Annotated in this window: 63 protein-coding genes, 4 pseudogenes and 1 riboswitch (1 of these 68 only partly in view); of the genes and pseudogenes, 18 read left to right on the forward strand and 49 right to left on the reverse strand. The window is 34.6% G+C overall.

Translation table 11 applies throughout. The features are described 5' to 3' along the window. From CD041_RS08995 to CD041_RS09010, 3 genes are all read right to left on the reverse strand, one after another. A protein-coding gene (locus tag CD041_RS08995) for a PTS sugar transporter subunit IIC (protein ID WP_002460513.1) crosses the window boundary here: on the reverse strand, nt 1-274 show its start. Its footprint begins 782 nt before the window's first position; only the first 274 of its 1,056 coding nucleotides appear in the window; it begins with the start codon at nt 272-274; its stop codon lies beyond the left edge, outside the window. Nucleotides 275-889: 615 nt separating this feature from the next. Beyond that, the gene (locus CD041_RS09005) at nt 890-2,260 is read right to left on the reverse strand and encodes an amino acid permease (RefSeq protein WP_002492546.1); all 1,371 of its coding nucleotides are present in this window, start codon (nt 2,258-2,260) and stop codon (nt 890-892) included. 78 nt (nt 2,261-2,338) lie between these two features. After that, nucleotides 2,339-2,962: a TetR/AcrR family transcriptional regulator gene (locus tag CD041_RS09010; protein ID WP_080606499.1), complete on the reverse strand. Its 624-nt coding sequence runs from the start codon at nt 2,960-2,962 to the stop codon at nt 2,339-2,341. A 138-nt stretch (nt 2,963-3,100) separates the two neighbouring features. Between CD041_RS09010 and CD041_RS09015 the strand changes: the two genes are divergently transcribed. The 4 genes from CD041_RS09015 (at nt 3,101) to CD041_RS09030 (ending at nt 6,686) form a co-directional block, all read left to right on the forward strand. Further along, nucleotides 3,101-4,618: an MDR family MFS transporter gene (locus CD041_RS09015; protein WP_080606498.1), complete on the forward strand. Its 1,518-nt coding sequence runs from the start codon at nt 3,101-3,103 to the stop codon at nt 4,616-4,618. After that, nucleotides 4,619-5,359, forward strand: a complete 741-nt coding sequence (locus CD041_RS09020) for a DUF4811 domain-containing protein (RefSeq protein ID WP_070648344.1) — start codon at nt 4,619-4,621, stop codon at nt 5,357-5,359. 85 nt (nt 5,360-5,444) lie between these two features. After that, nucleotides 5,445-6,011: a TetR/AcrR family transcriptional regulator gene (locus tag CD041_RS09025; RefSeq protein WP_002460519.1), complete on the forward strand. Its 567-nt coding sequence runs from the start codon at nt 5,445-5,447 to the stop codon at nt 6,009-6,011. Nucleotides 6,012-6,443: 432 nt separating this feature from the next. Next, nucleotides 6,444-6,686, forward strand: coding sequence for a DUF896 domain-containing protein (locus CD041_RS09030; RefSeq protein WP_080606497.1), 243 nt, complete (start codon nt 6,444-6,446; stop codon nt 6,684-6,686). Nucleotides 6,687-7,145: 459 nt separating this feature from the next. On the opposite strand, the gene CD041_RS09035 is transcribed toward CD041_RS09030, so the two are convergent. Genes CD041_RS09035 through CD041_RS09045 form a run of 3 tightly spaced genes read right to left on the reverse strand, consistent with a single transcriptional unit; the run spans nt 7,146 to nt 8,677 of the window. Then, nucleotides 7,146-7,523 carry a VOC family protein gene (locus tag CD041_RS09035; RefSeq protein ID WP_002478576.1) on the reverse strand — a complete coding sequence of 126 codons (378 nt, stop codon included), beginning with the start codon at nt 7,521-7,523 and terminating at the stop codon, nt 7,146-7,148. Between the two features lie 24 nt (nt 7,524-7,547). Next, nucleotides 7,548-8,366, reverse strand: coding sequence for an NmrA/HSCARG family protein (locus tag CD041_RS09040; RefSeq protein WP_002478575.1), 819 nt, complete (start codon nt 8,364-8,366; stop codon nt 7,548-7,550). A gap of 11 nt (nt 8,367-8,377) precedes the next feature. After that, a complete protein-coding gene (locus tag CD041_RS09045; RefSeq protein ID WP_002478574.1) occupies nt 8,378-8,677 on the reverse strand; it encodes a DUF2316 family protein in 300 nt (99 codons plus the stop codon). 129 nt (nt 8,678-8,806) lie between these two features. Here CD041_RS09045 and CD041_RS09050 point away from each other — a divergent pair, with 129 nt between their 5' ends. Genes CD041_RS09050 through CD041_RS09065 form a run of 4 tightly spaced genes read left to right on the forward strand, consistent with a single transcriptional unit; the run spans nt 8,807 to nt 11,983 of the window. After that, nucleotides 8,807-9,364 (forward strand): TetR/AcrR family transcriptional regulator, encoded by a 558-nt coding sequence (locus CD041_RS09050; RefSeq protein WP_002460526.1) that lies wholly within the window; start codon nt 8,807-8,809, stop codon nt 9,362-9,364. After that, the gene (locus CD041_RS09055; protein ID WP_070648346.1) at nt 9,364-10,068 is read left to right on the forward strand and encodes an SDR family NAD(P)-dependent oxidoreductase; all 705 of its coding nucleotides are present in this window, start codon (nt 9,364-9,366) and stop codon (nt 10,066-10,068) included. The genes CD041_RS09050 and CD041_RS09055 overlap by 1 nt, the downstream gene beginning before the upstream one ends. Nucleotides 10,069-10,099: 31 nt before the next feature. After that, complete coding sequence (locus tag CD041_RS09060) at nt 10,100-11,101, forward strand: amidohydrolase family protein (protein ID WP_080606496.1); 1,002 nt, start codon at nt 10,100-10,102, stop codon at nt 11,099-11,101. Nucleotides 11,102-11,146: 45 nt separating this feature from the next. Continuing rightward, on the forward strand, nt 11,147-11,983 hold the full coding sequence (locus tag CD041_RS09065) for an alpha/beta fold hydrolase (RefSeq protein WP_070648349.1): 837 nt from the start codon (nt 11,147-11,149) through the stop codon (nt 11,981-11,983). 361 nt (nt 11,984-12,344) lie between these two features. Here CD041_RS09065 and CD041_RS09070 read toward each other — a convergent pair. After that, a pseudogene (locus CD041_RS09070) lies at nt 12,345-13,198 on the reverse strand (fructosamine kinase family protein). Nucleotides 13,199-13,507: 309 nt separating this feature from the next. On the opposite strand from CD041_RS09070, the gene CD041_RS09075 reads away from it, so the two are divergent. Further along, nucleotides 13,508-14,572 carry a quinone-dependent dihydroorotate dehydrogenase gene (locus CD041_RS09075; protein WP_002460533.1) on the forward strand — a complete coding sequence of 355 codons (1,065 nt, stop codon included), beginning with the start codon at nt 13,508-13,510 and terminating at the stop codon, nt 14,570-14,572. Between the two features lie 92 nt (nt 14,573-14,664). Here CD041_RS09075 and CD041_RS09080 read toward each other — a convergent pair whose 3' ends face one another. The 7 genes from CD041_RS09080 to cidR all read right to left on the reverse strand — a co-directional run bounded on the left by CD041_RS09080 (nt 14,665) and on the right by cidR (nt 22,016). Further along, a complete protein-coding gene (locus tag CD041_RS09080) occupies nt 14,665-15,387 on the reverse strand; it encodes an epoxyqueuosine reductase QueH (protein ID WP_002460535.1) in 723 nt (240 codons plus the stop codon). A gap of 71 nt (nt 15,388-15,458) precedes the next feature. Further along, nucleotides 15,459-15,956, reverse strand: a complete 498-nt coding sequence (locus CD041_RS09085; protein WP_002460536.1) for a hypothetical protein — start codon at nt 15,954-15,956, stop codon at nt 15,459-15,461. 17 nt (nt 15,957-15,973) lie between these two features. Next, nucleotides 15,974-16,474, reverse strand: a complete 501-nt coding sequence (locus CD041_RS09090) for a hypothetical protein (RefSeq protein WP_002478568.1) — start codon at nt 16,472-16,474, stop codon at nt 15,974-15,976. Nucleotides 16,475-16,662: 188 nt separating this feature from the next. Then, a complete protein-coding gene (locus tag CD041_RS09095; protein WP_002478567.1) occupies nt 16,663-18,264 on the reverse strand; it encodes an L-lactate permease in 1,602 nt (533 codons plus the stop codon). A gap of 17 nt (nt 18,265-18,281) precedes the next feature. Further along, nucleotides 18,282-18,986 (reverse strand): acetolactate decarboxylase, encoded by a 705-nt coding sequence (gene budA, locus CD041_RS09100; RefSeq protein WP_002460539.1) that lies wholly within the window; start codon nt 18,984-18,986, stop codon nt 18,282-18,284. A gap of 32 nt (nt 18,987-19,018) precedes the next feature. Beyond that, complete coding sequence (alsS, locus tag CD041_RS09105; RefSeq protein ID WP_002460540.1) at nt 19,019-20,683, reverse strand: acetolactate synthase AlsS; 1,665 nt, start codon at nt 20,681-20,683, stop codon at nt 19,019-19,021. A gap of 451 nt (nt 20,684-21,134) precedes the next feature. After that, nucleotides 21,135-22,016: a cidABC operon transcriptional activator CidR gene (gene cidR, locus CD041_RS09110; RefSeq protein WP_002460541.1), complete on the reverse strand. Its 882-nt coding sequence runs from the start codon at nt 22,014-22,016 to the stop codon at nt 21,135-21,137. Nucleotides 22,017-22,427: 411 nt separating this feature from the next. Between cidR and CD041_RS09115 the strand changes: the two genes are divergently transcribed. After that, complete coding sequence (locus CD041_RS09115; protein WP_002478565.1) at nt 22,428-23,882, forward strand: APC family permease; 1,455 nt, start codon at nt 22,428-22,430, stop codon at nt 23,880-23,882. 338 nt (nt 23,883-24,220) lie between these two features. Here CD041_RS09115 and CD041_RS09120 read toward each other — a convergent pair whose 3' ends face one another. The 6 genes and pseudogenes from CD041_RS09120 to CD041_RS09145 all read right to left on the reverse strand — a co-directional run bounded on the left by CD041_RS09120 (nt 24,221) and on the right by CD041_RS09145 (nt 33,267). After that, a complete protein-coding gene (locus tag CD041_RS09120) occupies nt 24,221-26,062 on the reverse strand; it encodes a DUF6270 domain-containing protein (protein WP_070648351.1) in 1,842 nt (613 codons plus the stop codon). A 10-nt stretch (nt 26,063-26,072) separates the two neighbouring features. Then, entirely contained in the window at nt 26,073-27,971 is a 1,899-nt protein-coding gene (locus CD041_RS12395; RefSeq protein WP_308446735.1) for a CDP-glycerol glycerophosphotransferase family protein, read from the reverse strand. Between the two features lie 138 nt (nt 27,972-28,109). Continuing rightward, nucleotides 28,110-29,234 carry a glycosyltransferase family 2 protein gene (locus CD041_RS09130; RefSeq protein ID WP_070648355.1) on the reverse strand — a complete coding sequence of 375 codons (1,125 nt, stop codon included), beginning with the start codon at nt 29,232-29,234 and terminating at the stop codon, nt 28,110-28,112. Next, the gene (locus CD041_RS09135) at nt 29,234-30,595 is read right to left on the reverse strand and encodes a glycosyltransferase family 2 protein (protein ID WP_080606495.1); all 1,362 of its coding nucleotides are present in this window, start codon (nt 30,593-30,595) and stop codon (nt 29,234-29,236) included. Before CD041_RS09135 ends, CD041_RS09130 begins: the two co-directional genes overlap by 1 nt. A gap of 311 nt (nt 30,596-30,906) precedes the next feature. Beyond that, a pseudogene (locus CD041_RS09140) lies at nt 30,907-32,243 on the reverse strand (aspartate aminotransferase family protein). 208 nt (nt 32,244-32,451) lie between these two features. After that, on the reverse strand, nt 32,452-33,267 hold the full coding sequence (locus tag CD041_RS09145) for a MetQ/NlpA family ABC transporter substrate-binding protein (protein ID WP_002478559.1): 816 nt from the start codon (nt 33,265-33,267) through the stop codon (nt 32,452-32,454). Nucleotides 33,268-33,370: 103 nt separating this feature from the next. Beyond that, a riboswitch (SAM riboswitch) is annotated at nt 33,371-33,477 on the reverse strand. Between the two features lie 140 nt (nt 33,478-33,617). On the opposite strand from CD041_RS09145, the gene CD041_RS09150 reads away from it, so the two are divergent. The 3 genes from CD041_RS09150 (at nt 33,618) to CD041_RS09160 (ending at nt 36,415) form a co-directional block, all read left to right on the forward strand. Further along, entirely contained in the window at nt 33,618-34,037 is a 420-nt protein-coding gene (locus CD041_RS09150) for a hypothetical protein (RefSeq protein ID WP_002460555.1), read from the forward strand. A gap of 197 nt (nt 34,038-34,234) precedes the next feature. Then, the gene (locus tag CD041_RS09155) at nt 34,235-34,807 is read left to right on the forward strand and encodes an LPXTG cell wall anchor domain-containing protein (protein WP_002478558.1); all 573 of its coding nucleotides are present in this window, start codon (nt 34,235-34,237) and stop codon (nt 34,805-34,807) included. Nucleotides 34,808-35,524: 717 nt separating this feature from the next. Beyond that, entirely contained in the window at nt 35,525-36,415 is an 891-nt protein-coding gene (locus CD041_RS09160) for a fructose bisphosphate aldolase (protein WP_002478556.1), read from the forward strand. 104 nt (nt 36,416-36,519) lie between these two features. Here CD041_RS09160 and CD041_RS09165 read toward each other — a convergent pair whose 3' ends face one another. Then, a complete protein-coding gene (locus tag CD041_RS09165; RefSeq protein ID WP_062078162.1) occupies nt 36,520-37,689 on the reverse strand; it encodes an FAD-dependent oxidoreductase in 1,170 nt (389 codons plus the stop codon). A 20-nt stretch (nt 37,690-37,709) separates the two neighbouring features. Next, the gene (locus CD041_RS09170) at nt 37,710-38,288 is read right to left on the reverse strand and encodes a PadR family transcriptional regulator (protein ID WP_002478554.1); all 579 of its coding nucleotides are present in this window, start codon (nt 38,286-38,288) and stop codon (nt 37,710-37,712) included. Nucleotides 38,289-38,553: 265 nt separating this feature from the next. Here CD041_RS09170 and CD041_RS12345 point away from each other — a divergent pair, with 265 nt between their 5' ends. The 3 genes and pseudogenes from CD041_RS12345 (at nt 38,554) to CD041_RS09180 (ending at nt 41,509) form a co-directional block, all read left to right on the forward strand. After that, the gene (locus tag CD041_RS12345; protein WP_258027223.1) at nt 38,554-38,994 is read left to right on the forward strand and encodes a LysR family transcriptional regulator; all 441 of its coding nucleotides are present in this window, start codon (nt 38,554-38,556) and stop codon (nt 38,992-38,994) included. Nucleotides 38,995-39,009: 15 nt separating this feature from the next. Then, nucleotides 39,010-39,528 (forward strand): annotated as a pseudogene (locus tag CD041_RS12350) (LysR family transcriptional regulator substrate-binding protein); the annotation flags it as partial. 139 nt (nt 39,529-39,667) lie between these two features. Continuing rightward, on the forward strand, nt 39,668-41,509 hold the full coding sequence (locus CD041_RS09180) for a subtype A tannase (protein WP_080606494.1): 1,842 nt from the start codon (nt 39,668-39,670) through the stop codon (nt 41,507-41,509). Nucleotides 41,510-41,681: 172 nt separating this feature from the next. On the opposite strand, the gene CD041_RS09185 is transcribed toward CD041_RS09180, so the two are convergent. After that, nucleotides 41,682-43,121 carry a 6-phospho-beta-glucosidase gene (locus CD041_RS09185; protein WP_002478552.1) on the reverse strand — a complete coding sequence of 480 codons (1,440 nt, stop codon included), beginning with the start codon at nt 43,119-43,121 and terminating at the stop codon, nt 41,682-41,684. Between the two features lie 20 nt (nt 43,122-43,141). Next, nucleotides 43,142-45,049 (reverse strand): beta-glucoside-specific PTS transporter subunit IIABC, encoded by a 1,908-nt coding sequence (locus CD041_RS09190; RefSeq protein WP_062078164.1) that lies wholly within the window; start codon nt 45,047-45,049, stop codon nt 43,142-43,144. Between the two features lie 180 nt (nt 45,050-45,229). On the opposite strand from CD041_RS09190, the gene CD041_RS09195 reads away from it, so the two are divergent. Further along, nucleotides 45,230-45,934: a GntR family transcriptional regulator gene (locus CD041_RS09195; RefSeq protein ID WP_002460569.1), complete on the forward strand. Its 705-nt coding sequence runs from the start codon at nt 45,230-45,232 to the stop codon at nt 45,932-45,934. A 279-nt stretch (nt 45,935-46,213) separates the two neighbouring features. Here the strand turns inward: CD041_RS09195 and lqo are convergent, their stop codons facing one another. The 9 genes from lqo to betB form a co-directional block, all read right to left on the reverse strand. Then, on the reverse strand, nt 46,214-47,713 hold the full coding sequence (gene lqo / locus CD041_RS09200; protein ID WP_002460570.1) for an L-lactate dehydrogenase (quinone): 1,500 nt from the start codon (nt 47,711-47,713) through the stop codon (nt 46,214-46,216). 305 nt (nt 47,714-48,018) lie between these two features. Continuing rightward, on the reverse strand, nt 48,019-48,846 hold the full coding sequence (locus tag CD041_RS09205) for a pyruvate, water dikinase regulatory protein (RefSeq protein WP_002460572.1): 828 nt from the start codon (nt 48,844-48,846) through the stop codon (nt 48,019-48,021). Further along, complete coding sequence (ppdK, locus tag CD041_RS09210; RefSeq protein WP_002478548.1) at nt 48,839-51,463, reverse strand: pyruvate, phosphate dikinase; 2,625 nt, start codon at nt 51,461-51,463, stop codon at nt 48,839-48,841. The genes CD041_RS09205 and ppdK overlap by 8 nt, the downstream gene beginning before the upstream one ends. Nucleotides 51,464-51,711: 248 nt before the next feature. Next, nucleotides 51,712-53,304, reverse strand: a complete 1,593-nt coding sequence (mbcS, locus tag CD041_RS09215) for an acyl-CoA synthetase MbcS (RefSeq protein ID WP_002492434.1) — start codon at nt 53,302-53,304, stop codon at nt 51,712-51,714. A 636-nt stretch (nt 53,305-53,940) separates the two neighbouring features. Then, complete coding sequence (locus tag CD041_RS09220) at nt 53,941-54,390, reverse strand: antibiotic biosynthesis monooxygenase family protein (RefSeq protein WP_080606493.1); 450 nt, start codon at nt 54,388-54,390, stop codon at nt 53,941-53,943. Continuing rightward, a complete protein-coding gene (locus CD041_RS09225) occupies nt 54,380-54,649 on the reverse strand; it encodes a YozE family protein (protein WP_002460576.1) in 270 nt (89 codons plus the stop codon). Before CD041_RS09225 ends, CD041_RS09220 begins: the two co-directional genes overlap by 11 nt. A gap of 138 nt (nt 54,650-54,787) precedes the next feature. Beyond that, nucleotides 54,788-55,966, reverse strand: a complete 1,179-nt coding sequence (locus CD041_RS09230) for a M20 family metallopeptidase (RefSeq protein WP_062078168.1) — start codon at nt 55,964-55,966, stop codon at nt 54,788-54,790. A 247-nt stretch (nt 55,967-56,213) separates the two neighbouring features. Next, nucleotides 56,214-57,920, reverse strand: a complete 1,707-nt coding sequence (gene betA, locus CD041_RS09235) for a choline dehydrogenase (protein WP_070648359.1) — start codon at nt 57,918-57,920, stop codon at nt 56,214-56,216. Between the two features lie 91 nt (nt 57,921-58,011). Further along, nucleotides 58,012-59,502: a betaine-aldehyde dehydrogenase gene (betB, locus tag CD041_RS09240; RefSeq protein WP_002478543.1), complete on the reverse strand. Its 1,491-nt coding sequence runs from the start codon at nt 59,500-59,502 to the stop codon at nt 58,012-58,014. Nucleotides 59,503-59,869: 367 nt separating this feature from the next. Here betB and cudC point away from each other — a divergent pair, with 367 nt between their 5' ends. Beyond that, entirely contained in the window at nt 59,870-60,430 is a 561-nt protein-coding gene (gene cudC / locus CD041_RS09245) for a choline uptake/conversion transcriptional regulator CudC (RefSeq protein ID WP_002478542.1), read from the forward strand. Nucleotides 60,431-60,482: 52 nt separating this feature from the next. Here the strand turns inward: cudC and CD041_RS09250 are convergent, their stop codons facing one another. From CD041_RS09250 to CD041_RS09330, 16 genes and pseudogenes are all read right to left on the reverse strand, one after another. Then, nucleotides 60,483-62,108, reverse strand: a complete 1,626-nt coding sequence (locus tag CD041_RS09250; protein WP_002478541.1) for a BCCT family transporter — start codon at nt 62,106-62,108, stop codon at nt 60,483-60,485. Between the two features lie 982 nt (nt 62,109-63,090). Further along, complete coding sequence (locus CD041_RS09260; protein ID WP_070648360.1) at nt 63,091-64,383, reverse strand: anaerobic C4-dicarboxylate transporter family protein; 1,293 nt, start codon at nt 64,381-64,383, stop codon at nt 63,091-63,093. A 354-nt stretch (nt 64,384-64,737) separates the two neighbouring features. Continuing rightward, nucleotides 64,738-65,274: an anaerobic ribonucleoside-triphosphate reductase activating protein gene (gene nrdG, locus CD041_RS09265; RefSeq protein ID WP_002460588.1), complete on the reverse strand. Its 537-nt coding sequence runs from the start codon at nt 65,272-65,274 to the stop codon at nt 64,738-64,740. A gap of 1 nt (nt 65,275) precedes the next feature. Further along, complete coding sequence (gene nrdD, locus CD041_RS09270; RefSeq protein WP_002478538.1) at nt 65,276-67,123, reverse strand: anaerobic ribonucleoside-triphosphate reductase; 1,848 nt, start codon at nt 67,121-67,123, stop codon at nt 65,276-65,278. A gap of 197 nt (nt 67,124-67,320) precedes the next feature. After that, nucleotides 67,321-68,091 (reverse strand): CHAP domain-containing protein, encoded by a 771-nt coding sequence (locus tag CD041_RS09275; RefSeq protein ID WP_002478537.1) that lies wholly within the window; start codon nt 68,089-68,091, stop codon nt 67,321-67,323. Between the two features lie 388 nt (nt 68,092-68,479). After that, nucleotides 68,480-69,700, reverse strand: a complete 1,221-nt coding sequence (locus tag CD041_RS09280) for an ArgE/DapE family deacylase (protein ID WP_070648366.1) — start codon at nt 69,698-69,700, stop codon at nt 68,480-68,482. A 304-nt stretch (nt 69,701-70,004) separates the two neighbouring features. Continuing rightward, entirely contained in the window at nt 70,005-70,604 is a 600-nt protein-coding gene (gene cysC, locus CD041_RS09285; RefSeq protein ID WP_070648368.1) for an adenylyl-sulfate kinase, read from the reverse strand. Nucleotides 70,605-70,620: 16 nt separating this feature from the next. Beyond that, the gene (gene sat / locus CD041_RS09290; RefSeq protein WP_037545796.1) at nt 70,621-71,799 is read right to left on the reverse strand and encodes a sulfate adenylyltransferase; all 1,179 of its coding nucleotides are present in this window, start codon (nt 71,797-71,799) and stop codon (nt 70,621-70,623) included. Nucleotides 71,800-71,821: 22 nt separating this feature from the next. Further along, the gene (locus tag CD041_RS09295) at nt 71,822-72,721 is read right to left on the reverse strand and encodes a sulfite exporter TauE/SafE family protein (RefSeq protein ID WP_002460596.1); all 900 of its coding nucleotides are present in this window, start codon (nt 72,719-72,721) and stop codon (nt 71,822-71,824) included. A gap of 17 nt (nt 72,722-72,738) precedes the next feature. Continuing rightward, complete coding sequence (locus tag CD041_RS09300) at nt 72,739-73,350, reverse strand: NAD(P)-binding protein (protein ID WP_062078176.1); 612 nt, start codon at nt 73,348-73,350, stop codon at nt 72,739-72,741. Nucleotides 73,351-73,370: 20 nt separating this feature from the next. After that, complete coding sequence (gene cobA / locus CD041_RS09305) at nt 73,371-74,150, reverse strand: uroporphyrinogen-III C-methyltransferase (protein WP_002460598.1); 780 nt, start codon at nt 74,148-74,150, stop codon at nt 73,371-73,373. A 23-nt stretch (nt 74,151-74,173) separates the two neighbouring features. Next, complete coding sequence (gene cysI, locus CD041_RS09310; protein WP_012990699.1) at nt 74,174-75,892, reverse strand: assimilatory sulfite reductase (NADPH) hemoprotein subunit; 1,719 nt, start codon at nt 75,890-75,892, stop codon at nt 74,174-74,176. A 20-nt stretch (nt 75,893-75,912) separates the two neighbouring features. Next, the gene (locus CD041_RS09315) at nt 75,913-77,757 is read right to left on the reverse strand and encodes an assimilatory sulfite reductase (NADPH) flavoprotein subunit (RefSeq protein ID WP_070648370.1); all 1,845 of its coding nucleotides are present in this window, start codon (nt 77,755-77,757) and stop codon (nt 75,913-75,915) included. A gap of 132 nt (nt 77,758-77,889) precedes the next feature. Continuing rightward, nucleotides 77,890-78,621, reverse strand: coding sequence for a phosphoadenylyl-sulfate reductase (locus CD041_RS09320; RefSeq protein ID WP_002460603.1), 732 nt, complete (start codon nt 78,619-78,621; stop codon nt 77,890-77,892). Nucleotides 78,622-78,935: 314 nt separating this feature from the next. After that, nucleotides 78,936-85,418, reverse strand: a pseudogene (locus tag CD041_RS12470) (SdrD B-like domain-containing protein). Between the two features lie 416 nt (nt 85,419-85,834). Then, on the reverse strand, nt 85,835-87,980 hold a 2,146-nt coding region (locus CD041_RS09330; RefSeq protein WP_219727426.1), incomplete at its 5' end, for a putative Ig domain-containing protein.

Raw genomic sequence — 87,980 nt, forward strand, 5'->3', positions numbered from 1 at the left:
TACCAACGTATGAGGCACTTGCTACAACAGCAATTGCTAAAGGTGTCATATTAAATTTCAATGCGATTAACGCACCTATTAAAGCTGGTACAGTAAACTGAAGTGCTTGCACCACATGTAATAATATGGCAAATATTGGCGAATACTGCATTAAATATTTTAAAATCTCACCTAAAATGGCATTGGGTACTAAACCAACGACGATCCCAATGGCTACCCCGGATAGTACTCTAAAGGTGAAATCTTTTACTCCTATCTTTCTAATTGTTGTCATAAAATTACCTCCTGCTGTGTCTCTGACACATCTCTATATGTTGTATTGTCATTCATGCTGATGAATTCTATATATTTAGCAGTTCACCAATGTTTTAAATGATAAAATTATAATAACACATGTTCTGAATTTTCAGAATATTAAATTTAAAAATTTTCAAAATAGACATAAACAGTGCCAAATTTATGCATTTATATACCAGAATTTTTATCAAGATAACGAAATCATCAATTATTAAGAGGGACGTCGTCTTATTATGAAATACATGGCATATTATTCCTAAAAAATAGGGAACGTGACAGAATTCATTATGAATTCGTAGTCCCGCTCCCTTCTTTATTTACAATGCTACGTATTGTTGGTTCGCTTGCTAATAGAACCGTTTTAGCCACCCAACTTGCTGTGCTTGTGGAATTTCTTGTCGAAATTCTCTCTGTTGGGGCCACCCCAACTTGCGTTGTCCGTTGGCTTTCTTTTCGAAAGCCTCTTTGTTGGGGCCCCACCCCAACTTGCGTTGTCCGTTGGCTTTCTTTTCGAAAGTCTCTTTGTTGGGGCCCCGGTATTCTAATCTTTCAAGTGTCTTGCTAAAGTATGTTGTATTAATATTTGACTTTTTTAGGATTGTATTCCTGATTTTTTTGTCTCTTTGCGATAGCGTAGATACATTAAGCATAGGATACCCAACCAAACTGGGGATAATAAAACTGCCCAACGTGTTGTGTTGCTAATAAGTAGAACGATAAAAATAAATGCGAAAAATATGAGTATTCCAGTAGCCATAAATTTTCCGCCTGGCATTTTATAATTACTTTGCTTATGCAACTCTGGGTTATGCTTTAAGAAACCTAAATAAGACATCACTATAATCGCCCATATAATAATATTTAAAATCGTAGAGAAAGTCGTGATTGACACAAACACTTTGGTCGCATCTTTATAAATATAATTTAAAATAACAGAGATGCTAAGCAAGCCACATGTAATGAGGATGGCATAATATGGCACACCATTACGATTCGTCTTATGTAAAAATGGTGGTGCCTGTTTGCGTCCAGATAAGCCAAACATCGTTCTACTATTTGCAAATATTCCGCTATTACAAGATGATGCAGCAGCTGTTAATACAACAAAATTTATGATTCCTGCAGCAAAAGGTATACCAACCAAACCAAATACCTTAACATAAGGGCTATCTGCCGGGTTAAGTTTATCCCAAGGAACAACCGCCATAATCACTGCTAAAGAGCCAATATAAAATAATAATATTCTAAGTGGCACATTATTAATCGCTTGTGGAATCGTTTTATGTGGATTTTGTGTTTCTCCCGCAGTAATACCAATCAATTCAATACCAATGAATGAAAAGATTGCCATTTGGAATGACATAAAGAAACCAGAGGCACCATTAGGAAAGAAACCACCATGACTCCAAATATGTGTCACGTTAGCTGTACCATATGGCGTTTTAAAAGCGAAAATCACCATTACAATTCCAACAGTAATCAAGGCAACAATGGTTACCACTTTAATAATAGCTAACCAAAATTCCAGCTCACCAAACAACTTAGCGCTGAATAAATTTAATGTTACAAGTATTAAAATCGTAAAAGCAGCAGTAATCCAGTTTGGAATTTGTGGATACCAGAATTGTACATACTTTGCTACTGCAGTTACTTCGGCCATTCCCGAGATGATCCACGTAAACCAATACGTCCACCCCACCATAAAGCCAGCTAGTGGACCAAGATGATGATGTGCAATATCAGCAAACGATTTAAAACCTAAATTCGACAGTAGCATTTCTCCCATTGCTCTCATAAACATAAATAATACAAAACCTACAACAGTGTATGTTAATAATATTGATGGTCCTGCTAGGTGAACCGATTCACCTGATCCCAAGAATAAACCTGTTCCAATTGCCCCACCAATTGCAATTAATTGAATATGCCTATTACTTAACTCTCTCTGAAGCTTATCAGCCATGATTTCCCTCTTCTCCATCCCCTAAATTATGAACTATGTAATTAGTGTCATAATAATTGTTGGTATCATAGCATAGCTCTAATTTTCACTCTTTTTAATTTTTATTTGAGCACTTTTTAATTCCTTTACATTTATATTCAATGCATTGATTAAACCTTGATGATAAACTGCTGTAATCATTTGAGCAATTTCTTCTTCACTTACTTTATCTTTATATTGCGCCCAATATTCAAAAGTTTGAATAATTATAGCTATCAGATACTCCTTTCCTAACTCTAACCTAACATTCGAACTTTGAAACATTTTATTTAAGAAATCGAGTCGCTGTGACACAATTTTTCTAATCTTCATTTTAAAACTCAAAACCCCTACATTTGTTAAAAGTACTCTTAATACTTCACTATAGCAATCTAAAGCGTTGAATAATTTAATTATATTATCAGTGTCGAAAATTTCAGTTTTGTCGTCCATCAAGAACTCGACCTCCCTTTCATTTCTAATAAATTGAAGGATTTGATTTTCGATTTCAGAGAGTAATTCATATTTATCATCGTAATATCTATAGAAAGTACTTCTTGTAACATATGCCTCTGAGACAATGTCATTAACTGTAATTTCCTCAAAATTTTGCTGTCCCAATAACTTTATCAGTGCCTCTTTAAGTAAACGTTGCGTTTGTTCTATTTTTCTATTATATGCCATATTCTCATCCTTTCTTTATATTCAATATAATACATTTTAAGACGCAGTGTGTCATTTTATACAATATAGTTTATTTTGTTCTCCTTTTTCTCTAAAAAAGTTGTTACATTAATCCAGTAACTTTAAAGGAGGAATATTATGTCAGAGAATATTAATACTCAATTTGATTTAGATGAACACGGTAAATCTTATAGTAAATTTATGGTAATGTTTGTTATATTACTTGCGACGTTTGCGGGAGCTTTAATGCAAACGTCACTAGGGACAGCATTACCAACATTAATGAAGGATTTTGATATAGATTTTAGTACGGCACAACAAGCTACTACATGGTTCCTATTAGCTAACGGTATCATGGTCCCTTTGTCAGCCTACTTAGCTACGCGTTTTTCAACTAAGTGGTTACATGTCATTGCATATGCCATTCTCTTAGTAGGCTTAATTCTAACTGCGATTGCACCTTCCAACAGTGATTCATGGAACATATTTTTAACTGGTCGCATTGTTACTGCCATTGCCGTTGGTTTGATGTTACCTTTAATGCAAATCATTATTATTAATATGTTCCCACCTAATAAACGTGGTGGTGCTATGGGTCTTAGTGGTTTAGCAGTTGGTTTAGCTCCAGCACTTGGTCCCACATTTGCAGGTTGGATTTTAAATAAAGACCACGTTATTTTAGGTCTAACAATTAGTGACTCTTGGCGTAATATCTTTGTTTTTCCAATCATCATTGTCACCATTGCCTTTATATTAAGTTTCTTTTTTATGAAAGATGTAATCCCAAATAGAAAGATTAAATTAGACATATTATCACTGATTTTATCTTGTATAGGATTTGGGCTATTTTTATGGGGATTTTCCAATGTTTCGACAGAGGGATGGCGTAGTTTCAATTATGTAATTTTACCGCTCATTTTAAGCTTGATTATCATCGCTTGGTTTGGTTTCAGACAGTTTAAATTGGATGACCCATTTTTAGATTTACGTGTTTTTAAATCTTCAGGTTTTGTAATTGCAACAATTGGCCTTATTGTAGTCACAATGGCAATGTATGGCGTGGAAATGATGTTGCCTACGTACCTACAAAATATTCATGGTTTTTCACCATTTGAATCTGGTTTGACCTTACTTGCTGGTGCCTTAATGTTAGGTTTTATCTCACCAATTTCAGGCTCACTTTATAATAAAATAGGTATCAAGCGTCTGACATTTGTAGGATTTTTAATTTTAACATTAGCATCTTTACCGTTTGGCTTCTTATCAGATACCACTTCACCTTCACTTATATTAGTGCTCTACTCTATTAGAATGTTTGGCGTGGCATTAATGATGATGCCTTTAACAACAAATGCTATGGATGCTTTACCGACAAAAATGGGCACACATGGTACTGCTGCAAATAACACCGCGAGACAAGTGGCATCTTCAATTGCCGTTGCATTACTTACATCTATAACACAAAACATAATCAACAATAATATGCCAACAAAAAGTTTAAAAGATGCTAATCCACTTCAATATGCTGCACATGCTCAACAAGCCTCTATTGATGGTTTTAATACATCATTTTTAATCGGTGTTGCGTTTGCAGTGATTGGTTTAATCATCGTACCTTTCTTAAAAATGTATCATTCAGAAAGTAAGGAAAAATAAATGATTATATTAATTATCTTAACAATAGCTCTATTCGCATCATGGTTACTCATTCCTCAAAAGTTAAGTCGCTATATCATTGGTTCAATAGTTACTTTCCTATTTGTTGTTCAAATCATAGGTATTGTAGCGAATATGACACATCATTTTGGTATGCAAAAAGAAACGATTCACGAATCGGAAAAACGTATTTATTCAGCTGCGAATTCAAAATCACCAGCACAGATGCTTATAGCAAATGAAATTGGAAACAATTCTAACAATTATGTCATGGTATATAAAGATAACAAAGATGATACTAAAGCTACGGCTCATTTTAAACCAAAGACTACAAAAGAAGATATATCTGTATCTACTAAAAAACAGGCTTATTATGAAACATCTAATGACGATAATGCTACGTTAAAAAATACAAAAGAATATTGGGTATGGAAAAATAAATACTATCGCTATTTATTTGATTTTGGTAAAGAAGATAAAGAACTTATTAAAGAAACATCAGTTGTGACTGTTCCAGATGATACGTGGGTAGTACTTAATGCACAAGAAGCTAAAAAATTACAAAAACAACAATCAAAACTAACTAAGAATTCTCAAAAAAAGGCTAAAGAAGCTATTCAAAATAAAATAATCACATATAAAAAAGAACATCCTAAAGCATCCGATAAAACAATAAAAGCTATTGCAGAGAAGGAACAAAAACGGTATATTACACAACAAATTAAAGATATGATGAAATAAAATCGATAAGCTTGAATTTTGACAACGCTCCACTTTCAGATGATAATTTAGTATAAAGTTATTTTTGACAAGGGAGGTGCTAAATGTGCCTACAACCAAAGTTGATCCACGTATTTTACGTACTAAAAAGTTGCTAGTAGAATCTTTTCAACAAGTGTCTCGCGAGAAAAAGATGTCTCAAATCACTGTAAAAGATATTACCGAACGTGCAACGGTAAATCGTGCCACATTTTATGCTCATTTTACCGATAAATATGACATTTTAGATTACACTTTATCTGTCACGATTCTAAAAGATTTAAATGATGCTTTAACGATTTCTGAAATTGTTAATGCGTCGGTTATCTCCAATTTGTTTATCACTATCGCACAATACATGATTGAAGTACAGGACTCATGCAAGATGAACAGTGAAACATTTTGTAATCAAGCGCATAAACGCATTCATAATGAATTGGAAGATATTTTTACGATTATGCTGCGTAACAGTTATCCACAGCAAGACATTGATGTTCTTGCTAGTAGCGCAAGCTTTTTAACTGCTGGCTTATGTGGACTTGTTAGACATTGGCTTGATACAAGCCAACTTTCTGCCGACGACTTTATTGACAAGAATCTTCCTTTTCTACTCCATCACATCACACATCTTTAATTAAGTAAAAGCGTCAAGAACATAAACGTTTCTAAAAGACTGAAGCTATCCTTTAGCAAGACAATCGTGCGAATTATTGAAAATAGAAGAAGCGCAAAGAGTTTTTTAATTAAAAATCCTCTTTGTGCTTTTATTTTGAGATTTTTATCCCAACCTGTTCTTTTATATTTTATTTACGAATGCTATACAACACCTTTAGGTATATGTCGTTTAAGCTACAAATGATATAAGCATGAAAGTTGCACATTGTTTCCTTCACATGTATAGTATATCTAAACAACATATGTCGTTTAGAATATAAGTGTTGTTTTTAGTAAAAGTATATGAGGACGAACACAAATCATATTTTTTAAGATTCACAAATAATGAGCAAGATTTAATAGATCTTATTGTGCCACATTTTACAACACATACAAATTAGGAGGACAAATAATGAACAATTTATTAGAAAGAATTAATCAATTAGCAAACAAAGAAAAAGTACAAACACTTAGTATAGAAGAAAAACAAGAGCAACAAGCTTTAAGACAAGATTATTTAGCCATGATTAGAGGACAAGTCCTTCATACATTTTCTACTATGAAAGTTCTAGACCCTCTTGGCCAAGATGTTACACCTGATAAAGTATATAATCTCAGAGAACAATACGGTAATATTCAAGAAAATGAATCATAGGGAATGAATAATCTATAGCAAACCTAATATAATAAAATACAAACTGAGACATAACTCTTAAGATGATGGGAGCGTGACAGAATTTATTATGAATTCGTAGTACCGCTCCCATTTTTATATTCAACACTACATATTTTACTTTCATGTTCCTAGGGATGGCGTCTCAGATGTATCACTATAAATACGTCGCATTTATATGTAATTTCACATCAACATACTTTTAAAAAATAAGGCCCTTTCGTATCATTTAATAAATATCACTAAACTAAATGAACGAGGTGCCTTATGTATAAAAGCTATCATATGATTCAATTTAAACTACCAAAACTACTAATAGAAGCTTTAATTTTAATCCGTTACATCAACAATCTATACTGCTTTTATTTTATCGCATATATACATCATCACTTTAATGATCTATAAATTACTGTTTAAACTTTACTCTATACATTCTTTTTGTTAACAAACTAAGAAATTATATTTATGACCATCTGGATCTGCAAACATTGCACCATAATAACCTTGATAGAAACCTGGTTTATCAATGATAGTCCCACCTGCTTGTTCAACCTTTTGTACTAATACATCTACTTCACTATTTGTCTTGACACCAAGAGAAATAATAACTTCATTAGGTTGCGCTAAAGTTTTATCATGAGTGATATTTTCGAAATGATTATTTTCAATCAGAATAACAATCGTTTCACCAATTGAAATACCTACCATCTTATCTAACATATCTGGATTTTTATTAATTTTAAATCCTAAATTTTCATAAAATTGCTCACTACGTTTTAAGTCTTTTACATGTAAATTAAACCACATTGATTGCATCATATACTTCACCTCATTTTTAAAATTTTAAAATCCAGCTTTATCTATCCACTGTTGTAATGATAATTGTTGTGGATTTATATTCTCCATTTGATTGAAATCAATTTCGTACCCTTTGTCTTCTAACCATTCTCGTTCAGCTGTACCACTTGAATATGAACCCTTAATTTGTGCTGGCTTCCCAGTCACTGTTGCAAATGTTTTAACAACTTCTTCTAATGTTCGTTCATCTGAAGCAATCTCGATAGCACGGTGATTAAACTGTTTTGTATTTTTAAAAATATGTGCTGCAATTTTTGCAATATCAATAGAAGAAATCATCGCAAATTTAACAGCTTTATTTATAAATTCTGGAATGTAAATGACTCCATCTTCTACAGTGATAATTCTCAAGAAATTATCCATAAAGAAAGCTGGCTTAATAATTGTATAATTTAATGGACTGTTTTGAAGTTCATTTTCAATCTGTGCTAATGCTTCAAAATGAGGGCCCGTACGATTACGATTCACACCGCCAGCTGTACTATAAATAATATGTTCAATACCTTGTTGATAAGCTGTATTAATTATCATTTTACCTTGGCGTATTTCTTCAGTCACATTATCGAGTATAATTGGCTGCACACTATAGACACCAAATTGATCTTCCATCGCTTGTTTTAAGCTATCTAGGTTCCCCAAATCCCCTTCAAAAATTTCTAAGTTTTTATGTTTAATTGTAGTAAGTTTGTCATTTTGTTTATTGCGTGTATAAGCACGGACTTGCCAGCCCTCATGTAATAATTGTTTGACTACAGCATTCCCTTGTTTACCTGTAGCTCCAATAACTAAAATACTTTTCTTCATCACTTATCTCCCTACTGTAAGAACCAGTAATCTTCTTTTTCACCTTTTAAATATGAATATGCTTTTGGCTCGTTACCATTTTGTCTTATATTTTCATTTATTAAATCACGCACATCCCAAACTAAGTGAATAAATGTATGTAATTTATTTCCAAAAATACCATTGGGTGCATGCATATCTAATACATTTCTTACTTCAGCTGCAGAAATATTTAATGTCTGTGCAAGTGCTTCAATAGTTAGTGTTGATTGATGAAAATGTGCTTTAAGTTCAGCGCTCGTCACGCGTCTTTGTTCTTTATTTAATGACAATACTCATCACCCTTTTCTAAAATTCAATGCGTTTAAACCTAAATTATTGAACTTCTAATTAATACGCTTTATAATAAACGGAGCGTTATCCGTTTGTCAATAATAAAAATTTTTAATGAGGTGACATGATTGCGTAAAGATGCACTTAAAAATCGACAGCGTATAGAATCCAAGGCACTTGAATTATTTAATGCAGAAGGTGTTGAACATATCAGTATGAATCGCATTGCTAAAGAATTAAATATCGGTATGGGCACACTCTATCGCCATTTCAAAGATAAAGGTGATTTATGTTATCACATCATTGAACATGATTTTGATGATATTATGCAAGATATGTTAACCATTAAACAACAATACACGTCAGCACGTGATATTATGCAATATTCACTTGATATATTTTTAGCTTTTAAAACGGATAAAAGTGATTTACTCAATTGTATTGAAGGCAACGACAACACTAAATTATTCCGTGATAGTAACTTTTTCAAAAATTTGAATCAATTTTACTTTGAATTATTTTATGATTACAACGATACATCATGGGCTATATTCAAAACAGATATGTTTTTAAAATCATTAACAACCACAACGTTTGAATTTCAAAAATCTGAACGACAATTATCGAACGAAACATTTCGCGATAACTTAATTAAATTATATTTACCTAACGAGGTGACAAAATAATGAAAAGAATTGTATTAATCACTGGCGGCAATAAAGGATTAGGTTTTGAAACAGCGAAAGTTTTACAACAAAAAGGCTACAACGTGTATATAGGTTCACGCGATGCTGAACGTGGACGACAAGCTGCAGATGAACTCGGTGTCAAGTACGTCCAACTTGATGTTACAGATGATATTTCCATTCAACAAGCATATCTTCAAATTCAAGATAGAGAAGGACGCCTAGATATTTTAATCAACAATGCTGGAATTTCAGGTGGCTTCAAAAAACCTGCAGATTTAACTGTTAATGACGTGCAACAAGTCTACAATACAAATGTCTTTGGCATTGTACGTATGATGCATACTTTTATCCCACTCCTTGAAAAGTCAGAACAACCTGTCGTAGTCAATGTTAGCAGCGGTTTAGGTTCATTTGGTATGGTAACCAATCCAAACACACAAGAATCAAAAGTGAACTCCTTAGCATACTGTTCATCTAAATCTGCGGTGACAATGATAACATTGCAATATGCAAAAGGCCTTCCACATATACAAATTAACGCAGCAGATCCTGGCTCAACGAATACTGATTTGGTGGGAGACTTTAGTAACAATGCAAAACCTGCTTCAGAAGGGATTATTCCTATCGTAAAACTTGCAACAATTGATAAAGATGGTCCAACTGGTACATTTATTGATAGCAACGGCTCAATGCCCTGGTAGAATTAATCATTTTTTATAGGAAGCTTTTAAATTGAAAAGCATTAATTTTGAAGAACATTATGTTATTGAGGATATTCAACAAGAAACAATGAAATATATGTCACCAGATCCAAATGGTGTACCGCTAAAAACGATGCTTGACGGACTTGCACTAAAATCGGGTTTCACAGATGCCGATAAACTGTCTTATCACGATAAACGCATTGGTTTTATGGATAAACATGATGTTCAAATGCAAGTTTTATCGTATGGCAATGGTTCAACTTCAAATTTACAAGGAGAACGTGCTATTGATTTATGTCAACAAGCAAATGATACCCTAGCAGATTATATTAAACAATATCCTGAGCGTTTTGTTGGCTTTGCAACATTACCGATTAATGAACCTGAAGCAGCAATTGAAGAACTTAAACGTTGTATAACAGAACTTGGCTTTAAAGGTGCGCTTATAATGGGACACCCTAATGGCGGATTCTTAGATCAAGATGCGTACGAAGGTCTGTTCGCTGCAGCAGAAGAATTAAATGCACCGATATACCTACACCCTTCACCTGTACAAAGTGATGTTTATCAAGCTTACTACAAAGGAAACTATCCAGAGGTCACTGCAGCAACATTTGCATGTTTCGGATATGGCTGGCATGTAGATGTAGGTATTCATGCCATTCATCTCGTACTATCTGGCATATTTGACCGATATCCTAATTTAAATATCATTATCGGGCATTGGGGAGAGTTTATTCCTTTCTTTTTAGAACGCATGGATACCATACTAGTTGCTGAGCATTTGGCACATCCGATTAGCTATTATTTTAAAAACAATTTCTATATTACACCAAGCGGTATGCTAACTAAACCACAATTTGATTTAGTCAAAGCTGAACTAGGTGTAGACAGAATACTCTATTCAGCGGACTATCCATATGTTGAACCTGAAGAATTAGGTACTTTTTTAAGTGATTTAGGTTTAACTAAAGAAGAACAAGAGAAAATTAGTTATACAAATGGTGCTAAATTATTAGGCATAGAATAATTTATATTAGATATAAAACTATAGATTAATTTGGAGGGTTTATATATGGAAACATTAAAATTACAAGGTGCTAAATTACGCTATCATAAAGTGGGCAACGGTCCTTTACTTATTTTGATACCTGGTGCAAATGGTACAGGTGATATCTTTATGCCACTCGCGCAACAGTTAAAAGATACTTTCACAATAGTGGCTGTTGATCGTCGTGGTTATGGAGAAAGTGAATTGACAGAACCTCTACCTGATGAAGCAATTAATCCTAATAGTCGCTACCGTATTAAACGCGACGCACAAGATATTGCCGAATTAGCAAAATCACTTAGTAATGAACCCGTCTACATTTTAGGTTCAAGTTCCGGTTCAATTGTTGCCATGCATGTGTTAAAAGATTACCCTGACATCGTTAAACGTATTGCATTTCACGAGCCTCCTATTAACACCTTCTTACCAGATGCTAAATATTGGCAAGATAAAAATGCAAAAATCATTGATGTTGCAATAAATGAAGGTATGCCACAAGCGATGAAATTATTTGGTGAAACGCTGCATATTAGCCAATTAGATGCTGAATATATGTCTAAACCTGCACAATCATCAGATGATGCTGAAAGCAAAAAAGTATTCGAACAAATGATGAATTGGTTTAAATATGAAATACGACAATATACAGAATCCGATATTTCTATTGAAGATTTCAACAAACATAAAGAACTTATTACATTATTAAATGGCACTGATTCAAAAGGTTCATTCCCTCAAGACGTAAACTTCTATATTTCTAAACATACCGGAATCGACATCATTGATATTCCAGGTGGTCATTTAGGTTACGCACAAAAACCTGAAGGCTTTGCGAATGTCTTACGTGAAATGTGGGGCTAAGCACGGCAATAATAGTCCAGTGTTTAAATTATGAAACAGACTAAGTTTTCATTCTTGAAAATATACTAAAATAAAAATCTGAGACAAAAATATCTCTGATAAGCTAAAGAAAGGGACGGGACAGAATTCATTATGAATTCTTAGTCTCGCCCCGGCAAGGTTGACTAGGATTGAAAAAGCTTGCTATAAACGTATTTTTAATCCAGTCAACTACTGCCAATATAGAGTTCATAACTTAAAACATAATTATGTCCGAGTCTCTTTTTCATTATCCGCTATGAATTTAACAATATCATTTACATATCAACAATATCATTAATTACAAATTAAAATAGATATTGCCATTGATTGTTGAAGTTGTCTACTTTAATATTTCAGCCATTGAGCGATTCACACTATTCGCATACATTCCACCAAATTTTAATAAATGAACCATAAATAAATATAATCTGTAAAATTCAACCGTTTTTCTGCACCTTTTGCCATAGGATAGTGTTTGGCATATTCATCATAAAATTCATCCGTAAAACCACCGAAAACTGTTGTGATGCCTAAATCGAACTCTCTATCTCCATATAACGGTGCTGGATCAAAGAGCGCAGGACGTCCATCAGTTAAAAACATATAATTGCCACCCCATAAATCTCCATGTAAGAGTGATGGCTTACTTTGATGTGCTTCTAACTCATTAATCATCACCATGCGTACTTGTTGATACACCTTATCTTCTTCTTCATTCCATAATCCTTTGTGCATGAGCTCGTCACGTAAATGATCCATACGACGTGCCACAAAAAGTTCTATCCACGAATCCGTCCAAGAATTGTCAAATGAAATATCGCCACCTTCATGAGGTAAATCAAACCCAAATTGGCCATTAGATTGTTGTTCACTATGCATTTTAGCCACTAATTGACCTAATTCACGCTGACTCCCTGTACGCCCTTCATCTAAATAACTCAAAATTAAAAAAGCATCTCCATTAATGCTGCCATTATCTATTACACGTGGCGCTGTAATGTCTGCAGCTTCGAAAGCATTGAGTCCTGCTATTTCAGCTGCATAAAATGATTGATCGCGATTGCGTTGTACAAGTAAGAAATACGTACTATCTTTTGTCGTCACTTTAAATGCCTCATTCACATCCCCACCACTTACAGGTGCCACATCTCGAATATTATCTAAAGGTAATTGATCTATCCATTGTTGATTCATATACATACTCCTTTCATTTATATCCTATTTCCTTTTTTGTGCCTTCTCAATCACCGTACTACTCTATAAAGTCATACCCTTTCGATTTAACTTTACCTCATTTGGAAGTTTTTATTGTAAAAAATACATTTTTTATTCTCTTTTTAATAATGTATCAAACATTTGAAAAAATCATGGCAAAGTATTGAACTTCTATATTTTGGCTTTGAAAAACAAACATAAAGTGCTAGTCTATTATAGAAAATGTTATTTTCAATGCTATTAATTGAGGATAGAAAGCCTCAAATACAATGAAAAAGGAGCATTACTATGTACAAATTAATCAAACCCCTGTTATTTAAAATTGAGCCGGAAAAAGCCCATGGTTTAACTATTGACGCGCTCAAACTTTTACAAAAAGCACCATTTATCTTTCCTATTGTCAAAAAACTTTTCGTGTACGAAGATCCCTCATTGAAACAAACGATCCAAGGTAATACTTACGACAATCCTGTAGGTCTAGCACCTGGCTTCGACAAATCATGTGAAGTGCCTAAAGCTTTAGAATACCTTGGTTTTGGAGCCTTAGAACTTGGTGGCATCACACCGAAACCTCAAGATGGTAACCCGAAACCACGGATGTATCGTTTACTCGAAGATGATGCCTTAATCAACCGCATGGGTTTTAATAATATCGGCATGAATCGTGCTTTATTTAATATACGCCGTCATGCTTATTCTATTCCTGTAGGTTTAAATGTAGGTGTTAATAAGACAACTCCTTATGAAGAACGTGATCAGGACTATATCAAAGTCATGGATACATTTAAGGCAGATGTTGACTTTTTTACCGTAAATATCAGCTCACCTAACACAGAAAATTTACAAAGCTTCCACGATAAAGATGAATTTACAATGCTCTGCAACGCATTAAAGGAATTTAAAGCTCAAACAGATATTCAAGTTCCTATCTATTTAAAATTAACTTCAGATTTAAATTTAGATGATTTTAAAAATATATTACCTTCAATCACAGAAACATTTGATGGAATGATTTTAGCGAACACAACACGACGTCGAGAAGGCTTATCTTCTGATAATAAAAACGAAGAAGGCGGCTTGAGTGGTAGACCATTATTCAAACGTAATTTAGAGCTTGTCAAATGGGCATATCAACAAACAAAAGGTCAATTTCTAATCATTGGTACAGGTGGTATCTTTAGCACAGATGATGCCATTCAAATGATGCGCAATGGTGCTTCCCTAATACAAATTTATTCATCATTAGTGATTGAAGGCCCCGGCTTAACTAAAAAAATCAATAAAGGCATCGCTCAATATTTAACTAAAAATAATTATACAAATGTTAAAGATATCATTGGCTTAGATGCCTAAAATTTAAAATCAGCAATATTTATCGGGAATCGAGATAAATACTGCTGATTTTTCTTTATTTTGATTAAAACTCAACTTAGTATCAATTCACTCTAAGATTGATACTGTTCTAAAAAAGCTTTAGCCTCTTTATTAACTTCTTTAAAATCAATGCCTTGACGCATTGCAGCAAAGACACAACCACAATAACATTGTCGATAAACGTTATAATCTCTACACATTTCCAATGACCGTTCATATCCTTTATTCTTTTTAAAGTCACTTGGTAAATAGTACACATCATAGGCTTCTTGTACTTTCATGCCTAATTCATTAATTAATTGCGCGTTTTTCTTAGGTGACAGCGTTAATGCACTACCAAAATAATTATAGCCAAACCGCTGTGCTGCATCGGCAACAAGGTCTAAACGCATTTCAAAACATGCTGAGCATCTCAATCCGCCTTCTGGTTCATCCATTAAGCCACGTGATTTAGCCATTTTCATAAACGTTTGTGGTTCATATGGCGCTTCAATATATTGAACATGATTGCCAGTCCGTTCATTAAAATCTGCAATAAATTGTTCTTGTACTTTCGCACGTCTTAAATATTCATTTTTAGGATGAATATTGGGATTAGCAAAATAAACACCAATATCTGCAAATTGCGTTAAATATTCTAACGTATACGTGCTACATGGCGCACAACAGCTATGTAACAAAATTTTCGGTTTTTGCTCCGCACGCTTCCATTGCTGTATTAACTTTTTCAAGACACGGTCATAGTTAATTTTTTGATTTTTCATTTTTAATACAATTGGTTCAGCATCTATCATAAAAAGCCTCTCTCGTTCTTTAAAATATAGTTTAATTATATAATATCGAACACGAGAAAGGCATACAATATTTAATATTCTTTTTTTATTTTGACGACTCTCATAATATACATCAAGATACCCATCACAATACCACCAACGATATAATTAATTGGGTTTCCACCATAGGTCTTTATCCCACCTACGGCATCAAATAATAAATCTAGTCCAAAAAGAGCTAAACCAAAATAAATAGCAAATCCTATACAAATTACAGCATATTTCTTAATTAAGTGACGATATTCAGCCTTAGAATTAACTCGCGAATGGTCTAAACCACCTTTTCCCATTATGACTAAAGAAATTATGTTTAAACCAAAAAATAAAATAAATACAGCAACATGTGTCATCATTATTTGTTGTGTGTGTATTATATCTATCACGCTTAATAAAAGTAGCAATGCTATTAATATTGTAGTAATCATGTACATATTAGCTAAACGCTCATTCAATTGAATTTTTTCGCGTTCATCTTTGTCAGTTGAGCTATTCGTAAACCACTTAATTAAAAAGTCATTTAAACGTGACAACGTCCTTCACCTCTATATTAATAATCCTTACGAACTTTAGATTTAGCAAAGAAATATGCAAGTACACCAAATACTAGTCCCGGCAAGATATTCTTACTTACAGCAAACCATACCGTTACATCCGTATCGTTAAAAAAGCGAAATACCATGTCAAATAACGTTGTTAAAGCTCCAAAAAAGAACCCTCCAACTACACTTTGTCGTTTTAATTTTTTAATGAGCTGGACATATTCTTTATCAGAATAAACGGTTAAATCGTCTAATTTTTCTTTTCGCATTAATACGAGAGTTTGAATATTGATAATTAAAAATACAATCGTGATTGCCATAGTTAGCACTGAAATGGTGTCATGCATCGCATCTAAAATGACACCTAATAGCAATAAACAAAATAATAAAACATATGCCGTTAGAAATACAGTCGTAAATTTAGCATTGATTATGGCAATTTCACGTTCATCTTTGTCACCTATCGTACCAAGAAGACTATTAATCATTTTATTTTTGAATTTGTTCATATGCTTACTCACCCTTATTTATTATCCTATGTGTCAAATATAACCGACATCGTTAAGTATGTCAAATATAAATGACACTATTATTAAATAATAATTTGCATTTTCTTCTTCCATTACATGATATTAACTTGAATAAGCTAAAAAACAGCTATCTGATCTACATCGTGTCAGATAGCTGTTACTATATTTTAAACAAATAGGCTCAACATAAATGTCCAAATACAAGCAAAGATAAGTAAACCTATACTAAAACGCATAGCCATTTTCATCAATTCAGACTCTTTACCGACTTTATTAACAGCCGCTGTGGCTATAGCAATTGATTGAGGAGATACTATTTTAGCTGTAACTCCACCAGCGACGTTAGCCGCAACTAAGAGCGAGCCTTTTGTACCTATTTGTGTTGCTACAGAAGCTTGAATAGGTGCAAATAATGAGTTGTTATTCACCACTGAACCAGTCATAAACACACCAATCCACCCTAGGACTGGAGATAGCAATGGGAATATTGCACCTGTTTTAGCAATACCTTGACCCATAGCGTTACTCAAACCGCCATATGTCGTAATTTTAGAGACAGCCAAGATAAAGCAAATTGTTAATACAGAAACCCACAATTCTTTAACTGTCACTCCTAAAAGTTTGCCTGCAGTTTTAAACGACATGTGCTTAGCAATTAAGATGGTAATGATAGCCGTAACTAATATTGCAGTACCAGTTTGTGCAATAAAGTTAAACGTCAAAACATTGGGATGATGTGTCACATTATTCATCGTACCTGGAGCATTGAAGTTAACAACAAGGGCACTTAGTGCACCACCTTTTTCAAATAGTGCTTTAAATGCTGGTAAGCTCCATACCATAACAATAACGGTCAATATAATGAAAGGACTCCATCCATAGACAATTTGCTTAATTGAATGTTTCTCAACCTTGCCGACCGCTTCATTATCTTCAAGTCTAAAGATATTTTTAGGTTGAAATTTACGTGAGAATAATGCAAGTGCAACCATAGCACCTAAGCCTGGGATGATATCAGCTAACTCAGGGCCAGCAAATGCTGCAATCAATACTTGTAAACCGGTAAATACAGATGCGGCTATTAATGTAGCTGGAAACGTTTCTTTAACACCTTTGAGACCATCAATAATAAACATTAATAAAAACGGTACAAAGAAACTAATCAAACCTAATGTTAAATTACCAATTAATGCAACTTGTGATGCTTTAACACCACCTGCTAAATTTAGTGTATCTGTAATCGCAATAGGAATACCAACAGCACCATAAGCACCAGCTGCTGCATTAGCAACTAGACAATACATAGCTGCTGGCAATGCTTTGAAACCTAGTTGCATTAACAATACGGCACAAATGGCAATCGGTACACCGAATCCAGCTGCACCTTCTAAAAACCCATTAAATAAGTAACCAATAAGCAGTAATTGAATACGTTGGTCTTGTGAAATACTTGCAATACTATCTTGGACAATATTAAATTGTCCACTTTCAGTTGCAATTTTATAAAGCCATACCGCCATAATAACAATAAAGCCAATTGGTATAATACCTTGATAAAATCCTTCAAATGTTGCGCCTCCCGCAATACGTGCAGGTAATTTGAAGCATATCATTGCTACCAATGCAGTGACAATCAGTGTTGTCAATGCCGCATAAACGCCTTTCATTTTAAATACTGTTAAACACAGCAGGAATAAAATAATAGGCACTGCCGCTACAATTGCTGAAATCAGCATATTATTAAACGGATTGAAACTTTCAACTAACATCTTAAATCGCGACTCCTTTATTCTGCTTCTCTAATTTCGTCGGCGACATCACCATAGTCTATTTCTGTTTCAGTGAACGTCTTGTTGTTAATTGGAAAGTGTTGTTCAAACGTTTCAAAGTTTTGAATTTCTACAGTAACATCATCCACGATAAAGTCTAATACATGTCCACCCAAATTGCGGTCATCATTTGCAAAATGGATATGGAAACCTGCAGAACCAATACCATGGAATAATTCTGGCGTATAGAATCCAATTATTGTACCTTTAATATTTTCTGCTGTTTCTTCTGGTTGTCTACGTGCAGAATCAATTAACCGTGTATAAGGTGGTTCCTGTTTAGGCATCATTCGAACATGCATTTTTTTAAATGTACCACTAATTTTCACTGCTGAAAACATGTTTTTACTTAACATATGTGATTCAACTTCATTTAATACTTCTTCAGAAGATTTATCGCTTGTTTGATATGTTTCATCCGCTTCAAAATGTGTAATCGTTGCGTAAGGTGTTTTTTCATCACCTTTAAGTTTGGTAAATTCTTTGTATTCATTGGCATGGAAAGCCTCTCCATTTAAGAAGATAACTTCTCCATTTGAACCAGTTAAAGTGGCTAGTCCTGAATCTCCGTGTTTTAATAGTTCATCAATTGTTGCAGTTCCTTCTAATAAACCTGCCATTAATGTGCCTAATGTGCCGTGCTGATATAATACATGACTCATTACTGTATTCACTCCTATTTATATGTTTAAATTTAGTTTAATGAATCTGGTAATACATTTGTTGAAAGTTTAATATTATCTTGATAGTTTACAGGAATATCAATTAATACAGGTCCTTCAGTTTCATAACCTTCTTTAATTGCTGCTTCTAATTCTTCTTGAGTTGTAACGCGCAAACCTTTTGCTCCCATTGATTCTGCATATTTAACATAATCAACAGGTCCAAATTCTACACCTGCAGAGCGTTTATATTTCATTTCTTCTTGGAATTCTACCATGTTATATTTACCATCATTCCAAATTAGTTGGATAATGTTTAATTTTTTACGTACAGCTGTTTCAAGATCTTGTCCTGAGAATAAGAAACCACCATCGCCAGCAACTGAAACTACTTGCGTATTAGGTCGTACTAATGCAGCAGCAATTGCCCATGGTAAGGCAACACCAAGTGTTTGCATACCATTACTAAACAACAAATGTCTTGGGTTATAGCTTCTAAATTTACGTGCCATCCAAATATAGTGACTACCTACGTCTACAGTAACTGTAGTATCATCTGAAAGTGATTTTTGCATCGTTTCGATAATTTCTAATGGATGTAACACTCCATCAACATGTGTACATTTAATACCTGATGTTTCAATAACTTCTGCTCTTAATTTTTCCAAGTCATTTAAATGTTTGTCATCAATAATTGGTGCATCAATATTTTCAGATATAAGCTCAATTGTACCTGCAATATTACCTATTAATTCTTTTTCAGGACGTAAATGGTTCGTTATTTCAGCAGCAACTTCATCAATATTGATAATTTCAGTATCTAATTCGTGATTCCAGTTACTCGCTTCATATTCAATTGGATCATAACCAATAGTGACAACTAAGTCTGCTTTTTTCAATAATTGGTCACCAACTTGGTTGCGGAACAATCCTACTCTACCGAAGAAGTGATTTTCTAAATCTCTACTAATGACTCCGGCACCTTGGAATGTTTCAACGACTGGAAGATTGGATTTTTCTACTAAGTGACGGATTGCTTCTGTTTCTGCTTCACTTGAACTTCTCATACCAGCTAGTAACACTGGAAACTTAGCATTGCTGATTTTAGTGATAACATCTTTAATATCTTGAAGACTTGGAACACCTAGAGTTGGTTTTTGGCATAATGCTATCGCTTTATTATTAACTGGTGATTGAATGACATCTTGAGGAATACTAATAAAAGTCGCGCCATTTTTACCTGAAGTTGCTGTTCGGATTGCATTTGTCATAACTTCAGATAATGACTCAGGATCTTGAACCTCAGCGCTATATTTTGTAGATGATTTTAAAAGATCTACATTATCTACTGCTTGATGAGTGAGACGTAATAAATCATTACGTTTAACTTGACCGCCAATAGCTAAGACAGGATCACCTTCAGATGTTGCTGTTAAAAGTCCTGTTGTTAAGTTACTTACCCCTGGTCCACTTGTTACAAGAGCGACACCAGGTTTTCCTGTAATACGTCCAATACCTTGCGCCATCATAGCTGCATTTTGTTCGTGTCTTGTAACAATTAATTCTGGTCCATCATCTTCTAATGCATTAAATAAGTAGTCAATTTTAGCACCTGGAATACCAAACACATAATCTACATTATTATTTTTCAACGTATCAATAACCATATCTGCTGCTGAGTAATTTTTTTTAGTCATTTTATATCCATATCCTTTCGATAATTAACAAATTTTCACACTGCTGCACACTTAGATAAAAAGAAGTCAATTGCATGTTCAATTTTTTTAGGAAAAGAGGGAAAGACAGTGAACAGTGCATGACTTCTTTAATATCAAAATGCCTTGTCATTCATTGTTGTGTGAAATCCGCTCAAGCGTTCAAAATTGGACTATTTGGGATAATACTCCGAGTTGGGCTAGAACTCTTTCATATAATCAGTACACTTAAAGCATAACTGCCTTAAATAACTTACTACTAGACAATCATTTCTTTACTATATGAAAAATATTTTGAATCACTTGCAACTTCATTACGTTATTCATTATATTACGGTTGAACGTATTAATAAAATACATATTTTCGATTGCAAGTATTCCAAAAAGGAATACATCTATAAAACATCGTATTCCAAGTTATCTCTAAAATTTATTACTTTGGACTTAAATGGCCTATGGTTTGAATCCATTCTCGAGTGACATGCGATAAGTAAGTATCTTTGCGCCAAATAACACCTAAGTGCCAAGATAATCGTGCGTTTTCTAATTTTAAAGCTGTAACCTCATCTCCCATCATATTGTATAAACTTTGAGGAACAACACTGATGCCTAATCCCTGACTAATCATATTTTCAATAAAGTTAATCTGTGAAATATTAGCAACTGTTTTAGGATAAAAGCCAATGCGTTTGCAATTTTCAATAATTTGATCTTTCAAATAGAAATCATCATGAAAAAGTATAAATTCTTCATCTTCCAACTCGGCAAAATCTACTTTCGTGCGCTGCGACAAGGGGTGCGCTTTACTGACGACTAGCAATAATTCTTCATCATAAAGCGAATATGAATGATAAACACTTGAATCTACAGGTAGTGTGGTAATACCGATGTCAATTTCATCGTTGTCAATATTATGTTCTACCACTTTACCACCTCCTTCAATCACTTCGTATGTTACTTTAGGATATTGTTGATGAAATTGGTTAAGACTATCGGTGAACATTTGAACATTCATCATCGGTGATAGGCCAATACGAATATGACCTTTCTGTAGATTGACAACGTCATTCATTTCTAATGATAACTTTTCAAAAAGTGCTAAAAACTCTAAACTATTATCATAAAATGTTTGACCAATATCTGTTAGCTTAATTTGCTTTTGTGAGCGATCAAACAAAGTGATATTATATTCATTTTCAATACTTTTAATTGCCTTGCTTATCGTTGATTGTGCAATATAAAGGTGTTCAGAAGCTTGCGTCATTCCGCCTTGTCGAACCACCTCGACAAAATACTTTATCTGTTTAATTTCCATATTCTTCCACGACCTATATTAGTTTATTTGCTTTTATTGTAGAAATTAGATTTAGGAATATCAATCCTAACTAGGCTTTTCAATAATATTGTAACAATTAATGTTGTTATAATCCTAAATCTTTCATCTTCCATTCCTATGCAATTCTTATTATTATTTTTTAAAAAATTTATAATAATGGCAATTTTTCTCTTAAAAGATAGATGTACCAAAATAGCCACTTACATTATGCTTTAAGTCTGCTATAATCTATTTTATCGTATAAATTTATCGTATATCTGCTTTAAAAAGTAAGAAAAATGAAATTTTTCAGAATTTTTAGACTATGGTCGGTGATTTTATGATATGATGTTAATTATTAAAATATCACATTTAAATATAGATTATTATTAACTGTGGAGGTTAATTGCTATGTCAAGTTTTTTCAAAACTATTACTCGTAAAGAGAATCCTACGATTTATCAAAATAAAGATGGTCATTTAAAACGTACCTTACGTGTTAGAGATTTCCTAGCGCTTGGTGTAGGTACTATTGTTTCGACTTCTATCTTTACATTACCGGGAATTGTTGCGGCCGAACATGCTGGTCCTGCTGTTGCCTTATCATTTTTAATCGCTGCAATAGTAGCTGGACTTGTCGCATTTACATATGCCGAAATGTCTTCTGCCATGCCATTTGCTGGCTCAGCTTATTCATGGGTTAATGTATTATTTGGTGAGTTCTTTGGTTGGGTTGCAGGTTGGGCACTATTAGCAGAATACTTTATCGCTGTTGCCTTTGTGGCTTCTGGTTTCTCTGCTAACTTACGTGGACTGATTTCACCATTAGGTATTAAATTACCTACATCATTATCAGCTCCATTTGGTGCAAATGGTGGTATTATTGATATCATCGCTGCGGTCGTTATTATTTTAACAGCATTGCTCTTATCAAGAGGTATGACAGAAGCAGCACGCATTGAAAACATTCTAGTAGTTCTTAAAATTTTTGCAATATTGTTATTTGTTGTTGTAGGCTTAACAGCATTACATGTACAGAACTACATTCCATTTATTCCAGAACATAAAGTAACAGATACAGGTGACTTTGGAGGTTGGCAAGGTGTTTATGCTGGTGTATCTATGATTTTCTTAGCTTATATTGGCTTTGACTCAATCGCAGCGAACTCAGCAGAAGCAATTAACCCATCAAAAACAATGCCAAGAGGTATTTTAGGTTCATTAGTAGTCGCTATTATTCTTTTCGTTGCTGTAGCACTTGTGCTCGTAGGTATGTTCCATTATTCACAATATGCTAATAATGCTGAACCTGTTGGCTGGGCATTACGTCAAAGTGGTCATGGCGTTGTTGCAGCAATTGTACAAGGTATTTCTGTTATCGGTATGTTTACTGCATTGATTGGTATGATGTTGGCTGGATCACGTTTACTATACTCATTTGGACGCGATGGTTTATTGCCATCTTGGTTAGCGAAATTAAATCATAAACATTTGCCTAATCGTTCTTTAATTATCTTGACTATCATTGTAGTCATTATCGGTTCAATGTTCCCATTCGCATTCTTGGCACAATTGATTTCAGCTGGATCACTTGTTGCATTTATGTTTGTATCTATCGCAATGTATCGTTTACGTAAACGCGAAGGTAATGACTTACCCGTACCAGGTTTTAAAGTACCTTTATATCCTGTTTTACCGGCAATTACTTTTGTTTTAGTATTTTTAGTATTTTGGGGATTAAGCTATGAAGCTAAACTATATACATTAATTTGGTTTGTAGTCGGTATTGTTATTTATCTTTTCTATGGCGTGCGTCATTCTAAGAAAAATGAAGAACCAGAATATATCGTGCCAAAGCAAAAATAACATAACCATTATAAAAAAGCTGGATATAAATTCTAAAATAATAGGGAGCGGAACAGAATTCATTATGAATTCGTAGTCCCGCCCCGGCAAGATTGACTAGGATTGAAAAAGCTTGATATAAGCGTATTTTCAATCCAGTCAACTACTGCCAATATTTCGTTCATAGCCTAAAACATAATGATGTTCTAGGCTCTTATTTTATATTCAATACTCTGAAATGTATGACTTTGCGTTCCTAGGGTGCTATCTCAGTCACCCCTAACTTGCGTTGCTAGTTGAACTGCGCTTCGCATTCCTTTCTGTTGAGGCCCCGCCTTTTGCGCTTATAATCTACATTATTACAACGCTTTAATTAACAATACTTGTTTAACAAGTTCACTAAAATAGTCTTTGTAATATTGTGATTCGTAATGTGAATAGGAGAAACCAAAAGGATGATTTTTATCTGCATGATACTGCTTTCCTGTTAAATCAATTACTTTGACTTGTGGATAATGTTGAAGCAATAAATTGTCTAAATTCTCCCATATTTCATTCGCTTTTTTAATTTGTTGTATCGTAGAAAATGTTTTGAGCTGTCCTTCTTCACTATACTTTTCCGCTAATCGACCTCTATTTAAAATAATATGACTTTCAGGAATGATGTTAGTTATATGATGCATAAATTTATGTAACTCAGCTAACCACTCATTATAATAGTCTGTATCATTGTCAAATTCATGCGCATTCCATTCACTGACATAGTCCCCTAAATTGGGATTATCTTTAATCAAATAATTATAAGTAATCTTGCTACCATTGTTTAACTTTAATGATGTTAATAAAGCATCAGCATATAAATCAATAACGAGTATTTCAGCACCTGATTGGCGTAGCTCATCATAAAAGGTTTTAGCCATATCACGTGCAATATGCTCAAATTCATGATGTTGCTTATATTGCTGCATTAATGATGCTGGTGCTGGCACTGCATTTAAAGCATCCAAACGACTATGGAATTGAGTGAATACACAGTTCATATATTTTTTATAATCTGGATTAAAATAAGGTGATGTATTTAAACCATTGCGCGAAAAACAAGTTCCTAAAACAGCAATTTTCGGCACTTCATAGGCTTGTGATTGTGTCTTTTCTAAGACATAAAGACTTAAACCTCCTCGCCCATTAATGTAAAACTTAGCATTCATCGTGTTACTCAGTGTTACATAGCGCGTATCTATCTGTTTATGATTTGTAGGAATAACGAATCGTGCTGTCTCAAAATTTTTACCAATGAGCACATCAAAGTTATCACCGTCTTTAGTATAAATTTTGTGCAATTGACCTAGATCAATGATGGCACTCTGCTTAATTGTAGGAAATTCAACATACTCGCGATAATGAAATGGATTGCCTTGTCGCGAACGTAAAGCTAGATAAATATTGTCATGAGCCAATTCCCTATCACAAGTCAGACTATATAATCGTTGGTTGACTGCTTGTATGGATATAGGTAATGATGTCACTTGTTGCTGCACATTTCCATATAATAAAAAGTTATCTTTTTGATGATAATCAACAGAATATTGTGCTAACAACGCCTTATTTTGATGAATCCAATCCGTTAATTGCACTTTCTCTACATACTGATTTCCACAATCATCTTTTAGTTGTACATAAACACTCCAGCGTTGTTGTCTAATAGCTAGATGTTGCATCATTGTTAGCATATCTTCCATGATTATGTGCTTATCTTTAGTTACAAAGTATTTAGCAGTTGGCAACATCGTTCCAGCGACTAATTGCCCTAAATATGTCGTACATTTGTAATCACTGATTAATTGAAGTTGATTGCCTTGACAGTGAATTGTTACGAGAGTGTCTTTAGCCGTTAAAGTAATATACAACGCTTCTTTATCAACGTGTATAGTTACAATATAAAGTGGATTAATATCGTCCAAAATAATAGGTTCTCTGGCCTCTACATCAAGTGCCATTTTAATTTTCAAACCACTGATGATACCCGAACTAAAATGATGCTTCAAATCTAAAGTCACCATGTGATTATTTATTTCAAATGTTAATGGAAATTTTTGTAAAAAAATACCAATGCGATCTTCAAATTGATACATAATATCGGTTGGTTGTTGTATGTGATGAAAACAGAGCTTTCCCTGTTGTACTGATATAGTCGTCTTCATTGCTTTTTCCTCACTTCAACTGCTTAATAGTGTCAACTAATGTTTGATTAATATGGTGCTTGACTTCAAACAATTTATCGTAAGCTATTTGATATTGTGGTAATAGTTTAAAGTCATTGGCAGCCAATTTCTGAAGTGCTTCTGTAACTTGTTCAATTGTAGTCACAACTTGACCGATATCTCGATATTGAATCTGTTTAGACGGCACATGATGTGACAGATATTTATTATATTGATAAAATATGACATTTTTTTGCTGGAATAAAAAGTCCACCGCTACCGATGAAAAATCAGTAATTAAAAATTTTGATTGTGCGATAGCCGTTGGAATTTCGACATCACTCATTGAACAAAATTCAATTTCAGCATGTTCACTCATTAAGTACTTACTATATTTATCAAATTGTGGATGTAATAATACCCTTAGCGTTAAGTTATAGCGTTGCAAAAAATCTAATACCGTAGAGTTATTTAGCAATTCTACCATTTTATGATAGTACTCACTGCTTAAAAATTGTGTCGTTGTCAAATATTGTAATCCACGTTGCCATGTTGGCATAAATAATACTTTTTGACTTTCACTAATTTCCACAGATGTTTCCAATAAATTATCATGTCTTGCCATACCTGTAATCAATACTTCATGTTCATCGTAACCTAATGTTTCAGTAATAATTTGTTTTTCAAATTGATTATTTGCTGTTATATAGTTCACTAAATAATTATTCTTACTTAAATATGGCGATATATTGTGAATAATCATTCCATGCTGAATAGAGATAATTTTCTTTTGTGCAAGTTCTTGTTGATAAATATGTTTATACAACTGATTATTGTATGGTAACAGCGTTTCTTCGGCTGTAAATGACGTAATATAATTATCCGCAGCAAGCATTAATAACTTATGTTTAATCGAACCAAAGTTGATTACTTTTCCTAGGTTTTTCACTTTTGCACGTGCATGCTTAGCATGTTTGTCCAAAATATAATATGCTTTAATTTCACTACATTGTTGCGTTAAATATTTAAACAAGAAATAAGAATTATCTGATGCGCTGTCTTTACGTTCTGAAATCAGCCATATTGGCTTGTGTATGATCATTTTAAATAAATGTGCAAAGCATTTTAAACTATATTTTTCTAGATATTTTAGTATTAGCTGTAATTTTATACGTGCATCGCGATATTTTTGTGTCTTTATCCAAGCATCTGAAGTTCTGAGTTGTTCAAATTCATTATCCCTATTCTGTTCCAAATTTTGATTAACTTGGTACCAATAACGACGACTGCGATATAATGTCAATGCACTCAATGCTTCATCAAAGTATCGTTTAAATACTAAACCATAAAATAAATACAACCTTGTTTGTTTACGTTCCCTCAGTTCTTTCAAACCACTAAATTTTTGTGCAATTATCTTCATTAATTTAAGTTGCTTTTCTTTATCCACGTCTCTTTCAAATACTTGATTATCAATAACAAAGTCTAAAAAGTGAATTAAATCTTTTTTTGAAGCGAAACCACCTATGATTTGAGCGGTTGATAAAGATTCCAATAAGTCAATCGTTAAATCGATAATATCATGCTTATATACCTTGTTTTGCGTATTTCTTCCAATATAATTTGCCGAAATATACGCTTTTGATGTTATCGTAGCCGTAGCTTGAAAATAGGTCATTAAATCACAATGCTCTTGTGTTTCATCTCTCCGTATTAAAATAGTAGCAAACCATTCTCTATAATTGTTATATGTATAAGGCATTTGTTTGAGATATTTTACATCTCTAAGTGTCCACTGTACTGCAGTAGCATCAGATGATTGTAATGTTTGAATTGCTTGTTCAAGCTCTACATGATTAAAAGTAAAGTTAGGGTTGGCAAACAAGATATAGTCATAACCTATAGTCATAACCTTTAATATCTATATTGATACTTTTTTCATCTGCTATATAAATCGTTTCAACATGTTTAAAAGCCTCACAATGCTTAAGTGCTTTATATTGTTGGACATTCATGTTCCTTGTTTTAAAGAGTACTAATAATATGTTCATCGTTGTTTCAATCCTATAGTTCGTTTTATTGTTGTCACTAAACGATGTAATTTGTAACTTTTACTGCTCTTAAAGCGTTTAATTTCTGCAGCTTTCGCTTCTAATGCGGTTGCACTATAAAAATATCTTCGTCGCGCTTCCAATAATGCTGCATAAGAAATTGCAAGTTCATATTCGCGCTGTTGTATCAAATGAATAATAGGTAATTCATGACGTAAATATAAATTAAAAATACGTGGTTCATAATGATTTACAATGTCAAAAAGCTCAGTAAATATTTTTAACTTTTGACTATTATCAATAAGATAAAATTCTTGATCTAAGACTTTCCAAAAGATTGAACGTAGCGCATTAATTTTAAAAAATTGTAATTGTTCTTTATTATAAAAAGGTTTACAAATATGATATGCGGCAATATCGTTTTCAATGGAGCGCATCACATCTTGATGTGTGATTGATTTATTATCACCTGTATCACGATTACGATAGTAATAAATAATTTGTGGCGTGTATGAAAATGATTGTGCCTGGGTATACAGCAATGTATCCACCAATTTATCTTCTCCATTACGAAGCCCCTCTACAAACGAAATATGATGTGCATCATAAAATGATTTTCGAATTAATTTCAGTACAACGCCAACTTTCACTTGCGAGAAAAATGGAACATCGTCGAGCTTTACATGCTCATACGTCTTATTTAATTTATATTCTTTAAATGTCACATGCTGGAATGTCGATCCATCTTCATTAAAAGACACCATTTTTCCCATAGCAAAATCATCTTGATCTCCCATTGATGCCAACAATTGTTCATACGCATCCGATGCTAAAATATCATCCGGATCCATAAAGTGAAGAAAATCGCCAGTTGCTTGAGCCACACCAATATTACGTGGTTTTCCTGGTGCACCATAATTAACAGGACATTGATATAATTTAAAATGGCTAAATTGTTGTTCATAGTTACGCATTTTAGCAACACTATCATCAGTGGAACAATCATCTATAAGAATGACTTCTATCTTTTCTTGCCCAATACTTTGATGAAGCAACGAGTCTAAACATGCTTCAATGTAATCCGACACATTGTATACAGGCAAAATGACTGAAATTAACATTAAGATACCTCCTTATTTCTACGACTTGAAACGCTATAATATTTGATTGAATACATTAACTTTTTTAACATGCGCATCCCTAAAGATGGATTATAAATATTCATTTTGACACCACGCTCATTATCAATAATTCTGAAGTAACCACCTATTAGCAAACGATAGCGTGGCAGTCGAATTTGAAAAGTTTTACGACTAAAATTTTTCACCTTAACACCTAAAATGATTAATGGCTTATCGTGTATTAACATTGCTCGAGCTTTTAACTTGCCATGTGAATCAATATAAATTTGCGTACTATCACTCATATCAAACGCCTCTTGAGACAATGAAAAGTGTAATTCACGACTGCCCCAATGATAATGATGCACAATGATATTTATTTTTTTATAATCCTTTTCAGCTGGAAATACCATCCCTTTATGCTGATAAAGGATGTGTTTATAGCAATTATCAATTGGTAATGCATCTATCATCTCTATGCTTATGTATTGTAGTAATACTTTTGTTTCTATGTTAAAACGAGTATTGTCTTGAATGTATTTTAAATTTAAATAACCCTGGTTATGTTCTAAGATATAGTTCAAATAATGTAACACGACCAAATATTGAATATAAGGTAAAACCCTGCCGTATAAATCGGTAGAGCGTTGAATTAATTCAAGATAATTTTTAACGATATGAGGCGCATACCTATTTTGATCCTTCCATGAGTTAATACTTAATGACCGGTAATCATCTCTGTTATAGAAATAATTAACATATTTAATTAAGCCATAAGACTTGACGTCTAATAGAATCGTATTAATAAACTTTGCATCTTCCCAAAAATCAATCGTCTCATCGAATGTATACTTATGATGGGTAAACAACGATTTTCGAAAGACCATTCCTCCAATATGATATTGAATATCTTGGTACTGCTGTGTAATATCTACTACATGCCTACGTTGTTGAAAACGATAATTTAAATTTTGAGCTGATAATGTATGGCCTTTACGTATTAATATAGGCGCACTTGCTAATTTTATGTACGGATATTTAAGAAAAAATCGACTGGCTTCTTTGAAAAAATTTGTGCTCACATAATCAGAGTCATCAATAAATGTCACTAATTTTGTCTCAGGACTCATAAGTGACATGCCTAAATTTCTAGCTGCACTGACACCTTTATTCGTTTGATTAATAATTTTAATCTGTGCATGATTTTGATAGCCTTTTAAAATTTGTGCCGTCGAATCAGTGCTACCATCATTGATAACAATAATTTCATCCTCTTCAAAATACAGACAGCTTAATAGCTTATCTAGTGTATGTGCAATATATTTTTCACTATTGTATGTAGGAATGATGATTGAAAACACTCGTAAGCTCCTTCCGATGCAACAAGGCTATCTATTTATTAACGCGTTTTAAACAAGCTACTAATTAACTACTGTATATTAACAAAATACATTATGATTATACACCATTTATTAACTAAAATATAACCTATATTTTTTATTTAATAAACACTTGCCTATAATCGTTGTAACTGCCAAGCGAATACACTTTTCAAATATTAAAATTTTAAATCACTGACAAAAAAAGAACCTCCTGAGAGGTCCTAGATTTAAATATATTCATCCTATTTAGCAATATACTTTCGAAGTTAATTAATGCGCGTACACCTTTATTACCAGCCTTGACCATCGATATCTAATGTATCTAATTGCCCATCTTGTAAACCTTGTAACGCCTGTTCTAACGTTGCTAGTGCTTCATCTAATTGCTCATAGGTAATGACTAATGGTGGTTGAAACCTCAATACATTACCTGCAACGGCAATAATGACAACACCATGTTCAAAACAATAATTACATATTTTTAAAGCTGCTTCTGGATCTCTTGTCTTATTTTGCTTATTTGACACAATATCAATGCCTATAGAAAGCCCGATGCCTCGAACATCACCAACATACTCATAACGTGAAGTCCATTGTTCCATACGTTGGCGTACATAGCGCCCTTTATTGACACTTGCTGATAATAAGTCGTCTTCTTCAAGCATTTCAATTGTTGCGAGTGCTGCCTCACAACTTACCGGACTAGCCCCAGTAGTAAATAAATGGCTGGTGCTTCCAAGCTATCAATAATTTCTTTACGTGCCACTAACGCAGACATTGGTAGGCCTCCAGCTAATGACTTTCCAAATGTAATCATATCTGGTATAAAATTAAAGTGTTCCACCGAACTCCAAGTGCCTGTTCGACCTAATCCTTGCTGAATGTCATCAACAGCAATTAAAATTCCGTGTTCTCGACATAAAGCTGCTAATGCCTCAAAATAGCCTGCGACTGGCTCAAGTAATCCACCATCACCTTGTATCGTTTCAACAACAATACATGCCACTTCGTCTGCGGGTACGTATTTCGCAAACATTTCCTTTAGAGGTGCTAAATATTCAGCAACTGTATTTGCAGTTGGCTGTTCAAACATTCCTCTATAGTTATCAGGAAAAGGTATGTGATAAAAGCCATTTAGTAATGGTCCATAATGTTTGCGCATATTTAAACTAATCGCGGACATAGATAATGAGCCAAATGTTGATCCATGATAAGCGTTAGTAAAGCTAATAATATAAGGACGTCCCGTGTAAGCACGTGCAAATTTAATGACACCATCATTAGCATCAGATCCACTTAAACCAAAGGTTACCCTTTTTTCAAAGTTGCCAGGCGCAATCTCGCACAACTTTTTAGATAATTTAACCGCCGATTCATGATACATATATGCGGGTGTATAGTGAATGAACTTATCTACCTGCGCTTTTATAGCATCGGATACTTTTTTAGGTGCATGACCAACATTTTGCGAACTGGCACTCGATAATAAATCAATATATAATTTACCGTCAACATCGACAAGCGTTGCACCATAACCATGATCTATCACGAGCGGATAGTATTTGATACGTCCTGATTTTGCAAAATATTTCCCATCTTCTTCAATAAGTTGCGCTGCTTTACTCATAGTCAATTCATCCTCCAAATACTGCTGACTTATTCGCACAGCAATGTAATACAACCCAATATACAATTAATTATCAGATTTGTAAATATTTTCTGAATAATTAAATTATTAAGTTGTTTATTCACGCTTACTATGGATATTTAAAATGATTAAAACAACAAGTACTAAAATTAACATATGTTGTATCGCAGCACGCTATTATGTCACTTTAATTTTCATATGGAATCACGTCGTCACCATATTGTTTTTTAATATATGCTTTAATTTCTTTTGATTGTAAAACTTTTAATAATTCTTGGAATTTTTTATCTTTTTTATGTCCTTCTTGTACTGCAATAATATTAGCAAAAGGTGATGATTTTCCTTCAAATGCAATCGCATCTTTAGATGGTTTTAAACCATTATCAATTGCGTAATTTGAGTTCATGATAACTGCTGCACCTTCACTGTTATTATATGTTTTAGGTAAAAATTCAGCGCCTTGTTGATTATTGAATTTCAAATGCTTTTTATTTTCAGCAATATCTTCAAACTTCGCATCTTCAATTTTCACTCCTTTTTTCAACTTAATTAAGCCTTCGTTAACAAAAAATGATAAAAAGCGTCCTTCTTCTGCTGGATTATTTGAAACATAAATGGTTGAACCATCTGGTATGTCTTTAATATGTTTATATTTTTTACTATATACGCCCATTGGAGTTGTAAAGACTTTGCCTACTTCTTCAATCTTATAGCCATGACTTTTTCGTTCTGCCTTTAAATAAGGTACATGTTGGAAGAAATTGGCATCTACATCACCTTTATCTAATAATTTGTTTGGTACTTTATAGTCATTAACAATCTTAACTTTTAAATCATAGCCTTTTTTCTTCATTGCTTCTTGTGCATGTTTTAACACATCTCCATGTGGTGCTGGTGTTGCTGCAACGGTAATAGTCTTGCTCGCTTCTTTATTGTCTTTGCCACACGCTGATAAAGCTAGAGTAATAATTAACACACTAATCATGATGACCCATTTTTTCAATTGTATCCTCACCTTTCTAATTGCTACTTCAATAAAGATGAAAACAGTCGAATTCAAGACATAAAAAATACTTTCTCAAATTAAGAGAAAGTACGCACACTTTCTCTCATCTCTTAAAGTACTTTAAACTTTATGTGACTTGGCACCATGTCATTCACTGACGGTTGCCGGGCTTCATAGGGCACATCCCTCCACCACTCTTGATAAGAGTCTTCTTACTTTTATTGAATTAAATTTATCCTATCACTATGCAAAGAGAACGTCAATTAGATTTTTGAATTTTCTGACTAATAATTGTTTTTTACACTTAGGGGAAAAGATAACTAAATCGTTTTAAGGAGGAATGCCTAATGTATTATTTAAAATATCATTTAACGAGCGCCTGTCTAATTAGTATGTTGCTATTATTCATATTGTTTATCATAGATTTGTTAACTGACACAACCCAGTTAGCTCAATTACTTATCAATATAGACTTTATTATTCCTAAACAATTCACCCCGTTATGGCTTGAAATCCTTATTCATTTAATCATTGGTATTGTTGTTTATATGATGTTATTACTGCTCTATCGAGTTAGAAAGCAATGGTATGCCATTGGTTATGTGGCATCTATGTTATCTTTTATAGTGCTGTATCCATTTCTCATTCATATCGCTGTTCGACCTATCTTTCATTTTAGCTGGTCAGAATATAGTCTATGGCTTTTAGCACATATTATTTTTATCGTTTGTGTGGCTAGAAGTATTCCATTTATTGATAAAAGATAAATAAGTATATCACTGTATAATTAAGCTTTGATAACATTTAAAAAAGCAAATGCTATATTTGTATAAAGTTAATTTTAGCACATACGTAAATACAATATTAAGATTACCTTAGGATTTGTTAAAAACGCCCGCACATTAAGCTGATGATGATACACTTACACTGTAAAGTTATTTACTATGTGAATGGGGGTTTCATAATGAAACAAATGGTTCAAATTATTTTATCTGTTTTTGCGCTATTCTTGGTATTAACTGCAACAAGCGTATGTGTTACTCAAGCAGATACCATGTCCCAACAAGATGCAATCACAACTGCAAAGCAAGCTATGGCACGTAGTGGTGGCAATCCAGATTTGCAAAATTTTAATACAGTTATAGACAAAGGTAACTACTTTAAAATCAAAATCACACTTAAAACTAATGACAGTGTCGGTACTTATAAAGTTTATAAAAACGGCCAAGTTGAATATAAAAATGGTAAATTTGGTGTATATAACCTATTAAACCCTAACCAAACATATGCAGCTAGCGAAATAGCTAATACCTCAACTCATATGGCACAACAAGAACAGCAAAATAACCCCGTAGATTGTAAAAAGGAACTTAATCGCTATTATGTGGGTAATATCAAATCTACGGAATTACCTCAGCAGAATGCCTCACTCCCTGAAACGGGTCACACTTCAAATAATATAATAACATTAGCATTTGGTATTTTAGCACTTATGAGTGGTTTGGCATTGACGTTCATGCGCAATTCAAAACACTAAAGTATTCATAAGTACATTTAGGACAAATCAAATGTATTGTTCTCTTTCGATGATTATTATGATCACCGTGTATACCAATTATAATGAATGGTACTGTTTACTTTTACATGTAAACCAAGTAACTTGATGCTCAGTTCCCGCTTAAAGCTGTCTTAATAAATCATGTTGTTGCTTCGGTAAATTCCAAATATATTGAATAAATTCTCAATCAAGCCTTTGCGGATTGCCGTAAAGGTTCTTTGTTTGTGGCTTACGTCATTATTTTAAATAACAGATTATGACTCTAATTATGCATTTCAACCGCGTTTCTTTTAGTCAATTGACTTATCTACACACATGACCCTTAGCGCTAGAGTGGCTACTTTACTATCGATCATCCATTTATCCTGTTACATAATACACATCAATGCTTCAGTTAACTGCGATTCACTTATGGTCTGATTATCATCAATCATTGAATACGATCAATATAATAGTATGGAAAGCTTAAAATATTTTGTAATTGACATGCTAATGAAGATTTACCCCTGTCTGGTACTCCCCAACGGTCAATAGTCGTCATGCCGTGTTCGACTCCCCTACGATAAAAATACGTCTATTTTTTGAAACTCTACAAATTTTATTAAGAATATTCAATAAATATGAGTAAAAAAGCTTGAGAATATATTCATTTTTTATCATACTATTAGTGAAACTTATTAGAAGGAGTGGAAAGTAATGAATAAAGAACAATTAGAAAAGGTAAAAAATGGTAAAGGCTTTATCGCCGCTTTAGACCAAAGTGGTGGTAGTACACCTAAAGCTTTAAAAGAATACGGTGTTGGCGAAGACCAATATAACAACGAAGACGAAATGTTCCAACTTGTTCACGACATGCGTACGCGTGTTGTCACTTCACCATCATTCACTTCAGATAAAATTTTAGGTGCGATTCTATTCGAACAAACAATGGATCGTGAAGTTGAAGGCAAATATACTGGTGACTACTTAGCAGACAAAGGTGTTGTTCCTTTCTTAAAAGTAGACAAAGGCTTAGCTGAACAACAAAATGGTGTTCAATTAATGAAACCTATCGATAACCTAGATGAAACATTAGATCGTGCAGTTGAACGTCACATCTTTGGTACTAAAATGCGTTCTAACATTTTAGAATTAAATGAACAAGGTATTAGAGACGTTGTTGAACAACAATTTGAAATTGGTAAACAAATTATTGCCAAAGGTTTAGTTCCAATTATCGAACCTGAAGTGAACATCAATGCTAAAGATAAAGCCGAAATCGAAGAAGTATTAAAAGCTGAACTTAAAAAAGGCTTAGACGCTTTAAATGATGACCAATTAGTGATGTTAAAATTAACAATTCCTACTAAAGCAAACTTATACAAAGAATTAGCTGATCATCCAAATGTTGTACGTGTAGTTGTATTGTCAGGCGGATATAGCAGAGATGAAGCAAATAAATTATTGAAAGACAACGATGAATTAATTGCAAGTTTCTCTCGTGCATTAGCAAGTGACTTAAGATATAGCCAATCTAAAGAAGAATTTGATAAAGCTTTAGGTGAAGCTGTTGACTCAATCTATGATGCATCAGTGAATAAAAACTAAGATATATGTTTAAAGCTTAAACGATAACAGCTTTGAGCGAAAAGCATTGAAATTAAAAAAAGTGCCGACTGTTTCACCTTAAACAGTCGGTACTTTATTATTTTTTATGCTTGATGTACGTCAAACAAATTTCCTACTTGCTTAAAGAAATCTCCAAATTTTTTGGCAGGATTACCTTCGCCAAACATCTCTTCTAAGTTTGCCTGTGATTCACGAGCACTTTGCTCAGAAGTTTGGTACATGTCTGTTTCGTATGCTTTTAGTGCATCTTGTAACGTTACATGACTTTTAATTGCTTCAGCCAAAAGATATGCATCGTAAAGTGCCATATTGACACCCTCTCCTGCAAAAGGGCTCATTAAGTGCGCTGCATCACCAATTAACGTCAAGTTCGCTTGATTATCCCATTTGAAACCAATAGGCAGTTTATAAATGCGTCGTAATAATAAATCATCACTCGCATAATCAATGTATTTTTTCAAATTGACGTCCCAATCTCTAAAGTCATGTAATAACTGTTCTTTAATTTCTTGTCTATTCATGGCTTTAAATTGATCAAATTCATCATAATCCATTTTATACGACATATAGACTTTAATTCGTCCATCTCCATTAACTTGACCTAATATCGCTTTGTGATCGCCAAATGCCATCATTTTCCCATTTTTGTTAAATTCAGCTAAATCAGGATACTGATGAAAGACATCTTCAACATTTAATTCTACCATCGATATCCCATTATACTCTACGTCCGTATTTGCTAAATAAGGTCTTACTTTTGAAAAAGCACCATCTGAACCAATTACAAAGTCAAATATTCGTGTACTGTAATCATCAAATGTTACTTCAATTTGCTCATTATCTATATGCGTTAAAGATTTAAATGCTTTATCATAAACTACGGTTTCAGGTTTTAATTGTTCAAAAATAATATCACATAATTCACCACGATCAATTTCTGGTCGTCCACCTTCTATTTGTGGATCAACTAACGCTTCATAGTATACGTTGCCATTTTTATCTAGTACGCGCGTATCTTCGCCGTCAAAGCGTGCTTGTGCTTTAAATTTATCGATAATACCTGCTTGTTGCAATGGCAATTGACCACTATCATCATGGATATCTAAAGAACCTCCACGATCAGTGTTAACATTTAAACCAGCTTTTTCAAAAATATTAACTTCAAAGCCTTGGTGCTGTAACAATAGGCCTAACATTAAGCCTCCAGGTCCCCCACCAATAATGCCAACTCGTCTAATATCTTTTATATTCATAACCCTATTTCTCCAACCTTTTATTTATAGAATTGTTGTAATCGTTCTTTTGTTTCTTGTATAAAGACGTCGAATTCTGCTTTCTTTTTATCATCTTGTAATGTCTGCTGACTTGCTTTCATAAACTCATGGAATAATGTTTGCATTTGTTCACGCACTGCTTTTAGTTCTTCAAAATCAACGTTTTTAAATTGTTCTAAGCGTTTTGTAAACGCATCTTGATCTACATTGTCCTCTAAAAACTTTTTACCTTCATCCGTAATGGTATACACTTTTTTATTTCCATCTTTAGAAATAGATACAAAGTCTCTATCTTCTAACATTTGTAAAATTGGATAAACAGAACCAGGACTTGGTGAATAAAAACCTTTAAATCTTTCTTCTAAGTCTTTAATTATTTGATAGCCATGACGTGATTCTTCTTCTAACATTTTAAGAATAACGAATTGTAAATTCCCTTTTTTGAAAAATCTATCACGCCCACCGTGACGGCCACCGAAACCACCGAAATTTCCAAAACCTCGAGGGCCTCTCCCTGCATCAAATTGTTCAAAATGTGCCATACCTTGTCTCATACCTTCTAAATGTCTTCTAAACATAATTTTCATCACCTTTACTTATTTTTAATCAATTTCGATATATCGATATAATAAACGATATATCGTTAAATGTAAAGCGATATATCGAAATTATTTTTAGGAAATTAAATACTACACTAACAAACCCGTCAGCATAGCGTTAATAAGTATTTGATTGATTAAATTTTCGTGCTTGAAATTACTTAAATTACGTTTCCAATCTTCAATCATTTGATGGTAAATGCACGCTTCATAATCAAACACATCTTCCTCAAGTAAAGTTATTATGAATATTCAAACTGCAATGTTCTTTCAATTGAATATACCAATGATAATCAAGTATGATTTAAATAATTATACTTATCGAAAGTTGTTGATTGACATGGAAATTTCTTACTTAAATGAATTTATTGTCTTAGCTAAATACCAAAATTACTTTAAAGCTTCGCAAGAACTCTACATAGCGCAATCTACACTGTCTAAGCACATTGTTTCTTTGGAAAATGAGTGCGGTTATCGTCTTATAGATCGCGCAAATAAACAATTTGAACTAACAGAATCAGGTAAACTATTTCTGCATTATGCCAAAATCATTTGCCAAAATTATAAAGATTTATCAAAACAGCTTGAGCAACAGGAAAATGATAATTTAATCACCATTAACCTTGGCGCTTCTCGATTAATGATTGAATATGGTATTACAAACTTAATCTCAAAATGTGTTTAAAAATTTTCTAATGTTAGATTTCGTATTCATGAAGGGTCAGAACAAGAATTAGCTCAATTGATTAATGAAGGTAAGATTGACATTAGCTTTTTAAGATCACCACATCCACCTCATGATAATCATTCTTTTACTTATATTGAAGAAAGCTTATGTGCTATTGTGCATGAATCTCATCCATTAGCCTATGTCTCACAAATCGATCTATCGATGCTTGAAAATGAACAACTCTATTTACCACCTGAGTTCGCATTGGAGCATCAAGCTTTTTTAAATTATTGTGAAGAACAACAATTTTATCCATTAATTTCATTTACAGCACCTCGTATTGAAAATTTACTTGAAATGGTAAATACAAATAATGGCGTCGCATTGATTATGGAACAACAGGCTAATTATTACGTAACGTCTCCTTTAAAAATCGTTCAGCTGAATTCACCTATAAAACTCTATATTAACGTTAATGTTCATAATCATTTAATTGCTTCTAAAGAGGTGGCATATTTGCTAGAGTTAGCCAAAAAGCACAGAAACTAATTACAAGCAAATACTGTCAAGAGACCTAAGGTGTACATCATCTTTCTAATGTAGAATGGTTCATGCGCTCAATCCGAATTGATATGCTCCTTATTTGCGACTAATAATAGAACTACGACAAATTAAGGAGGCTAATTAGATGAAAAAGACTTTCATATCACTCTTATCCGCAACAGTTATACTTTCAGGTTGTGGCGTTGGCGAACATCAAAATAATAATTCTAATCATGATGCTAAAGGTGTGAACACTTCAAATGTTAAAATCAAAAATTATAACCAAGCATCATCTGCGCTGCAAATAGATAATTCAAAATGGAAATATGATAGTAAAAATAACGTTTATTATCAACTAAATATAAGTTATGTCTCCAATCCCCAAGCTAAAAATGTAAAAAAATTAGGTATCTATGTACCAGCTGCTTATTTCAAAGGTAAAAAGAATCATAATGGGACATATACCGTTACTGTAAACGATGCTAAGAAAGTTAACGGCTATTCTGCTAGAACAGCACCTATCGTTTATCCAGTCAATACACCTGGTTATGCCGAACAAAGTGCACCTACGTCATATCGTTATAGTAATATTTCTAAGTATATGAAAGCTGGATTCATATATGTTGAAGCAGGATTACGAGGACGTAGTATGAGCATGGGCAATAACAGCAGTAATGCATCAACTAAATCATATGAAACCGGTTCTCCTTGGGGTGTAACCGATCTTAAAGCAGCAATCAGATATTACCGTTTCAACGATAGTAGTCTACCAGGTAACAGTAGTAAGATTTATACTTTTGGTCATAGTGGCGGTGGTGCTCAAAGTGCTATTGCCGGTGCATCAGGTGATAGCAAGCTCTACTATAAATATTTAGAACAAATTGGCGCAGCCATGACAGATAAAAATGGAAAATATATCAGTGATAAAATTGACGGTGCTATGGCGTGGTGCCCTATTACAAGTCTAGATCAAGCCGATGCTGCTTATGAATGGCAAATGGGACAATATGGTAATGAAGGTAATCGCAAGAAAAATTCATTCCAAAAACAATTATCAACCGATTTAGCATCATCTTATGCAAGCTACTTAAATAAACTAAATCTGAAAAATGGAAATACTACATTATCATTAACTAAATCTAAAAATGGTCAATATACTGAAGGCTCATATGCTAAATATCTAAAAAAAGAAATTGAAGATTCAGCTACAGAATTCTTAAATAATACAACATTCCCTTACAAACAAAATAGCACTGAGCAAGCAGGCATGGGTAATGGTGGACCTAGCGGTGGAAAACCTTCTGGCAAAATGGGATCTATGCCTCAAATGAGAAAACAATCTTCAAATAAAACATACAAAACAATGGATGCTTACTTAAAAGATCTAAATAAAAAAGGCACATGGATTACGTATGATAAGAAAACAAAACGCGCACATATTACAAGTCTTAAAGACTTTGCGAAATATTATAAACAACCTTCTAAATCAGTTTCAGCCTTTGATGATTTAAAACGTAGCCAAGCTGAAAATGAAGTGTTTGGAACATCAGGTAGTGACAGTAAATTACATTTTGATCAATCACTAGCTAAACTTTTAACAGAAAATAAATCTAACTATAGCAAACTAAATGGTTGGAATAGTAACTATGTTTCATCATATAAAAATGACTTAACAAAAACAGATAAATTAGGCACAAGCATGTCAACAAGAATGAATATGTACAATCCAATGTATTACTTATCTGATTACTATAGCGGGTATGGTAAATCTAATGTGGCAAATCATTGGAGAATTAGAACAGGTATTCAACAAGGAGATACGGCCTTAAATACTGAAACTAATCTTTCTCTAGCTTTAAAAGAACGCGTTGGTTCTAAAAACGTTGACTTCAAAACAGTTTGGGATCAAGGTCATACAATGGCAGAAACATCAGGTAATAGTGATAGTAACTTCATCAAATGGGTAGAAAGTATTAATAAAAAATAGCTAAATGTATTAAACAGCCTAAAACATCATCATGTTTTAGGCTGTGAACTAATGATTGGCAGTAGTTGACTCAATTGAAAATATGCTTATAGCATGCTTTTTCAATCTTAGTCAACCTTGCCAGAGCTGGACTAAGAATTCATAATGAATTCTGTTCAGCTCTCTTTTTAATTTACAAAACTTCCCCATTTGACTCAATAACTTTGCGATACCAGTCAAATGAATCTTTCTTGGTACGTTCTAATGAACCGTTACCGTCATTATCACGATCAACATGAATTAAACCATAACGTTTTTTCATTTCACCTGTCGTAAAGGATACAATATCAATAATACCCCAAGGTGTATAGCCCATTAATTCTACGCCATCTTGATCTACTGCATCAATAGCCGCTTCAATATGTTCACGTAAATACTCGATACGATATTCGTCATGGATTTTACCTTTATCATCAAACTCATCTACGGCACCAAATCCATTTTCAACTATAAATAAAGGAATTTGATAACGATTATATAATGCATTTAATGTGTAACGTAAGCCAACCGGATCAATGGCCCAGCCCCAATCACTTTTCTTAATATAAGGATTATCAACCGAATTTGGTAATCCGCCATTTACTATATTATCTTCTACACTAGCCTCATTATCAGATTTAACGGCCGTAGACATATAATAACTAAATCCAATATAATCGACTTTACCTTCACGTAGAATCACATCGTCTCCTTCTTGCCAACCAATGTCGAAGCCTTCACGTTCAAACATTTTTGTCGCATAACCTGGGTAATAACCTCGTGCTTGTACATCTGGAAAGAAGAAACGCATACGACTCGCGATTTCTGCCTCCATTATATCTTGCGGATTACAGCTATATGGGTAGATTGGTACATGGGAAATCATAGCACCAATTTCAAAATCTGGATTTATCTCCTTACCAATTTTTACTGCTTTCGCACTCGCAATCAATTCATTATGTGCCACCTGATATAATACTTCTAATTTATTATCATCATCTGTCAACGATACACCAGAGTTTGTCCATAAGAAAATAGGATTATTGATGTCCATTTGGTTATTAATTTCATTAAATGTCATCCAGTATTTAACTTTGTCTTTATAACGCTTAAATACAGTTTCAGCAAAATATGCAAAATAATCTGCTACTTTACGGTTTCTAAAACCGCCATATTCACGTGCTAGATGTAGTGGCATCTCAAAATGCGATAATGTAATCACTGGTTGAATGTCATATTTCAATAATTCATCAAATAAATCATCATAGAATTGCAGTCCTGCTTCGTTCGGTTCTGTTTCATTACCATTAGGGAAAATACGTGTCCATGCAATCGATGTACGCAAACATTTCAATCCCATTTCAGCAAACAATGCGACATCTTCTTTATAGCGATGGTAAAAATCAATACCCATATGATTAGGATAATATTTATCAGGTTCTATATCTTGTGTAATTTCACGTGCTTGACCATGTGCGCCTGCTGTCATTACGTCAATTACACTTAAGCCTTTGCCACCTTGGTCATAGCCACCTTCAAATTGATTGGCAGCAAGTGCGCCGCCCCATAAGAAATCTTGTGGTAATTTAGCCATGTTTAAATCTCCTTTACACTCTATTTTTTAATTACTGTCATTATTTTTTCTCTAGATGTGATATTTTGACTGTCAGCTATGATAATGTCTTCAAATTCATCACTGTTAGTAATAATTACAGGTGTAATAAGTTCGTAGCCCTGTTCTTTAATATAATTTGCATCAAATCTCAGCAAAGGCTGCCCTTCTTCGACCTGATCATTTTCAGCAACAAGTAATTCAAAGCCTTGTCCATTTAATTGCACAGTATCTAAACCAACGTGAACTAAAAGTTCAATCCCCTCTGGCGATGTAATACCTATCGCGTGTTTACTTACTGCAACCATACTAATCACCCCTTTGAGAGGTGCTGTCACTTCATAACTTTCTGGCTGAATGGCTAATCCTTTACCCATCATACCTTCCGCAAATATTGGATCATCTACTTCAGATAATGCTACTACTAAACCTTTTAGTGGAGCATGTATCTCTGTTTCAAGTTGATCAGATGTAGTAGTCAAACGTGTTTGTTCATTTATCTCATGTCCTTCTTCGACGTCAACACCTTCTACCTGTTCTGTCACATCTTCACCATAGCCAAGTACTTGGATTAAAATGATAGGTAAAATAATTGCAACGGCTGAACCAAGTAAAATTCCCCATATTGATGAGATGTTATCAGGACTATAACCATTGACAATTGTTATCGGCCCAGGAAGACCAGCATATGCATAATATTTTGGATTAAAGAAACTTGCAACTAAAGCCCCAATACCACCACTAATACAAGCGATAATGAATGGCTTTTTAAAGCGCAAATTCACACCATACATAGACGGTTCAGTAATTCCAAAGATGCCTGTAATCCCTGCTGATAACGATACACGCTTTAAATCCTTATTTCTCGTTTTGAAGAATACACCCATAACTGCACCAAATTGAGCAATAACAGCAATTGTTTGAAAGGCTTGGAAAGCATCACTTTTATACTGTTCAAAGTTTGCCAATACCATTGGCGTAATGCCCCAATGAACACCAAAGATAACAAATACCTGCCAAAATGCACCAATTAATAATCCTGCTAACCATGGTGCTACAGCTACGAGCCAGTTAAAGCCTTGTGCAATACCATGTGCAGCCCCAGATGCTAATGGACCAATAATTAATAATGTTAATGGCACCATAATTACAATACTGAAGAACGGTACAAATAACGGGCGTATAACTTCATGAATATATTTATTTAAATATTTTTCAACATATGACAACACCCATACTAATAATAGTGGTGGTAACACTGATGATGTATAGCTTGTTTCACTTAATGGAATACCAATAAATGTAAACGTATGTCCACTCCCAATGCGTTCTACAATTCCTGCTAAATCCGGGCTAACGAGTGCAGCACAACAAGCTACTGCGATATAAGTATTCACTTTGAAATGTTTTGCTGCAGTAATCGCAATAAATATTGGTAAAAATGTAAATGGTGCCCATGAAATAAAGTTAAATACTTCATATGTGCCAGTCTTCTCAAATGATGAAAACAACATTTTCGCAATAATTAATATACCTTGTAATATACCGGCAGCCGCTAAGACATAAATAAATGGTGCAAAGACGGCAGACATCGTTGCAATAATACGATTAATAATCGTACCTTTTTCACTGTCTTCATCGCTAGATTGTTGATTTTCTTCTCCCAATAATCCCTCAAATTCTTGATAAACACTTGCGACCGTATTGCCAATAACCACTTGAAATTGTCCATTATTTTCAACTACCGTTACTACGCCATCCATACTTGCTACTTTCTTTTTAGCATCCGGAATAGAACGTTTTAAGACGATACGTAATCGCGTTGCGCAATGCGTGTAATTAACGATATTTTCCTTTCCACCAACGGCTTCAAGGATATGTATCGCTAATTTTCTATCTCTTTCACTCATAACACAACCTCCCAATCTATTTAATTTTTATTTATCCCAAATATGGAAACCCTTACACAACTCATTATAATTATACCGGTACAATTTGTAAATCGTTTTTATACAATTATACCGGTACAATTTAATTTCAGCTTATTTTTGGTATACTATATTGTAAATACAGCATTAAGGAGATTAATCATGTTAAAGTACGAACATGTTGCACATGAAATTACCGCAGCTATTGCAAATGGGAAATATAAAGTTGGTGACAAACTTCCAAGCCTAGCAGAACTAAAAATAGCGTATCAAGTGAGTAAAAGTACGATTGTTAAAGCATTAGAGTTACTTGAAAAAGATGGTATTATCTATCAAACTCGGGGCAGTGGTATATATGTTAGAAATAGCAAAAAATCTGGATATATTAATCTGTTAAAAACAAAGGGCTTTTCAGATAATTTACAAGGACATCGTGTAACAAGTAAAGTGCTTAACATCGACATCATACCGCCTAACGAGGAAACACAAAAACACTTACAGATAAAAGATAAAGACACACAAGTCTATTTAGTAGAGCGCATTCGTTATTTAGACGATAAGCCGCTTTGCATTGAAACTTCTTATTTCAATAAAGCATTAGTTACCACATTGGACAAAGAAGTTGCTCAAGCTTCAATATTTGATTATTTACAGACGCGTCTCAAGATAAATATTGGTTTTTCTGATATTTATTTCTATATCGACTTTTTAAACGATAATGAAGCAAATTATTTAGATTTAAACGCTCAAGATCCTTGTATGCGTCATGAACTTACATTCTATACAAGTAAAGGTGAACCTTTTGATTACTCCAATATTGTCTACCACTACAAGCATGCTAACTTTTTTATACCTATAGAAAGTTAGTGTCATCATAGCTTCAGTTAGCTAAATATGGGAGCGAGACAGCATTCATTATGAATTCGTAGTCCCGCTCCGGCAAGGTTGACTAGGATTGAACACAGCAAACGTATTTTTAATCCAGTCAACTACTGCCAATATATCGTTCATAGCCTAAAACATAATGATGTCCTAGTCTCACTTAATTGTAAAAAAAGAAGGCAATTTCTATTGGAATTAATAGAATTACCTTCTTCTGCTTATCAGAGACATTGATGTCACTGACTTCTGTTATCGCATTATTTATTATTTTTCATCATCATAATAACCTAATTCAAGGTCTTTAGATGTTTGACGACGTGTTTTTCTCATTAAATCAACATCTGTAATTAATGATTCACCATAAGAAGGAATCATTTCTTTTACTTTTGGTTTCCAGTCATCAGCATATTCTGGGAAGTTTCTTTCAAGAACTTCTAGTGCAACTGATACTGATGTTGATGCCCCTGGTGATTCACCAAGTAAAGCAATAACTGTATGGTCTTGTGAATTAACCACTTCTGTACCGAATTGAATAAATCCTTTGCCGTGTTCTTTAGTATCTTTGATAACTTGAACACGTTTACCAGCAGTGTATAATTCCCAATCTTCATCACGTGCTTCTGGATAGAATGTACGTAAGTGATTCATACAACCTTCTTTAGTCATAATAATTTGATCGAATGAATATTTAAGTAATGGTAAGTTTTTAACGGCAGCCGCTAACATTGTTGTAATGTTATGTGGCTTGATAGATTTGAATAAATCTAAATTAGAACCATTTTTCAAGAATTTAGGTCCAACGTTAGCGAATGGTCCAAATAACAATGTTCTTTGACCATCGATATAACGCGCATCTAAATGCGGCACAGTCATTGGTGGTGTGCCTGGTGGCTCTTTACCATAAACTTTGGCATCATGTTGCTCGATAACTTGTGGATTTGTACAAGCTAAGAATTGACCTGTAATTGGGAATCCACCTAAGTGTTTGCTTTCAGGAATACCTGTTTTTTGTAATAATGGAATCGCTGCACCACCTGCACCAATAAATACATAGTCAGTCACTTGTGTTTGCACTTGGCCAGTAGCACGGTTGCGAATTTTCACTTCCCATTTACCGTCTTTAAGACGATTGAAATCAAGCACTTCATGGTTAAAGTGAACTTCAGCATTTGGATGTGCTTCGATATTTTTAGTCATTTTACGTGTTAACTCACCAAAGTTAACATCAGTACCTTCGTCGATTTTACTTGCAGCCATTTTACCGTCATCGACACGGCCTTCCATCATTAATGGAACCCATTTTCTCAATGTTTCTATATCTTCTGTATACTCGATATTATCAAACATTGGGAATTCTTTCATAGCTTCGTAACGTTTTTTCAAGAATTTTTGGTTATTAACGCCTCTAACAAAACTAATATGTGGTAGTGGGTTAATAAATTCTCTTGGGTTATCAATGCTACCTGATTTAACTAAATGACCCCAAAACTGTTTAGAAATCTCGAATTCCTCATTAATTTCTTTCGCTTTTTCAATGTCAATTGAACCATCAGGTTGTTCAACAGTATAGTTCAATTCACATAGTGCTGCATGACCTGTACCAGCATTATGTCGTTCGTTAGAACTTTCAAGTGCAGGACGGTCCATACGTTCATAAAGCTTGATATTCCAGTTAGGTTCAAGCTCTTTTAACATAGAACCAAATGTAGTGCTTAAGACACCAGCGCCAATTAAAATGACGTCTTTTGGTTGTGAGTTTGCCATATGTTACACCTCTCTATTGATTACATTTAATTTATATATACAATAAATAGTGCTCTTTCCTAAAACACCCATTTATTGCTTTAATTTAGCAAATCGCTAAACTTCTAAATTAAATAAGTACTTCGTGTATAATTTTAAAGCAATATTATGAAATTGTAAATCAGTTAATCTACATCTCAAAGAAAAAAGTTATCGTACAATATAATTTAACTTCAATAAAAATTTTGTTATAACATTTTTTACTAAAAATCCAACGTCAGCACTTAACAAGTTGTGTGACGTTGAATTTTTCATATACCTCATATTTAGTATTTTGGCTGTAAAAATTTTTCAATATAAAATGCTGATTCTTCAATGGATTTATACTCTGTATTAATCACTGTGGCATTTAACTTTTTAAATACTTCCTCAGCATATGATAACTCCTTTTTGATACGTTCTAAGCTATTATACTGAGATTCTTGCGTTAAACCCAGAGTTTCAACACGATTTTTACGTATGTTAGCTATATATTGTGGACTCGCTGTTAATCCAAAGACCTTTAATCCCTTTTGTTTAAAAACACTCTCTGGAATTGCTACTTCTGGCACCAATGGAATGTTGGCTATTTTATAACCTTTATTAGCCAAATACATGCTTAATGGCGTTTTTGATGTTCTGGAAACACCCACGATAAGTGCATCCGCTTCTCCGATATCTGAAAAATGCTTGCCATCATCATACTTCACTGAATATTCAATAGCCTTAATACGTTTAAAATATTCATCATTTAGTTTTCTAAGTGCGCCACTTTCTAGTAACGGTTCAGTTTGTGTCTGTTCCTGAACGATTGAAATCAATTCTGACATATAATCGACATAAGGCAGTGCTTTTTCTTCGGCAAAGCGATGTCCTAGTGAATTAAATGACGGATTCACTAGTGTGGTCGCAACGATCGCCCCTTGTTCATGTGCTAAATTCAACACATTTAAAAATTCTTCTTCATTTTTAATATAGGGAAATTTTTTAATTTCAACCTGTGTTAAATCCGGAAATTGTGTCAATGTGGCTTGGATCATCCGCTGTGCAGTTTCACCAATAGAATCAGAAACGATAAATAACTTTAATACATGTTGCTTCACTATACTACTCACTTTCCTCCACTTGACTTTGTGCTGTTGCAATAATTGCGCCAGGCACTCTGAATGGTGAACAAGAAACATAATCGATGCTTAATTTATTGAATTGATGGATTGATTTCGCATCGCCACCTAATTCACCACAAACACCAATTTTAATATTCGAATTGACACGTTTGGCCTGTTCAACAGCTATTTGTATTAATCGTCCTACACCGTCTTTATCTAAAGTTTGGAACGGGTCAAGCTTCAATATATTTCTTTCAGTATACACATTTATGAATTTTCCTGCATCATCACGTGAAAAACCATATGCTAATTGCGTTAAATCATTAGTTCCAAAACTAAAGAAATCACAATGTTCAGCTAACTCACCAGCAATAAGACATGCGCGTGGTGTTTCAATCATTGTACCTACAAGATAATCGACTTTTTCGCCAGCTTGTTGTTCTAATTTATGAATTGTTTCCACTAAATCTTCTTTTAAAACCGTAAATTCTTCAACTGTAGATACTAACGGTATCATAATTTCTGGTTTACAATTAATACCTTCTTTTTTCAATCTTATGACACTACTAATGATGGCTTCGACTTGCATTTCATATAATTCAGGATAAGTAACGGCTAAACGACAACCACGATGACCGAGCATTGGATTTACTTCATGCAAATCAACAATACGTTTTTTCAATATGTCCTCGGAAATATTTAATTGTTGAGCAACATGTTGTATGTCTTCAGCTGAATTAGGTAAAAATTCATGTAATGGTGGATCTAATAATCGAACAATCGTTGGACGTTCTCCTGATAATCTAAAGATGGCTTCGAAATCTTCAACCTGATATTTTTCAATTGCATTTAAAGCGTCAACACGCTCATCATATGATGACGCTAAAATAAAACGTCTCATCTCAACTAAACGTTCTGCACCAAAGAACATATGCTCTGTTCGAACTAAACCGATACCTTTAGCACCAAATTGATAACCAGCTTCAATATCTTGTGGCGTTTCAGCATTCATTCGTACACTTAAACGTGCCGTATCTTCAGCCCATGTCATAAATTGGTCAAAGTCTTCACTATGCTCTGCATTAACCGTTTTAATTTCACCAAAATAAATATCACCTTTGGAACCATCTACAGAAATTGTATCTCCTTCATGTAATTCACCATCTGGATAATAAACAGTCTTAGCTGATGTATTGATTTCTAAATCTGAACATCCTGTTACACAACATTTACCCATACCACGTGCTACTACTGCTGCATGCGATGTCATACCACCATGTGTCGTAATGATTGCTTCACTTGCAACCATACCTTCTATATCTTCTGGAGATGTCTCTGGACGCATTAATATTACTTTTTTGCCTGAATCAGCTTGTACTTTAGCATCTTCAGCAGAAAAGACGATTTGACCTGTCGCAGCCCCTGGACTTGCTGGTAACCCGAGTGTTGATATTGTAGTTGCTTCCGCTAAAGCTTTGTCATCAAAGTTAGGATGCAGTAATTGGTCAATTGCTTTAACGTCAACCTTTCGCATCGCTTCTTGTTGTGTAATTAATCCCTCATTAGCTAAATCAACCGCAATTTTAACAGCTGCTTTTGCCGTGCGTTTCCCATTACGTGTTTGCAATAAGTAAAGCTTACCGTTTTCTATCGTAAATTCAATATCCTGCATATCTTTATAATGTGCTTCTAATTGTTTTGTTACTTTGACAAAGGCTTGATGAACATCTGGCATTTGGTCGTATAACGTTTGAATATCTTGTGGCGTACGAATACCAGCTACAACGTCTTCACCTTGTGCATTCAATAAATATTCACCAAACAATCGATTCTCTCCTGTTACCGGATTACGTGTGAAAGCAACACCTGTACCGCTTTTATCACCACTATTACCAAAGACCATTTCTTGAATATTTACTGCTGTACCTATATCATGTGGAATTTCATTTAAATCGCGATAGACACGTGCACGATCATTGTCCCATGACTTAAATACAGCCTCGATGGCTTCTTCTAACTGCTTCAATGGTTCTTGAGGGAATGGTTTACGTGCTTCCTCTAAATAAATTGTTTTAAAGCGTTCGCATATATCTTTTAAGCCATCTGCACTAATTGCAGCATCATTTTCAAAACCATGTCGTTGTTTATAGTCTTCAAAATATGTATCAAAAGCAACCATTGGAATATTGTAAACAACTTCGCCAAACATTTGAAGTAAGCGACGGTAACAATCATAAGCAAATCTTACATCACCCGTTTTGCTAGCAAGTGTTTCCACATTATCATCATTAAGCCCTAAGTTTAAAATTGTATCCATCATGCCCGGCATCGAAATTTTTGCGCCACTTCTAACGGAAACTAGTAATAAGTTGGTATCTGAAGAAAAGGCTTTTCCAGTACGTTTAGTGAATGCAGCTAAATGATCAACTAACTGTGTCTTAACTTCTGTCGGTAGTTGCGCATGTTGTCTTAAATATTCGATACACGCTTCAGTAGTAATCGTAAAGCCATCGGGCACTGGCAGGCCAAGGCGTTTCATTTCTGATAAATTTGCGCCTTTGCCACCAAGTAAATCTTTCATTGTGCGTTGTCCTTCATCAAATGCATAAATATATTTTGTCAATGTGTTCACCTCATATTATTATGTCATACTAATTATTTTAAAGTATGTCATAAATGTGTGATTTTTACAACAATAACATATATAAAATGAAATATTATATACTTTTAAAGTCACATTTCAGTAACATTATTAGTCTTTTTGAATGTGTATGCAGTAATCAAATTATTGTGTCATACTATTTTGAATAGTACATAAAAAAACCGTAAAGCATGCTTCAACATCCTTTACGGTTAAGTTAATATAACAGTTTATTGTTTAAATTGTTGGTTGTACTTTTGACGTTCTGCATCACGCAATTCTACACGACGAATTTTTCCGGAATTGGTCTTTGGTAAATCTTCTACAAATTCAATCGCTCTAGGATATTTATATGGTGCAACGGTCTTTTTAGTAAAGTCTTGCAATGTTTTAACTAAGTCATCACTTGCTTTATAACCCTCATTTAAAATAACAAATGCTTTGACTATATTTCCACGTATTTCATGGGGACTGGCTACCACTGCACATTCTTTTACGGCTGGATGATGAGTTAATGCATCTTCTACTTCAAAAGGTCCAATCGTGTAACCAGAACTGATGATGATATCATCACTGCGTCCTTCAAACCAGAAATAACCATCTTCATCAATATGTGCTAAATCACCAGTGATATAATACTTCCCAGCATGTGCGGCTTTAGTTCGCGCTTCATCTTTATAATAACCTTTAAATAATGCTGGTAAATCTAGTGGTACAGCAATATTTCCTTTCACACCAGGAGCAACTTGGCGTCCTTCATCATCAACTACTGTTGTGTCACTACCTGGAATTGCTTTACCCATAGAACCTGGGCGTGGTTTTGTATCTTTTAAAAATCCAATCAATAATGTGCTCTCTGTTTGACCATAGCCATCACGAACAGTAAGTCCAAAGTGCGCTTCAAACTGATTAACAACCTCTTTATTTAAAGGCTCACCAGCTGATACTGCACTATGTAAATGATGAATATCATACTTATCTAAATTGGATAATTTAGCCATCATTCGATACTCTGTTGGCGTACAGCATAAGACATTAATCTTAAAATTTTGTAATAGCTCTAAGTACCGAGTAGGATTGAACTTGCCATTGTAAACAAATGCTGTAGCTCCTGACCCCATAATAGAAAGGAAAGGTGTCCATACCCATTTTTGCCAACCTGGTGCAGCGGTTGCCCACACAAGATCATCTTCTTTAATACTTAACCAATGCTTAGGTGCCATTTTCATATGAGCAAAACCCCAACCATGTGTATGTGTAACTGCTTTTGGATTCCCTGTTGTACCGGACGTATAAGATAGTATCGCAATATCATCTCGACTGGTTGGTGCCATATCTAATTCTTCACTTTGATTCAAGCGCTCGTCATCAATAGAAATCCATGCTTCATGGTGTCCTGCGACAACAAATTTAGTTAATGATATATACTCCTCTATATTCAAAAACTCTTTAATAAATTCCGGCATAGTAATAACCGCATCTATTTCTCCGTGCGAAATACGATATTGCAAATCTTTAGTACGCAGCATTTCAGAACTTGGAATAATTGCAATACCGAGCTTTAATGCAGCGATATAAATTCTATATGTAGAGATTGACCGCGGCATCATGATTAAAATTTTATCTCCCTTTTTGAGACCATGATTTAACAGCACATGCCCGACTTGATTAGCTTGTTTCATTAAGTCTGCATAAGTTACCGCGATTGGGTCATTATGTCCATTTTCATAAATAATTGCATTTTTATCTTGGTCAGAAACATGTTTTTCAATTTCACTGACAATATTATATGTTTCTGGCGCTAATAAACTTGATTGTTTCATATCGTAACTTCCTTTCGCCTTCCAATGATATTATCTTATCAAACCCTATAATGCATTGAAAAAGTAAACACTTATGAAAGTGGTTTCATTATAAAAAAGTATAAAGTTGTTAAAATTAATTATAAAAATTCTGTGATGATCGATTTCTTTATAACAATGAATAGTTAAAAATTGTTCAGACTTCTATTTTCAATTCATAAAATAATTAGCTCTTCCCTTTTGAAATTTGAGAGCGAGACAACATTTATTACAAATTCGTAGTCCCGCCCCTGCAAAGTTGATAAGGATTGAAAACAGCTTGGTACCATCCCATTTTCAATCCAGTCAACTACCGCCAATATAGAGTTCATAGCTTAAAACATAATGATGTCCCAGACTCCGTGTATATGAAAATTAATTAAGAAAGATTATGAATCATGCTAACTTCTCAAACTTATCAACTCGTATTGTTTCACTACTTAGATATTGATATAAGAGATTATCTAATGCAGTAGCTCATAACTTTAATTACACTTTTTAAAAGAAATTTAATATTCTAAACAACAAAAATGACAATTTCTACTTTATTTTAATAGAAATTGCCATTTTTCGACTTACAGTGATTGATGTCCCACCTATTCAAGTCTGGTGACACTTTTATGAAGTATATCGTTCACATATAATCCCAATATGATAAGACAATTTGCGATTGACTAACCGTACGTCCGCACCTTGTGACGTGCCACGTTTTTGATGTGTCTGTGAATAGGCCGAAGATTGTTGCCAATTTTTAAACGATTGATGGTTCAACCATTGCGTAATGATGACATAATGCTGACCTTGTTCATTTGAGCGTAAAAAGCGTAGCGCTCTAAAACCAGGTACAGATGCTAAATGTTGTTGACGCTGTAAAAATTTTTGCTCAAATGCTCCTTCTTGTCCTTTATTCACATATAAATGATTTAACATACAATAGCCATTATCGATTAATTCATTTATAGACTCTAAAATCATATAATCAAAGTGCTGATGATTTTTATAAATGCGCATTGTTTGCGGCGAAGTGGCTTCTAAAGCATAATACGGTGCTTTTTCATTAATCTTCATTAACATTTTCCTTTGGTTCTGTCTTTATGTGATCTACTAAACTAAAGTGCACTGTTTGCTGTTCATATAAAGATAATGAACGCTTTACTGTTTCTAAATGTTCATCATCTAACTCAATCTCATCGATAAAATAGCTCAATATATTATCAGTTGTCTTCTCATGTTTAGGAAACTGACAATCCTTGTTTAAATAATGAGCTAATTCTCCTAGAGGCGTCTGGTCTCCGACAAAGTTCTGCATGTAATCATAAAAAGTCACACTTTCACCTCTTCATTAGTATGTATCCCCATACTAACACGTAAACAATAATAAAACATCATATATTTAACTATTTCCAATAAAAAGTTATAAATTTTTAAATTTAATTTAACAAATAGTTAATTTAAATTAAGATATCTATCCTTGTAAATAATCTAAAACAATTGTACCTACAGCTTCTGCAGCAACTAACATGGAAGATTCGTCGATATTAAATTTCGGATGATGATGCGGATATGCATGTCCTTCCTGTGGTGCAGCTCCTGAATATAAAAACGTACTTGGTAACGCTTGAGCATAATATGCGAAATCTTCTGATGGTGGTTGTGGTTCACATTCTTCTACACCTATTACATCTGGTAATTGCGCTTGTCTTAATGTTTCAACAATATAAGATGTAAACTGAGGATCATTGTATAACGCGGGATAATCTGGTTGAAATTCAAAGTCATATTGAACATCAAATGATGTAGCTATACCTTGAACAATACGTTCAAGTTCATATTTAATCGTGTCCCGTGTGGCATCTGTTAAAGCACGAACATCTCCTTCGATTTCAACGGTATCTTTTATTACATTAAACTGACCTTTACCATCAAAGGATCCTATCGTCACAACGCCTGTTTCAAAAGGACTCAATCGTCTTGAAACTACATTTTGCGCTGTAGTGACGAAGTTAGCACCAGCGACAATCGCATCCTTAGCAGTATGAGGTGATGAGCCATGTCCACCTTCTCCGTGTATAGTTAATTTAAAATAAGCGCGTCCTGTTTGCGTATTACCTTCATGGTAATAAATTTTACCTGATGTCATATTCGTCATAACATGAATGCCTAAAACGTGATCAACACCTTCTAAAACACCGTCCTCAATCATACCTTTCGCACCACCTGGTGGCATTTCTTCTGCTGGCTGATGAATGACAACGACTTTACCACTAAATTGATCTTTCATTTCAATTAATGTTTCCGCTAGAACAAGCATATATGCCGTATGCGCATCATGACCACAAGCATGCATGACTCCTTCATTTTGGGAAGCATATGATAATCCAGTATCTTCTTGAATTGGTAACGCATCGAAGTCCGCACGAATGGCAATCGTTTTACCTGGTTTGCCACTATCAATGGTCACTTTTACACCATTAGGACCAACATTCGTTTGGACATCACACGCTTTGTCCTTATAGAATTCAGCAATATACTTAGGTGTTTCTGTTTCATGGAATGATAATTCTGGATGTTCATGTAAATATCGACGTATATCAATCATACGTTGCTCTTTTGCTTTTAAACGTTCAACTAATGTTTCCCCCATATTCACCACTCCTTTTATTATTTATAAGTCCATTATAAATCTTTCACAATAAGATTTGTTGTGACACACACTCAAGTAATTTTATAAGTATAAAAAAAGCAGGACTGAAATCTAATTTTAAAGATTTCATTATCCTGCATCATCTGCTTTGCTTGTGGAAATGCTTGTAGCATCTCTCTATGCTGGGGGCTATCCCAATTTGCTCTACTTGTCAAATTTCTTGTCGAAATTCTCTCTGCTGGCCTCATTAGTATGGGTAGTATGGATTGTGTTCCATTGTACCATCGTTGGGGTCGTGTTTGCCATGGATGTAATAATCTACGTATTGTGGTTCTAATGGTTTTTTGCCGCGAATGATATCTGCTGCTTTTTCGGCAAGCATAAGTACCGGTGCGTGAATGTTTCCATTTGTAGTTCTTGGCATTGCTGAAGCATCCACGACGCGCAAATTCTCCATGCCATGGACTTTCATTGTTAGTGGATCTACAACTGCCATTGGATCTGTTGCCGGCCCCATTTTTGCACTGCATGATGGGTGTAATGCTGTTTCACCATCTTTACGCACCCAGTCCAATATTTCTTCATCTGTTTGTACAGATGGTCCCGGAGAAATTTCACCACCATTAAATGAATCCATCGCTTTTTGAGATAAAATATTACGCGCTACACGAATCGCTTCTACCCATTCTTGTTCATCTTCTTTTGTTGAAAGATAGTTAAACACGATGCTTGGCTTTTCAAATGGATCTTTAGATTTAATCTTTAAGCTGCCACGTGAGTTTGAATACATTGGTCCTACATGTACTTGATAACCATGAGCAACTGGTGCTTTTTGTCCGTCATATCTTACAGCAATTGGTAAGAAATGGAACATTAAGTTAGGATAGGCAACTTGATCATTTGATCTAACAAAGGCACCACCCTCAAAGTGATTGGAAGCTGCTGCACCTTTTCGTGCAAAAATCCATTGCAAACCAATCCATGGCATGCGTTTAACATCTAAACTAGGTTGTAAAGAGACTGGTTCTTTACATTCATGTTGAATATAAACTTCTAAATGGTCTTCAAAGTTTTCTCCAACACCCGGTAAATGCATGCGTGGCTCAATGCCTTTTGATTTTAAGAAGTCCGCATCTCCTATACCAGATAATTGTAATAATTGCGGTGTGTTAAAAGCACCACCTGATAAAATCACTTCTCCTGCATTTACAGTATGATTTTTTCCATTACGTTTGAACGTTACACCGGTAGCTTTATTACCTTCAAAGTGCAATTCAGTGACGAAAGCACGTGTCTTAACCGTTAAATTCTTACGCTTCATTGCTGGTCTTAAGTATGCTCTTGATGCAGACATACGTCGACCATGATGGACTTGACTATCGAATGGACCGAATCCTTCTTGTCTAAAACCATTGACGTCCTCTGTCTTGTGGTAACCCGCTTCAACACCTGCGTTAAAGAATGATTTGAAAAGAGGATTAGTTGCTGGTCCTCGCTTTAATTTTATTGGTCCTTGATGTCCTCTAAATTGATCATGTGGCGCTGCTCCAAAGGTTTTTTCTAATTTTTTAAAATAAGGTAAACAGTGCGCAAAATCCCAAGATTCCATACCTTCAGGTTCTGCCCAACCTTCGTAATCTAATGGATTGCCTCGTTGATAAATCATTCCATTGATAGAGCTTGAGCCGCCTAAGACTTTACCACGCGCATGGTCTACTTTACGTCCCATATGTGGTTCTTCTTCTGTTTGATATCTCCAATCATAGAATGGATTACCTGAAGGAAACATTAATGCTGCTGGCATTTGTATAAATAAATCCCAGGGATAGTCACTACGGCCTGCTTCTAATACAAGTACATTTTTATCTTTATCCTCAGATAAACGCGCACCTAATACAGAACCTGCACTTCCACCACCAATAATGACATAATCATATGACTTGTTTTCACTCATGTTGATTTCGTCCTCCCTTATAAAATAAAATGATGTGTCTCTCGCATATATAAGTTTGTTTTAACTTTATTTACAATGTATGAACGCTCTTTTATTTACTAAAGAAATTGATTGGTTCTGGCTTCGTATTCGTTAAAATATGTTTACTGATTAAATATTCTTCTAATCCTTCTTTACCTAATTCGCGACCAATACCTGATTGTTTAAAACCACCCCATGGTGCTTGAGCAAAGTAAGGATGGAAATCATTTATCCACACTGTACCTAATTTAAGTTTATTAGCCACACGCTGTGCTTTACCTAAGTCTTTTGTGAATACGGCACCAGCTAAGCCATAAATTGAGTCATTAGCTAATTCTATAACTTCTTCTTCGCTATCAAATCCCTCAATAGTCACAACAGGTCCAAAGACTTCTTCTTGAACAATACGCATTGATGTATCGCAATTTGTGATAACTGTTGGTTCAAAGAATAACCCATTTTGTAGGTCTTCTCTATCGGGACGTTTGCCGCCAATAGCAATTGTAGCGCCCTCTTTTTTAGCAATTTCCATATAGCTTTCAATTTTGTCACGATGTTCTGTAGAGATAACTGGCCCCATTTCAGTATCATCATCGAAGCCGTTCCCTAATTTAATTTTACCTACACGATCAATAAGTGCTTTTTCAAAATCACCTTTGATATCGTTATGAACTAAAATACGTGATCCAGCTGAACAAACTTGGCCTGCATGGAAGTAACCACCATTTAATGCTTGATCTACCGCTAAGTCGAAGTCAGCATCAGCAAAAATAATATTAGGGTTCTTACCACCCAGTTCTAATGCTATGTTCGTTACATTATTCGCAGCATTTTTCATAATGTGTTTTCCGGTCTCAATTCCGCCTGTAAATGAAACTAGATCCACTTCTTTATGACCCGATAATGTGTCCCCTACTTCTTCACCACTACTTAGTATCAAATTAATCACGCCTTTAGGGAAACCAACTTCTTCCATTAATTCAAATACTCTAATTGTAGTCAATGGTGTAATTTCACTTGGTTTCATTACAAGCGAACAACCAGTTGCTAATGCTGGCGCAATTTTCCAAGACGCTTGTAATAAAGGATAATTCCAAGGTGTAATTTGAGTGACAACACCAACAGGTTCTTTAACAACTTTACTTTCAGTGTTTGGAATTGGCGTATTGATAATCTCTCCACCGTCTTTATCAGCTAATCCAGCAAAATAGTTAAAGACATTAGCAATATCATCCATATCTGCATATGACTCTCCTAGTGTTTTACCTGTATCTAGTGTTTCTAATTGAGCTAACTCATCACGATGTTCCGTAATTTTGTCAGCAATAGCTCTAACTTTTTTCCCTCTGACTTCACTTGTTTCTAATGACCATTCGCCATCTTCAAATGCACGACGCGCTGCTAAAATAGCTTGTTCGGCATCTTCAGCTGTACCTTCTGTTACGGTAAAAACAACCTCTTGATTATAAGGATTGATAATTTCTCTTGTATTTTTATTTGAGCTTTCAACCCATTTACCATCGATATATTGACGCTGCGACAATTTTTCTACAAGTTTCATCAAACGACCTCCGTTAAGTTTGTTAAATTTATATTTAACGAATTTTATAAATCATATGCTAGCATATGTGAAAATTTAATGTCAAATTTCATGATATTGTCATAATTTTATCTAGAGTTTAGGACATAATTATGTTTTAGACTATGAGCGATATATTGGCAGTAGTTGACTGGATTAAAAATACGCTGATACCAAGCTTTTTTCAATTCTAGTCAACCTTGCTGGGGCAGAACTACGAATTCATAATGAATGCTGTCCTGCTTCTATCTTTTTAAAGTGATTGAAAAATTTTCTATAATGTGCAAGTATGAATTGGTAATATCTAACAGTGAATGCAGCTAATGAACTGGATAATGGAGGTGAGCGTATGGTACATTCACAGTCAAATGAAGAAAAATTAGAAGCTGCTAAAGATTTAGTCATTAATTCTATTGGGCAAACTATGGACTTGTATGGCACAAATCGCAGCGTCGGAAATTTGTTTGGGACAATGGTCTTTGAAGGTAGCATGACATTAGATGAAATGCGTGAACATCTTCAGATGAGCAAACCAAGTATGAGTGCAGGTGTCAAGAAGCTTCAAGAATTCGATTTAGTGAAACAACAATTTACGCGAGGCAGTCGAAAACAACATTTTATCGCAGAAAAAGACTTTTTTACCTTTTTCCGCAATTTCTTCACTAAAAAATGGGAGCGTGAAGTTGACACTAATATGGCAGCAATTATTGAAGCCGAAAAAATCATTACTTCAGTGCTAAATGATGAGGCAATTGATGATGAAATTAAGCAAGATGCGCTTAATATTGAGCAGCAATTGAAACATACAAAAATATATTGTCAGTGGTTGTCAAATTTAACTACAGCATTAGAAACTGGCGAAATATTTGACTACTTTCCTATTCCAAACAGCCAAGAAAACAATAATTAAACAAAAAACGTCTATGATCTTTATCAGCTGATCATAGACGTTTTTGCATATATTATAAATTATCGTCTTCGTCATTATTCTCTCTTACTTGAACGATACGCAATGAACGACGTTCTACTTCTTTCAATTTATCCGCACGAGTTTCCAGTTTAATTCTATCTTTACTCAAGGTAATAATAAACGATACCATCATGCAAATAAAGATGACAATCAGTGGCACACTGGCTAATATTGACGCAGTTTTTAGCACCTCTAACGCACGTTCGCCACCCACTAACATGAGTGAAAATGGTAATAAGCATAATGCAAAAGCCCAGAATAAACGATTCGCTTTTAATGGTTCACCTAATACTTTCTTCTGTGTTGCTGCCGCTAAAATGTACGACCCAGAATCAAATGTCGTTGCTAAGAATAAAAACGCAGAAAGCAAGAATAGGACAATGACTGTTGTTGGAAAAGGTAATTGATGCATTACTTCGATAATCGTCGCTTCAGTACCATGACTATTTAAATATTGAATAACGTTGAATTGTTCAGAAATTTGTAGGTATACTGCGTAGTTTCCAAATATACCAAAGAACAACACACATCCTAATGTTCCATAAACAATCGTACCTAATATGACTTCTTTTAGTCTTCTACCTTTAGAAATCCGCGCAATAAACAGTCCAATAAATGGTGCGTAAACAAGCCACCATGACCAATAAAAAATCGTCCAATCTTGAGGGAAATTCGTTTCTTTACGTCCTTTAATTCCACCAAATGGTTCCATCCACGTTGCCATGTGGAAAAAGTCACGTAACATATTACCAAATCCTGTAATTGTTGTTTCCATAATAAAGATGGTTGGCCCAACGATAAACACAAATCCTAATAATAAAAATGATAACCATACATTGACATCACTTAATTTTTGAATACCCTTTTTTAAACCTGTATATGAACTAATAGCAAAGATCACTGTAATTGTGAAAAGGATAATTGATCGTAGCACCATATTTTGTCCATCAAGTCCAGTTAATTTTTCAACGCCAGCTGAGATCATTGGTACACCAAGCGCTAATGATGTTGCAGCTCCTCCTAACAAACCGAAGATAAAGAGTACATCTACAAGCTTACCTAAAAACTTGTCTGTCTGACCTTTGAGCACAGGACGACACGCTTGGCTAATTTTATAAATTGGTTGCTTTTTTACAAAGACCAAGTATCCAATCGGAAGTGCTGGCAAGACATAAATTGCCCAAGCAATTGGTCCCCAATGGAACATACCATACTGTGTCGCAAACGTTAATGCTTGATCTGACATTGGTTTCGCTCCATTTGGAGGCACTTGATAATAATATGCCCATTCAATAACACCCCAGTATAAAATATCAGAACCTATACCTGCACAAAACAGCATAGATGCCCAACTGAAATTGCTGAACTCCGGCTTATCACTTGCTTTACCCAAAGTGACATTCCCATATTTACCAAATGCTATGTAAAGTACGAAACATAAAATTGCAAGTCCAATAAATAAATATAAGGAACCTATAGAATTAGAAATAGCACTATTAATATCTGTAATGACCTTTTCACTTGCAGACGGAAAAGCCATCATTGGAATGACTGCTAACAATAAAATGACTACCGTACCTATAAAGGTAGGCCAATCCATTATTTTCTCTTTTTTCAATGTTGATCCTCCTTTAGTATCGATAAAGATTGAAACTTTGAAAATATGGTTATCAAACAAATTGTTATTAATTCACAAAATTGACAATATCTAAAAAAACATAATAATGCAAATTCAATACAAAATTATAGTTAGTAATAAGTGAATAATTATATATTATGTCATTTTACAAGCAGAGAGAACATTGCCAAAATAACAGTGTTAAGTTTGGATTTAACAAACTAAACGCTCAATGCCTATGCTTTTATTTGAATTAATATACATATTTAGTGAATATATATTTATTTTCAAATCGTACTTTATTGATAAAAAAAGAGACTGAAACATCGATTTCTCTGACAAGATAAGGAACAATCTGGAGTATAAATGAAATGGGTTAAAATTAAAACGCAAAAATTTTCTTCAAATATGGTTTCCACAATATCATTAATATAGTAAGAGGTATTAAAACTGAAGATTTTTATTGGTAGCGTACATATTGAGTTATGTTATTTTTTTAAAAATATTTTAAATATTAATAAGTCATATTTATGGCAAGACTCCGAGGATGCATCAACCCAACAGAAAGAAATGCAAAGCACATTTCACCAAGCAAAGCAAGTTGGGGTCGGGGCCCCAACAAAGAGAATTTCGAGCAGAAATTCACCAAACAAAGCAAGTTGGGGTCGGGGCCCCAACAAAGAGAATTTCGAGCAGAAATTCGCCAAGCAAAGCAAGTTGGGGTTAAGAAAGCTTTCTCCTAAGCTAGCAAGCCCATAATTCAAAGTACTGTAAAAAATAACTGTATAGGACATCATTATATTTTAGACTATGAGCGATATATATTGGCAGTAGTTGACTGGATTGAAAATACGTTTATACCAAGCTTTTTTCAATCCCAGCCAACCTTGCCAGGGCGAGACTAGGAATTCATTATGAATTCTGTCTCGCTCCCTATTTTTCCTAAGAATGATGTTCTAGATTCGTAAATAATTTACTACTATTAATAACCTAATATTGCTTTAATTGAAAAACCAATAAGCACTGACACCGTAATCATAAAGAATCCAGGAATAATAAAGCTGGTCACTTTAGTACGCTTCGTTTCATCTAAATCAACTGCAAAGAGTAAAGTAGGTTGTGCTGGGATGACAAAGTTCACATTTATCGTTTGCACCATAGCAACAAAAAACATTGGTGGGATACCTATACTAAGAACAATAGGAAACATAATCGAAGCTGTTGCAGTCTGTGATATGACAACTATCGCTACAATAGAGACTAAAAGAATAACTAACCATGGTGCTACTTGAATCACAGCACCTACATCTTCCTTTAAAATTTTTAAATTTTGAGGTGCATTAAATACCGTGGCACCTAACCATCCAGGTCCAAGAACCGCAAATAAAGCACCTATAGCTGATTGTGTAATGTGTGATGATAAGATATCCGTCGTATCAATTTTATTTAATAATAGATTAATCGCAGCAGCTAAATACATAAAGAATTGAACAATTTCAGTCATCGTTACTTCTACTGACTTACCATCTATATTAAAGCTTGGCATCAATTGCGGAAAAATTCCAAATGTTAATATCCCGACTACACATAATAAGAAACTAGCCACACCAAGTTTTACTTTTGATGGAAACGTGGTTGGTACTTTGACTTCTAAATCTTTCAATTCAAAGCGTTGTGCTTGTTCTTTTTTACGTCCAGCCAAAGTACAAAATACACTTAATAGCAACATTGTCAAAATTGCTGTAGGAAAAACAACACTTAAATATTTGCCCATGCTAATGTCATAACCTGCTAACACCGAGGTGATATAAGCTGTAGCTGCAGCTGCAGGACTACATAGCAATGCTAAGTTTGCTGTCAATACAGAGGCAATCAAAGGGCGTCTAGGTTGAATACCTGCTTTCATTGCTGTTTTCGCAATAATCGGTTCTAATGATAAAGCAATATTCGCAGTACCAATACCAAAAACAAAGATAAAGACAATAATCGGTGAAATAAAAATAATAGATTTTGGATATTTTTCAATCACTTTAGAAGCTAGGTATACTAAATAATCTATACCGCCTGTTGACTGGAGTGTACCCCCAGCAATACCAATAGAAAGAATAATTAAGACTGCTGTAACTGGGGCAGATCCAGGAGGTAATTGAAAAACAAATATCATAATGAGTTGCGCCACAATTGCGAAAATACCACAACCTAAAGCGCCTGCAGTTCGTAATCCTAATAAAATAGCTGCAATCATAATTCCTATTTCTATGGCAAAAAGAATCATAATCTTAACTCCTAACACAATTTCTTTGTGATATTTTTAACATTAAATATTTTATCACTATAGAATGCAAAAAGTATACAAAAATGTATATATATTTGTCTTATAATAACTTAAATTGTGACAAAAATAAAAGAGATGCGTCACTTCGACGCTATCCCTCTTAAATATTTATTTATTTTGTGATGATTGTTTTTTCTGGCGCTGTTTGCGATAGTGACGTTCTTCTAATATTGAACCAACAATCAAAAATAGCTATGAGCCATTGCCCGATGATGATGATTAACTTCATATACATCACTCCTATGCACCTTAACTCATGCACTTATACTATTTATTTTCCCTATTACTTTATGTTTAATCTTCTACATAAATGACTGGGGTTCCTTTTTTTAAGGATGCTGGAACATTAATGACACGTTGATTTAATGAACCTTTATAAGCTAAATTAGGTTGAAATAGCGCTTGTATAAATGGACCGTCTACTAAGACATCAATCAAAGATAATAGTTGATATCTTATTCCTGCATCATGACTTAAATATTCATACAAAAATCCTGTCCATACCCACAATGATTTGCGGTGTCCAAACTTTTGACGAAAGGCACGAGCAACTTTCAAGGTAATATCAACATTACAAAATGGTTCACCACCGAGTATACTCAATCCAGCAATATAGTCCGGTTCACAGTAGTGCAAAATTGCTTCAAGCGTTTCATCATTAAAGGGTTCGCCGTAAGTAAAACGTTGAGCAGCTACATTGTAACATCCTTCGCATAGAAAGGGACAACCTGATACATACATGCTGACGCGAACGCCTTCACCATCAACAAAACTATGTTGTTCAATTTTGGCAATATAACCACGACCTTCTGTAACGTCAAGTACACTCATTTTATTTTGGTTCCTTCATATGTTTAACTCTTGCGCAAATTTCTTTTTGACGTCCTTCAATCACAGGTCGTTGTACTGGATTTCCTAAATAACCACATGTTCGTTTGACCACATCTACTGTTTTAGGATCATGATTACCACAATGTGGACATGTATATCCTTGAGCAGTTGTTTCAAAATCTCCTTCATAGCCACATTCATAACAACGATCAATTGGTATATTTGTTCCTAAATAACCAACTTTATCGTAGGCATAGTCCCAAACCGCTTCAAGCGCCTTTAAATTATGATTTAATTTTGGATATTCGCAATAGTGAATAAATCCACCGCTTGCATAGTATGGATAATCCTTTTCGAAATCTATTTTTTCAAAAGGTGTAATATCTTTTCGCACATCATAATGAAATGAATTTTGATAGTACCCTTTATCCGTAATATCTGGTATAGAGCCAAATCGTTCATAATCTAAGCGGCAAAAACGGTCTGTCAATGATTCGCTCGGTGTACTATAAATACTGAACCAAACGTCCGTCTCTTCCGTCCATTCTAATTGATAATCCTTCATTTCTTTTAATATATCTAATGTAAAGGCCTTGGCATCTGGATTTGTTTCCCAGTTTGGACCATAAAATACAGTAGCTGCTTCATATAACCCAATATAACCCATAGAAATCGTAGCACGGCGATGTTTAAATAAATCTGTAACATCTTCACCTTCTTGTAATTTATATTTAAAGGCGCCACTTTTATACAAAATCGGAGCATTTTCAGGAACCGCTTGTGCAACACGCTCAATACGATAAAGTAAGGCTTCATGTAAAATATCCATACGCTCATGGAAAAGTCGCCAAAACGTTAACTTATCGCCTTGAGACTCAATCGCAATACGCGGAATATTTAATGTTACGACACCTAAATTACATCGACCACTATTCTCAAATTGCCCTTGAGCATCACGCCAAGCTGGTAAAAATGAACGACAACCCATAGGTGCTTTAAAATCACCTAAAATATCAACCAGTGTATCGTAGTTTAAAACATCTGGGTACATGCGTTTCGTTGAGCATTTTAAAGCGAGTTGCTTAACGTCATAATTAGGGTCTTCTTCGCTAAAATTAACGCCTTTTTTTATCGTAAAGACTAATTTTGGAAAGATTGCAGTAATTCTATTTTTACCTAGTCCTTTGATACGTGTGTTCAAAATTGCCTGTTGAATTTTTCGACTTAGTTTATCTGTTCCTAAACCAAATCCAAGTGTTACAAATGGCGTTTGACCGTTTGATGTGTACAATGTGTTTATTTCATACTCTAAACTTTCTATAGCATCATTAACATCTTTAGTTACTTGTTGATCTACATAATCTTCTATAGCATCTGCTCTAACAAATGTTTCAGCAACTTTGCGGTGATGTGCTTCATTATGTCGTGCATATGTACTAAGTAATTCATCAACACGGTCGACCGTGCAGCCACCATATTGGCTACTAGAAACATTGGCAATAATTTGTACAAGTTGTGCGGACGCCGTTTGAATTGATTTCGGTGTAGTGACATTGGCGTTCCCAATCTCAAACCCATGCTGTAACATTGATGTTGCATCAATTAAGCAGCAGTTTGTTAAAGGTTGGAATGGGTGATAATCTAAATCATGAAAATGTATATCTCCATTCTTATGTGCTTGTGCGACTCTTTTAGGTAATAAATGTTGTAATGCATATGACTTTGAAACGACACCTGCTGTTAAATCACGCATCGTTGAAAATGTATTGCTATCTTTATTGGCATTCTCATTTACAATTGCTGGATCTTTGGTAATGAGACCTTGTAATTCAGCTTCAAGTTGTTTCATAAAAATCATTCCATTTCTATATATAGTACTTATATTAAACTTATAACACTATATATAGTATTTCAAATAAAAACCCACATGTTAACATAACTGTCAAAGAGTTGTTAATAATCCTTGAACTTTGAGCAGCAGGCAATAAAAAATCCTACAATATTGTTGAAGCACAATATTGTAGGATGAACCGTTCAAATAGTTGATTATGAGATGTAATTGTAAGAGCTTGCTTGACTTGCTGAAATTGTACGTGTAGAGACAACGCCAGGTCCGCCATTGTAATTCATTTCTGATACTTTAACTGAACCATCACTATTGACTTTTTCAACATAAGCGACATGACCATATGCACCTTGAGATGTTTGCATTACCGCACCTTGTTTTGGTGAATTGCTAACATTATAGCCTTCTGATGCAGCTGCGCTAGCCCAGTTACTTGCGTTACCCCATGTAGAGCCAATTTTTCCGCCTACTTTATCAAAAACGTAATACGTACATTGACCTGCTGTGTATAGGTTTGAGCTTGATCCTGATTTACCTGAAAATGCTGAACCACCACTAGTATTTGAAGCATGACTTGATGGTGCTTGTGTAGTTGTTACTTTAACATTTCTATCAGAAGTTGAATAGCTAGCACCTAATCCGCCACCATTGTTTGCGTGATATGCTTGAGTTTGTGGCTGATAGTTTTGACTATATTGCGTATTGTAGTTGTAGTTTTGAGTGCCTGCTGTGTTTGTATAATTATATGAATAGTATTGACCTTGTTGTGCTTGGTTTGGACTCCAATTACCTTGCCAAGTGTAGTGATAATTACCTTGTTGGTCAATTGTATATGAATAGCTATAAGAATATGGATCATTTGGATTATAACCATTATTGTTTTGTTCAGCAGCGTGTGCGTCATGACCTCCTGCGAGTGCAATTGTTGCAAATCCTGCTGTTGCGATTGTAGCTGTAGCGATCTTTTTCATAATTAAATATCCTCCTAAATTCATTTAAATAATGATTTCTTTATCTCGTGGCTACCTTCAAGTTACAAAACATGATTAATTTTTTTCTCGTTGTTTCAACGACAAATCACACTCTATCAGAAAAATAAGCTGCTGTGTGCGTTGTTAATATTTTGTAAAAGAATCATAATAAACAGTCGTTCAATGTAAAACTCATAGCTATTTTGTAACAATCTCTAACAACGATGATGTTGGGAATGATAGACATCATAATCAACAGATTATTACATTTGTTGTAATAAAACTGATAATTGCTTTCACGTTAATGACATCAAAAACAATTAAATTTATTCATAAAAAAACTATGAAGACATTTATTATCAAATGTTTCTTCATAGTTAAGTTTCTTTTAATTACTCTTTTTGTTTAAATAATCAACAATGACATGTTGATACAAATCAATAAAATCTAAATAATGCTGTTTATCTATATATTCATTCGCTCGATGTGCTTGTCGCATAAAACCAGGACCGATAATGGTTAAGTCTACATTATCTATACCTTTTAATAATTCTGATGCATCTGTCGCACCGACAAGCGCTGTAACTGTTAAATCATCTTTATATTCAGTAAATGACTTCACTAACAAATTATCTTTGTTGCTATAAACAGGGGCATGATTCGTAGTGATTTCCATTGATAATTGTGCCTGATCCACTTCATACAAAGTTTCTTCAAACAATTGTATGATTGCTTCATTATCATATTCTGGAATTGTACGTATATTAAATTCTGCATATGCACTTTCAGGTACTGTATTAAACTGTTCCCCACCATAAATAATTGAGTTAACTATAACTAAACCCTCAGCAACATTTTCTAATTTTCTAAGCTCCTTATCATTAAACTTATCACCAAAGTAATCTTTAATTAGCGGTGATACGTCTAATGAATGTTTATTATCATTATTTTTAATATCTTCATATTTTTCTTTGATTTTTTGTATATATCTAATTATGTCATCTATTGCATTATGTCCTAAATTAGGTAACGAACTATGCGCGGCAACACCCTTAGCTTTAATTTTAATACCCATTGAACCTTTGTTAGCATAGTTTATATAATGATCACTTGGTTCACCAATAATCAATCCATCCAAATCATCAACGTAACCTTTATCACGAAATAACATTGATCCTGACATTTCTTTTTCTTCAGCTGCTGTTGCTAAAAGACGGATGGTACCTTGTTGTAACAAATTAGAAGCTTTTATTTCTATCATAGCAATGACTAACGCAGCAAGGCCGCCCTTCATATCAGATGTACCACGCCCATATAATTTCCCATCTTGCTCATGTAATTCAAACGGGGGATACATCCATTGCGCTTCATCACCTGCGTCTACAACATCCATATGTCCAGATATACCAATGACAGGTCTACCTGACCCAATTGCAGCTACTAAATTTGAACGTTTACCTTCAATTTCAATTATTTTTGATTCAATGTCATAACGTTGTAGTAATTCTTTCAAATAGTAGCAAACCTCGATTTCATTATTATTCTCTGTATTGATATTAACGATGTCTGCTAAAATATCTATTCTTTCCTGTTCAGACAAAACAGTCATTCATATCGCCTCTTCTACTTTAATTTAACGTTTCTTAAATTATTCACACTATGCTTTTTTTCTAAACATTTTTCATGTGCGTCTCACTTATATGACAACACGTTTTGCAACAATCTTATTTCTATAATTCATTATCTTTGTAATTGACAGATTTTCAATTTCATCACATGTTCAGCAATAATGCATTTTTAAACACGTTAGTACAAATGAATCCATCAGTAAATGATAATACTTTATGATGTTATTTCTCATTCCATAAACAAAGCATAGAAAGTAAACTGGCTTACTCTCTATGCTTCACTTATTAAAGATATTTATTATCTGTCAAATAATTAAGAATGTGTGCTACAGCTTGTTCTACACTTTGCTGTTCAGTATTAATTGTAATTTCTGGATGATTCGGTGCTTCATAAGGCGCGCTAATACCGGTAAATTCTTTGATTTCCCCTGAACGTGCTTTTGCATATAAACCTTTAGGATCTCGCTTTTCACATTCTTCAACACTACATTGGGTATAAACTTCAATAAATTCCCCGTCTTCTAATATATTCCTTACGTCATCACGGTCGACACGATATGGAGAAATAAAGGCTGTGATTGCAATCGTCCCTGCATCAACAAGCAGTTTACTGACTTCACCAATGCGTCGAATATTCTCTTTACGATCCTCTGGACTGAAGCCTAAATTCTTGTTTAGACCGTGTCGCACATTGTCTCCATCTAAACGATAAGCATGTTTTCCTAATTCAAACAAAGCTTGCTCTAATGCGACAGACACTGTTGACTTTCCAGAACCAGATAGTCCTGTAAACCAAATGACTGCACTTTTATGACCATTTTGCTTTTGTCTATCTACTTTTGTTACTTCTGAATCGTGCCATGTAATATGACTTGATTGACTCATGTTACTTCCCCCCACCTTAATGTTGTTGTAACCCTTTGATTAATACTTCAGCAACTTCTGGTCGTGAAAATTTGGTTGGTAATGCTTCTCCATTGCGTAATTTTTCTCTGACTTTTGTACCACTTAAATGAACATGTTGTGTCGCATCATGTGGACATGTTTTAGCCGTAGCCATATTGCCACATGCTTCGCAATAAAACGCATGCTCGAATTTTAAAATTTGAATATCTAATTCATCTTCAAATTGAGAAATAAATTGTTGGGCTTCATATGTACCATAATAATCGCCAACACCAGCATGATCACGTCCAACAATAAAATGTGTACATCCATAATTTTTGCGTACAATAGCATGTAAAACTGCTTCTTTTGGCCCTGCATAACGCATTGCTGCTGGATAAATAACTAATCGAGCACGGTTTTTAGGATAATAATGTTTTAGTATCGTTTCGTAACTTTCCATACGTACATCTGCTGGAATATCATCTGCTTTTGTTTCACCTACCAATGGATTTAATAATAAGCCATCTACAATTTCTAAAGCAGATTTTTGAATATATTCATGTGCGCGGTGCACTGGATTTCTTGTTTGGAAACCGACAACCGTCTTCCAACCTAAATCATGAAAAAGCTGACGTGTTTCGTGCGGATCTAAATGGTAATCCGCAAATTTATCATGCTGTGGACGCTTTAATAATTGAATTGGTCCCGCTAGATATACGTTTCCTTTGTCATAAACTTTCTTCACACCAGGATGTTTTACATCGGTCGTACCATAAACAAGCTGAGCCTCTCTTTTCTTATCATACGTGTACTTTTCGGTAAGCTTTAAAGTGCCATATAGTGCTCCATCTTCACCATATAAAGCAATATGATCACCAATTTCAAGCTTTGATGCAACATCTTCTGTAACTGGTAATGTAATAGGAATACTCCATACTGAACCATCTGTTAAATGCGTCTTTTCAATAACTTGATTATAATCTTCTTGCCCCATAAAACCAGTTAAGGGGCTAAATCCGCCAATAGCAATTAATTCTAAGTCTGAAATTGCCCATGGATTTAATGTAATTGCTTTATACGATTGTGCTGCTTGACTCAACTGTGTTCGTTCTATACCTTCAACGACTCGATTAATAAGTACGCCACCATGTGGTTTGATTGTATAATGAAGTATATCTTTTGAGACTGACATAAAACAAAACTCCTTTATCCAATTAATTATATTTGTTTACTCGGTTTTTCTTGTAAGAAAAAGATAACAATCTGTTGCGAATGGCAACAAAAATGATAAGTACTAAAATACTACAAATAATTGCGAATCTTATGACATTTATGATTGTGCTATTGTCGACAAAATAACTTAATAAAGCATTACTATTGGTAAAAATAATCAAACCACCTACGCATATCGCTAATATATTAATGGGCAATATTTTTGTTAAGTATGCTGAAATAGGTGCAGCAGCCATGCCACCAATACTTAATGCAACAACAAGCCACCAATTAATTTGTGTTATCCCTAAAAATAAAATAAATGATAGCGATGTGGCTAATGTTACGAAAAATTCACTGGCTGATACGGTACCAATCGCATAACGAGGTTGTATCTTTTTACTAGATAATAATATGGGTGTGTTGACTGGTCCCCAGCCACCGCCACCAATCGCATCTAATAAACCAGCAATCGCACCTTGTGGAATTAATTTCCAGCCACTTAATTGACCAACATGTTCATGTGTTTCATGCTGACGACGAAATAAAAATTGATATAAAATATAAAATCCCATTGCTAATAAAAATATTGCAATATATGGCTTAATAACACTACTGTGAATATGTGTTAAAAATGCCGCGCCTAAAAATCCAAAGATTGCACCTGGAATTGCTAACTTTAACATGGTCGATCGATGGACATTATCAAACTTCCAATGCGATGTTCCTGACGCTGCTGTTGTTGCTATTTCAGAAAAGTGAACCGTTGCTGACACAATCGCTGGTGTAATACCATATGTTAATAAAATGGAGGACGATGACGCACCGAACCCCATGCCTAATGATCCATCTACAAGTTGGGCCAAAAATCCAGCTAATGCAAAAATCAACAATTTTTTCATAAATTAAGTGCCCCCTATTATTCAGCTTGTGCTTGGAGCCATCGTAAAAATGCTTGTTGCTTATCAAGATCTAAATAGTCGTCAGAGACGATCTTTGCCAATAATGCTTGTCGATAAGATGGCTCAATATTTATTCGTTTGAGCGTCTGTCTACATTGATATAAAAATTCAACGTATTGCTCATAGCGTTCATCATACGTGTGGCTAAGTTGTTCAATTATTTGTATCCCTAACTTTGGACTTGCGCCTTGCGTGGCTACGCTTAGTGTTAATTTACCTCTTTTTAATATATTAGGAATAGTGACATTGCCAGACGTTGCATCTTCAGCATTATTGAATAAACAGCCTGTAGGTACCAGCGCTTTAACTTGTTGATTAACAGCCTTATTATTTGTCGCAGCAACGACTAAAAATGCACCTGCTATATCAGCGGCGTCAAATTCTTTTTGATGCCAGGTGATTTGTCCAGCATTTATTAAATCTTCTAATGACGAATGAACTTGAGGACTAATGATATGAATATCTTGGCAGTAGTCGATAAAATTGGAAGCTCGTCTGGCAGCAACTTGCCCACCTCCGACAATTACAATGCGTTGTCCTGCTAAATCAACCATAAGTGGCATATTCATATCTTTATCCTCCTGTTAATTTATTTAGAATTCACTTGTGAATAGTCCATTCTCATCTGTTCAGTTTGTTCCGTAAACCATTGAATTTTATCATGCATCTGTACGACTTGACCAATTACAATCATAGCTGGATTTTTAATATTTTTAGCTACTTCTGTTATTGTACTCAATGTGCCAGTGACCGTTTGTTGATATGCTGTTGTACCTAAGTGGATTAATGCAACAGGGGTATCAATAGGTTTACCGTATTTAATTAATAAACCACAAATTTCAGACAAACGTTTAACACCCATATATATACATAACGTTTCCGGTCCATGTGCGAGATGTTCCCAATAAGCAGCTTTAGTCATTCCTGGCTTATTCACTGCAGTCACAAAAGCGACAGATGAACTAAAATCTCTATGCGTCACTGGAATCCCCGCATAGGCTGGCGCAGCAATTCCTGCTGTAATACCAGGTATAATTTCAAATGCTATATGATGTTGCGCTAATATTTCCGCTTCCTCACCACCACGGCCAAAAACAAAGGGATCTCCACCTTTCAAACGTGTTACTGTATGACCTTTTTTAGCTAAGCTCACAAGCATTTTGTTCGTTTCTGACTGTGGCAACGACTGTCTATTAGGATCCTTTCCGCAATAAAACAATTTTGTACCTGCCGTTGCGTAATCCAAGAGTTCCCTATTGACTAAACGGTCGTATAAAATAACATCCGCTTGTTTAATTGCCTTTAAACCTTTTACTGTAATCAGCTCCGGGTCACCTGGACCCGCACCAACTAAGTAGACTTTCCCCATATTAACACCCTCTTTTTAGCTGATTAGCTATGAAAATCTTGACCAGAATGCACTTCAGCAATAACGCCTGAACGAATGACGAAATCACCGAAATGTTCGCCCTCTAAACGTGACTTACCGTAATCCATTAATATTGGTCGCAAACTTGCTAAAATTTGTTGTTCATCAATATTTTCTTTATACAGTTTATTCAAACGTTCTCCTTTGAAACCACCACCTAAATACATATTGTATTTTCCTGGTGCTTTCCCAATAAATGCTATTTCTGCCAATGCCGGACGTGCACAACCATTTGGGCAACCTGTCATACGAATTGTAATGTCTTCTTCACTAACACCTGCTTCATCTAGTAAATCTTCTATTTTACCAATCAATGAAGGTAGGTAGCGTTCTGACTCAGCCATAGCTAAACCACATGTTGGAAATGCAACACAAGCCATAGAGTTACGTCGTAAACCTGAATAGTGTCTACCATCTGTTAATTGATAACGTTCAATAATATCTTGTATATCCTTTTTATGTTCTGGAGACACATTAGCAATAATTAGATTTTGATTGGGTGATAATCTAAAGTCTCCTTGATGTACTTCAGCAATTTCTCGCAAAGCAGTTTTCAATTTATAATCTTCTAAATCTTTAATACGACCATTTTGAATAAACAGCGTAAAATTCCAATTGTGTTCTCCTTGAATCCAACCAAGACGATCACCGTTATGCTCAAATTTAAAGGCTTTTGGTTCTTGAATTTCCCATCCAAGACGTTGATTTAATTCTGTTTTGACTCTCTCAAGCCCTAAACGATCAACGGTATATTTAAAGCGTGCATTTTTTCGGTCTACACGATTACCATAATCACGCTGAATCGTTAAAATCTTTTCACAAACATCGACCACTTCTTCTTTAGGTATATAACCCAGTAAACGCCCGATTTGTGGATAGGTATTTTTATTGCCATGTGTCATACCCATACCACCACCAACTAAGACATTAAATCCTATCAACTCATCATGGTCAACAATAGCTATTAAACCAATATCTTGTGAGTAAACATCAATATCATTGCTTGGCGGTAAAGCAATGCCTATTTTAAACTTACGTGGCAAATATGTTTTACCATACATCGGTTCAACTTCTTCACTTGAATCCAACACCTTTTCACCATCTAACCATATTTCATGATATGCATTGGTTTGCGGTAATAAATGATTACTGATTGCTGCTGCATAATCATTCATTTCTTGATGAAAACGTGATTGATACGGATTAGGATTACACATTGTATTACGATTGACGTCCCCACATGCAGCAATCGTGTCTAGTAATGCATCATTTATATGGCGCATAGATGCTTTTAAATTACGCTTTAAAATGCCATGAAATTGGAATGTTTGGCGTGTTGTTAATTTCATTGTGTGATTACCATATTGATTTGATATGTCATCCATGGCTATCCATTGTTCTGGTGTAGCTGTCCCTCCAGGAAGACGTACACGGATCATAAAGCTATACGCTGGCTCAAGCTTCTGTTTTCGCCGTTCGTCACGCAAATCCCTATCATCTTGTTGATAGCTACCATGAAATTTCAACAACTTAGTGTCATCATCGGAAATAGCACCAGTTAACGGGTCTGCTAAACCTTGTTCAATCGTGCCACGTAGATAATTACTATCATCTTTGATGTATTCTAATTGATCAAGTTTTTGATTTAATTCTTGCTCAAGTTGCTCATTCGATTTTGCCATTGAATCCCCCTGCCTTTCTTTTAATATACGTCCCGTTGATAACGCTTATCTTTCTTAAGTTGTTTTAAATATGCTTCTGCTTCATCTTGACTAAGTCCCTGTTCTTTTACTAACACATCTTTGATGGCTTGATGCACATCTTTTGCCATGTGTTTTTCATCACCGCAAATATAGATAGATGCTCCTTTTTCTAACCATGCATTAAACTGTGCACTGCGTTCCATAATACGGTGTTGGACATATATTTTGTGGTCTGTATCTCTAGAAAAAGCCACATCCATTTTTTCTAAGTATCCCTCTTTTAACCATGCTTGCCATTCAGTTTGATATAAGAAGTCTGTTGTAAAATGCTGATCTCCAAAGAATAGCCATGTATTACCTTTAAATCCAAGCTCTTCACGTTCTTGCATGCAAGCTCTAAAAGGTGCGACTCCTGTTCCTGGACCAATCATAATAATCGGCGTATCCGCTTCTGTTGGAAACTTAAAATTTGGATTACGTTTTAAGTAAATTGGTACCGTATCTCCTGGCTGAAGACGCTCTGCAAATTGAACTGAACAAACACCTGAGCGATCTCGTCCGTGAGATTGGTATCTCACTGCGCCCACTGTAATATGCACTTCATCCGGCGTTGCTTTATAGCTACTTGAGATGGAATATTCTCTTGGTGGCAACTTACGTAAAAGCTGTGACAAGTTTACAGGTAGCAACTCATCCGTTCCAAAATCATTAAGCAAATCAATAAAATCTCTACCATTGATATACTGTTGAACCCATTCATTATCTTGAACTTTGTCGCTCAAGTCATCATTGTCAAATATGACTGCTGCTTGTTGTAGCAATGGCTTCGTTAACTTAGTAATTTCAAAATGACGTGTTAATGCATCGGATAACATTAATGTATCACCATCTTCAGATACAGGAATCTGTTCTTCTGGATCCCATCCTAATGTTGCGATAAGCAAATCAACGACTTGCGGATCATTTTGTGGTAATACTACAATGCAATCGCCAGGTTCATATTCTTCTCCAAAATTATCTAGCAACAATTCAACATGTCGTGTTTCTTTATTTGAACCTTTGCCATTTAAATTAATATTGTCCAAAATTTCTGCTTCATATGGATTACTCTTAGAATACTTTCGTTCTTTAGCTGCTTTAATTGATTCACTTATAACTTGTTCACTTTCTGTACCTCTTGACTCAGTATCAATGGCTTTAATGACGTTAGCCATCCATTTTTCCGCATCTTCGTCATAATCAATGTCACAATCAATACGTTCATATAAACGTTCTGCGCCTAATTCAGCTAGTTTTTTATCAAAATCTTTACCTGTTTGGCAGAAAAATTCATAAGTTTGATCTCCTAAAGCTAGTACTGAAAATCTAACACCTTCTAACTTAGGTGCCTTTCTACTATGCAAGAATTCATGAAATTCTAGCGCATTATCTGGCGGGTCACCTTCTCCATGTGTCGATGTGACAATAAATAAATCTTCTACTTTCTTAAGTTCTTTTGTTTTGAATGTGTCCATACTACTTATTACAACGTTATGACCAAGATTCGTTAGACGTTCGCTAAAAATTTCAGCTACACCTTGCGCATTCCCTGTTTCTGAACCATAAAGTACCGTAATACTGCGCTGTGTTGGTTCTATCTCCGGTTCATTGCTTTGAATAACTGCTTCAGCTTTTGTTGAGAGTTGTTCACTTTGAACCGATGAATTGGTTTGTATTGTCTGTTGATTGGCAATTAAATAGCCACTAAGCCATACCTTTTGTTCAGGTGTTAACGTAGCAATAACTTCACTAAGTTGTTTGGCTTGTTCTGCAGTAAATGGACTGTTTGTTACACTTAAACTCAATCGTTCCACCTCTTATCAATAATTACTATTTTATTTATCTACCCTTCTATTATGAAATAACCGTGTATAACTTTACAATGCTAATTTTATTTTAAATTCATATCGGAATAATAAGAATAAGTAGTAAAATTTTTATGGCTTATCTGCTACGTGTAAGCCACATTCTGTTTTGGAAAAGCTCGACCATCTTCCTGCACGGGAATCATCTGAATCAAACACTGGAGAAGTACAAGGAATACATCCAATACTTGGGTAATGCTGATCATGTAAAGCATTGTAAGGTAAATGATTATCATTGATATAGTCCCAAACTTCTTCTTCCGTCCAATAAATCAAAGGACAAATTTTTATTGATTTAAAACGTTCATCTTTATTAATGAAATTCGTGTGTGCTCTTGTTGGGGATTGAGCTCTTCTTAATCCAGAAATCCAAGCTACTGCGCCAGATAAAACTTCTTCTAGTGGTTTAATTTTTCGTATATAACAACATTGGTTGGGATTTGCTTTCCATAGTGCGGGTTGATATTTTTCTGCTTGTTCTTCAAGTGTGAGGTCTGGTTTCTTCATTTCGATACGTAATTGAGGAAAACGTTGTTTTACATCTTCTATTAAATCGTATGTTTCTTGAAAATGTAAATCTGTGTCTAAAAATACGATTTGGGCATCAGGTTTAATCTGACTAATAATATGAATGAGCACCATGCTTTCTGCACCAAAACTACATGCATACACGATCGACTCACCATATGTGTCATACGCCCACTTTAAAATGTCATATGCGCCTTTTGTTTCTTCATCTAGTGTTAGCTTTTCTATAAAAGGGTCCTCAGAAAATACATCGTAAGTTATTTTAGGTACTGACATCGTATTGTGATCCCCCCTCCATTTTTGCAACAATGCAGTTAATACCTATCTGAATTGTCAGAATTATATGCTAATACTTTAACGATATTTATAACTAAAGTCAAGCTTATCTCTAATATTTATTTGTAATTATTTAAAATATTTCTATATCTAAATAGATATGACTTCTCTCTTAAAAACGAACTGAACTCATTTTATAAAAAACAGGCATGGGATAAAAGATTTTCAACCTTTAGTTTCCCATACCTGTTTGATTACTTCAGAAACTACTATACTATAACGAATCTCATATAATTAACGCTATTTAATGATTGTTATTGATGATGATGTTTACGACGTCTTGCTAAGAACAATATTGTTCCTGAAATTGCAAATAATGATCCAAAGAATGGAGCTTGATAACCATTGTCATCAACAGCACCTGTCGCTGGCAATTCTTGCTGTTTTTTATCATTGTTTGATTGTGTCGTATCATGAACTTGCTGTAAATGACTCGTTGTTTTATAGTTCACATGTTTCATTGTACTAGTATGAACTGATTTGTTCGGTTTGCTTGGTTCGCTTGGCTTGCTTGGCTCATTTGGTTTGCCTGGTTCGCTTGGTTTGTTTGGCTCACTCGGTTTGTTTGGTTCATTTGGTTTGCCTGGTTCGCTTGGCTTGTTTGGCTCGCTTGGTTTGCCTGGTTCGCTTGGTTTGTTTGGCTCACTCGGTTTGTTTGGTTCATTTGGTTTGCCTGGTTCGCTTGGCTTGCCGGGCTCATTTGGTTTGTTTGGCTCATTCGGTTTGTTTGGCTCACATTTACAAATACAAGTTGTTCCATCTTTGAAGACAAAGACAATGTTGCCTTCAACGTTAACATAAATATTTGTGATATTAGATGTATTGTATATGTTTTGACGACTTACTTCTTTGCCATTACCATCTTTAACAATAATCGTGATGCCAATTTGCTTACCATTTTCGTCTTTAATTGGCTGTTGTTCAATGCTTGGTGTTTTACCATCTTTGCCGTCTTTGCCATTTACAATAACTTGGCGACTGATTTCTTTACCATCACCGTCTTTAACAATGATAACAACACCAACTTGATTTCCTTTTTCATCTTTAACTGGTTGTTGTTCAATGCTTGGTGTTTTACCGTCTTGGCCATCTTCAATAAAGGTTTGACTAATTAATTTGCCACGGCTACCGTCTGAATTCATTTCATAGATATAGATGTAAGAACCAGATTTACCATCTTTTGTACCACGTTCTGTTATGGCAGTAATTGATTTACCATCTACACCATCTTTACCGTCCTTGCCATCTTTACCTTTTTCACCGTTATAAATATTTTGACGACTGATTTCTTTACCATCGCCATCTTTAATAATCACAGTAATACCAATTTGTTTTCCGTCTTTATTTAAAATTGGTTGCTGCTCCACATGTGGAGCCTTACCGTCTCTGCCATCACGTCCATCTTGACCATTTAAAATCGTTTGACGACTGATTTCTTTGCCATCACCATCTTTAATGATCACAATGATACCGTTTTGTTTGCCTTCTTTGTCTAAAGAAGGTACCTGCTCTATCGTTGGGGTCTTACCGTCTTGACCATTGTGAATATCTTGACGACTGATTTCTTTGCCATTTCCATCTTTAATGATCACAGTAGTGCCGATTTGTTTACCATTTTTATCTAAAATTGGCTGTTGTTCAATAGATGGTGTTTTGCCATCTTTACCATCTTGGCCATCACGCCCATTGTAGATATCTTGACGACTAATTTCTTTGCCATTTCCATCTTTGACAATTACTGTCACACCAACTTGTTTTCCGTTTTTATCCAAAATCGGAAGTTGCTCAATTGTTGGGGTCTTACCATCTTGGCCATTTTTACCTTTTTGACCATCAGCAATAAAGGTTTCACTGATTAATTTGCCACGTGTACCATCTGGATTGGTTAGATAAATTCGGACGTACGCTCCAGTTTGACCATCTTTATCTCCACGTGTAGTTTCGGCAGTTACTGACTTACCATCTTGACCATCAACACCATCTCGACCTTTTTCGCCATCAGCGATAAATGTTTCACTAATCAATTTACCACGTGTACCATCTGGGTTCATTTCATAAATTCTAATGTATGAACCTTTATGGCCATCTTGAGTACCACGTTCTGTAATTGCAGTTACAGATTTACCGTCTTGACCATTAGCACCTTTTTGACCATCTTGACCATTTAGAATTTTTTGACGACTAATCTCTTTACCGTCTCCATCTTTGATAATGATAGTTACACCGATTTGTTTTCCGTCTTTATCACGAATAGGCTGTTGCTCGATTGTTGGTGTTTTACCGTCTTTGCCATCAACACCGTTTTTACCGTCAGCACCTTTTTGACCATCAGCAACGAACGTTTCGCTAATTAACTTACCACGTGTGCCATCTGGATTTACTTCATACACACGTATCCATGAACCTGTCTGATTATTTTGTTCTCCACGTGCCGTTACTGCAGTAATAGATTTACCATCTTGGCCATTCGTCACTGTTTGACGCCCAATTTCTTTACCATCACCATCGCGTGTAATAATAGTTACACCGATTTGCTTTCCATCTTTATCTAATGCTGGCATTGTTTCAACTGTTGGTGTTTGACCATCCTTACCAGGAGTACCATTTTTACCATCTTGGCCATTTAGAATGTTTTGACGACTGATTTCTTTACCGTCTCCATCTTTGATAATAATTGTGACTCCGATTTGCTTTCCATCTTTATCTTGAATGGCTTGTTGTTCTACAGATGGCGTCTTACCCTTTTCACCTTTTGCACCGTCTTTGCCATTTAAAATATTCTCTTTACTAACGACGTTCCCATCACCATCTGTCACCGTGATTGTTACACCTATTTGGTTACCAGAACTGTCACGTATTGGAGTTTGTTCGATTTTTGGTGTCTTACCGTCTTCGCCTTTTTCACCTTTTGCGCCATTTTTAATAAACGTCTCACTGATAAGTTGGCCTTTAGTGCCATCAGGATTCAACTCATAAACGCGAATCCATGCACCAGTGTTTCCATCAGCATCTGTACCAGGACGTGTTTCCGCTGTTATAGATTTTCCATTCATGCCATTTTGTCCATCCTTACCATTCTGACCATCTGAGATAAAGGTTTCACTGATGAGCTTGCCACGACTACCGTCTGGATTTCTTTCATATGTTCTAACATATGCGCCTGTTTGATCATTTTGTCTACCACGTTCTGTAATGGTTGTCACAGATGTTCCATTTTGTCCATCTTTACCATTTAAAATATCTTGATGTGAAACTTCTTGACCATCTGGACTTAGAATAGTAATCGTCGTTCCGATAATCTTACCCTTTTCATCTTTTATAGGCGTTTGTTGGATTGATGGTGAACGTCCATCTTTACCATCTTGGCCTTTCACACCATCTTTGATGAATGTTTCAGAAATCATTGTGCCGCGACTACCATCTGGATTGACCTCATAGATTCTAATATATGCGCCTTCTTGACCATCTTTTGTACCACGTTCTGTATTTGCAATAACTGACTTACCATCTTGACCATTCTGACCATCTCGACCTGCAGCGCCTGTATCTCCTTTTTCGCCCTTGTCACCCTTCGTTCCTGGGTCTCCTTTTTCGCCTTTTTCACCTGGATTTCCTTTTGCTCCATCTTGACCATTAAGTACTTTTTGCGTATTTATTACTTTACCATCACCATCTTTAACAGTGATTGTAACCCCAATTTGTTTGCCTGAGCTATCGGTAATTGGTGTTTGCTCAATTTTAGGTGTTTTACCATCTTCACCTTTTTTACCATCGACACCATCTTTACCTTTAGGAATCGTAATAGTTGTACCATCACTAAATTCCACAATAGTATCTCCATTTTGATTAATATAACTATTATTTATTGTTAATCCTTTAGGCTGTTGACCTGGTAGTTCCTTTGTTGAACCATCTTGATATGTCACAGTATACGTATTTGTTGTTGGATTATACGTTATATTTTTAACACCTGTGTTATTATCCAAGTTATATTCAAAAATAGCATCTTGTTACTGGTATATATGATCTCGGCGTACTTCTTCAAAATAATAGCCGTCTATTTGCAGTAATTTTGAAGCATCTTTCCCAGTCAAATCTGGATGATAGCCTAATTGTTTATAATATACACGATCACGACCATCTTTACCTTGTTGTGCAAGTTGGATTGTATTCTTAGGTAACTTAGTGTTAACACGAACAGTATTTTCATAACTTTTATCTTCTACTGTAATTTCATAGTCATCTAATTTAGGTGCATCCGGCTTGTATAAACCTAAATCATTAGAATAATCATTTTCAGTTAATTTAATTGGTACTTCATCGCCATTAGAATCTTTAGTTACATCTGTACCTACTTTTGATGGTGATAATGTATAACCATCAGGTGTAATAAATTGAACTGTATAGTTACCAGATTCTAATTCGTAAAAGCCATATTTGCCATTTTTGTCGGTTACAGTAGTTGCAATTGTACGTCCCTGTTCATTTTTCAATAATACAGTTACACCGGCAAGTCCTTTTTCTCCGTCATCTTGAATGCCGTTTTTATTCGTATCATTCCAAACGAAATCTCCAATGTTATAAACAGATTTATAAAATCCGGCATCAACTGTCATGTTGTCATCATCTTGAATTGTAGCTTTAGCAACATATTTGCCATTGACTAATTGTGCATCTGAATCGACTGCATCATTGTTACTTTGATCTGCTTTGGTTAACGAATATCCTCCATTAGGAGTTGAATATTCTAAAGTGTACTCTCCATTTTTTAAATTTTTAAACTTATAGTTGCCGTTCTCATCCGTTGTCACTCTGTCAATTTCATTTCCGTTAGCATCTTTTAAAGTAACATAAACGTTAGGTATGCCTTCTTCTCCTATATCTTGAATGCCATTTCGATTTTTGTCATTCCAGACAGTGTCGCCAAGTGAATATTTACCTATTTGTTGACCACTACCAGTTGAATTGTCTCCAGCAGCACCTTGTGTAGTACTTGCCGCCCAAATTGTTGGATTATTTTTATCATCGTTAGTTATTGAAAACGTTGAACTTAAGTTACCATTGTCAGTTGTAGGTTCTACTTTTTCAGCAATAATATAACGTGTTTTACCGTCTAAATTTCCTAATGAAACATTTACAGTTGAGCGATTATTATCATATGTAATTGTTTTTGATGATGTAACATCTGTTACTTTACTTGAAGTTAAATCGGGTGCGAAACTGTTGACCATTGCTGAAGGATCATTCACTTTATAAACTTTTATTGCATCTGTGCCATCTATGAGTTTTCCATTCATTGTTGTACTATGATATTTCACATTTTTATATGTTTTGCCTGGCTCATTAATATAAATGATTCGATACTGTTGGTTTGTTTTTGGATCTCTGTAAAGCGTTGATGCATTTAAAGGGTTATTCTTATTATCACCATAATCAACAATAATATTTTTATTGAAAGAAACATTTCCAATTTTTACGTCCATATTATATGATCCTTTATCATTGATGGCATTCTCTCGTTTAGCAGTTGCAGCTATTTTAAAAGATCCTTGAATATTATCATATTGGTCAACGTAATTTGTAAACGTGTAGGTTGTTTTATTCGTGTTACTATCATATTTACCTTTAGCTATAATTGCACCATTTGCATCTCTTAATTCTGTGTCCGATGATGGTAACGAAAATCCTCCAGGTCTAATATATTGTCCATAGCCTATCGTAAATGTATCTCCACTTTTAACGCTATTGTCAACGGTATAATCTGCTTTTAAAGATAAAATATCTCCAGAAGTCACCCATAATTCACGTTGACCACTAGCATTTGTATGTGCAGTTCTACCTTCCACTGCTATATCTATATTTGAAAATTTAATTTTGTCACTCACATCTTTACCTGTTGGTGTAGCTGCCGCTAATGCTCTTACTCTATAATTACTACTCAATGCACGCGTTGTTGGAGATGTTGAAGCAGCTGCAGTTACAGGAGTTGCAGGGGTTCTAACACCATAGTCAGGGTTTGTAATGTCTGCTTTTAAGGCTTCTGCCACAATTGTATTATCTAAATCTCGTTTAGAACGTGGCTTAAAAGCTTTCTTAGTAACTAGTGAAGCTTTAACTTGTTCTTTCGTTTGATGGTTCACGCCAATTTGGCTCAATTTTTTATCAGCATATTGTACATGTGTCTCATTCGTATTGGTGGATACAGCTTGGTTTGTAGCTGATGCATTTTGAGCAGCTGTTACTAACTTTTCTGAACTTTCTTGTTGTTGAATTGTCGATTTATGATTTTGATGTTGTCTAGCTTCTTTTTCTGTTGATTTGTTTGCAGTATCTTTATGCGAGACATTGTTTTGATTTGATGTTTGTAAATCTTTTGCATGCAGTGATTGATTTTCTGTTATCTGCTGGTTTGTTGAAGATGGATTTTCAGTGTGATCTATCGTTGTTTTATCTTGAGTGCTTGGTGACGTGGCGTTAGTTTGAGAAGAAACATTATTATTTGTTGTTTGTTCTGTGGTTACTGTTGTATCAGCTTGAGAACTTTCTTGTTCATCGCTATGGTTTTGAGATATGGATTGTTGTTTTTCAGCTGCCTCAGCTTCATGATGCCCTAAGAAAAGTGTGGCACCTACTAATATTGAAGCTGTACCTACTGTAAATTTTCTGATTGAATATTTGTTTAGTTTGTTTGGGATAAAATCCATGCGTTGTGACGAGTTTCTCTTTCTGTTAGTCATTCACTGACCTCCTATAGTTGGTTAAAATAGTTGTCATTGCATATCAAACTCTATTTTATTTCCTAGATGTATATGAGAATTTTGATATATAGTACAAAATAATTATAATAATACATTTTAATCTATATAATTAGAGTAATAATAAAATGATATATGAATTATAACAGATTTATCACTATTTAATATTACGCATTTTAATTATATTAAATGTTTTTTAATCATAATTTCTCTTAAATATTCTTTTCAAGTACAAAATGTATATTAATAGGTAATTTTTATTTTCGTTAATTTTATTAAAAGTATTTTTTTATATATAATAGGTTCGTACATAATTCACACCATTTTTACCACGAAAAATAGCCTCAAAAGCTAGGACTAAAGCGCTAACTTTTGAGACTATAAGATTGCTAATTTAATTATTTTTCTTCATCATTCTTCCGACGTTTAAATAGTAACAATATTTCCCCAATCATAGCTAAAACAGTTGCTACTATGCCTGTAGAACTTTTACTGTTGTTACCTGTATCTGGTAAAACATAGATATCATTATCTTTATCACGTTCAACTATGCGATAAGACTCTTTATGCATTTTATGGGCACCTGAAACCCATATTGTATAATTACCAGGATTATTAATATTTACAGTCTTAGTAAGTTCTGATGGTAAATCAATAATCACATGTTTAGATGAATTCGTTTTACCATGAATGGCTATCCCATTTTTATGGCTATTGTCAATTACGGGTTTCTCAGGGTCATCAATATGAGAATTTTTACCAGGTTTTTTATTATTATCATCGTTAATTACTTCTATAACAAAATGAACATCGGCTTGATTAGAGTTACTATCAATTACAGTTACTATAATATCATATCTTCCAGGTTCTTTTGGTATACCACTAATAGTAAGCGTTTCTGATTTGAATTCAAGCCCTTTAGGCAATCCACTTACGCTTATAATTGTTGAACCTAATCCACCAGTTATAATAATCTTAACATCTTTAATATGGGTATTGATTTTGACAATTTGATTTGGAATAGGCTGAATTTCTAACTTATCTTCATCTATAACGTTTATAATAAATTTCGTTTCGACACTATTGCCATCGGCGTCAGTGCTTGTCACCACGATTGGATAAGTACCGACTTTCGTCGCTACACCACTTATTATGTTTGTTCTAGAATCAAACGTTACTCCTTCCGGTAGGCCACTGACTTTGGTTGTTACTGGCTGACCACTATTATCTGTAGCTCTAATCTCGATGTTATCGATTGCGGTATTCACTTCTTTGGTCTGATCACTAATCTCTTTCACTGTTGGTGCTGTCGTGTCTACAACTTTGATTATGAATTTTGTCTCGAGACTATTGCCATCGGCATCCGTACTTGTCACTATAATTGGATAAGTTCCAACTTTCGTCACTACACCGCTTATTGTGTTTGTTCTAGAATCAAACGTTACTCCTTCCGGTAGACCATTTACTGTGTTTGTCACTGCTTGGCCACTATTGTCTCTCGCATCAATCTTGATGTTATCAATTTCGGTATTCACTTCTTTGGTTTGGTCACTGATTCCTTTCACCGTTGGTGCCGTTGTGTCTACAACTTTGATACTGAATTTTGTCTCTATACTATTTCCCTCGGCATCCGTACTTGTTACCACTATTGGATAAGTGCCTACTTTTGTCGCTACACCACTTATTGTGTTTGTTCTAGAATCAAACGTTACTCCTTCCGGTAGACCTCTTACTGTGTTTGTCACTGGCTGACCGCTATTATCTGTGGCATCTATCACAATTTCGTCGATTGCGGTATTGACCTCTTTGGTTTGATTACTTATCTCTTTCACCGTTGGTGCCGTTGTGTCTACAACTTTGATACTGAATTTTGTCTCAGTACTATTTCCCTCCGCATCAGTGCTCGTCACTACAATTGGATAAGTTCCAACTTTCGTCGCTACACCGCTTATTGTGCTTGTTCTAGGATCAAACGTCACTCCATTTGGTAGACCACTTACTGTGTTTGTCACTGCTTGGCCACTATTATCTGTAGCTCTAATCTCGATGTCATCGATTGCCGTATTGACCTCTTTGGTTTGATTACTGATTCCTTTCACCGTCGGTGCTGTTGTGTCTACGACTTTGATATTGAATTTTGTCTCAGTTCTATTACCATCGGCATCCGTACTTGTCACCACGATTGGATAAGTTCCAACTTTTGTGGCTATGCCGCTTATTGTATTTGTTGATGGATCAAACGTTATTCCTTCCGGTAGGCCACTGACTGTGTTCGTCATTGTTTGACCACTATTATCTGTGGCATCTATCACAATTTCGTCAATTTCCGTATTCACTTCTTTGGTTTGGTTACTAATCCCTTTTACTGTTGGTGCTGTGGTGTCTACAACTTTGATTATGAATTTTGTATCAGTTCTATTACCATCCGCATCAGTGCTCGTCACTACAATTGGATAGGTGCCTACCTTCGTCGCTGTACCGCTTATTGTGTTTGTTCTAGAATCAAACGTTACTCCTTCCGGTAGACCACTGACTCTATTTGTT

It is taken from the genome of Staphylococcus lugdunensis (assembly GCF_002901705.1).
Classification (GTDB): Bacteria; Bacillota; Bacilli; order Staphylococcales; family Staphylococcaceae; genus Staphylococcus; species Staphylococcus lugdunensis.

Excerpts from the sequence above, each read along its gene's own strand:
- CD041_RS09220 (WP_080606493.1), bottom strand. The coding sequence starts at position 54,390 with ATGAAGATTAATGAAAAAGCACCGTATTATGCTTTAGAAGCCACTTCG.
- CD041_RS09190 (WP_062078164.1), bottom strand. The coding sequence starts at position 45,049 with ATGAGTGAAAGAGATAGAAAATTAGCGATACATATCCTTGAAGCCGTT.
- CD041_RS09195 (WP_002460569.1), top strand. The coding sequence starts at position 45,230 with ATGTTAAAGTACGAACATGTTGCACATGAAATTACCGCAGCTATTGCA.
- CD041_RS09180 (WP_080606494.1), top strand. The coding sequence starts at position 39,668 with ATGAAAAAGACTTTCATATCACTCTTATCCGCAACAGTTATACTTTCA.
- CD041_RS09155 (WP_002478558.1), top strand. The coding sequence starts at position 34,235 with ATGAAACAAATGGTTCAAATTATTTTATCTGTTTTTGCGCTATTCTTG.
- cudC (WP_002478542.1), top strand. The coding sequence starts at position 59,870 with ATGGTACATTCACAGTCAAATGAAGAAAAATTAGAAGCTGCTAAAGAT.
- CD041_RS09030 (WP_080606497.1), top strand. The coding sequence starts at position 6,444 with ATGAACAATTTATTAGAAAGAATTAATCAATTAGCAAACAAAGAAAAA.
- CD041_RS09005 (WP_002492546.1), bottom strand. The coding sequence starts at position 2,260 with ATGGCTGATAAGCTTCAGAGAGAGTTAAGTAATAGGCATATTCAATTA.
- CD041_RS09055 (WP_070648346.1), top strand. The coding sequence starts at position 9,364 with ATGAAAAGAATTGTATTAATCACTGGCGGCAATAAAGGATTAGGTTTT.
- CD041_RS09095 (WP_002478567.1), bottom strand. The coding sequence starts at position 18,264 with ATGTTAGTTGAAAGTTTCAATCCGTTTAATAATATGCTGATTTCAGCA.
- cobA (WP_002460598.1), bottom strand. The coding sequence starts at position 74,150 with ATGGGGAAAGTCTACTTAGTTGGTGCGGGTCCAGGTGACCCGGAGCTG.
- CD041_RS09080 (WP_002460535.1), bottom strand. The coding sequence starts at position 15,387 with ATGATAGATGCTGAACCAATTGTATTAAAAATGAAAAATCAAAAAATT.
- CD041_RS09260 (WP_070648360.1), bottom strand. The coding sequence starts at position 64,383 with ATGATTCTTTTTGCCATAGAAATAGGAATTATGATTGCAGCTATTTTA.
- betB (WP_002478543.1), bottom strand. The coding sequence starts at position 59,502 with ATGAAACTTGTAGAAAAATTGTCGCAGCGTCAATATATCGATGGTAAA.
- cysC (WP_070648368.1), bottom strand. The coding sequence starts at position 70,604 with ATGAGTCAATCAAGTCATATTACATGGCACGATTCAGAAGTAACAAAA.
- CD041_RS09015 (WP_080606498.1), top strand. The coding sequence starts at position 3,101 with ATGTCAGAGAATATTAATACTCAATTTGATTTAGATGAACACGGTAAA.
- CD041_RS12345 (WP_258027223.1), top strand. The coding sequence starts at position 38,554 with ATGAATATTCAAACTGCAATGTTCTTTCAATTGAATATACCAATGATA.
- CD041_RS09130 (WP_070648355.1), bottom strand. The coding sequence starts at position 29,234 with ATGTTAATTTCAGTCATTTTGCCTGTATACAATGTGTCGGATTACATT.
- CD041_RS09010 (WP_080606499.1), bottom strand. The coding sequence starts at position 2,962 with ATGGCATATAATAGAAAAATAGAACAAACGCAACGTTTACTTAAAGAG.
- sat (WP_037545796.1), bottom strand. The coding sequence starts at position 71,799 with ATGTCAGTCTCAAAAGATATACTTCATTATACAATCAAACCACATGGT.
- CD041_RS09090 (WP_002478568.1), bottom strand. The coding sequence starts at position 16,474 with ATGAACAAATTCAAAAATAAAATGATTAATAGTCTTCTTGGTACGATA.
- CD041_RS09295 (WP_002460596.1), bottom strand. The coding sequence starts at position 72,721 with ATGAAAAAATTGTTGATTTTTGCATTAGCTGGATTTTTGGCCCAACTT.
- nrdG (WP_002460588.1), bottom strand. The coding sequence starts at position 65,274 with ATGAGTGTACTTGACGTTACAGAAGGTCGTGGTTATATTGCCAAAATT.
- CD041_RS12395 (WP_308446735.1), bottom strand. The coding sequence starts at position 27,971 with ATGACTATAGGTTATGACTATATCTTGTTTGCCAACCCTAACTTTACT.
- nrdD (WP_002478538.1), bottom strand. The coding sequence starts at position 67,123 with ATGAAACAACTTGAAGCTGAATTACAAGGTCTCATTACCAAAGATCCA.
- CD041_RS09185 (WP_002478552.1), bottom strand. The coding sequence starts at position 43,121 with ATGGCTAAATTACCACAAGATTTCTTATGGGGCGGCGCACTTGCTGCC.
- cysI (WP_012990699.1), bottom strand. The coding sequence starts at position 75,892 with ATGGCAAAATCGAATGAGCAACTTGAGCAAGAATTAAATCAAAAACTT.
- CD041_RS09320 (WP_002460603.1), bottom strand. The coding sequence starts at position 78,621 with ATGTCAGTACCTAAAATAACTTACGATGTATTTTCTGAGGACCCTTTT.
- CD041_RS09275 (WP_002478537.1), bottom strand. The coding sequence starts at position 68,091 with ATGAAAAAGATCGCTACAGCTACAATCGCAACAGCAGGATTTGCAACA.
- CD041_RS09280 (WP_070648366.1), bottom strand. The coding sequence starts at position 69,700 with ATGACTGTTTTGTCTGAACAGGAAAGAATAGATATTTTAGCAGACATC.
- CD041_RS09115 (WP_002478565.1), top strand. The coding sequence starts at position 22,428 with ATGTCAAGTTTTTTCAAAACTATTACTCGTAAAGAGAATCCTACGATT.
- CD041_RS09120 (WP_070648351.1), bottom strand. The coding sequence starts at position 26,062 with ATGAAGACGACTATATCAGTACAACAGGGAAAGCTCTGTTTTCATCAC.
- alsS (WP_002460540.1), bottom strand. The coding sequence starts at position 20,683 with ATGACTAAAAAAAATTACTCAGCAGCAGATATGGTTATTGATACGTTG.
- CD041_RS09170 (WP_002478554.1), bottom strand. The coding sequence starts at position 38,288 with ATGTTTAGAAGACATTTAGAAGGTATGAGACAAGGTATGGCACATTTT.
- budA (WP_002460539.1), bottom strand. The coding sequence starts at position 18,986 with ATGAGTCATGTATTATATCAGCACGGCACATTAGGCACATTAATGGCA.
- betA (WP_070648359.1), bottom strand. The coding sequence starts at position 57,920 with ATGAGTGAAAACAAGTCATATGATTATGTCATTATTGGTGGTGGAAGT.
- CD041_RS09035 (WP_002478576.1), bottom strand. The coding sequence starts at position 7,523 with ATGATGCAATCAATGTGGTTTAATTTACATGTAAAAGACTTAAAACGT.
- CD041_RS09020 (WP_070648344.1), top strand. The coding sequence starts at position 4,619 with ATGATTATATTAATTATCTTAACAATAGCTCTATTCGCATCATGGTTA.
- CD041_RS09150 (WP_002460555.1), top strand. The coding sequence starts at position 33,618 with ATGTATTATTTAAAATATCATTTAACGAGCGCCTGTCTAATTAGTATG.
- CD041_RS09040 (WP_002478575.1), bottom strand. The coding sequence starts at position 8,366 with ATGAAGAAAAGTATTTTAGTTATTGGAGCTACAGGTAAACAAGGGAAT.
- lqo (WP_002460570.1), bottom strand. The coding sequence starts at position 47,713 with ATGGCAAACTCACAACCAAAAGACGTCATTTTAATTGGCGCTGGTGTC.
- mbcS (WP_002492434.1), bottom strand. The coding sequence starts at position 53,304 with ATGAAACAATCAAGTTTATTAGCGCCAGAAACATATAATATTGTCAGT.
- CD041_RS09065 (WP_070648349.1), top strand. The coding sequence starts at position 11,147 with ATGGAAACATTAAAATTACAAGGTGCTAAATTACGCTATCATAAAGTG.
- CD041_RS09075 (WP_002460533.1), top strand. The coding sequence starts at position 13,508 with ATGTACAAATTAATCAAACCCCTGTTATTTAAAATTGAGCCGGAAAAA.
- CD041_RS09165 (WP_062078162.1), bottom strand. The coding sequence starts at position 37,689 with ATGAATATAAAAGATATTAGACGAGTTGGCATTATTGGTGGGGGACCT.
- CD041_RS09230 (WP_062078168.1), bottom strand. The coding sequence starts at position 55,966 with ATGGGGGAAACATTAGTTGAACGTTTAAAAGCAAAAGAGCAACGTATG.
- CD041_RS09160 (WP_002478556.1), top strand. The coding sequence starts at position 35,525 with ATGAATAAAGAACAATTAGAAAAGGTAAAAAATGGTAAAGGCTTTATC.
- cidR (WP_002460541.1), bottom strand. The coding sequence starts at position 22,016 with ATGGAAATTAAACAGATAAAGTATTTTGTCGAGGTGGTTCGACAAGGC.
- CD041_RS09300 (WP_062078176.1), bottom strand. The coding sequence starts at position 73,350 with ATGAATATGCCACTTATGGTTGATTTAGCAGGACAACGCATTGTAATT.